118 protein-coding genes, 1 tRNA gene, 1 rRNA gene and 1 pseudogene (1 of these 121 running past the window's edge) are annotated in these 115343 nt (G+C 51.1%); 93 read left to right on the forward strand and 28 right to left on the reverse strand.

The annotated features are described in order from the left end of the window. The 9 genes from ACI1P1_RS23695 to dnaA all read right to left on the reverse strand — a co-directional run. A 16S ribosomal RNA gene (locus ACI1P1_RS23695) occupies positions 1–72 on the reverse strand; the annotation flags it as partial. 378 nt (positions 73–450) lie between these two features. Next, a complete protein-coding gene (locus tag ACI1P1_RS23700; RefSeq protein ID WP_416218934.1) occupies positions 451–1521 on the reverse strand; it encodes an HD-GYP domain-containing protein in 1071 nt (356 codons plus the stop codon). 126 nt (positions 1522–1647) lie between these two features. Next, entirely contained in the window at positions 1648–4137 is a 2490-nt protein-coding gene (gene gyrA, locus ACI1P1_RS23705) for a DNA gyrase subunit A (RefSeq protein WP_416218935.1), read from the reverse strand. Positions 4138–4330: 193 nt separating this feature from the next. Continuing rightward, positions 4331–6247, reverse strand: coding sequence for a DNA topoisomerase (ATP-hydrolyzing) subunit B (gene gyrB / locus ACI1P1_RS23710; protein ID WP_416218936.1), 1917 nt, complete (start codon positions 6245–6247; stop codon positions 4331–4333). A 34-nt stretch (positions 6248–6281) separates the two neighbouring features. Continuing rightward, complete coding sequence (remB, locus tag ACI1P1_RS23715; RefSeq protein WP_416218937.1) at positions 6282–6533, reverse strand: extracellular matrix regulator RemB; 252 nt, start codon at positions 6531–6533, stop codon at positions 6282–6284. Between the two features lie 41 nt (positions 6534–6574). Beyond that, positions 6575–7699, reverse strand: coding sequence for a DNA replication/repair protein RecF (gene recF, locus ACI1P1_RS23720; protein ID WP_416218938.1), 1125 nt, complete (start codon positions 7697–7699; stop codon positions 6575–6577). Beyond that, positions 7699–7920 carry a S4 domain-containing protein YaaA gene (yaaA, locus tag ACI1P1_RS23725; protein WP_416218939.1) on the reverse strand — a complete coding sequence of 74 codons (222 nt, stop codon included), beginning with the start codon at positions 7918–7920 and terminating at the stop codon, positions 7699–7701. Before yaaA ends, recF begins: the two co-directional genes overlap by 1 nt. Before the next feature lie 30 nt (positions 7921–7950). After that, the gene (dnaN, locus tag ACI1P1_RS23730) at positions 7951–9093 is read right to left on the reverse strand and encodes a DNA polymerase III subunit beta (RefSeq protein WP_416219111.1); all 1143 of its coding nucleotides are present in this window, start codon (positions 9091–9093) and stop codon (positions 7951–7953) included. A gap of 264 nt (positions 9094–9357) precedes the next feature. Continuing rightward, entirely contained in the window at positions 9358–10713 is a 1356-nt protein-coding gene (gene dnaA / locus ACI1P1_RS23735; protein ID WP_416218940.1) for a chromosomal replication initiator protein DnaA, read from the reverse strand. Positions 10714–11208: 495 nt separating this feature from the next. On the opposite strand from dnaA, the gene rpmH reads away from it, so the two are divergent. From rpmH to ACI1P1_RS23795, 12 genes are all read left to right on the forward strand, one after another. Then, a complete protein-coding gene (gene rpmH / locus ACI1P1_RS23740) occupies positions 11209–11343 on the forward strand; it encodes a 50S ribosomal protein L34 (RefSeq protein ID WP_113023626.1) in 135 nt (44 codons plus the stop codon). A 183-nt stretch (positions 11344–11526) separates the two neighbouring features. After that, complete coding sequence (gene rnpA / locus ACI1P1_RS23745; protein ID WP_416218941.1) at positions 11527–11895, forward strand: ribonuclease P protein component; 369 nt, start codon at positions 11527–11529, stop codon at positions 11893–11895. A gap of 90 nt (positions 11896–11985) precedes the next feature. Next, entirely contained in the window at positions 11986–12714 is a 729-nt protein-coding gene (yidC, locus tag ACI1P1_RS23750; protein WP_416218942.1) for a membrane protein insertase YidC, read from the forward strand. Between the two features lie 13 nt (positions 12715–12727). Next, positions 12728–13348: an RNA-binding cell elongation regulator Jag/EloR gene (gene jag / locus ACI1P1_RS23755; protein WP_416218943.1), complete on the forward strand. Its 621-nt coding sequence runs from the start codon at positions 12728–12730 to the stop codon at positions 13346–13348. A gap of 94 nt (positions 13349–13442) precedes the next feature. After that, entirely contained in the window at positions 13443–14822 is a 1380-nt protein-coding gene (mnmE, locus tag ACI1P1_RS23760) for a tRNA uridine-5-carboxymethylaminomethyl(34) synthesis GTPase MnmE (RefSeq protein ID WP_416218944.1), read from the forward strand. Between the two features lie 142 nt (positions 14823–14964). Then, a complete protein-coding gene (gene mnmG, locus ACI1P1_RS23765; protein WP_416218945.1) occupies positions 14965–16860 on the forward strand; it encodes a tRNA uridine-5-carboxymethylaminomethyl(34) synthesis enzyme MnmG in 1896 nt (631 codons plus the stop codon). Then, positions 16857–17582: a 16S rRNA (guanine(527)-N(7))-methyltransferase RsmG gene (rsmG, locus tag ACI1P1_RS23770; RefSeq protein ID WP_416218946.1), complete on the forward strand. Its 726-nt coding sequence runs from the start codon at positions 16857–16859 to the stop codon at positions 17580–17582. Before mnmG ends, rsmG begins: the two co-directional genes overlap by 4 nt. Before the next feature lie 226 nt (positions 17583–17808). Further along, a complete protein-coding gene (noc, locus tag ACI1P1_RS23775; RefSeq protein ID WP_416218947.1) occupies positions 17809–18624 on the forward strand; it encodes a nucleoid occlusion protein in 816 nt (271 codons plus the stop codon). Between the two features lie 445 nt (positions 18625–19069). Then, a complete protein-coding gene (locus ACI1P1_RS23780) occupies positions 19070–19831 on the forward strand; it encodes a ParA family protein (protein WP_416218948.1) in 762 nt (253 codons plus the stop codon). After that, positions 19824–20684: a ParB/RepB/Spo0J family partition protein gene (locus ACI1P1_RS23785; protein WP_416218949.1), complete on the forward strand. Its 861-nt coding sequence runs from the start codon at positions 19824–19826 to the stop codon at positions 20682–20684. The genes ACI1P1_RS23780 and ACI1P1_RS23785 overlap by 8 nt, the downstream gene beginning before the upstream one ends. Positions 20685–20778: 94 nt before the next feature. Then, entirely contained in the window at positions 20779–21954 is a 1176-nt protein-coding gene (locus ACI1P1_RS23790) for an aminotransferase class V-fold PLP-dependent enzyme (RefSeq protein WP_416218950.1), read from the forward strand. An 11-nt stretch (positions 21955–21965) separates the two neighbouring features. Continuing rightward, the gene (locus ACI1P1_RS23795; RefSeq protein WP_416218951.1) at positions 21966–22478 is read left to right on the forward strand and encodes a DUF4446 family protein; all 513 of its coding nucleotides are present in this window, start codon (positions 21966–21968) and stop codon (positions 22476–22478) included. Here the strand turns inward: ACI1P1_RS23795 and yyaC are convergent. Further along, positions 22420–23058 carry a spore protease YyaC gene (gene yyaC, locus ACI1P1_RS23800; RefSeq protein WP_416218952.1) on the reverse strand — a complete coding sequence of 213 codons (639 nt, stop codon included), beginning with the start codon at positions 23056–23058 and terminating at the stop codon, positions 22420–22422. The two genes, ACI1P1_RS23795 and yyaC, sit on opposite strands and share 59 nt — an antisense overlap. A gap of 203 nt (positions 23059–23261) precedes the next feature. On the opposite strand from yyaC, the gene ACI1P1_RS23805 reads away from it, so the two are divergent. Genes ACI1P1_RS23805 through ACI1P1_RS23815 form a run of 3 tightly spaced genes read left to right on the forward strand, consistent with a single transcriptional unit; the run spans position 23262 to position 24668 of the window. After that, positions 23262–23513 (forward strand): putative Se/S carrier protein, encoded by a 252-nt coding sequence (locus tag ACI1P1_RS23805; RefSeq protein WP_416218953.1) that lies wholly within the window; start codon positions 23262–23264, stop codon positions 23511–23513. 14 nt (positions 23514–23527) lie between these two features. Next, positions 23528–24400: a mechanosensitive ion channel family protein gene (locus ACI1P1_RS23810; RefSeq protein ID WP_416218954.1), complete on the forward strand. Its 873-nt coding sequence runs from the start codon at positions 23528–23530 to the stop codon at positions 24398–24400. Positions 24401–24440: 40 nt separating this feature from the next. Then, the gene (locus tag ACI1P1_RS23815) at positions 24441–24668 is read left to right on the forward strand and encodes a DUF951 domain-containing protein (protein ID WP_416218955.1); all 228 of its coding nucleotides are present in this window, start codon (positions 24441–24443) and stop codon (positions 24666–24668) included. Positions 24669–24754: 86 nt separating this feature from the next. Here ACI1P1_RS23815 and ACI1P1_RS23820 read toward each other — a convergent pair whose 3' ends face one another. Continuing rightward, entirely contained in the window at positions 24755–25342 is a 588-nt protein-coding gene (locus ACI1P1_RS23820) for a LysE family translocator (protein WP_416218956.1), read from the reverse strand. A gap of 135 nt (positions 25343–25477) precedes the next feature. On the opposite strand from ACI1P1_RS23820, the gene ACI1P1_RS23825 reads away from it, so the two are divergent. The 6 genes from ACI1P1_RS23825 to ACI1P1_RS23850 all read left to right on the forward strand — a co-directional run bounded on the left by ACI1P1_RS23825 (position 25478) and on the right by ACI1P1_RS23850 (position 28623). Continuing rightward, the gene (locus tag ACI1P1_RS23825) at positions 25478–26356 is read left to right on the forward strand and encodes a LysR family transcriptional regulator (RefSeq protein ID WP_416218957.1); all 879 of its coding nucleotides are present in this window, start codon (positions 25478–25480) and stop codon (positions 26354–26356) included. A gap of 81 nt (positions 26357–26437) precedes the next feature. Continuing rightward, entirely contained in the window at positions 26438–26830 is a 393-nt protein-coding gene (locus ACI1P1_RS23830) for a hypothetical protein (protein ID WP_416218958.1), read from the forward strand. A gap of 153 nt (positions 26831–26983) precedes the next feature. Further along, on the forward strand, positions 26984–27886 hold the full coding sequence (locus ACI1P1_RS23835) for a manganese catalase family protein (RefSeq protein WP_416218959.1): 903 nt from the start codon (positions 26984–26986) through the stop codon (positions 27884–27886). Positions 27887–27994: 108 nt separating this feature from the next. Beyond that, positions 27995–28177 (forward strand): hypothetical protein, encoded by a 183-nt coding sequence (locus tag ACI1P1_RS23840; RefSeq protein WP_416218960.1) that lies wholly within the window; start codon positions 27995–27997, stop codon positions 28175–28177. A gap of 37 nt (positions 28178–28214) precedes the next feature. Beyond that, complete coding sequence (locus ACI1P1_RS23845; RefSeq protein ID WP_416218961.1) at positions 28215–28463, forward strand: type II toxin-antitoxin system RelE/ParE family toxin; 249 nt, start codon at positions 28215–28217, stop codon at positions 28461–28463. Between the two features lie 71 nt (positions 28464–28534). After that, a tRNA-Ser gene (locus ACI1P1_RS23850) sits at positions 28535–28623 on the forward strand. A gap of 58 nt (positions 28624–28681) precedes the next feature. Here ACI1P1_RS23850 and ACI1P1_RS23855 read toward each other — a convergent pair. Further along, entirely contained in the window at positions 28682–29104 is a 423-nt protein-coding gene (locus tag ACI1P1_RS23855) for a VOC family protein (protein WP_416218962.1), read from the reverse strand. A gap of 167 nt (positions 29105–29271) precedes the next feature. Between ACI1P1_RS23855 and ACI1P1_RS23860 the strand changes: the two genes are divergently transcribed. The 5 genes from ACI1P1_RS23860 (at position 29272) to ACI1P1_RS23880 (ending at position 36031) form a co-directional block, all read left to right on the forward strand. Then, on the forward strand, positions 29272–30228 hold the full coding sequence (locus tag ACI1P1_RS23860; protein WP_416219112.1) for an ABC transporter permease: 957 nt from the start codon (positions 29272–29274) through the stop codon (positions 30226–30228). Beyond that, positions 30222–31082 (forward strand): carbohydrate ABC transporter permease, encoded by an 861-nt coding sequence (locus ACI1P1_RS23865; RefSeq protein WP_416218963.1) that lies wholly within the window; start codon positions 30222–30224, stop codon positions 31080–31082. The genes ACI1P1_RS23860 and ACI1P1_RS23865 overlap by 7 nt, the downstream gene beginning before the upstream one ends. A gap of 54 nt (positions 31083–31136) precedes the next feature. Further along, positions 31137–32666, forward strand: coding sequence for an extracellular solute-binding protein (locus ACI1P1_RS23870; protein ID WP_416218964.1), 1530 nt, complete (start codon positions 31137–31139; stop codon positions 32664–32666). A 103-nt stretch (positions 32667–32769) separates the two neighbouring features. Then, entirely contained in the window at positions 32770–34533 is a 1764-nt protein-coding gene (locus tag ACI1P1_RS23875) for a sensor histidine kinase (protein WP_416218965.1), read from the forward strand. Beyond that, positions 34505–36031, forward strand: a complete 1527-nt coding sequence (locus tag ACI1P1_RS23880) for a helix-turn-helix domain-containing protein (RefSeq protein WP_416218966.1) — start codon at positions 34505–34507, stop codon at positions 36029–36031. The genes ACI1P1_RS23875 and ACI1P1_RS23880 overlap by 29 nt, the downstream gene beginning before the upstream one ends. A 66-nt stretch (positions 36032–36097) precedes the next feature. Here the strand turns inward: ACI1P1_RS23880 and ACI1P1_RS23885 are convergent, their stop codons facing one another. Beyond that, positions 36098–36292: a YjzC family protein gene (locus tag ACI1P1_RS23885; protein ID WP_416218967.1), complete on the reverse strand. Its 195-nt coding sequence runs from the start codon at positions 36290–36292 to the stop codon at positions 36098–36100. Between the two features lie 157 nt (positions 36293–36449). On the opposite strand from ACI1P1_RS23885, the gene ACI1P1_RS23890 reads away from it, so the two are divergent. From ACI1P1_RS23890 to ACI1P1_RS23905, 4 genes are read left to right on the forward strand one after another with little or no spacing between them, the layout of a single operon-like run. Continuing rightward, the gene (locus tag ACI1P1_RS23890; protein WP_416218968.1) at positions 36450–37112 is read left to right on the forward strand and encodes a hypothetical protein; all 663 of its coding nucleotides are present in this window, start codon (positions 36450–36452) and stop codon (positions 37110–37112) included. A 13-nt stretch (positions 37113–37125) separates the two neighbouring features. Further along, entirely contained in the window at positions 37126–37491 is a 366-nt protein-coding gene (locus ACI1P1_RS23895; protein ID WP_416218969.1) for a DUF4180 domain-containing protein, read from the forward strand. Between the two features lie 23 nt (positions 37492–37514). Beyond that, positions 37515–37949 carry a hypothetical protein gene (locus ACI1P1_RS23900; RefSeq protein ID WP_416218970.1) on the forward strand — a complete coding sequence of 145 codons (435 nt, stop codon included), beginning with the start codon at positions 37515–37517 and terminating at the stop codon, positions 37947–37949. 37 nt (positions 37950–37986) lie between these two features. Next, a complete protein-coding gene (locus ACI1P1_RS23905; protein ID WP_416218971.1) occupies positions 37987–38136 on the forward strand; it encodes a hypothetical protein in 150 nt (49 codons plus the stop codon). Here the strand turns inward: ACI1P1_RS23905 and pdxR (ACI1P1_RS23910) are convergent. Next, positions 38133–39566: a MocR-like pyridoxine biosynthesis transcription factor PdxR gene (gene pdxR / locus ACI1P1_RS23910; protein WP_416218972.1), complete on the reverse strand. Its 1434-nt coding sequence runs from the start codon at positions 39564–39566 to the stop codon at positions 38133–38135. The two genes, ACI1P1_RS23905 and pdxR (ACI1P1_RS23910), sit on opposite strands and share 4 nt — an antisense overlap. A gap of 98 nt (positions 39567–39664) precedes the next feature. Here pdxR (ACI1P1_RS23910) and ACI1P1_RS23915 point away from each other — a divergent pair, with 98 nt between their 5' ends. From ACI1P1_RS23915 to ACI1P1_RS23935, 5 genes are all read left to right on the forward strand, one after another. Next, positions 39665–40606, forward strand: a complete 942-nt coding sequence (locus tag ACI1P1_RS23915) for a DMT family transporter (protein WP_416218973.1) — start codon at positions 39665–39667, stop codon at positions 40604–40606. A 152-nt stretch (positions 40607–40758) separates the two neighbouring features. Then, entirely contained in the window at positions 40759–41046 is a 288-nt protein-coding gene (gene rpsF, locus ACI1P1_RS23920) for a 30S ribosomal protein S6 (RefSeq protein ID WP_416218974.1), read from the forward strand. A gap of 34 nt (positions 41047–41080) precedes the next feature. Next, positions 41081–41638, forward strand: a complete 558-nt coding sequence (gene ssb / locus ACI1P1_RS23925) for a single-stranded DNA-binding protein (protein WP_416218975.1) — start codon at positions 41081–41083, stop codon at positions 41636–41638. 20 nt (positions 41639–41658) lie between these two features. Continuing rightward, positions 41659–41940 (forward strand): 30S ribosomal protein S18, encoded by a 282-nt coding sequence (gene rpsR, locus ACI1P1_RS23930; RefSeq protein ID WP_113020481.1) that lies wholly within the window; start codon positions 41659–41661, stop codon positions 41938–41940. Between the two features lie 88 nt (positions 41941–42028). Beyond that, positions 42029–42511: a GNAT family N-acetyltransferase gene (locus ACI1P1_RS23935; RefSeq protein ID WP_416218976.1), complete on the forward strand. Its 483-nt coding sequence runs from the start codon at positions 42029–42031 to the stop codon at positions 42509–42511. A 132-nt stretch (positions 42512–42643) separates the two neighbouring features. Here ACI1P1_RS23935 and ACI1P1_RS23940 read toward each other — a convergent pair whose 3' ends face one another. From ACI1P1_RS23940 to ACI1P1_RS23950, 3 genes are read right to left on the reverse strand one after another with little or no spacing between them, the layout of a single operon-like run. Continuing rightward, entirely contained in the window at positions 42644–43429 is a 786-nt protein-coding gene (locus ACI1P1_RS23940) for an ABC transporter permease (RefSeq protein ID WP_416218977.1), read from the reverse strand. A 7-nt stretch (positions 43430–43436) separates the two neighbouring features. Next, entirely contained in the window at positions 43437–44240 is an 804-nt protein-coding gene (locus ACI1P1_RS23945; RefSeq protein ID WP_416218978.1) for an ABC transporter permease, read from the reverse strand. Then, positions 44237–45214 (reverse strand): ABC transporter ATP-binding protein, encoded by a 978-nt coding sequence (locus ACI1P1_RS23950; protein ID WP_416218979.1) that lies wholly within the window; start codon positions 45212–45214, stop codon positions 44237–44239. Before ACI1P1_RS23950 ends, ACI1P1_RS23945 begins: the two co-directional genes overlap by 4 nt. A 232-nt stretch (positions 45215–45446) precedes the next feature. On the opposite strand from ACI1P1_RS23950, the gene ACI1P1_RS23955 reads away from it, so the two are divergent. The 4 genes from ACI1P1_RS23955 to dnaB all read left to right on the forward strand — a co-directional run bounded on the left by ACI1P1_RS23955 (position 45447) and on the right by dnaB (position 50474). After that, a complete protein-coding gene (locus tag ACI1P1_RS23955; protein ID WP_416218980.1) occupies positions 45447–46364 on the forward strand; it encodes a DUF2232 domain-containing protein in 918 nt (305 codons plus the stop codon). Positions 46365–46460: 96 nt separating this feature from the next. Then, on the forward strand, positions 46461–48425 hold the full coding sequence (locus tag ACI1P1_RS23960; protein WP_416218981.1) for a DHH family phosphoesterase: 1965 nt from the start codon (positions 46461–46463) through the stop codon (positions 48423–48425). Beyond that, a complete protein-coding gene (gene rplI, locus ACI1P1_RS23965) occupies positions 48422–48868 on the forward strand; it encodes a 50S ribosomal protein L9 (RefSeq protein WP_416218982.1) in 447 nt (148 codons plus the stop codon). The genes ACI1P1_RS23960 and rplI overlap by 4 nt, the downstream gene beginning before the upstream one ends. A gap of 250 nt (positions 48869–49118) precedes the next feature. After that, the gene (gene dnaB / locus ACI1P1_RS23970) at positions 49119–50474 is read left to right on the forward strand and encodes a replicative DNA helicase (RefSeq protein ID WP_416218983.1); all 1356 of its coding nucleotides are present in this window, start codon (positions 49119–49121) and stop codon (positions 50472–50474) included. Between the two features lie 146 nt (positions 50475–50620). Here the strand turns inward: dnaB and ACI1P1_RS23975 are convergent, their stop codons facing one another. Then, positions 50621–51184, reverse strand: a complete 564-nt coding sequence (locus ACI1P1_RS23975; RefSeq protein ID WP_416218984.1) for a hypothetical protein — start codon at positions 51182–51184, stop codon at positions 50621–50623. 41 nt (positions 51185–51225) lie between these two features. After that, positions 51226–51603, reverse strand: a complete 378-nt coding sequence (locus ACI1P1_RS23980) for a BlaI/MecI/CopY family transcriptional regulator (RefSeq protein WP_416218985.1) — start codon at positions 51601–51603, stop codon at positions 51226–51228. A gap of 684 nt (positions 51604–52287) precedes the next feature. Between ACI1P1_RS23980 and ACI1P1_RS23985 the strand changes: the two genes are divergently transcribed. From ACI1P1_RS23985 to ACI1P1_RS24020, 8 genes are all read left to right on the forward strand, one after another. Beyond that, positions 52288–53571: an adenylosuccinate synthase gene (locus ACI1P1_RS23985; protein WP_416218986.1), complete on the forward strand. Its 1284-nt coding sequence runs from the start codon at positions 52288–52290 to the stop codon at positions 53569–53571. Positions 53572–53733: 162 nt separating this feature from the next. Further along, entirely contained in the window at positions 53734–54492 is a 759-nt protein-coding gene (locus tag ACI1P1_RS23990) for a hypothetical protein (RefSeq protein WP_416218987.1), read from the forward strand. Between the two features lie 247 nt (positions 54493–54739). Beyond that, positions 54740–56416 (forward strand): peptidoglycan DD-metalloendopeptidase family protein, encoded by a 1677-nt coding sequence (locus ACI1P1_RS23995; protein ID WP_416218988.1) that lies wholly within the window; start codon positions 54740–54742, stop codon positions 56414–56416. Positions 56417–56621: 205 nt separating this feature from the next. Further along, entirely contained in the window at positions 56622–57329 is a 708-nt protein-coding gene (gene yycF / locus ACI1P1_RS24000) for a response regulator YycF (protein ID WP_416218989.1), read from the forward strand. A 90-nt stretch (positions 57330–57419) separates the two neighbouring features. Further along, the gene (walK, locus tag ACI1P1_RS24005; RefSeq protein WP_416218990.1) at positions 57420–59273 is read left to right on the forward strand and encodes a cell wall metabolism sensor histidine kinase WalK; all 1854 of its coding nucleotides are present in this window, start codon (positions 57420–57422) and stop codon (positions 59271–59273) included. Then, on the forward strand, positions 59273–60565 hold the full coding sequence (locus ACI1P1_RS24010; protein WP_416218991.1) for a YycH family regulatory protein: 1293 nt from the start codon (positions 59273–59275) through the stop codon (positions 60563–60565). Before walK ends, ACI1P1_RS24010 begins: the two co-directional genes overlap by 1 nt. Before the next feature lie 16 nt (positions 60566–60581). Beyond that, positions 60582–61325 carry a two-component system regulatory protein YycI gene (yycI, locus tag ACI1P1_RS24015; RefSeq protein ID WP_416218992.1) on the forward strand — a complete coding sequence of 248 codons (744 nt, stop codon included), beginning with the start codon at positions 60582–60584 and terminating at the stop codon, positions 61323–61325. A gap of 139 nt (positions 61326–61464) precedes the next feature. Then, on the forward strand, positions 61465–62271 hold the full coding sequence (locus ACI1P1_RS24020) for an MBL fold metallo-hydrolase (protein WP_416218993.1): 807 nt from the start codon (positions 61465–61467) through the stop codon (positions 62269–62271). Between the two features lie 80 nt (positions 62272–62351). Here the strand turns inward: ACI1P1_RS24020 and ACI1P1_RS24025 are convergent, their stop codons facing one another. After that, positions 62352–62564 (reverse strand): hypothetical protein, encoded by a 213-nt coding sequence (locus tag ACI1P1_RS24025; RefSeq protein WP_416218994.1) that lies wholly within the window; start codon positions 62562–62564, stop codon positions 62352–62354. A gap of 256 nt (positions 62565–62820) precedes the next feature. On the opposite strand from ACI1P1_RS24025, the gene ACI1P1_RS24030 reads away from it, so the two are divergent. The 4 genes from ACI1P1_RS24030 to ACI1P1_RS24045 all read left to right on the forward strand — a co-directional run bounded on the left by ACI1P1_RS24030 (position 62821) and on the right by ACI1P1_RS24045 (position 68651). Further along, on the forward strand, positions 62821–63999 hold the full coding sequence (locus ACI1P1_RS24030; RefSeq protein ID WP_416218995.1) for a S1C family serine protease: 1179 nt from the start codon (positions 62821–62823) through the stop codon (positions 63997–63999). 39 nt (positions 64000–64038) lie between these two features. Then, a complete protein-coding gene (locus ACI1P1_RS24035; protein WP_416218996.1) occupies positions 64039–64212 on the forward strand; it encodes a CxxH/CxxC protein in 174 nt (57 codons plus the stop codon). Positions 64213–64466: 254 nt separating this feature from the next. Further along, entirely contained in the window at positions 64467–64946 is a 480-nt protein-coding gene (gene rlmH, locus ACI1P1_RS24040; protein ID WP_416218997.1) for a 23S rRNA (pseudouridine(1915)-N(3))-methyltransferase RlmH, read from the forward strand. Between the two features lie 141 nt (positions 64947–65087). Further along, a complete protein-coding gene (locus ACI1P1_RS24045) occupies positions 65088–68651 on the forward strand; it encodes an SIR2 family protein (RefSeq protein WP_416218998.1) in 3564 nt (1187 codons plus the stop codon). Between the two features lie 93 nt (positions 68652–68744). On the opposite strand, the pseudogene ACI1P1_RS24050 reads toward ACI1P1_RS24045, so the two are convergent. Together ACI1P1_RS24050 and ACI1P1_RS24055 are read right to left on the reverse strand one after the other, a co-directional pair. After that, a pseudogene (locus ACI1P1_RS24050) lies at positions 68745–68870 on the reverse strand (IS3 family transposase); the annotation flags it as partial. Positions 68871–69158: 288 nt separating this feature from the next. After that, positions 69159–70046: a LysR family transcriptional regulator gene (locus ACI1P1_RS24055; RefSeq protein WP_416218999.1), complete on the reverse strand. Its 888-nt coding sequence runs from the start codon at positions 70044–70046 to the stop codon at positions 69159–69161. A gap of 114 nt (positions 70047–70160) precedes the next feature. On the opposite strand from ACI1P1_RS24055, the gene ACI1P1_RS24060 reads away from it, so the two are divergent. Further along, on the forward strand, positions 70161–71558 hold the full coding sequence (locus tag ACI1P1_RS24060) for an MFS transporter (protein WP_416219000.1): 1398 nt from the start codon (positions 70161–70163) through the stop codon (positions 71556–71558). 217 nt (positions 71559–71775) lie between these two features. Further along, positions 71776–72345, forward strand: a complete 570-nt coding sequence (locus ACI1P1_RS24065; protein WP_463605682.1) for a Crp/Fnr family transcriptional regulator — start codon at positions 71776–71778, stop codon at positions 72343–72345. Positions 72346–72543: 198 nt separating this feature from the next. Here ACI1P1_RS24065 and ACI1P1_RS24070 read toward each other — a convergent pair whose 3' ends face one another. Beyond that, positions 72544–72969 (reverse strand): organic hydroperoxide resistance protein, encoded by a 426-nt coding sequence (locus ACI1P1_RS24070; RefSeq protein ID WP_416219002.1) that lies wholly within the window; start codon positions 72967–72969, stop codon positions 72544–72546. A gap of 414 nt (positions 72970–73383) precedes the next feature. Here ACI1P1_RS24070 and ACI1P1_RS24075 point away from each other — a divergent pair, with 414 nt between their 5' ends. Next, positions 73384–73860: a GNAT family N-acetyltransferase gene (locus ACI1P1_RS24075; RefSeq protein ID WP_416219003.1), complete on the forward strand. Its 477-nt coding sequence runs from the start codon at positions 73384–73386 to the stop codon at positions 73858–73860. Between the two features lie 103 nt (positions 73861–73963). Here ACI1P1_RS24075 and ACI1P1_RS24080 read toward each other — a convergent pair whose 3' ends face one another. Next, positions 73964–74617, reverse strand: coding sequence for a M48 family metallopeptidase (locus ACI1P1_RS24080; RefSeq protein ID WP_416219113.1), 654 nt, complete (start codon positions 74615–74617; stop codon positions 73964–73966). 83 nt (positions 74618–74700) lie between these two features. Between ACI1P1_RS24080 and ACI1P1_RS24085 the strand changes: the two genes are divergently transcribed. From ACI1P1_RS24085 to ACI1P1_RS24120, 8 genes are all read left to right on the forward strand, one after another. Then, on the forward strand, positions 74701–75708 hold the full coding sequence (locus ACI1P1_RS24085; protein ID WP_416219004.1) for a phosphotransferase enzyme family protein: 1008 nt from the start codon (positions 74701–74703) through the stop codon (positions 75706–75708). A 235-nt stretch (positions 75709–75943) separates the two neighbouring features. After that, entirely contained in the window at positions 75944–76258 is a 315-nt protein-coding gene (locus tag ACI1P1_RS24090) for a hypothetical protein (protein ID WP_416219005.1), read from the forward strand. Between the two features lie 21 nt (positions 76259–76279). Beyond that, positions 76280–76513, forward strand: coding sequence for a DUF2249 domain-containing protein (locus ACI1P1_RS24095; protein WP_416219006.1), 234 nt, complete (start codon positions 76280–76282; stop codon positions 76511–76513). A 94-nt stretch (positions 76514–76607) separates the two neighbouring features. Next, complete coding sequence (locus tag ACI1P1_RS24100; RefSeq protein ID WP_416219007.1) at positions 76608–76859, forward strand: hypothetical protein; 252 nt, start codon at positions 76608–76610, stop codon at positions 76857–76859. Between the two features lie 253 nt (positions 76860–77112). Next, complete coding sequence (locus ACI1P1_RS24105; RefSeq protein ID WP_416219008.1) at positions 77113–77928, forward strand: inositol monophosphatase family protein; 816 nt, start codon at positions 77113–77115, stop codon at positions 77926–77928. Positions 77929–78380: 452 nt separating this feature from the next. Next, positions 78381–78965 (forward strand): adenylyl-sulfate kinase, encoded by a 585-nt coding sequence (gene cysC / locus ACI1P1_RS24110; RefSeq protein WP_416219009.1) that lies wholly within the window; start codon positions 78381–78383, stop codon positions 78963–78965. Continuing rightward, complete coding sequence (locus tag ACI1P1_RS24115; RefSeq protein ID WP_416219010.1) at positions 78962–79687, forward strand: Stf0 family sulfotransferase; 726 nt, start codon at positions 78962–78964, stop codon at positions 79685–79687. Before cysC ends, ACI1P1_RS24115 begins: the two co-directional genes overlap by 4 nt. A gap of 181 nt (positions 79688–79868) precedes the next feature. Beyond that, positions 79869–81608 (forward strand): ABC-F family ATP-binding cassette domain-containing protein, encoded by a 1740-nt coding sequence (locus ACI1P1_RS24120; RefSeq protein ID WP_416219011.1) that lies wholly within the window; start codon positions 79869–79871, stop codon positions 81606–81608. A gap of 14 nt (positions 81609–81622) precedes the next feature. Here the strand turns inward: ACI1P1_RS24120 and ACI1P1_RS24125 are convergent, their stop codons facing one another. After that, a complete protein-coding gene (locus ACI1P1_RS24125; protein WP_416219012.1) occupies positions 81623–82471 on the reverse strand; it encodes an SDR family NAD(P)-dependent oxidoreductase in 849 nt (282 codons plus the stop codon). 88 nt (positions 82472–82559) lie between these two features. On the opposite strand from ACI1P1_RS24125, the gene ACI1P1_RS24130 reads away from it, so the two are divergent. The 8 genes from ACI1P1_RS24130 to ACI1P1_RS24165 all read left to right on the forward strand — a co-directional run bounded on the left by ACI1P1_RS24130 (position 82560) and on the right by ACI1P1_RS24165 (position 88867). Continuing rightward, a complete protein-coding gene (locus ACI1P1_RS24130) occupies positions 82560–83048 on the forward strand; it encodes a MerR family transcriptional regulator (RefSeq protein WP_416219013.1) in 489 nt (162 codons plus the stop codon). Between the two features lie 347 nt (positions 83049–83395). Then, positions 83396–84343 carry a helix-turn-helix transcriptional regulator gene (locus tag ACI1P1_RS24135; RefSeq protein ID WP_416219014.1) on the forward strand — a complete coding sequence of 316 codons (948 nt, stop codon included), beginning with the start codon at positions 83396–83398 and terminating at the stop codon, positions 84341–84343. Positions 84344–84410: 67 nt separating this feature from the next. Then, entirely contained in the window at positions 84411–84995 is a 585-nt protein-coding gene (locus ACI1P1_RS24140; RefSeq protein ID WP_416219015.1) for a DinB family protein, read from the forward strand. 301 nt (positions 84996–85296) lie between these two features. Continuing rightward, entirely contained in the window at positions 85297–86151 is an 855-nt protein-coding gene (locus ACI1P1_RS24145) for an ABC transporter ATP-binding protein (RefSeq protein ID WP_416219114.1), read from the forward strand. Then, positions 86144–86797 (forward strand): ABC-2 transporter permease, encoded by a 654-nt coding sequence (locus tag ACI1P1_RS24150; RefSeq protein WP_416219016.1) that lies wholly within the window; start codon positions 86144–86146, stop codon positions 86795–86797. The genes ACI1P1_RS24145 and ACI1P1_RS24150 overlap by 8 nt, the downstream gene beginning before the upstream one ends. Further along, positions 86797–87162 carry a GntR family transcriptional regulator gene (locus ACI1P1_RS24155; RefSeq protein WP_416219017.1) on the forward strand — a complete coding sequence of 122 codons (366 nt, stop codon included), beginning with the start codon at positions 86797–86799 and terminating at the stop codon, positions 87160–87162. The genes ACI1P1_RS24150 and ACI1P1_RS24155 overlap by 1 nt, the downstream gene beginning before the upstream one ends. A 30-nt stretch (positions 87163–87192) precedes the next feature. After that, the gene (locus ACI1P1_RS24160; protein ID WP_416219018.1) at positions 87193–88014 is read left to right on the forward strand and encodes a MerR family transcriptional regulator; all 822 of its coding nucleotides are present in this window, start codon (positions 87193–87195) and stop codon (positions 88012–88014) included. An 82-nt stretch (positions 88015–88096) separates the two neighbouring features. Next, positions 88097–88867 carry an SDR family oxidoreductase gene (locus tag ACI1P1_RS24165; protein WP_416219019.1) on the forward strand — a complete coding sequence of 257 codons (771 nt, stop codon included), beginning with the start codon at positions 88097–88099 and terminating at the stop codon, positions 88865–88867. A 120-nt stretch (positions 88868–88987) separates the two neighbouring features. On the opposite strand, the gene ACI1P1_RS24170 is transcribed toward ACI1P1_RS24165, so the two are convergent. Next, complete coding sequence (locus tag ACI1P1_RS24170; protein ID WP_416219020.1) at positions 88988–89449, reverse strand: pyridoxamine 5'-phosphate oxidase family protein; 462 nt, start codon at positions 89447–89449, stop codon at positions 88988–88990. Positions 89450–89538: 89 nt separating this feature from the next. Between ACI1P1_RS24170 and ACI1P1_RS24175 the strand changes: the two genes are divergently transcribed. The 15 genes from ACI1P1_RS24175 (at position 89539) to ACI1P1_RS24245 (ending at position 103516) form a co-directional block, all read left to right on the forward strand. Then, a complete protein-coding gene (locus ACI1P1_RS24175; RefSeq protein WP_416219021.1) occupies positions 89539–89775 on the forward strand; it encodes a DUF6953 family protein in 237 nt (78 codons plus the stop codon). Between the two features lie 96 nt (positions 89776–89871). Then, positions 89872–90720, forward strand: coding sequence for an AraC family transcriptional regulator (locus ACI1P1_RS24180; RefSeq protein ID WP_416219022.1), 849 nt, complete (start codon positions 89872–89874; stop codon positions 90718–90720). 138 nt (positions 90721–90858) lie between these two features. Next, positions 90859–91446, forward strand: a complete 588-nt coding sequence (locus tag ACI1P1_RS24185) for an ArsR/SmtB family transcription factor (protein ID WP_416219023.1) — start codon at positions 90859–90861, stop codon at positions 91444–91446. A 69-nt stretch (positions 91447–91515) separates the two neighbouring features. After that, positions 91516–92796 carry an MFS transporter gene (locus tag ACI1P1_RS24190; protein ID WP_416219024.1) on the forward strand — a complete coding sequence of 427 codons (1281 nt, stop codon included), beginning with the start codon at positions 91516–91518 and terminating at the stop codon, positions 92794–92796. Positions 92797–92807: 11 nt separating this feature from the next. Further along, positions 92808–93743 carry a VanZ family protein gene (locus tag ACI1P1_RS24195; protein WP_416219025.1) on the forward strand — a complete coding sequence of 312 codons (936 nt, stop codon included), beginning with the start codon at positions 92808–92810 and terminating at the stop codon, positions 93741–93743. Between the two features lie 27 nt (positions 93744–93770). Beyond that, a complete protein-coding gene (locus ACI1P1_RS24200; RefSeq protein WP_416219026.1) occupies positions 93771–94520 on the forward strand; it encodes a formylglycine-generating enzyme family protein in 750 nt (249 codons plus the stop codon). Positions 94521–94783: 263 nt separating this feature from the next. Further along, positions 94784–96679, forward strand: coding sequence for a LuxR C-terminal-related transcriptional regulator (locus ACI1P1_RS24205; protein WP_416219115.1), 1896 nt, complete (start codon positions 94784–94786; stop codon positions 96677–96679). 71 nt (positions 96680–96750) lie between these two features. Then, a complete protein-coding gene (locus ACI1P1_RS24210) occupies positions 96751–97419 on the forward strand; it encodes a DUF4386 domain-containing protein (RefSeq protein WP_416219027.1) in 669 nt (222 codons plus the stop codon). A gap of 86 nt (positions 97420–97505) precedes the next feature. Further along, positions 97506–98954, forward strand: a complete 1449-nt coding sequence (locus tag ACI1P1_RS24215; protein WP_416219028.1) for a DEAD/DEAH box helicase — start codon at positions 97506–97508, stop codon at positions 98952–98954. A 267-nt stretch (positions 98955–99221) separates the two neighbouring features. Beyond that, on the forward strand, positions 99222–99767 hold the full coding sequence (locus ACI1P1_RS24220) for a 50S ribosomal protein L25 (RefSeq protein ID WP_416219029.1): 546 nt from the start codon (positions 99222–99224) through the stop codon (positions 99765–99767). A gap of 154 nt (positions 99768–99921) precedes the next feature. Next, positions 99922–100284, forward strand: a complete 363-nt coding sequence (locus ACI1P1_RS24225; RefSeq protein WP_416219030.1) for a nuclear transport factor 2 family protein — start codon at positions 99922–99924, stop codon at positions 100282–100284. Continuing rightward, a complete protein-coding gene (locus ACI1P1_RS24230) occupies positions 100281–100589 on the forward strand; it encodes a Dabb family protein (protein WP_416219031.1) in 309 nt (102 codons plus the stop codon). Before ACI1P1_RS24225 ends, ACI1P1_RS24230 begins: the two co-directional genes overlap by 4 nt. 81 nt (positions 100590–100670) lie before the next feature. After that, on the forward strand, positions 100671–100892 hold the full coding sequence (locus ACI1P1_RS24235; protein WP_416219032.1) for a cation transporter: 222 nt from the start codon (positions 100671–100673) through the stop codon (positions 100890–100892). A 13-nt stretch (positions 100893–100905) separates the two neighbouring features. Next, entirely contained in the window at positions 100906–102819 is a 1914-nt protein-coding gene (locus ACI1P1_RS24240; protein ID WP_416219033.1) for a heavy metal translocating P-type ATPase, read from the forward strand. Then, entirely contained in the window at positions 102791–103516 is a 726-nt protein-coding gene (locus ACI1P1_RS24245; protein ID WP_416219034.1) for a Crp/Fnr family transcriptional regulator, read from the forward strand. Before ACI1P1_RS24240 ends, ACI1P1_RS24245 begins: the two co-directional genes overlap by 29 nt. Positions 103517–103520: 4 nt before the next feature. Here the strand turns inward: ACI1P1_RS24245 and pdxR (ACI1P1_RS24250) are convergent, their stop codons facing one another. Further along, positions 103521–104951 (reverse strand): MocR-like pyridoxine biosynthesis transcription factor PdxR, encoded by a 1431-nt coding sequence (pdxR, locus tag ACI1P1_RS24250; protein WP_416219035.1) that lies wholly within the window; start codon positions 104949–104951, stop codon positions 103521–103523. Positions 104952–105092: 141 nt separating this feature from the next. On the opposite strand from pdxR (ACI1P1_RS24250), the gene ACI1P1_RS24255 reads away from it, so the two are divergent. The 7 genes from ACI1P1_RS24255 (at position 105093) to ACI1P1_RS24285 (ending at position 113263) form a co-directional block, all read left to right on the forward strand. Beyond that, positions 105093–105638 (forward strand): pyridoxamine 5'-phosphate oxidase family protein, encoded by a 546-nt coding sequence (locus tag ACI1P1_RS24255; protein ID WP_416219036.1) that lies wholly within the window; start codon positions 105093–105095, stop codon positions 105636–105638. 328 nt (positions 105639–105966) lie between these two features. After that, positions 105967–107175, forward strand: a complete 1209-nt coding sequence (locus tag ACI1P1_RS24260) for a hypothetical protein (RefSeq protein ID WP_416219037.1) — start codon at positions 105967–105969, stop codon at positions 107173–107175. A 155-nt stretch (positions 107176–107330) separates the two neighbouring features. Beyond that, positions 107331–108380 carry a glycosyltransferase family 2 protein gene (locus tag ACI1P1_RS24265; protein ID WP_416219038.1) on the forward strand — a complete coding sequence of 350 codons (1050 nt, stop codon included), beginning with the start codon at positions 107331–107333 and terminating at the stop codon, positions 108378–108380. After that, positions 108377–109525 (forward strand): glycosyltransferase, encoded by a 1149-nt coding sequence (locus ACI1P1_RS24270; RefSeq protein WP_416219039.1) that lies wholly within the window; start codon positions 108377–108379, stop codon positions 109523–109525. Before ACI1P1_RS24265 ends, ACI1P1_RS24270 begins: the two co-directional genes overlap by 4 nt. After that, positions 109518–110447 carry a glycosyltransferase gene (locus ACI1P1_RS24275; protein WP_416219040.1) on the forward strand — a complete coding sequence of 310 codons (930 nt, stop codon included), beginning with the start codon at positions 109518–109520 and terminating at the stop codon, positions 110445–110447. Before ACI1P1_RS24270 ends, ACI1P1_RS24275 begins: the two co-directional genes overlap by 8 nt. Continuing rightward, positions 110440–112113, forward strand: coding sequence for an ATP-binding cassette domain-containing protein (locus tag ACI1P1_RS24280; RefSeq protein ID WP_416219041.1), 1674 nt, complete (start codon positions 110440–110442; stop codon positions 112111–112113). Before ACI1P1_RS24275 ends, ACI1P1_RS24280 begins: the two co-directional genes overlap by 8 nt. A gap of 22 nt (positions 112114–112135) precedes the next feature. Then, positions 112136–113263 carry a glycosyltransferase gene (locus ACI1P1_RS24285; protein WP_416219042.1) on the forward strand — a complete coding sequence of 376 codons (1128 nt, stop codon included), beginning with the start codon at positions 112136–112138 and terminating at the stop codon, positions 113261–113263. A gap of 34 nt (positions 113264–113297) precedes the next feature. Here the strand turns inward: ACI1P1_RS24285 and ACI1P1_RS24290 are convergent, their stop codons facing one another. Next, on the reverse strand, positions 113298–114221 hold the full coding sequence (locus ACI1P1_RS24290) for a DMT family transporter (protein ID WP_416219043.1): 924 nt from the start codon (positions 114219–114221) through the stop codon (positions 113298–113300). A gap of 115 nt (positions 114222–114336) precedes the next feature. Here ACI1P1_RS24290 and ACI1P1_RS24295 point away from each other — a divergent pair, with 115 nt between their 5' ends. After that, on the forward strand, positions 114337–115343 hold the 5' portion of the coding sequence (locus ACI1P1_RS24295) for an aminotransferase-like domain-containing protein (RefSeq protein ID WP_416219044.1). Its footprint extends 337 nt past the window's final position; only the first 1007 of its 1344 coding nucleotides appear in the window; the start codon lies at positions 114337–114339; the stop codon falls past the right edge of the window.

The raw sequence follows: 115343 nt of genomic DNA on the forward strand, positions 1-115343 counted from the left end.
AACCCGCTCGACTTGCATGTATTAGGCACGCCGCCAGCGTTCGTCCTGAGCCAGGATCAAACTCTCCATAAAAGTGGCCCCGAAGGACCGTTATGTTAGAGCTGATTGCTCAATTGTTCAAACGTTTGGCTTCATTGTTTTGCTGCTCGTTGTTCAGTTTTCAAGGAGCTCGTTTGTTTCTTCGTCGTTCTCTTCTTCAAGAGGCGACTTTTTAAATATACCATATTCTCAACTCGATTGCAAGCTTTATTTTTTAATTTCTTTTTTTCTTTCGTTTCAAGCTTGCTCTCTCGAAGAGGCGAGTATTAATATATCATGCTTCAAAGTCGGAAGTCAACCCTTTTCCGAAAATAATGTCGAAATTCTTCGAAAGCCTGTTCCAGCCTACAAAAAAGCCCCAAACCGGATTGCCGGCTTGAGGCCCTGATTATCTATGAATAGCTAACCCATTCAGGAGATCTGCAGAATCTCCTGAATATAAAGCTCACGGTCCGAGGTGAGGTTAACGATTCTTCCGTTCGTATTTACCCAGGGGCGGGTAGGCGCATTGGGATCCGTAAATACAATGGCTCCGACCTGCCCGTTGTTCAGCCGGACAATGGTGCCGTTGGTGAAGGAGGCGGTCTTTTGTATAAACAGCTTCACCAAAGCAGGATCCAGCTTGCCGAAGGATTCTCCCTGCAAAGCCTCCAGTGCCGCATAGGGAGACAGGCTTTGTTTATAATAACGGGGGCTTGTCATGGCATGGTAGGTGTCCGCAATGGCAATGATCTTGGCATACGGGTGGATTTTGTCCCGTTTCATCGCCAGAGGATAGCCTGTCCCGTCTTCACGCTCATGATGCTGGATAGCGGACAGCTTGACCCCTTCATTAAGACCGGGCACATTCTTCAGCATCTGATAGCCTGCTACCGTATGGGCACGGACTTCTTCACGCTCCACATGCGTTAAGGCACCCTTCTTCTCCAGGATATTTTCATCCACCTTTGCATTCCCGATATCATGCAGCAGCCCGCCCAGTGCGACGGGGATCCAGTCCTTCACCGGCATCTCCAGCCATTTGGCCATTTGGTAGGCGGTAAGGGCCGTCATGATACTGTTATGCAAGAGATAATCCCTAATATGAAACGGGGCCGGTGCAAACTTAAGTATATTGTAATGGTCCGATTGCTGCAGAAGCGCCTCCAGACGCTGCCGAACCTCCAGGAGTGGCAGCGGGCCGCCGGACCGGAGTGTAAACATCACCTTGCGGAACAAAGCCAGCAGCTTATCATATTCAACAGACAGAGGAGAGGCCTGAGAGACCTTCTGCTCCGCTTCCTCGACTTTGCCCGCTTCCACCTCCACGGTTTCCCGCTTCCCGTCAATAGTGACGGCAGGAATCAAGAAGGCCTGCAGAATATCAAGCTCGCGCTGGAGGATAACCGTTCCTTTATCAAAAAGCAGGCTCCCACGTCTGGTAAGCGCCGATTCGGTTAATCTATCGCCAATTTTCAACTGCGACAAGGGTATAATCGCCATGGTTATTCCTCCGTTCAGAGCAACAATACTTATCTGTAACATGTTCATTGTAGGGGAAAATTGTGATGCCGTCTATGACGAAATAAAACAAAAAAAGCGGGGGCTCCCCCCCGCTCTTAAATAGCTTTATTCTCCGGCTTCTTCCTGTTCGTCCGCTTCCATATCGGATTCTGCATCGGAATCCGGATCATTTTCGTTCTTCTGGACCCGGGTCACCGTGGAAACCTCATCATCATCCTTGATGTTGATCAGGCGTACGCCTTGGGTGTTCCGGCCCATTTCGGAAATGCCGTCAATGCTCATCCGGATAATGGTGCCCTGTGAAGTGATGATCATCAGGTCCTCGTCCGCCTCAACCACCTTCAGGCCGACAACCGGGCCGTTTTTGGCAGTGATGTTCAGCGTTTTGATCCCCTTGCCGCCGCGGGTTTGAATACGGTAGTCCTCAACAGGTGTCCGTTTGCCATAACCCTTGGAGGTTACGATCAGTACGCTGCTGGACGGGTCGATAATATCCATATCGATAACCACATCCCCTTCAGACAGCTGGATGCCCTTCACCCCTGTAGCGGAGCGTCCCATCGGCCGCACATCCCCCTCCGGGAAGCGGATGGACATGCCGTCCTTGGTACCCATGACAATTTCCTTGTTGCCGTCAGTCAGACGGACACCGATCAGTTTGTCATCCTCCCGCAGGCCAATGGCAATCAGCCCGACCTTGCGGATATTGGAATAATCCTCAAGAGGGGTCTTCTTCACAATGCCCAGCTCGGTGGCAAAGAAGAGATTCTGCGCCGCGTTGAAATCCTCTACCGGAATAACGGCGCTGATTTTTTCACCCTGCTCGATTTGGATAAGGTTAATAATCGGTGTTCCCCGGGCAGTCCGGCTCAGGTCCGGAATTTCATAGGCCTTCAGACGGTAAGCCTTGCCCTTATCGGTGAAGAACATCAAGTAGTGATGAGTATTACTCACGAACAAGTGTTCCACGAAGTCGGATTCCTTGGTGTCCATACCGATTACACCCTTACCGCCGCGCTTCTGGGCCTTGTAGGTATGAACCGGAAGACGTTTGATATACCCGGTGTGGGAGATGGTGATGATTACATCCTCCTGGGGAATCAGATCCTCATCCAGGATGCTCTCTTCACCGATGGTAATCTCCGAACGCCGTTCATCCGCATACTTGTCGCGGATTTCCTTCAGCTCCTCGCTGATGATGGCCAGAATCAGCTGCTCATCGGCAAGAATAGCCTTATACTCGGCGATTTTCTTCATCAGCTCCTGATATTCCTCTTCGATCTTCTCGCGTTCCAGACCGGTCAGGCGCTGCAGACGCATATCGAGAATAGCCTGGGCCTGCTCGACACTAAGCCCGAATTGCTCCATCAGGCCGCTGCGGGCTTCCTCCGTTGTCCGGGAACCGCGGATCAGGGCAATTACCCGGTCCAGATGATCCAAGGCAATGCGCAAACCCTCCAGGATATGGGCCCGGGCCTCCGCCTTGCGCAGCTCATACTCCGTTCTGCGGCGGATAACCAATTTTTGGTGCTCCAGATAATGATACAGTGTTTCTTTCAAGCTCAAAATCTGCGGCTGGTTGTTTACCAGAGCCAGCATATTGATACCGAAGTTGGATTGCATGGCGGTATGCTTATACAGGTTATTCAGCACCACATTGGGATTTACATCCCGGCGCAGCTCAATCACCATCCGCATGCCGTTGCGGTCGGATTCGTCCCGCAGGTCCGTAATCCCGTCGATCCGCTTTTCCCGGACGAGCTCGGCGATGTTCTGCACCAACCGGGCTTTGTTGACTTGGTACGGCAGCTCGTACACGATGATGCGCGCTTTGCCGTTATGATCCTCGATATTAACCTTGGCCCGCATAGTGACGGAGCCGCGGCCTGTGTTATAAGCAGAGCGGATGCCCTCGCGGCCGATAATGTAACCACCGGTGGGGAAGTCCGGACCCTTGATAAAGGTCATCAAATCCATGGAGGTGGCATCCGGGAATTCAATCAGATGCTGAAGCCCGTCAATCACTTCGCCCAGATTATGCGGCGGAATATTGGTTGCCATCCCTACGGCAATCCCGGACACCCCGTTAACCAGAAGGTTGGGGAAACGGGAGGGCAGCACCACAGGCTCGTGCTCTTCACCATCATAGTTAGGTTGGAAATCAATGGTTTCTTTATTAAGATCGCGTAAAAGCTCCATGGCGATTTTGGACAGACGCGCTTCTGTGTACCGCATCGCAGCAGCCGCATCTCCATCGATAGAGCCAAAGTTGCCGTGGCCATCCACCAGCATATACCGCATGGAGAAATCCTGGGCCATCCGCACCATGGTTTCGTAGACAGCCGAATCGCCATGGGGATGGTATTTACCTATAACTTCGCCGACGATCCGCGCCGATTTTTTATGGGGCTTGTCAGGCGACATGCCCAGCTCGGACATGGCGTACAGAATTCTCCGGTGCACCGGCTTAAGTCCGTCCCGGACATCCGGCAGCGCCCGGCTGACGATAATGCTCATGGCATAGTCCATGAACGATTCCTTCATCTCCGAGCCAATATCCCGTTCCTTGATTTCCGATCTGATTTCTTCAGCCATTATGAACCCCCTACGCATTATGGGAACCGCACATGCGGCAGTTCACCATTGGTTCGCCGGTTGGGCGGGGAAAAATAACATTTTCCTATAACCAGACGATTTTGCATCAAATTCTATTATATTACGAATAGGACCGGCTGCAAACGGTTCTGTTTGTCCGGTCCTACGGATAATCCGATCCATGCAGACAGGATTAAATATCCAGGTTCTTCACATATTTGGCATGCTCTTGGATGAAATCCCGGCGCGGCTCCACATTGTCCCCCATCAGGGTATCAAAAATCAGATCCGCTTCAATCGCATCCTGAATGCTCACCTGCAAAAGAGTACGGGCTTCCGGGTCCATAGTGGTTTCCCACAGCTGGCCCGGGTTCATCTCGCCCAAACCCTTGTAGCGCTGGATATTCACTTTGGAGCCCTCGCCGAATTCCTGCATGATCTTATCCCGTTGGGCTTCGTTGTAGGCGTAGCGCACCACCTTGTTGCGCTCCAGCTTGTACAACGGCGGCTGTGCAATATACACATAACCGCTTTCGATCAGCTGCCGCATGTAGCGGAAGAAGAAGGTCAGGAGCAGGGTCCGGATATGAGCGCCGTCCACGTCGGCATCCGTCATAATAATCAGCTTATGGTAACGAGCCTTGGAAATATCGAAGTCCTCGCTGATTCCCGTACCCATGGCCGTAATGATAGCCCGGATTTCCGCGTTGGACAGAATTCTGTCCAGCCGTGCCTTTTCTACGTTCAGGATCTTGCCCCGCAGAGGAAGGATAGCTTGGAAGTGGCGGTCCCGGCCGGACTTAGCGGAGCCGCCGGCGGAGTCACCTTCCACGATGTACAGCTCGCTGATGGAGGCATCCCGGGAGGAGCAGTCCGCCAGCTTGCCCGGCAGGGAGCTGACCTCAAGAGCTCCCTTGCGCCGGGTAAGCTCCCGCGCCTTGCGGGCGGCTTCCCGTGCGCGGGCAGCCTGGATGCCCTTCTCCAAAATCCGTCTCGCAACAGCCGGATGCTCATCCATAAATTCCTGAAGCTTCTCGGCGAACATGGATTCCACAATGCCTCTGGCTTCACTGTTGCCGAGTTTGGTCTTGGTCTGGCCTTCAAACTGGGGCTCGGGAATCTTGACGGAAATAATCGCCGTCAGCCCTTCCCGCACATCATCCCCGCTGAGGTTCTGATCATTGTCCTTAATAGCCCCGGACTTGCGGGCATAATCATTCAGCACCCGGGTGAGAGCCGACTTAAAGCCCGATTCATGGGTTCCGCCCTCATGGGTATGAATGTTATTGGCAAAGGAATAGATATTCTCGGAATACCCCTCATTGTACTGGAGGGCAATTTCCGCCTGAATGCTGTCCTTGGTGCCCTCCACATAAATCACTTCATGGATGGCTTCCTTCTTGCTGTTCAGAAACTCCACAAATTGGGCGATACCGCCCTCGTAGTGGAAGCTGTTCTGGACGCCGGTGCGCTCATCAGTCAGGGAAATATGGATGCCCTTGTTCAGGAACGCCAGCTCCCGGATCCGGGATTGCAGGATATCGTATTCGTATTCAGTGGTTTCGGTAAAAATCTCCACATCCGGCTTGAAAGTAATGGTGGTGCCGGATTCTTCCTCGTTATCCAGCTCATCGATCACCTTCAGGTCATATTGGGGTGTGCCGCGTTTAAATTCCTGGCGGTACACCTTGCCCTTGAGCTTAACGGTAGCCGTCAAGTGCTCGGACAGGGCGTTAACAACCGAAACACCTACACCGTGGAGACCGCCGGATACTTTATAGCCTTCGCCGCCGAACTTGCCGCCGGCGTGCAGCACGGTAAGCACCACCTCAAGAGCGGGACGTTTGGTTTTTTTCTCTTCACCGACGGGAATGCCACGGCCGTTATCGATGACCGTTATGCTGTTGTCCTGATGGATAATGACATCGATTTTGTCACAATAACCGGCCAGGGCCTCGTCAATGCTGTTGTCGACGACTTCCCATACCAGGTGATGCAGGCCGCGGGAGCTGGTGGAGCCGATATACATACCGGGCCGCTTGCGCACCGCTTCAAGGCCTTCCAGCACCTGAATCTGGTTCTCGTCGTACGTATTGGGGTTGACGGACATGGACCTTTCACCTACTTTTCATGTTTCAATTCTTTTATCCGTTCACGTATAAGTGATGCGCGCGCTTTTTGAGAGTGGCGGAGGAAATGGGGGAGTAATACACCTTGTCCAGGGTTACGACCAGCGACTTGCATTCCTCTTCGCCGATATACTCCACCCTTGCTTCTTCTCCGGCGCGGGAGGTAAACTGCTTCGTCACCTTGGACGTTTTCTCGATGGACAAATCGAATATGCCGACCAGCTCCGACGTGCGGATAATCTTCTCACCGCCCAAATGGATAAACAATGGTTCTTCCTCCCGTTCACCGATTTTCACCGCAATGCCCGCTATTGCTGCTCTGTGACAATGGAACCCTCCCGAACCTGAAATACGGCCAGATCGGGGATTTTGGATAGATCCACACTCTCCATGCCGGTGGTCGTAATAAAGGTTTGCACCTTATTCTGGATGGTCTCGATGAGCTGCGTCTGCCGGTTCTGGTCCAGCTCCGAGAGCACATCATCCAAAAGCAGAAGGGGATATTCGCCGACTTCCTCGTTAATGAGCTCCAGCTCCGCCAGCTTCACCGATAAGGCGGTGGTCCGCTGTTGCCCCTGGGAACCGAAGGTCTGCACTTCCTTGCCATTGATAAAAAAAAGCAGATCGTCCCTGTGGGGGCCCACCAGAGTCGTTCCTCTGCGGAGTTCCTGATCCTTTACCTCAGATAACTTTATCATAAATTGCCTAAATAGGATAGTTTCATCTTCGCCTGCGGTCTCGCCGAAGCTAGGTTTGTACTCGATCTTCAAGGCTTCCTTGTCGGCAGTGATGCCCGAATGGATCGTTCTGGCCCAACGCTCAAGCTTCTCTATAAAGCTTTGACGTTTTTTCATAATCTTAGTACCAAAGGTTGCCAATTGTTCATTCCAAACCTGCAGCATCTCCGTTTTGGCGCCTCCACCCGGCCCCCCGTGCTGCTTCAGATAGTGGTTGCGCTGCTGGAGAATCTTCTGGTACTGGGTAATGTCGTAGAGATAGCCGGGATGGACCTGGCCGATTTCCATATCCAGAAACCGGCGGCGGATCCCCGGCGCACCCTTCACAATCTCCAGATCCTCCGGCGCAAACATCACCACATTCAGCGCTCCGACAAAGCCGCTCAGCTTCTTTTGTTCCAACCCGTTTATCCGCGCCTTCTTGCCCTGGGCGGAAATCTGCAGCTGCAGCTTGCAGGGGCCGTACTTTTTGTCCACTTCCCCATAAATCACCGTTTCCGGCCTGTCCCAGGCGATAAGCTCCTTGTCCTGGTAGGTACGGTGGGATTTGGTCAAGGCCAGCACAAAAATAGATTCCAGCAGATTGGTTTTACCCTGGGCGTTGGGGCCGATGAACACATTCACGGCCTTGTCGGTACTCAGTTCGATGCTCCCGTAATTGCGGTAATGCTGGAGAGCCAGCTTCCGGAGAAACATCAGCCCTGCTCCGCGGCCAGAAGAAAGGCGCCTGCACCGGCAACCTCAACCCGGTCTCCCGGATAAAGCTTCCGCCCCCGTCGGTTGTCCGGCTCACCGTTTATCTTGATGGCGGCTTCCGCCAGGAATGCCTTGGCTTGCCCGCCGGAGCCGATCAGGTCGGTAATCTTCAAGAATTGGGCCAGGGTAATGTACTCTCCGTGAATGGAAATGGTGGTCATATCCGTTTTCTCCTTCGGCCTGAACGTGGCTTAATTGGTGGTCCGGTACGGCAGAATCAGCTGGAGAATAGGTGTTCCGTCTTCTGGCTGGATAATGATGGGGCTCATAGAGCCGGTAAAGCCGATCCGCACCTTGTCGCTGTCCACCACTTTTAGGGCATCCAGCATATATTTGGAGTTAAATGAAATCTTAAGCAATTCACCTTCCAGCCCGGAAACTACCAGAGTCTCCGTAACCTTGCCCAATTCCGTCGAGCTGGAGCTGACCTCAATGGTCTCATGGTCGATCATCGCCATCCGGACAATATTGCTGCGCTCTTCCCGGGACAACAGATACGCCCGGTCAATGGCATCCATCAGCTCGCGGGTGCGTACCACCATTTGGGTTTGGAAGGATTTCGGGATCAGCTTGCTGGTATCCGGATACGTACCCTCCAGAATCCGGGAATAGAACAGGATCCGCTCCATCCGGAACAGCACCTGGTTGTCGGATACAACCATATCTACCAGGGTATTGCCGTCGGGAAGGATTTTGCTCAGTTCGTTCAAGGTACGCCCGGAAATAACCACATTGCTGAACTGGGCGTTTTCGTCGGCTTCCATAGGCGTATGCCGCTGGGCCAGCCGGTGACGGTCACAGCCGATGAGCTTCAGGGTATCGTTGTTCAGGATCCACTGCACGCCGGTAAGAACGGGTGTTGCCTCTGTGGCGGAAACGGCAAAAGCCGTTTGGCGGATCATGGTTTTCAAGAGATCGCTGGCTACGGTGACGGTTTTGTCCTCTTCAATCTCAGGCAGCAGCGGATATTCCTCCGGATCCAGACCTACCATCTGGATTTCAGAGGAGCCGGCACGAATAACGGTCTGGAACTGCTGGGAGACCTCGATTTCGATGTGGTCGGAAGGCAGCTTGCGTATCATTTCCATGAAGAACTTGGCCGGAAGCACAACACTGCCTTTTTGGGTTAAGCGGATAATCTCCTTGCCTTCCTGCTCCATGGGAATAAAGGATTGGATGGAAATATCCGTATCGCTGGCAGTCAGGGTCAAGCCGGAAAAGGACGCATCAAGCTTAATCCCGCTCAAAATGGGAAGGGTGGTCCGGCTGGATATGGCTTTAGCCACATGCTGGATGGATTCGTTCAAGAAATCTTTATTAACGGTTAATTTCATCATGGTCACTCCTGTGGTTCTAAAATAAAAGTCGCCGCATACATTTTTCCTATCATGCCAAACCAAAAAGAGGGACGGCGCCCATGCTGAACGCCGCCGCGCTGGTTGATGAAAATGCCGTTTATGGCCTCTTACATGTATACGTATATTCTTTTAAAGAAAAGTAGAGTAAGTAGTAGGTGCGGTGGATATGTGGATATGTGCATAAAACACTGAAAAGAAAAGCCTATCCACATGTGAATAGTTTGTGCATAGGCGCTAAGGTTATGAACCGGGATTTCGGATCCGTTCGGTTAAATTTCGTACAATTTTGGCAAGCTCCTGGTCAGCAGCAAGCGACGAGGAGATTTTTTCGTGGGCATGAATCACAGTGGTATGGTCCCGGCCTCCAAAAGCCTCGCCAATCTTGGGCAGGGAGTGCTCCGTCAGCTCTCTGGAGAGGTACATGGCCACCTGCCGCGGGAAGGCAACTGCCTTCGTCCGCTTGCGCGCCTTGAAATCCTCAACCTTCATTCCGTAGAACTCGCCCACCCGCATCTGGATGTCGTGAATGGTGATGACCCGCGGCTTGTTGTTAGGGATGATATCCTTTAGGGCTTCTGCGGCCAAATGGACGGTGACATCCTCATTAATGAGCGAGGAGTAGGCCACCACACGGATTAGCGCACCCTCCAGCTCCCGGATGTTGGTATCGATCTGGTTGGCGATATACACCATGGCCTCATTGGGAATGTCCAGGTTTTCGGCCCGGGCCTTCTTCCGGAGAATGGCGATCCGCGTCTCCAGATCAGGCGGCTGAATGTCGGTAATGAGCCCCCATTCGAAGCGGGAGCGCAGCCGGTCCTCCAGCGTGGGAATTTCCTTAGGCGGACGGTCGGAGGAGATGATAATCTGCTTGCTCTCCTCATGCAGGGCATTAAACGTATGGAAGAATTCCTCCTGGGTGCCTTCTTTGCCGGCGAGGAACTGGATATCGTCGATCAGAAGCACATCAATCTTCCGGTATTTGTTGCGGAAGCTTTCGCCCACATTGTCCCGGACGGCATTGATGAATTCGTTGGTGAATTTCTCGGAGGAAATGTAGAGCACCTTGGCGCTTGGATTATGCTCCAGAACGTAGTGGCCGATGGCATGCATCAAGTGGGTTTTCCCCAATCCCACACCCCCGTACAAAAACAGAGGGTTGTACGCTTTAGCCGGCGCTTCCGCCACAGCCAAAGAAGCGGCATGGGCAAACCGGTTGCCGCTGCCGATAACGAAGGTGTCAAAGGTATATTTGGGGTTCAGCGAAAAGGAATCCTCATGCAGCATCGCAGCGGGCTTGGGCGGTTGTACCGCCGGCGCCGTCTGTACTGCCGCGGGAGGCGGCACGTCGTCGATGGTGAATTGGATCTCCACATGCCGGTCCAGCGTCTCCGCAACCGTGGACTGGATCAGCTTGGCATATTTGGCCTCCAGCCATTCCTTGGCGAAGGTGTTCGGCGCGCATATCAAAAGCGCGTTCTCGTTGAACACGGTCGCTTTGGTGGATTTCAGCCAGGTATCGAAGCTCGGTTTGCTGACCTTGGTCTGGATGACGGAGAGGATCTGTTGCCATAATTCATTGGCAGGGCTATCCACTAACACTTCACTCCTTACGGGAAAAAACAAAATTCTGCAATCTTCAAGCAGCTCTAAGAGCGGTTGGACATGACGTCCGCTAAGTCTGTCGAAATATCCACATAGTTAAGAAAATTCCTCTACGGCTTATCCCGTTAAAGGAATGTTGTTCACATCTTTATCCACAGGCTGTGCATAAAACAATGGTATAACCTAACTATCCACAGCCGAAACAATATAAATATATCAAAAGAAAGTAGCGTTTTCAATGATAATCTCCGATTTATCCACAATTCCCACCCCTTGTGCAAAACTTTTATCCACCATACTACATATTGTTAATAAATTGTTTACGAATCGACAGCGTACCTTGTTTTCCACTTTTTTTTGTACACAGGAGGATAAAGGAAGATGTGGACGGGGAGAATGAGGTTGACATCAAGCGTAGAAAATGATTTAATATTGAAAGGTATTTTTAGAACTCCTCGTTTGAAGTTCTTAAGGGAGGTGCAATAAATGAAACCATCGTTCAATCCGAATGTAAGCAAGCGCAAAAAGGTGCACGGCTTCCGCAAGCGCATGAGCACGAAGAATGGCCGCAAGGTACTCGCCGCGCGCCGCGCAAGAGGCCGCAAGGTATTGACGGCCTAAGCATAAAGACCACATTGCGTGGTCTTTTTTGTTAACAATCGTTCTCGATATCCGGTTTTGCCAGGAACGCCCGCCGTCTTTTGCGAAAAGACGCCGACAGGCGTTTATCCTTATGCGTGGAGGTTTTACGCTTCGGCAATTTGGGCAAAACTGATGAATAAATAGGAATAGGCGGATGCTGCGGTGCAGAAAGAAAACCGTTTGACCCGGCGTGAGGATTTCAATAAGGTGTACCGGTACGGCAAATCCGCGGCCAACCACCAATTTGTCGTGTATGTGATGAACCGCCATTCGGCTTCGGCCGGCGACGGCTTCCGGCTGGGGATCTCCGTCAGCAAGAAGGTGGGCAATGCGGTGGTCCGCAACCGCCTGCGGCGGCGGATTAAAGAAATTGTACGTTTAAATAGGGAAAAGCTTGTGCCGAAGAAGGACTTTATCCTCATTGTGCGCAAGCCTGCCGCCGATCTGGAATATGCCGACATGGAGAAAAGTATCCTTCATGTATTGAAGCGGGCAGAGCTTCTGGTGAAGAAGGGACAGCCGCCAGGTTGACCAGTTTCAATCACCGGATAGATATGATATATTTAGTGTGGACTTGACTGCGTACAGGATGCCTGGTTGCACCCATAAGGAGGAAATGTGTTGATTCGTCGTTTGCAGAAGCTGTGGCCCTTGGGGCTAGTTGTTTTTTTGTTGTCCGCGTGCGGCAGACCCAGTGATCTGAGCCAAGAGCGCACCGGAATTTGGACCAAATATTTTGTAGGTCCGCTGTCGGATACCTTGGACTGGTTTGCCCATCTGTTATGGGGTGAGTACGGCCTATCCATTCTGGTTATGACCATTATCATCCGGACGATTATTCTGCCGTTGACTCTTCGCCAGTATAAGAGCTCGAAGGGCATGCAAGCGCTGCAGCCTGAGCTGGAGAAGCTGAAGAAGAAGTATAAGGATGACCCCAAGAAGCAGCAGGAAGAGACCATGCTCCTGTTCCAGAAGAATGGTGTCAACCCCTTGGCCGGATGTTTTCCGATCCTGATTCAGATGCCGATTCTGATCGCGCTGTATAACGCGATTATGTACAACCCTTATATTCATGAACACACCTTCTTATGGCTGCAGCTGTCCCAGAAGGATCCTTATTATATCCTTCCGATTCTGGCATCCATTACGACCTTCGTACAGCAAAAGGTCATGATGTCGTTGCAACCGAACCAATCCAACCCATCCATGAACATGCTGCTGTATATTTTCCCGGTCATGATTTTTGTCATGTCCATGTCTTTCGCTTCCGCTCTTCCGCTTTACTGGGTATTCAGTAATATCTTCACGATTGTGCAGAACTATTTCATTTATCGTCCATCCAAAAAGTAGAGGTGGCAGATTCATGACGAAGACGCTCATCGTCACGGGAAAAACGGTTGAAGAAGCGGTCAGGCAAGGATTGACCCAATGGAACGTTCCCGATAACCGGGTTAAGGTTGATGTACTGGAGCAGCCCGCCAAGGGACTGTTCGGTCTGTTTGGCGTGAAGGAAGCGAAGGTCCGGCTGGAGCTTATCCCCGATGCGGTGGAAGAGGCGACCCAGTTTCTCCAGGATATCTTTGCGACCATGCATGTGAAAGCAACCATAGAGCGTAAGGATGACAAGGACGCTATTCTGCTGAATATTAAAGGCGGCGAGCTTGGCATTCTTATTGGAAGAAGAGGGCAGACGCTGGATGCCCTGCAGTATCTGGTGAATATTGTGGCTAACCGGTTCTCGGACAAGCACATCCGGATTGTTCTGGATGCGGAGGAGTTCCGCGAACGGCGGCGCAAGACCCTGGAGGAATTATCTTCGAGGCTGGCTACACGGGTTGTCCGGACCAAGAAGGATGTGGTGCTGGAGCCTATGTCCCCGGCGGACCGGAAGATCATCCATTCCCAGCTGCAGGATCATCCTACGGTTCGGACCTACAGCAAGGGAGACGAGCCTAACAGGCGTGTTGTAATTTCGCTACGATAACGAAATGACGCAATGACTTCAGGCGGGTGATGAGGTCATTGCGTTTTTTGTAAGCCGGAATGTCCGGTAATTCCGGGAGGAAGGGGAGTTATGCATGACGATTAAGGACACCATTGCAGCCATCTCCACCCCCATGGGAGAAGGCGGAATTGCGGTGATCCGCATCAGTGGCGGCGGTGCTGTGGCTGTAGCCGATACCGTTTTCCGGTCGAAAATGAAATTAGCCGAGGTACAGACACATACAGTGCAATATGGACATATTGTTGACCCTGCTGATGGGGAGCGAGTGGAGGAAGCCTTGGTCACGGTCATGCGCGGCCCCCGTTCTTATACAGCAGAGGATGTGGTGGAGCTCAGCTGCCATGGCGGGTTGGTTTCCGTCCGCAAGGTGCTGGAGCTGGTTCTGGCATCAGGAGCAAGACCAGCCGAACCCGGGGAATTTACGAAGCGGGCTTTCCTGAACGGGCGAATCGACTTGAGCCAGGCGGAAGCGGTGATGGACCTGATCCGGTCCAAGTCGGACAAGGCCTTTAAATCGGCGCTGCGTCAGGTGGACGGCAGTCTGTCCCGGAAAATTAAGAGCCTGCGCAGCCAACTGCTGGCGTTAATGGCCCATATTGAGGTCAATATTGATTACCCGGAGCATGATGTGGAGGAATTGACAGGTGCCCATATCCGCGGGGAAACCAGTGAAGCCCTCAACCAGGTGAGGGGTATGCTTAGTTCTGCCCGTCAGGGCAAAATTCTGCGGGAGGGCATTGTGACGGCGATTGTAGGCAGGCCCAATGTTGGCAAGTCCAGTCTCTTAAATGCCCTGACCCAGGAGAATAAAGCGATTGTTACGGATATTCCCGGAACCACGCGGGATGTAATAGAGGAATACGTTACGGTCAACGGCATTCCCCTGCGGCTGCTGGATACAGCCGGCATTCGGGAAACGGCAGATATAGTGGAGCAAATCGGCGTATCCCGGTCCCGTGGCGCATTGGCCGAAGCGGACTTGGTGCTGCTGGTGCTAAGCGGCTCCGAACCTTTGGGGGAGGATGACCGGAAGCTATTGGATGAGCTGGACGGCAAGGAAACGCTGGTTGTGGTGAATAAGATGGACCTGCCCCAGCGTGTGGAGCTGGATGAGATTCGCGCCCGGTATCCGGAGGACAGGATCATCCGGATCTCCGTACAGGCGGAGGAAGGTCTTGAGCAGCTGGAGCAGGCTGTGACGCAGCTGTTCCTGTCCGGTCAGGTGGAGCCGGAGGATATGACCTATGTGAGCAATGTCCGGCATATCCATCTGCTGCAGAAGGCCCAGGGTTCTCTGGAAGAAGCCTTGGAGGCTGCAGGCTCCGGCGTTCCCATCGATATGATTCAGATTGACCTGCGCAATGCATGGGAGGAGCTGGGGGAAATTATCGGCGACTCGGTGGGGGAAACCCTGATCGACCAGATTTTTAGCCAATTTTGCCTGGGTAAATAATGGCCTGTTCCTATGGGGACAGATACCGGTATAATAGATTGATGCGAGTGCCTTCTCCGACATTTCGTCGGTTCTACGTGCGATGGGGGAACCGCAGCTATTTCGTTTTTTTGCATGTGATTGGCAATAGGAGGTGTACAAAATGACAGGATATACAGCAGGCGAATATGAAGTTATCGTTGTCGGTGCAGGCCATGCAGGCTGTGAAGCCGCATTGGCTGCTGCCCGTATGGGCTGCCGGACGTTGCTTCTGACTATAAATTTAGATATGGTGGCGTTTATGCCCTGTAACCCGTCCATCGGCGGTCCGGCTAAGGGGCATGTGGTCCGGGAGATTGACGCGCTGGGCGGAGAGATGGGCCGTAATATCGATAAGACTTATATCCAGCTCCGTACGTTGAATACAGGTAAGGGACCGGCCGTTCATGCATTGCGCGCTCAAGCGGATAAGGTGCTGTACCAACGGACCATGAAGGAAACCATTGAGAAGACACCCAACTTGACTATGGTTCAAGGGATGGTGGAGGAGCTTCTGGTAGAGGACGGCGTTTGCCGTGGTGTCGTCACGAAAACCGGTGCGCAGTATTTGTCGAAAACTGTTGTTATCACCACAGGCACCTATCTGCGGGGTAAGGTCATTATCGGGGAGCTGATGTACGAAAGCGGGCCGAATAACCAGCAACCCTCCGTCCGACTGTCGGCTTGTCTGAAGGAGCTGGGTTTCCAGCTTGTCCGTTTCAAAACAGGGACACCGCCGCGGGTGCACGGCAGCACCATAGACTTCTCCAAAACAGAGATTCAGCCGGGGGATGAAAAACCCCGTTTCTTCTCCTTCGAAACAGAGGAGGAGATACCGAACCAGCTTCCTTGTTGGCTGACTTACACATCCGAGGATACCCATCGGATTATTCAGGATAACCTTCACCGGGCGCCTATGTTCTCTGGTGCCATTGAAGGGACTGGGCCCCGGTATTGTCCGTCTATCGAGGACAAAATTGTCCGTTTTGCCGATAAGCCGAAGCATCAGATTTTCCTGGAGCCGGAAGGACGCAATACCTCGGAATACTATGTACAGGGGTTGTCCACCAGTATGCCGGAGGATGTGCAATTGGAGATTTTGCGTTCCATTCCCGGTCTGGAAAAGGTACAGATGATGCGAACCGGTTATGCCATTGAATATGATGCCGTTGTGCCTACACAGCTTAAGCCCAGTCTGGAAACCAAATTGGTGGAAGGATTGTTTACCGCGGGCCAAATTAATGGTACCTCTGGATACGAAGAAGCCGCAGGGCAAGGCATTATGGCTGGAATTAACGCCGCTCGCAAGGTGCAGGGCAAGGATGCGGTGGTATTGGACCGTTCCGAAGCCTACATCGGCGTGCTAATCGACGATCTGGTGACCAAGGGCACTAATGATCCGTACCGGTTGTTGACCTCCCGCGCAGAATATCGTCTGCTGCTCCGCAATGACAATGCGGATCTGCGACTGACTCCCATTGGGTACGAGATTGGTCTGATTTCTCCCGAGCGTTTTGCCCGGTTTGAAGCAAAACGCAGCCAGATTGCTGGTGAGCTTGAGCGTCTTAAAACCACCAGAGTCCGTCCCGAGGAGACAGTCCAACAAGTGTTGGAGGAAGCGGGAACGGTCATTTTGAATAATTCCGTGGACCTGTTGTCACTGCTGCGCCGTCCGGAAATAACGATGGATCATATCGAACGGATTGCTCCGTCACCTGTGCAGCTGCGGGAAGATGTGAAGGAGCAGGTGGAGATTGAGGTGAAATACGCCGGCTACATTGAAAAGCAGCTTCAACAGGTGGACCGGCTGCGTAAGATGGAGCAAAAGCGGATTCCGGAGGATATTGATTATACTCCGATTCACGGATTGGCCAATGAAGCCAAACAGAAGCTGGAGCAGATTCGCCCTATCTCCATTGGGCAGGCTTCACGTATTGCAGGGGTAACCCCTGCGGATATTTCAATTTTGCTGGTTTATCTGGAGCATTATAACCAAGTGCGGGCGGCGAGGCTTTCATGAGTCAGGATATTGTAGTAGAACAATTCAGCGCCCGGGTCAGAGAGCACGGGCTGGAATTAAGCAGCCGCCAGCTGGAGCAATTCGAGATTTACTACCGTGAGCTGGTGGATTGGAACGAGAAGATGAATCTGACTGCCATTACAGAGCGGGAACAGGTTTATCTCAAGCATTTCTATGATTCTTTGACCTTAGCTTTTCATGTGAAGCTGGAGCCGGTGTCAACAATGGCGGATATTGGCGCTGGAGCCGGTTTCCCATCCATTCCGCTTAAAATTGTATTTCCTCACCTGAAGCTGACGATTGTGGATTCCCTAAATAAACGAATCCACTTTCTGAACCATCTCGCCGAGCAGCTTGGTCTTCAGGATGTGAAGGCGATACATGCCAGGGCAGAGGAAGCAGGGCGGAATAAGGACCTGCGGGACCGGTTCGATCTGGTAACCGCAAGAGCGGTAGCCAGGCTGTCCGTGCTTAATGAGCTATGTTTGCCGTTTGTCCGTCCAGGTGGGATTTTCGCAGCCATGAAAAGTGCACAAACCTCCGATGAGCTTCAGGAAGCGAAACGATCCATTGTGCTTCTGAAGGGGGAACTGGAGACAGTGCATACCTTTACTCTTCCGGTAGAGGAAGCAGAGCGGAATATTGTTGTCCTGAAGAAAACGGATGTAACACCTCCTAAATATCCAAGAAAACCGGGAACTCCCGGAAAAGAGCCGCTTTAGTCCCTTTTGCAATGGATCATAATGTTTCACGTGGAACAATAAAGGGAGTCTCATCGGAATGTTGAGACTCCTTGCCTTATGGTCAGTTAATCAATATAACCTGTTCCAAATAGTTGATGGGGAATTTTTCATTATTGCCAATGTCAAGCAGGAATTAGTAGGAAATACGGAGAATGAATATAAGTAGCCAAGTATCTGACGACGAAAATGGGTGAATGAAAAACCTATGAAAGAGCAATTATCCAAATTATTCGGATTGGTGGAAAAGCCCTCCGGCGATGAAGTCAAACAGCTTCCGCTGGACCAGATTGTGCCTAGTCCTTTTCAGCCGCGGACCATTTTTGATGAAGAACGGATCGATGAGCTCTGCCAAACCATCAAGACCCATGGGGTGATTCAGCCCATAGTAGTCCGGGTCCGCGATGGTATTTTTGAGATCATTGCCGGTGAACGCCGGTTCCGTGCTGTCAAAAAGCTCGGTATGGAGAGTATTCCGGCCATTATCCGGGAATTCAATGATTCCCAAGCTGCCTCCATTGCCCTTATTGAGAATTTGCAGCGGGAGGGTCTTACCTCTATAGAAGAGGCGATGGCCTACCAGCAGCTTATTGAGCTGCATCAACTGACTCAAGAAAGTCTGGCCCAACGTCTCGGTAAAAGCCAGTCTACCATTGCCAATAAAATCAGACTGCTTCACCTCAGTGAGCCTGTTAAGCAGGCCTTACTGGACCGGAAAATAACGGAGCGGCATGCAAGAGCATTATTGGCATTGGATACAGAGGAGCTTCAGGTGAAGGTGCTGCAGGATATTCTCGCCAAGGAATTGAATGTGAAGCAAACGGAAGCAAGAGTGCAGTTTCATCTGGAAACCCAAAAGATTAAAAAGTCCAAGCGGGTTTTCTATGGCAAAAGTGTACGTCTGGCCTTGAACACCATCCGCCAATCGGTCAGCATGGTGGCGGATACCGGTATGCAAATTAAGACCGATGAGAAGGATTACGAGGACCATTATGAAATCATTATCCGGATCCCCAAGCAATAATCGCAAATTGTTCCTGTCAACAGCATATGCTGGTGTGCATATATAAAAAACAGAGGTCGGAATAGACGACGGCCTTTGTTTTTTTGTTGCTTCTATTAGCTTGTGGACGATTATTATAGAAATATTCATAGATTTGAAGAGGTTAGCGGAACATTTGTATTAAGATGCGAAGAGGATTGTGCTATACTTAAGTTTGAGTCTTCGAAACCGATTCCATCTTTTTGGGAATGCACAATTTGTCGCAAATCACCAGAGCAGGCAGTGAAAGTTTTGCCAAATGCGAAGCTCATCATCACTTATCCGGCCTACGGCAGGGACCAAGTGATTCGAGTTTTACCTTCCATTTGGCTGCGCCAAATGCGAAGCTCATCATCACTTATCCAGCCTGTGGCAGGGACCAAGTGATTCGAGTAGGGTACTTACTAATAGTTTGAGGTGAATGGGTTTGTCTAAAATAATTGCAGTAACCAACCAGAAGGGCGGAGTGGGGAAAACCACCACATCCGTGAATCTAGGCGCATCCCTGGCAAGCTTAGGGAAAAGGGTGCTCCTGGTGGATATTGACCCACAAGGGAATACCACTAGTGGAATCGGAATAAATAAGGCGGATGTCAGCAACTGCATTTATGATGTGATTATTAACGATGTTCACCCCAAGGATGCTATTGTCCCTACCAATATTGACAACCTGAAGATTATTCCCGCCACGATTCAATTGGCCGGTGCCGAAATTGAGCTGGTGCCTACCATCTCCAGAGAAGTAAGGCTGAAGAAGTCTTTGCAGCTGGTCAAGCATATGTTTGACTATATTCTGATTGATTGTCCGCCATCCTTGGGTATCTTGACCATTAACTCTCTTACAGCCGCGGACTCCGTTATCATTCCGATTCAGTGTGAGTATTACGCCTTGGAGGGATTGAGCCAACTTCTCAATACCGTCCGCCTGGTCCAAAAACATTTGAATACAACGCTCCAAATTGAAGGTGTTCTGCTGACGATGTTTGATGCTAGAACCAATTTGGGGATTCAGGTTATAGAAGAGGTTAAAAAGTATTTTCAGCAAAAGGTTTATCAAACGATTATCCCGCGGAATGTCCGCTTAAGCGAAGCCCCAAGCCATGGGCAATCTATTATTACATATGATCCCCGTTCCAAAGGAGCAGAGGTTTATATGGAGCTTGCAAAGGAAGTGATTATGAGTGAATAAGCGCTTAGGAAGAGGCTTGGATGCTCTTATCCCGTCGTTAAATGTCAGTGAAGATGATAAGGTAATTGAAATCCCAATACAGCAGCTCCGGGCCAACCCGTATCAGCCCCGGAAAACCTTTAATGAAGAAAGTATTCAGGAATTGGCTGCATCGATCAAGGAACATGGGGTTATTCAGCCGATTATTGTCCGCACTGTGCTTAAAGGCTACGAAATCATTGCCGGTGAACGGCGCTTCCGGGCATCCCAGGTATGCGGTCTGACTACTATTCCGGCAGTTGTCCGGAAATTTAGCGATCAACAGGTTATGGAGATTGCTCTGATCGAGAACGTGCAGCGTGAGGACCTGAACGCCATGGAGCAAGCGCTGGCTTATCAGGCACTTATAGATCAATTCAAGCTTACACAAGAAGAGCTTTCTGTGAAGGTTGGAAAAAGCCGTTCGCATATTGCCAACTTCCTGCGGCTTCTGCAGCTCCCTGAAGAGATCAAGCAATATGTTTCACGTGGAACAATTTCTATGGGACATGCAAGGGCAATCGCCGGAGTTAAGGGAGAACCTAAGCAGAAGGAACTGGCTGACACCTGTATCAAGCAGCAGTGGAGTGTGCGTGAGCTGGAGGAAGCCATTCAGCAGCTTGAGGAAACCAAAACCAAGGAAGCAGATAAACCTCTGAAAGCACGGAAGAAGGACCCGTTTATGGATGAGGTAGAGGAGAATCTGCGGAGCATATTCAGAACAGCCGTGAAGATAAAGCCTCAGATGCAGAATAAAGGTAAAATTGAATTCTCCTATTATTCCAAGGATGACTTGGAAAGAATATTGGAACTGCTTCAAGGAAGAATAAGTTAATAGCTTGATCGAGCACCTGAAGCATACCTGAATTCGCCTTGAATCCTGAGTAAAGGCTGGGCCGGGTATGCTTTCGTTATTTTAGGAATAAGATATGAAGTCGCTGGCGAGGGGAGTGGGTGTATTGATCTATTTGGACAATGCTGCAACAAGCTGGCCGAAGCCGCCGCAGGTTACAGAGGCAATGGTGAAGTGTATGCAGGAGTCTGCAGCCAATCCGGGAAGAGGCGGCCATCAAATGGCTGTTCAGGCCAGCCGGATTTTATTCCAGACCCGTGTGCAGCTGGCCAAGCTGTTTCATATCCGCAACGCCAATGACATTGCCTTCGCGGCGAATACGACAGAAGCATTGAATCTGGCTATTAAGGGCTATGTAAAGCCCGGTATGCATGTGATTAGTACCACTGTGGAGCATAACTCAATCCGCCGGCCTTTAGAGTATCTGGTGCGGAAGCTGGGTATAGAGGTGACGTATCTCCAAACAGACCGGGCGGGCAGAATCCGGCTGGAGGAGCTGGAGAAGGAGATTCGTCCCCATACAGGGTTGATTGCGGTCACCCACAGCTCCAACCTTCTGGGTACGATACAGCCGGTTGCTGAAATTGGCTCTATCTGCAAACGCAAAGGGATACGCTTCCTGGTGGATGCCGCTCAGAGCGCCGGAATCCTGCCTGTAGACGTCGAGAATATGAATATTGATCTATTAGCCTTCCCGGGCCACAAGGGGCTTCTGGGGCCACAAGGGACGGGAGGACTATACATTCATCCGGATGTAGAACTGGAGCCTCTGCATCATGGAGGAACCGGCAGTCAATCCGAGGCTGTGGATCAGCCTCAGGTGAGACCGGACAGATATGAATCGGGAACACAGAATACACCAGGCATTGCAGGATTAGGTGAGGGTGTGAAGTTTGTATTGCGTGAAGGGGTAGATGCCATTCATGCCAAGGAAAGCAGGCTTGTCCGGAGGATGATGGAAGGCCTAATGGGAATTGAAGGAGTCGAGCTGCTGGGGCCGGAAATAGGAGAACCTAGAACAGGGATCGTTGCCTTCCGTTTGGCGGATACAGACCCTTCAGAAGTAGCATTTATTCTTGATCAATCCTTTCAAATTGCGGTACGGGCCGGATATCATTGTACCCCGTTAGCCCACCAGTCGGCGGGGACAACAGAAACCGGAGCATTACGTGCAAGTGTGGGATACTTTTCAACGGATGCGGAAGTGGACGCCCTGATCGGCGCTGTAAAGGAAATCAGACAAGGACTATAAGGTGATGCAGCATGGATAATATGATGATGGTAATGATTATGGGGGCAATAGCGGTCGTATTGCTGATTGTGCTGGTGCTGGTTATTGTCGCCTTGGCCAAATTGTCCGGAATGAAAAAGAGGTACAAGAAGCTCATCGGCAACGCCTCAGTGGAAAATGTAGATGAATTGCTGTTGGCAATGCAGGAGTGCATTCAAGCCTTGCGTGAGGAAAACAAACAACAAGCGGATGCGCTTAACGGCATCCGCAGCAGAATGAGAACGATGAAATCCAATGTGGCCATGAAAAGGTACAATGCGTTTTCCCAGCAGGGCAGCGATCTCAGCTTCTCCATCGCCATCACCGACGAAGACCAGAATGGTCTGGTGCTCACAGGGATTCATAACCGGGAGGAATCCTATCTTTACGCCAAGCCGGTTGAGCAGGGAGCATCCAGTTATACGTTGACGCCGGAGGAAAAGGAAATTATCGCTCAAACTGCAGCAAAGATCCAGGCAGCTCGGCGGGAGGGGGCGTCATCATAAGGCGCCTTGTTTGAAGGAAGGCCATATGAATGCCGCGGGAGATTACATCGGCCATATTCATTACCAGAGAAAGACGGGTATTCTGGAGCACCAGATATTCCATAAAACCGCCCACATTGACGATGCCGGTAATATGCATGCAGCCGACGTCAGGCAGTTCCTTTTTGACTCCGGCGCCGGGTTTCAACGGGCCTTGGCTAATTTGAATGCAGCCTACGCTTTGGGTTTGTCCCAAACAAGCGTCCGTGCCGATTATAAAAGGGTCGGAATGGGATTCATGGATACGCTGTAGGGTTTCCTCCAGGTTCATGGCATGAACCGGATTGTCCAGGGTCCCATAAATATGAATACCCGGTATGGCATATTTGCTTAACCTTGTACCAATCAGAGGCCCCAGGGAATCACCGGTGGAGCGGTCTGTTCCGATATTCACCCAGACGATGTCCCGGTAGGGAGGAATTTCGCTGAACAGACCAACAAGATGGGCAGCCATGGAAGCTGCACAATGCCGTTCTGTATGCTGCATTTTGAAGGATAAGGGCTTGTCCGCAGCCGGTTGGCGTTCGGGTAAAAATTTCATAGCATACCTCCTGGGAATAAGGAATGGGCGTGCGGGCGGGACTGTTCGTGGACAATCCGGTTACGCCGGTAAGCTGCCGGACTACAAGCAGAAGATGACAGGACGGGAAGAGGCAACTTTTTACTAGTATACGAATCCTTTAATCTATTTATACACGGATTCGGATAATAAAAAGCAGGCGGATGGTAGAGGAGGAGAGGCAGATGGAAGAACGGCTTCTCATAGCCTTCGATTCCACGCAGCAGGCCTTGCGGGCGGAGATGCTGCTGGAGTATGGGGAAGTGGATATTGATACACGGCCAACGCCCAAGCAAATTACAGCAGGCTGCGCCATGTCTATTGATTTTCCGGGTGAGCAGCTTCCCCAGGTGAAGGACATCATTAAGGCTGAAAAGGTGGAAATAAAGGGGATATATGAACGGGCAGGAGAGACGTATACCCGAATTGAATTGTAGAGAGGAACCTGCATATGAGGATACCGGGATTCATTATGGAAGTGGAGGCTTTGGAGCCCACCATAAGCGCGTTCGGGCAGCTGAAGGACTATTTATCCAACCCTGAGGTCTGGAGCGGCTGGCTGCAGACGACAATTCAGATTCTGCTGGCTCTATTGATCGGAAGAGTAGTGTCGAAGCTGGCGCAGAAGGCGCTGGAGAGGCTGATGGTAGTCCGGGAGAGGGCGCCCTTGCGGCTGGACCAGCGGCGCACCAAAACCATCGGCAAGCTGCTGAACAACATCGTGACGTATACCATTAACTTTATTCTGATTCTGATCATTCTGGGTCAATTCGGCATTAATCTGGCACCGGTGCTGGCCGGGGCAGGCGTGCTGGGGCTTGCCATCGGTTTCGGGGCGCAAAGTCTGGTCAAGGATATTATCACCGGTTTTTTCATCATCTTCGAGGATCAGTTCGGGGTAGGGGATGTGATCCAGACAGGAGCCTTCAAAGGAACGGTGGAGGAGATCGGGCTGCGGGTGACACGGGTTCGCACGGCAACAGGCGAAGTACATATTCTTCCCAACGGGTCGATCCAGCAGGTGACCAATTTCTCCATTTATAATTCGCTGGCCATTGTGGATGTACCCGTGGCGAACGGAGATAATCTGGAGAAGATTATTGCACTTATCAGCAAGGCCGCTGCAGATGCGTATGACAGCATTCCCAATCTGACCAAACCCCCGGAGGTATTGGGTCTGCAAACTCTGGGTGCGGCGGAAAGCGCCATCCGGGTAACGGCGGAATGCAAGCCGAACACACAAGGCTCTGTGGAACGGGATATCAAGCGGATCATCAAGGATCATCTGGACCGGTATAAGGAACAGATGAACGCTGAGGGGTAAGGACGCAGTCTCAAGTAATTCTTTTGACAGAGGTGATAGAATGGAACGGAAGCAATTCCAATTGGGCGATGTTGTGCAGATGAAGAAGGCCCATCCCTGCGGAACCAATGAGATGGAGATCATCCGTATGGGCATGGATATCCGGGTGCGCTGCCTGGGCTGCCAGCACAGTGTGCTGATCCCCCGGGCCAAGTTCGAAAGCAAGATGAAAAAGGTGCTGCGCTCCGCTCCAGATAAAGAAGGAGGAGCGCCGGAACATAACGTTTAAAAGCCACGGGTACCGGTCTGTTAACAGGATGCGAAACCTTCTACATGGCGTAGAAGGTTTTGTTATGTCATCCCCGTACGGCTCGATCAGCTTGTAATGAAAAGATAAATGGCTACCGTAATCAAGGCACCTCCAGCGGAGAGGTTAAAAATGCGGATTCCGTTTTTGACTCTGGCAAGAAATTGCATTTTGGAGCCCAGATAACCCCATGCTGCGAGTGATAAATAGCAGATGATCAAATAGATAGCCACAAACGCCCAAAGCCTTACAGCGGATGTATTGAGGCTGAATGCAGCCGTTCCGGACAAACAGGCAATCCACGCCTTCGGATTCAGCAATTGCATCAAAAATCCGTGGCTGAACGTAGGAGGCCCGTTCTCCCGGGACTCCAGGTCCGGACGGGAGACGATGATTTTGCATCCTATGTAGCACATATAGCCTGTACCTGCAACCCGCAGGAAATCATCAAAAGCAGGAAGCCGTCCCACCCAAGCGGATACACCAAGGCCTACCGCTATCAGAAGAAGGGTAAACCCGACAGTGGCCCCGGTAATGAAGGAAAAAGAACGTTTAAAACCAAAGTTGACAGCACCTGAAAGAATCGTCATATTCACAGGTCCTGGCGAAATGGACATGGATAATGAATATAAGCACATGGCAATCAAAATGGACATTGTGCACCTCCTTTGCAATCATTCTGGATTTACTATAGCCTATCAGGAATTACACCGTCTAATTTCAAGTTCTGATCGAATCCATCGGAAAAACGGAAGGCCGGATGATATGCAACTGTGTGGAGGTGTCGGAAATTGGAGTTGTATCAATTGCAGACCTTTGTGAAAGTAGCATTAACGGGAAACTTGACCGATGCCGCCCTGCAGCTGAATATCAGCCAGCCTGCGGCAAGCGCACATATTAAGGCTTTAGAACAAATAACGGGATTTCCGCTGTTCTACCGGAATTCCAAGGGAATGACGCTGACAGAAAGAGGGACGAAGCTGTTGGAGGAAGCCCAGCAGATTCTGTTCTCCATCGAAGAATTTTATAAGAAGGCCCAGGAGCTCCGGAAGGATTCGGCGGAGACCATCCGGATCGGGTTGAATACAGACGGAAACCTTCTCCAGATGGATAAAATGATCAGGCATATGTCCGAGCGTCTCCCGGCGGTGGAACCGCATTTTGTCAACACCAGGAGTGAGGATTTCCTTCAGGATGTGGCGGCGCTCAAGATCAATGCCGGCTTTTACTACGGGAAAGTGGCGGATTCGCATATCCACTCGGTTAAGCTGCATTCATGCCCGATGGTTGTGGTCTACCCGAACAGCTGGGATGTGCCGGACCGGGAGCTGACATTGAAGGATTTCGCAGAGAAGTCCTGGATCTGGACCACCCAAGGCTGTCCGTTCCACCAGCAGGCGATGGACTATTTTTTGGAGCGGGATATGGTCCCCAAGACGATTATGTATGTGGACAATGAGACACTGATCGGCAATCTGGTTCAGCAGGAGATGGGCTGTTCCCTGCTTGCGGAGCCGATTGCCATGCAATTTGTGAAGGAGAATAAGCTGAAGGTATGGAAGGGCATCGATCTGTCTGTGGATCTGAGCTTCGGTTACCCCAAAGACCGGAAGCGGGACCCGGTAATGAATGAGATCGTAACCTTGCTGCAAGAAATATGGAAGCCTTGAATTTTCTGCCGCTTTTTGGTTTGAACGTCCCTCCTCTACGATTAATAGAATGGTACAGGATAAAGAGGAGGGGGAGATGGCATGAAGAAAAAATGGATGGGTCTTGTTGGGATTATCATATTGGTAACCGCTGGAGTCATGTATCTGGTGTTTATCAACCCGCCTGGAGATATAAATATTGAAGGACGCTGGCAGCTGGCAGCGGGTCCGGAGGAATGTTATGCCGGGGTTCATTTCATGCGGGGGGTTACCCCTCAAAAAGGCGGTGCTTCCCTGAAGGAGGTTAGGGGGAATGTTACCCAAATGTCCTATGGCACGTATGAAAAGAAAATGAACCGTCTAACGGTTAGCCTGAATAATCCGCCTGCTCCGCCGTTTGACCTTCAGATGAAGGAGGAAGGGGAACGTCTGGAATTGGATTATGCCAGAGCCGGCAAGCAACTGGGCTGTGTATACAAGCCGGAGAAAAAATGAGCGAATGGGATGAGAGGGCCTTCCACACTTTGGTGTGGAGGGCTTTTTTTGTGCTAACTTATCTCGGCAATACGGCGTTTCGCAAGTGGGGGTTGCGTTTAAAGAAATAAGGTAATCCTAAGCATCAGAAGAATCATAAGGAGGAAGGACAATATGTTTAAGCGCATGGATGAGATCATGATTGAGATTCCCCAGCTCGAAAAACCCGATCCGAATGCCGCGGCAGCCGTTCAGGAGCTGTTGGGCGGGAAGTTCGGGGAGATGTCAACCTTAAACAACTATCTCTTTCAATCCTTTAACTTCCGGTCGAAGAAAAAGCTGAAGCCCTTCTATGATCTTGTGATGAGCATTACGGCGGAGGAGCTGGGCCATGTGGAGCTGGTATCCCACGCTATCAATAACTGCCTAAGAGGCTCCACCGAATACAAAGAGCCGGAATTAAGACCGCTCCAGGCTGTGAAGGATGCAAGGCTGTCCTATCATTTCCTGGCGGGAGCGCAGGGAGCCATGCCGTTCGATTCCATGGGCAATCCGTGGACAGGAGCAAATGTGTTCAACAGCGGCAATCTGGTGGAGGATCTTCTGCACAACTTCTTCCTGGAATGCGGGGCCCGGACCCACAAAATGAAGGTATACGAAATGACGGATAACCCGGCTGCCCGGGAAGTGGTGGGATTCCTCCTGGTGCGGGGAGGCGTTCACGTGGTGGCTTATGCCAAGGCCATTGAAATTGCCACCGGTGTGAATGTAACCAAATTGGTACCGATCCCGTCCTTAAGCAACAAGTCGTTTAACGAAGCGCGGAAGTACGAGGAAAAAGGCGTGCATACGAAGCTGTATACGTGGAGTGAAAGTGACTTTAGCGGCATTGAGCAAATCTGGAAGGGAACCCACCCGGAAGATGGCCTGCCACTGGAGGTAATCCAGGGGGCGCCTAAGGGTGTGCCAATTCCGGAGGCTCCTTCCTTGGAGGAAGAGTTTGCACCGGGGATTTCCCCGGAGGATTTCAAGGAAATCGCCAAACGCCTGAAGATGGCCGGCAATATCAACGAATAGATTCGTTAAAACCTTCTGCACTGCGGTGTAGGAGGTTTTTTAGACGAAAGGAAAGCGGCTAGATCTCTTGAACCTTAAATTATGTTATAATCATTTTGAGGTGATGACATGCTCAAGGATGATGTTAAACAAATTATCGATAATCTGCCGGATGATTGCTCTCTGGAAGATATTCAATATACGCTGTACGTACGAAAGAAAATCCAGCAAGGCCAGGATGACATGGCCGAAGGCCGTATTGTGACTCAAGAAGAAATGGAGAAACGTATGTCCAAATGGCTAAATCAATAATCTGGACGGAGTCTGCCAGTCAGGACCTTGAACGGCAGTGGATTATATTTATTTGGATTCGCCAAGTTATGCTTTTTCGTTTCTTTCCGATGTGATGGAGAGGGTTAGAACACTGGATGTTTTTCCATATAGAGGTCGGCTTGTGCCGGAGATCAATGTTGAGGATGTCCGGGAGGTATTTATTCATCGATACCGGCTTGTATACCAAGTAGAAGAAAGCCGGATCATTATCTTAACCTTTGTTCATGGGGCAATGAATTGGAGCGGGCAAAATTTGCTCAAATAAACCCTCTTGCATAGCTGGGTACCCTTATGATAACATAAGGAAGTCCCGCTTTTTTAGGCGGGCCCAACCGTGGAAAGGTACCCAAGAGGCCCAAGGGGGCTGACTCGAAATCAGCTAGGCGGGCAACCGTGCGTGGGTTCGAATCCCACCCTTTCCGCCACCACGATACAATTAGAACACCTGCCATCCTTGCGACGGCAGGTGTTTTTGTGCTGCTGTCATTTCTCCGTTTGCTCCGTCATCAGCCCCCACCGGAAGCCGAACTTGTCCTTCACTGTGCCCATACACGAGCTGTATGTGGTGCTCCGCAGCGGATAGATGACGGTTCCCTCCACCTCCAGAAGGTGAAAGGCATGCTGGACCTCCTCCGCGGTATCGAAGGTAAGGGTTAAGAAATTGGCCGTACCCGGTTGGAAAGGCTGGTCAAACTCATCCGCCATCATAAACCGCTGGTCCCCGATATGTCCTTCTGCATGATAAATGCCATTCCGCTGCTCCTCTGTCATGGTTACATTCCAATCCCGGGCATCCGCGTCCCGGTACCGCAGGAAAAAGGCTGTCTTCAATCCGAATGCCTGTCCGTATAAGGCCATCGCTTCCTCACACTGCCCATGGTAATGCAGAACTGGCGTAACAATCATAAGGGTCACCTTCCAAAGAGGGAATGAACTTCCTTTTATCCACAGTGTACACAAAAAGATAAATCCGTTCTAGTGAAAGGTCAATTTCGTTTCTACCGTGGACCGGAGCTGGGAGATATGATGAATCTATACCCCAACCCAAAGGAAGGTGATGAAGCATGGGCGACATGGCTGCAGCCAGCAAAGGCAAAGCCGCTTCCGTCCGCACCTCCCGCGCAGCCAGGCTGATGCGGCAGATGTGGAGTATGAAGGCCCTGTACCTGATGCTGCTCCCGGGCATTGCATATTATGTTATATACAAATATGTCCCGATGTACGGTATTGTCATTGCGTTTAAGGATTACGATATTCTGGAGGGCATATTCGGGAGCCCTTGGGCAGATCCCTGGTACAAGCACTTTCAATATTTCTATGAATCTCCCTATTTTGGCCAATTGCTCAGCAATACGTTTCTGATCAGCATCTACAAAATGATTTGGGGCATGGTCCCCTCCATTGTACTGGCTATTCTGATCCACGAGGGCCGGATTCTATGGCTGAACCGGCTGGTGCAAACCTTGAGCTACATGCCCCATTTCCTGTCGTGGGTCATTATCTACGGCATCGGCATCGCCTTTTTCTCCGAAACCTCCGGTCTGATTAACCGTTGGATGACGGAAGCGGGGCACAGCGCCATTCCGTTCCTGACATCCACGGATTTATTCCGGGGTGTGCTGGTAGGAACCGATGTGTGGAAGGATTTAGGGTGGGGGGCCATTGTATACCTGGCGGCCATGTCCTCCATTGATACGACGCTGTATGAAGCCGCCAGAATCGACGGTGCAGGAAGGCTGAGACGGATATGGCATATTACCCTGCCGGGTATCCGCAGTGTGATCGTGCTGCTGCTGATCCTCCGGTTGGGATCGATACTCGATGCGGGCTTTGAGCAAATTTATATCATGTACAATATCCAGGTTTACCCCGTTGCCGATATCATCGATACCTGGGTATACCGGGTCGGCTTGGAGCAGCTGAATTTCAGCCTGGCCACGGCGGTGGGACTGTTCAAGTCCGTGATTGGCCTGACCCTGGTATACTCCTCCAACAGGCTGGCCAGAAGGTGGGGCGGTGGATTATGGTAAATAGAGGGGCAGAGCGTTATTTTGACATCCTGATTTATGCGCTGCTGATCGCGGTGGGGATTGCTTCCGTTTTTCCGCTGATGTATGTGCTGTCCGTATCGTTGACACCTTACAGTGAGGTTACCCGCAATGGCGGATTTGTGGTTATCCCCAAGAAGATTACCTTTGAGGCGTACCGGATGTTGTTCGGAATGGACACCATTCCAAGAGCCTTCGGCGTGACGGTGTTTGTGGCAGCGGTGGGTACCGCCATCAACCTGGCACTCAGTGTGCTGCTGGCCTTTCCGCTTAGCCGGAAAAAGCTGATCGGGCGCGGGCTGTTCATCTTCATGATCGTGTTCACCATGATGTTCGGCGGTGGACTGATTCCCACTTATCTGGTTGTTCGGGGAACAGGGCTGCTGAATACGGTTTGGGCTATGATCATCCCCGGGGCAATCTCCACCTTCAATGTCCTGGTGATCAAAACCTTCTTCGAGAATCTGCCCGAGGAGCTGTATGAATCGGCCAAAATCGATGGGGCAGGAGAAATGACTGTGCTCATGCGTCTGGCCTTGCCCTTGTCCTTGCCGGTGCTGATGACCGTAGGCCTGTTTTATCTGGTGGGGAACTGGAACGCCTTTTTCTCCGCTGTCTTCTATATAACCGACGCCAAGCTGTATCCGCTGCAGGTGATTGTCCGAGGGCTCCTGACCGCAGCCGACCGGCCTGAGGTTAACGTGGATGTTACCGTTCCCAGCACGACGCTGCAGATGGCTTCCGTGATTGCCGCTTGTTTGCCTGTTATCGTGGTGTATCCCTTCGTGCAGAAGCATCTGACCAAGGGAATGCTCATCGGCGCCTTAAAAGGCTGATGCACAACATCGGATTTTAGCTGCACATTATCTATATATAAAGGGGATGTTCACATGCAAACGAAAAAACGGTTTACCCTGTTGGCAGCTGCTTTACTCAGCACCTCACTTCTGGCAACAGCCTGCGGCGGCTCCACGGACAGCAGCTCGGCCCCATCCTCCGGAGCCTCCGGCTCCCCGGCAGCCAATCCTTCCTCCGGCGCAGTTACACCTATCGAAGTGATGATGACAGGGTGGGGAAGTACGCTTCCTTCCAAGGATTTTGTCAAGCCTGAGCTGGATAAGGCCCTGAATACGAATTTGACACTGACCATCACCAACAGCAGCGATGACTTCATCCAGAAGCTTAATCTGCGGGCTGCCGGGGCGGATCTGCCGGATATCATCAAATTTCCGGGTAAAACGGAGTATCTGGAATATGCCAAACGGGGATTGCTGCTGGACCTGACCCCGTATAAGGATAAGCTGGGTGATGTGAAAAATCTGGTAGGGGATCAGGTATTCAGCCGGGCGGAGATCGGCGGCAAGCCGTATGCCATTACCACTACACCAAATATTTATTACGGCGTTCCGTGGGTGCGCAAGGATTGGTTGGATAAGCTGGGCCTTCAGGTTCCGAAGACGCTGGATGAGCTGCTGGAGGTCTCCAAGGCCTTCACTACCCGGGACCCGGACGGGAACGGCAAAAATGATACCTTCGGCATTACCTCCGAGCTCACCGTTCTGGCCAGCCTGGTGATGCCCCTGCATGGTGTGACCGATGGATTCTATATCAAAAACGGCCAGATGGTCCACGGGATCTACCAGCAGGAGATGAAGGACGCCGTTGCGTATATGAAGAAAATGATTGATACCGGCACTATTGACCCGGAGATCGCCAGCAATAAGCTGGCCAACTATAAGGATAAGGCCTTCCAGGGCAAAGCGGGCATTGTGGTGATGGATTGGACCAACATTGTGAAGGACGATGCGCGGAAGGTCTGGAAGGAAGCCAACCCCAATGCGGACTGGGTGATGCTGAGCGAATTGAAGGGGCCAACTGCCGACACCTTGGGCACCAGAGAGAAAGGCGCTACCGGCGGGTATATGGCCATCTCCAAATCGGCGGAAAAGGATAAAGCCAAGCTTGACAAAATTTTTGAGCTATTCAATTATGTATCCAAGGGTGACGGGTTAAATCTGGTGCAGTTCGGGCTGAAGGATGTTCACTTTAAAGTGGAGAATGGCAAAACAGTCCTGACGGACAAAGCCCCGGAAGCTGCCTTTACCTGGCTGTACCAATTGGCCGGCCGTCCGGAAGCTGCTTATCTGAGCACCAAATTCCCGGCGCAGGAGCCGTATATCCAGGCCAATGAAAAGGTGAAGGTCATCGAAACCTATAACAGCTACGTCACCCTGCCGCCTGATTTCAACGCTGCGGATGCCACACGGTTCCGTCAGGAGGAATTGCTCAAATTCTATTATGGCAAGAATAAGCTGGAGGCCTATGACGACTTCCTAAAAAAGCTGGATACCACCTTCCGATTCAAAAGCTTCGTAGATAACGGCTTGAAGGAGCTGAAGGAGCTGGGATTAGCGAAATAAAGAACCGTATTGCGGCGGGGCCCATTCAAGGGGCGCTTCGCCGCAATTTGCGTCTCCGCCGGGAGTACGGGCAGGGGGCCTCAGAACGGGAGGGGGAGGAAGGGTGCGGCTTATCCTAAGCATTTGGCCGAAGAAGCTGAAGTACCGTCTGTTTGCTTCTGTGCTGTTGTTCATTCTGATTCCGTTCTCCCTGCTGCAGATGATGGCGTACCGGCAGATGGAGGATTCCATGGAGCTGGAATTCAAGGAAAAGGCCGGTAAGCAGCTGACCATCATGAAGTCCCAGATGGCCAAGGTCCTCGACAGTATGTTCCGGTATTATTTGTTTTTGGAGCGTGATCCGGAAACCCGCCGGATGCTGCTGGATGCGTCTCCCCGTACACCGATGGAACGTCAGGAATTGTTCGGGCGTGCGGCGGAACGGGCCAGCTCCATCCGCTTTCCCGCCCAAGTGGCGGTTACCCTGGCAGACCGGACGGGCCAGCTATATCAGCCGGACGGCCATCTGGGCTCGGGGGACGCCTACAGAAGGTTTGTGGAGGACCCGGTTTTCTCCGGGCTAACCAACGATCAAGGCTACCGGTGGGTGGCCGGAGACAATCTCCAGTTCTACGGCTTGCTCCGGGACAACGGAAGTGAGATTACCGGGTATGTGCTGATGGAGTTTCAGTATAAGGGGTGGCTGGCGGAGGCCTCGCGGGATTTGCTCCTGCAGCAGAGCTACCAGATTGTCGACCATACCGGGCAAACCATCGGGCTATCGGATAGCCGCAATACCATCGGCAGTGCCTTGATCCGGCAGGTGATTGAAGGAATCGGCAGCGAGAATCTCCATCAGGAAAAGGACCCCAAGGGGATGGCCATTGTTTCCGGCACCTACTTCAATGACTTCAACTGGTACATTCTGTCGTACCTGCCCATGAATAATTATGTGGGCAATTTGAATGCCATCCGTGCCCAATATCTGTTTACGTTCGCTGTATTATGCCTGGTTTTTATTGTGGTCACCTTCCTGATCGCCGCGGCCATCTCACGGCCCTTGCTTCTGCTCCGCCGCAAAATGGCCCTATCCGCAGAATCGGAGCTGAGCATCCGGGTTCATGAAGATGCCTTCACCGGCGAAATGAAGGAGCTGGCGGGGACCTACAACACCATGATGGACGATATACGGAAGCTGCTCCAGCGTTTGAAGCAGGAGGAGAGGATGAAGGAGGCGCTGCATTACCGGATGCTGGCGGCGCACATGAACCCCCACTTTCTGATGAACACCCTGAATACGATCAAGTGGAATGTGCTGGATAAAGGGGATAATGACACGGCGGATATTTGCATCGCTCTGGGCAAGCTGCTGGAGACCACGCTTAATTCCGAGGTGGAGCTGGTCCATCTGAAGCTGGAGCTGGAGCTGCTGCAGGCGTATATGTACATTCAGAATTACCGGTACGAAGGGCTTGTAGCAGTGGAATACGACATCGATCCGGCGCTGCATTATGCGCTGGTCCCCAAGCTGAGCCTGCAGCCCCTGATGGAAAATGCGCTAAAGCATGGTTTTGCCCATATGCCGGAGGATGCGCGTGTAATCCTGAGGGTATACCGACGGTCCCGGCAGCTCATTATGGAGCTGGAGGATAACGGGGCAGGTTTGGATACCACCCGTCCCTTATCGGCTGCAGCGCCGCAGCGCAAGGGTATCGGGCTGGCCAATATTCAGGAAAGGCTGACCCTGTTGTTCCGGGAGGAGGGTGTGCTCCGGATAACGGCCCTGGAGAGAGGCACCGTGGCCGCCATAACGCTGCCGCTTCTGGTTTCGGATCCATTCGATAAAGGAGGCAACCGGGATGTGGAAAGTTCTGCTGGTGGAGGATGAAACCTTTGTCCGCAAAAAGCTGCGGAAGCTGGTGAATTGGGAGGAGCTGGGGTTCACTGTTTGCGGTGAGGCAGACAACGGGGAGGATGCGCTGCAGCAGATGGAGACGCTGCGCCCGGATCTGGTCCTGGCTGATATCGCCATGCCGGTAATGGACGGTCTGGAGCTGCTTCGGGCCTCTCAGGCAGCCGGTTATGCCAGCAAATTCATCATGCTGACCTGTATGAACGAGTTTGAATATCCCCGGCAGGCCTTGGAGCTGGGCGCTATCGGATACATTCTTAAGCTGTCGATGAGCATTGCCGAGCTGCAGGCTGCCTTGGCAAAAGCGGGGGCGGAGCTGGAGAAAAGCCGGGTTCAGCGGGAGTTGGCCTTAAGCCGCGCCTTCGACCATTGTTATGCCCAGGCTCTCCGCAGCCTCCACACGGGGGAATCTGGTGAAGCCTGCGATGCAGCCGTCGAGGCTATCTCTACCGTCCGGGTATCCATGGGGGCTGCGCCTCTAAAGCAGGTTGCGCTTGTAACCCTGTTCGGGGATGAAACAGGTAGGCTTACCGAGGAGTGGCTTGCCGGCCGGGTCATTACACCGGAGACATGCGTCTGGAAAAATGCCCTGTTCCACAATGGGATCACCACGCTGTTTTTTTGGGCGGAGGGTTCAATGGACATAGATGTTAAGGCCTTGGAGGCGGGCAGGCACAGGGGAGTGTACAGCCGTCCGTTTCATCCCCGGCATCTGCTGCGGCGCTGGCAGGAGCATCTGCAGGCGATGGAGATGGTCTGGTATGAGGACACTCCCGGCGTAAGGGAGCTGATGAGCGGACAGACCCGTCACGCGGACCAGCAGAAGGAGGGAACGGTGGTCCCGTCCTGGGAAACCGAGCGGCGGATTATTGCCGCCTTCGAAGAGCTGCAGGTGAAGACAGTGGATGAGCTGCTGCAGGGATATTGGGTCAACCTGGAGAAAAAGCGGGTACCGGTGGAGACGGTACGGGAAGCCGCGGGGCGTTTAAGCCATATGTTTGCGAGTATTGCAGGGCGTGTGGAGGCGGCCAACGGCGGTGGGCCTCTGAGGAACAGCCGGAGCCACGGAGAGCTGTTAGCGGCCTTGAGCGTCCTTCAGACGGAATTGGCCGCAGCCATGGCCCGCACGAAGGTGAAGCTGACGGATCACCCGGAGATCAACCGGATTCTCGAATACTGCCGCCAACACTATAACCGCAATATCAGCCTGAAGGCGATGGCCACCATGGTACGGATGGAGGAGCATTATCTAAGCAGACTGTTCCGGCAGAAAACCAACGATTCCTTAATCAATTATGTACAGACGCTGCGGCTGGATAAAGCCAAGGAGTTGTTGGCCCACACCAGCCAACCGGTAGCCGAAATCGGCCGGTCGGTGGGGTTTCCCAACGAAAACTACTTCGCCAAAACCTTCCGCAAGCACTTCGGGCAAACGCCAAGCCAATACCGCAAGGAACAGCTGGCGCAGGAATGAACGGCGGGTGTAATAGAAGAAGCAACCTTCAAACAGGATCATCTGAAGGTTGCTTTTTTGCGTGGCTTAATGGGTTACCGCATGGTCCTTCTTGACCCATACCCGGTCATCGTTGGTGTTTTCGGGAAAGTGCTCCCCTTTTTTGAGATAGATATGCTTCGGATTATTGATGCCCATATGAACCGCATGATCGCCGATCTCCATATATTCGCCGTCGTTGGGGGCTTTTTGGCCCACTGTGTAGCGGGAATGTTCACCCATGTCCATCACCTCCACCTGTAGTATGGACCGGAGGAAGAGGAGTCATGATGGGGGGGAGCAGCCAATTTCAGGCGAAGGAAGGTTATTGACATTTTCAAGCGAATAACGAACAATAAATGGAAGAGAATTCCGGAATCATCGATTAATGGAGGTACATATGAGAAGCACTTTTTGTACGGATGTACAGGAGACCTTGGGAGTCGAAGTGGAAAAGGGAGGCTTCAAAATAACGCCGCGGCGTATTTCTAAGGATGGATACTGTATTTATGTAAAGCGTCGCTCAGAGCATGTAGCCTATTACATTAGGTGTACCGATAACAGGAGTAAGGGCGGGAATGTAACGGTCGATTTGTACATCTCACCCATTGAATTCCCGAGTGACAGACTGGACCTTATACATGTAGGGGTTAAATTTGAAATTTATTCCCAATATGAAGTCAATGATGAAGTGATGATAGCGGCTGGCAGGCGTGTTCTTGCGATTATCGAGCAGAGCGGCCAGTTGGCTGATTGGATAGAACAGCAGTTGGATGTTCCCTTCATAGAAACCGGGAGAACCCCGTACTATTTATATTCCAGAAGGATGTACGAAAAAATCTGCCGTACGCCGGAAGTGTCGGCATCATTTCATGCATTGCAAGCACTGGCACGCAAATGCGTGAAGGGCAGGTTGTCCCTAGAGCGCTTAAATGCAGCTTGCACTCAATTTTCCATTGAATTGGGCGAAGATTTTTTTGCGGAGTTTCACCCTACAATAGACGAAGAACGAAAAGGCTACGAATTAGCCAACCGTTTGTATGGCGAGGCCGTATTCGAATAAAAGGAGAATCGTTATGAAACTGAACATAATTAAGCAAAACGAAAAAACCATTGTACATGTTGTGCATGAGGAAATATTGATTACGGACGTCCAATCCGCCCTGGATTTGATGGCAACCGTACGCTACGAAACCGGAGCAGACCGGATGATCCTGGACAAAGCGGCTATCTGCGAGGAGTTTTTTGACCTTAAGACTAAGCTGGCCGGTGAAGTTCTGCAGAAATTTACGAACTACCACGTGAAGCTGGCGATTGTCGGGGATTTCTCCGTCTACACAAGCAAAAGCCTGCGGGACTTTATCTATGAAAGCAATCACGGGAAGGATGTCTTTTTCCTGTCCACGGAAGAGGAAGCGGCAGCGAGGCTGGCCGAGGTTTAGGGGATGACGGATAACCGGAGGAAGTGGGGAAAATCGGCTCCAGAGTCATGCATTACGCCATCGCCACCCTGATTGGACGGGAACTGGGTTTTCAGAATGACGCTTTTGTATTGGGAAACCTTGCTCCAGACGCCCATCAGCTTAGCAGCAGCCAGTTGAAAAAACACTCTCACTTTATGAAGAATGATGCCGAGGGTATCAGCTATGTGGATCACCGGGCATTTTACCAAAAATATTTGGCGGTGGAAAAGGAGCCGTTTCATCTGGGCTATTATGTCCATCTGGTTTCCGACTCCATCTGGTTGGAGGATGTTTATTTCAAGAAGATCAAATGGCTGCCGGCTGAAATCAAGCAGGAAGCGAAGAGGCAATATTATCGTGATTTTGTTCGGCTTAATGGGATGCTGATTGATTATTATCCCCTTAAGCTGATGGAGCTCCGCGGGGCAGACCATTAATGAAGTGCAAGAAATCCCCGTGGATAATCTCCTCCCATTGATCGGAGAACTGGAAGGGGATTTCAAGAACGCGGCTTCGACCAAGGCGGAGCCTCTTGAGGTTCTTGATTTCGAGGAGGTTGTCAGGACCATTGGCAAAACCGTGGAGATATGCTTGCCGGTTTTGGAAAAGGGCTTGGCGGTCTAATATCCAGTCATAAAAGAGGCCAACGCGGCTACACCGTTCTGTATCTCACGGGCATTCAGATGCCCGTAGCCTAACAGCAGCTTGTCGGCATGCTCCCCTTGACCCGGGCAGTATACCGAGACAGGATTGATCCGGATGCCGTCTTGGCGGGAGCCGCGGATAAACTCCTCGCCGAAGGTTTGGCCTGGGAACTGCAGGACCAGATGGAGGCCCGCCGCATCTCCCCAAGGCACTGCCGCACCGGCGAAATGCTGGCTGATGGCTTCCAGAAGCGCTTGCCGCTTCTGCCCGTAGAGACGCCTCATCCGCCGGATATGCTTGTCCCAGCTGCGGGTCTGCAGGAACAGGGCCAGCCCCGCCTGCTCCAGCACCGGACTCTGCACGTCCAGATAGGTCCGCCGGGTCCGCCATGCCTTCTGCAGCGCCGGAGGGACAATGGCGAAGCCTAAGCGGAGGGCAGGAAACATGGTTTTGCTGAAGCTGCCCACATAGATGACCCGGCCCGCACCTTGATCCAAGGTATACAGCGGGCTTATTGGCGCGCCTGTATACCGGTATTCGCTGTCATAATCGTCCTCGATAATATAAAAGCCCTGGGCTTCGGCCATACGGATCAATGCCGCTCGCCGGGGGGCAGGTAATATGCCTCCTAAAGGAAACTGATGGGAGGGAGTCACATACACGGCAGACACGTTCTGGTCGTTCAGCGGCTCTATCAGGACGCCATGCCTGTCTACCGGCAGCCAGAGTGGGGAAAAGCCCTGGTTTGCCGCGATGGCAAAGGCAGCCGGATGGGAGGGACTCTCCAAGGCAAACAGGTCCTCCTCCCTGCGGGGCAGCAGCACAGCGAGAAGATGCAGGGCTTGGGTGGCGCCAGCCGTAATAAAGATATCGGTCTCCTCCACCCGCATACCCCTGCTGCGGAACAGCCAGGCGGCAATTTCACTGCGCAGTGGAGCGTATCCCTGGGCCTCGCCATAACCGCGTGCGGAGGGCGGCAGGTTTTCTCCGGCTTCCTTGACCATGCGGGACCACAGCCCCCACGGAAATACCCGGAGATCGGGCCGGCCCGTCTGAAAATCGTGGACTACCGGCGGATAGGAGGGGGAAGCCGCTGGGACGGGGGGGAGGCCAGGTGTTGCGGCGTAACGGCTGCCCGCCGGATCTTGTGCGGCCAACCCCTCCGCCACTCGGGTGGGGGCACCCTGCCTGCTGACCAAAAACCCCTCTGCCAGCAGCATATCGTAAGCGTCACAGACCGTGTTCCGCGACACGCCCAACTGTCCGGCCAGCAGCCGGGTAGAGGGGAGAGCCTCGCCCGGAGCCAGTCTTCCCGCCAACACCGCCTCCCGCACACCCACAAAAATCTGCCGCGACAGGCTCACCTCGCCGCCGCGGTCCAGCTCCATGCCCCAAACATGCTCCTTCACCAACTGGCTCCCTCCTTGTGACCCCGGACTGGACCTGTCTTCAAGCAGGCCCACATCCTACAATTATAGCAAACACAAGGCAGGGCGGGGGAGAGAGTATGCAGGTGAATGATAACAGGAGTGGATGGGGGAAGGCTTATTTAACAGGTGCATTTGTGCTGGCTGGCACTTCGGTCATAACCGGAAGACTGCTTGGGCAGCACTTGGGCACGTTTACGATTCAAGCAGGCAGTCTGGGCATCATGCTGGCGGTGCTGCTTCCTTTATACGGAGGCAGGATCATCCGGGCGGTGTCGGGAATGTCCCGGGATCAATGGGCGGGCATTCTGCTCCAAGCCTTCTTCGGCATGTTTGCCTTCCGCTGCTTCCTGCTCTACGGATTACCATTGACCAGCGCCGGTGAGGCCGGGGTTCTCTTGGGCACCACCCCGGCCATTACCGCCCTTTTGGCCCGGTTAGTGCTGAAGGAGCCACTGTACCAGGGAGCCGTCCGGGGAATCCTGTGCACCGTCGCGGGTTTGGCTCTGATCCAGGGAGGCGGGGGCAGCTTGTCCTGGAGCCATGCGGCAGGCAATCTGCTAGTGCTGGGTGCGGCGGCAAGCGAAGCCCTATTTAATCTGTTGGCCAAAAATAGGCAGTCTCTGGACGCCATCCGCAATAAGGAGCTGCATCCTATGGTGCAGACCTTCCTGGTATCGGCGGCGGCGTTCCTGTTCAGCCTGCTGCCGGCAATTGCGGAGCGGCCGGTGCAGGAGCTTGCGGCATGCGGTTTCCGGGAGTGGATGGCACTGGTCTGGTACGGTCTTGTCGTAACCGCGGTTTCTTACGCACTGTTCTATCGGGGGGTAAAGCGCTGCGATCCCTATGTGACGGCAGCCTTCTCCGGTGTAGCCCCGCTCACCTCCATGCTGGTAGCGGTATGGCTTTTGCAGGAGCAGCTGGGGTGGAAGCAATGGCTGGGCGGCGGATTCATTATGCTGGGTATCAGTCTGATCGGCAGCAGGGCACAGGGAAAGCTTTCAGTGATCGCCAAAGTGTAATTCGGCTTGTAATCGATCGCATGTTCTGGTATAGTATATTGGTGCGAGTTTTGATGAGCTTTATGTTTCATCGTTACTCCTTGCTCTCCCGGCATGAGACATGCCTCTATAACCCATGGGAGAGCCGCATAGTCCATAAGGAGGTGATTTACATGCGCAAATATGAAGTGATGTACATTCTGCGCTCCGAGCTGGAGCAAGAAGCGGTTCAAACTACGGTTGAGAAGTTTGCAAACATCATTACATCCAACGGCGGCGAGATTACCAAGAGCGATCTGATGGGTAAGCGTCGTCTTGCGTATGAGATCAACAAAATGCGTGACGGTTTCTACGTCCTCGTTCATTTCAACGCCGAGCCGGCTGTTGTACTTGAGCTTGACCGCGTTCTGAAGATCTCTGATGAGGTTATTCGTTTCCTCATCGTCAATGACGTTGCCTAAGCCTGTTCGTGGATGATGTTTGGGAGGGATTCGAATGTTAAACCGTGTGATTCTGATTGGCCGTTTAACCCGTGATCCGGAGCTTCGTTATACGCCTCAAGGTGTGGCGGTTACCCAGTTTACCCTGGCCGTGGACCGTCCGTTTTCCAACAACCAGAATGAGCGGGAAGCCGATTTTATTCCGGTGGTTACCTGGAGGCAGCTTGCCGAGACCTGTGCCAATTATTTGCGCAAGGGACGGCTGGCGGCAGTAGAAGGGCGCATTCAGGTGCGCAACTACGAGAATAACGAAGGACGCAAGGTGTATGTCACCGAGGTTGTTGCCGACAATGTCCGGTTCCTGGAATCAGCGAACCGCGGCGAAGGCGGAGCACCGCGGGAGGACTATCAAGGCGGAGGAAATAGCGGTGGCAACGGAGGTAATCGGTCCGGCGGCGGCTATAGTGGTGGTGGAGGCGGCGGCTATAACAACAATGGCGGCGGCAACAACTACGGCAATAGCGGCGGCGGAGGAAACCGGGGCGGCAATGCGGACCCATTCTCAGACGACGGAAAACCGATTGACATTTCCGATGATGATTTGCCATTCTAACCCGAAAGGAATGAACCAAGATGAGCTTCAAGCGTAATGAAGGCGGCGAAGACCGCGGCGAGCGGAAGTTTTCCCGCGGCGGCAAAGGCCGTAACAAACGTCGTAAGGTCTGCTATTTCACTGTGAACAAGATCACTCACATTGACTATAAGGACATTGATACCCTTCGTAAGTTTATCAGCGAACGCGGCAAGATTCTGCCCCGCCGTGTAACTGGTACTTCTGCGAAGTATCAACGCGCTTTGACCACTGCGATCAAGCGTGCCCGTACCGTTGCATTGCTTCCGTACACCACGGAATAAGAGTTGGATACCAGCACCAGCCTCCTTTGGGGGTTGGTGTTTTTTGTTAACCGCCACTTCCATTACCAGAAAAGGGAGAGTGTCCAGGATGCCGGATATGTTGGTGAAGCTGTATGAATTGCCTGACCTTGCGCCGGTACAGCGTCAATTGGAGGAGCAGGGGATTGTAATCCGCCGGGGATTGCCGCCGGAGAAGCATCTGGCGGGGGATTGGGTGGAACGTACCTTCCAGCGCCATTGGAGAAGTGAGCTGGAGGCCGCTTACAGCCGTTTGCCCGTAAGCTGCTTGATTGCCCAGGATGTAAGCGGGGATAAAGCGGAGATGGTGGGGTTTGCCTGTTATGAAGCCACAGCCAAGGATTTCTTCGGTCCTACCGGCGTCAATCCCGATTACAGGGGCAAGGGGATAGGCAAAGCCCTGCTGATGGCAGCGCTTCATGCCATGAAGGCCGAGGGCTATGCCTACGCCATCATCGGCAGCGCCGGACCTACCGCCTTCTATGAGAAGGAAGTCGGAGCTATCGCCATACCCGATTCTTCACCCGGCATCTACAAGCACATGCTCCGTTAAACGCATAACCCCGGACCTGCCCGCAGCTTGGGAGGGTCCGGGGTTTTGTGTGTAGAAGCATGATCATTCGGGGGCTCCCCCAAAAGTATCCGGAATTTGCTTCGAAGCATTCCGTCACTTTTGGGGGATTGTTTAAGAACCGGTCGAACAGTAATGCCTGACACCGAACCTCCAGACCAGAAGGCAAGGAAGCAGGAACAGAAAGCCTGCCAGGGGTGCCAGAGCATATAACACCGGATGCCCTGCATCTGTCCGGCCCAGAATGTACAGGAGCGGGAGATAATTGGAGCAGCCGAAGGGAATGATGAAGGTGAAGAAGCGGGCTGCCCATTTTTGGTAAATGTTAATGGGGTACTGCGCCAGCTCCCGTCCGCCGTCTGTGAAGATATTGGCGATCTCCAGGCCCTGGATGGTCCAGAAGCACAGGGTGGCGGCCAGGACGAAGATTCCCGCGAAGATGCTGACGCCGCTGGCCACCATAAGCACCAGCACCCCGCCTTTGAACCAGGTCCATTCTACCGGCAGCATCCAGACCGCCCACAGCAGCACAGCCAGGCTCTGCACCAGACGGCCGATCCGTGAGAATTCGAAGCGGGAGCCCAGCACCTGAAGCACGGTTGTCCGGGGCCGCAACAGAATCCGGTCAAAGTCGCCGGAGACCACCAGGGAAGAGAAGTTGTCGAAACCCCGGGCGAAGCATTCACTGATGGAAAAGGCCATATGAATAACCGCGAAGCACAAGGCCGTTTCATAGAAGGTCCAGCCCCCGATCTGTCCGAACTGCTGGAACAGGAAATACATACCCGCAAAAATGAAGAAGGGCACGAAAAACTGCCCCACGGACAGCAGCAGAAAGGACGTTCTGTATTCCATCTGCGATTTCAGCAGCATGACGATATATTTGCCGTATAGCTTCATAGAATGATCAGCCTCCTTGGATGATGACCCGCTTCAAGGCCCGGTTCAGCCACAAGTAGCCGAAGCCGGTCAGGGCGGCCAGCCACAATAATTGCGCGCCGACGCCAGTCACCGCCTCCTGCAAGGGAATATGACCCGAATAGACCCGGTACGGAAAGTCAGCGGAGAGCCGGAAGGGCAGCACATAGGCAATTTGCTGGACCCAGGCGGGCATCAGCGGAATGGGAATGATCATGCCGGAGAAGAATTCGCCCAGGATTCCCATGAGCATTATGGAGCCGGTGGGAGACATGGTATAGAAGACGGAGATATAGATGAGCATGGAAATGCCCACTAATACCAGTAACCCCAGCAGAAGCGTCACCACGAAGGAGAGAGCTGCGCCTGGATTGGCGGGCAGAGACAGGCGGTAGCGGCCGGGCAGGATATAAGCAACCAACAGAATGGGCAGACAGCGGAGGAAGGCGGCGGACAGGCGCTGGGCCACTAGCTTGGCGTACCAGAAGCCGTATATCCCGCACGGACGGCACAGCTCATAGGCGATATTGCCGCTGGTGATCATGTTGAACAGCTCGTTATCGCGGAACCAGAGCATGACAAAGGTGAGAAAGGCCTGCTGGAGCCAGATGTAGGTGACCACCTGCTGGAAGCTCATATCCGGAACCGCCGAGGAGTGCGTGTAGAAGGCGTCATACACCATGATGCTCATCAGCCCCCAGAAGAACTGGGTGGCGAGTCCGGCCAGGGCGGCAGCACGGTATTGCATTCCCAATGAGAGCCGGAGCTTAAAGACGGCTTGATAGGCTCTCATATTTGATACTCCTTATATAAGGAAACGATCAGATCGTCAATAGGCTGGGCATCTACGGCCACATCGAGAATATCCAGCCGGGAGGCCAGATAGGTGATGATGGCGGACATATTGGCATCCGCTTCCTCTACGGTATAGACGGCCCGGTCGGGTGACCAGGAGGCGAGAGTGGCGCCGGGGACCTGGAGGGCTTCCATCCGCTCCCGGAAGAGTACGGTGATGGTCCGCTGCAGGCTGTATCGGCTCCGCAGGTCCGTCAGACTGCCGTCGTACAGGAGCTTGCCCTTGCCGATGAGCAGAAGACGGCTGGCCAGGGCTTCAATATCGCTCATATCATGGGTGGTCAAAATAACGGTGACGCCCTTTTCCCGGTTGAGGGTCTGGATGAACCGGCGAACTGCCAGCTTGGATACGGCATCCAGTCCGATGGTAGGCTCGTCCAGAAACAACAGCTCCGGCCCGTGGAGAAGGGAGGCGGCGATTTCACAGCGCATCCGCTGGCCGAGACTTAAGGAGCGTACGGGGGTTTGAAGCAAGCTCCCCAGGTCCAGGCTTTCAATCAGCATGTCCCGGTTCTGCCGGTACACATGGGAGGGGATCTTATAAATCTCCCGGAGAAGCTCGAAGGATTCCTCCACCGGCACGTCCCACCACAGCTGGGACCGCTGGCCGAACACCACGCCGATCCGCTGCACATAGCGGGTCCGCTCCTTCCACGGGGTGTGCCCCAGGATGGTGCACCGTCCGCTGTCCGGCACCAGAATGCCGCTCATCACCTTGATGGTGGTGGATTTGCCTGCCCCGTTGGGACCGATGTAGCCTACAATTTCGCCGGGCTGGATGTGAAAGGATATGTCCTGCAGCGCCTTCACCTGGTTGTACTCCCGCCGGAACAAGGCCTTCACCGATTGTCCCAAGCCGGCCTTTCGTTTCGGGACCAGAAAGGTCTTGGAGATGCCTTCTACGTGAATCAAGTTATCGCCTCCCATCTATTTGGAAAAAATCAACGAGTGGAAATCATAGCACCGCGGAATTTCCCCGTCAAGGGAAAAAATAACTATAGAAATGCCTCAACCCAGCAGATGGGCGGGCGGGGGAAGGGATAGCCGGGCAGCAGGAGATTCCAAGAAACCGGTGCAAGTTTGTGCTATAATGAACGGTGATACGTTTTTTCGTGAACAACTATTCAACATGAGGTGAATCTCATTGTCCAAAGGCCGTTCCTTTGCGCTGGTCTGGTGCATCATTAATACATTGATGCTCCTGTCATTTATTACCCCGCTGGTTATGATTACCATTAACTTCGTGCTGGTTCCCGCCTTGGCGCTGTTCACCAAGCTGGAATGGAAAAAGGCGGCGCTGTTCTACGCCATCAGCCTTGCCGCAGTGGGGGCGGTCACCGGGTATTTGGGCTTGTTTCCCGTTGTGGTATCGCTGTTTTTCCTGGCGCCGTCCATCGTCATGGGCGTGATGTACAGGAAGAAGCTGCCGGCCCGCTCTGCCATTGTAGGCGGTACGGTCACCCTACTGGGCCAGATGCTCCTGGCGCTGTTGATTAGCTATGCAGCCGGGCTTGATCCCATTGAGCGTGTCAAGGAATTCCTCCAAAGCGGCGTAGACAGCCTGCCGGAGGTGCTGCGCAATTCCGTGAATCAGGCGGCGCTGAATGCGACCATCCATTATTTCCTGCAGATTATTCCGCTTCTTCTGATCGTCACGGCAGTATTCTATACCTTTATCGGCCATGCCGTAGGCCGCTGGATTCTCCGCAAAAACCATGTCCTGGTGCCGGGCTTAAGGCCGATCCGGGAGTGGATGCTTCCCCGTTCCATGGCGCTGTATCTGGTGATCGTCACCATCCTGGATATGTTCATCAGCATTGAATCCAACACCTTCTTGTCCATGGTGGTCTGGAATCTGCTGCCGATTCTGAGCATTGCCTTTACTGTGCAGGCCATCAGCTTTTTCTTCTTTTTTGCCCATGCCAAGAAAAAGAGTGTAGCGCTTCCCGTATTTGCTATTGTCATGGTGGTGCTTTTTCCACCTCTTCTCGTTTACCTCTACTGTGTAATCGGTCTGCTGGATGTGCTCACCCCGATGCGGAAACGAATCGCCGGCGGCTGATCGCCTGGAGACAGCGACGAAATAAGTACCGCTAATTTGCCGGCAAAAGCGGTTACTCATTTCCTCGCTGCTCCTTGATGTAAAGGAGAGGTGAAAATGCCCAAATTATTGCGTAAACGCTGGTATGGAGGACATACGGTCTGGTCCTACATGCTGATGCTGGCCCTTTCGGGGGCATTGTTTTTTTACTACTGGCTGATCGGACTGGTCGCCCTCTTATTAGTGGGGTTGGCCATTTATTATTCTCTTCTGGCGGAGAGCGCCTTCGAGAAGGAGCTTCATGCTTATGTAGGCACCTTGTCCCACCGGGTGAAGCGGGCCAGCCATGAGGTGATTCACGAGCTGCCCATCGGTATTGTCCTGTACGACGAGGAGAAGGTGATTGAATGGCATAATCCCTTCGTCGCCAAGATGGCCGGCAAGGAAACCGTCATCGGACAGAATCTGCTGGAGCTGTGGCCGCAGCTGAAGAACCGCAAGGACAAGGATACGGTCATCGAGCTTGTGCTGGATAAAACGATTTATTCCGTTATCGTTAAGCCGGAGGAGCGCCTCCTGTACATCCATGATATTACCGTACAGTCGGAGATGTCCCGGAAGCTGGCGGAGGGCCGGCCGGCTATCGGCCTGATTCTTCTGGACAATCTGGATGAAGCCACCCAAGGGATGGATGATCAGCTGCGGACACTGACTGTGGCGAAGATAACCGGGCAGATCAACGAATGGGCTGTGAAAAACGGCCTGTTTCTGCGCCGGACGGCCTCCGACCGGTTCCTGTTCATGATGGATCAGAAGGGCCTGCAGAAGCTGGAGCAAAGCCGGTTCGACATACTGGATGATGTCCGGGACATGACCCTGGAGATGAAGGTGCCATTTACCCTGAGCATCGGGGTGGCGTCGGGCACGGATAATCTCATTGAGCTGGGAACCCTGGCGGGAACCAGCCTGGATATTGCCCTGGGCCGCGGCGGCGACCAGGCCGCCCTGAAGGTGGGCCAGCGCCTGTCCTTCTACGGCGGACGCTCCAATGCGGTGGAGAAACGGACCCGGGTCCGGGCGAGAGTGATCTCCCACGCTCTGCGTGATTTGATCCGCGAGAGCGACCGGGTGCTGGTTATGGGCCATAAGATTCCCGATATGGATGCCATCGGCGCGGCTATCGGCGTATGGAAGATGGTGCAGATGGCGGGCAAAGAGGGTTATGTGGTGCTGGAGGGGGATAATCCGTCCATCCACAAGCTTCTGGAGCTGCTGTCCGAGGAGGAAAAGTACAAGAAGTGCTTTGTCCAGCCGGACCAGGCTCTTCATCTGAAGACGCCGCGCACCCTGATTGTGGTAGTGGATACCCATAAGGCGTCCTTGCTGGCGGAGCCCAAGCTGGTGCAGAATACCAACCGGATCGTGGTGGTGGACCATCACCGCCGCGGCGAGGAGTTTATCAGCGATGCGGTGCTGATTTATATGGAGCCGTATGCTTCCTCCACCTGCGAGCTGGTGACGGAGCTGCTGCAATATTTCCAGGAGCGGGTATCTCTGGATGTGATGGAGGCCACGGTACTTCTGGCCGGCATTGCCGTGGATACGAAGAACTTCGCCATGCGCACCGGCGCACGGACCTTCGAGGCGGCCTCCTTCCTGCGGCGCAACGGGGCCGACACGGCCATTATCCACCGGATGCTGAAGGAGGACCTGGATGCGTATGTGCGAAAGGCCGAGGTGATCAAACACGCCGAGATCATCTACGACCATATTGCCATCGCCGCCACCGAGCCGGGTAAAAAATACTCCCAGTTGCTCATTGCCCAGGTTGCTGATACATTGGTGAATATGACGGATATTATGGCCTCCTTTGTGATCGGCGAGCGCCAGGACGGGCTAATCGGCATCAGTGCCAGGTCCCACGGGCAGATCAACGTGCAGATTGTGATGGAACGGCTGGGCGGCGGCGGTCACTTGACCAATGCGGCGGTCCAACTGGAGCATACCACCGTGCAGGAGGCGGCCAAACGGCTGAAGCAGGTATTGAAAGAAATAGATGAGGAAGAGGGGTTATTCGAATGAAGGTTATCTTTTTGAAGGACGTCAAGGGGCAAGCCAAAAAGGGTGAGGTCAAGGAAGTTTCGGAAGGGTACGCCCAGAACTTCCTGTTCAAGCAAGGGCTGGCGGCTCCGGCCTCCGACGGCAATGTCAAGAGCCTGGCCATGCAGAAGGCCTCCGAGCAGAAGAAGAAGGACCAAGAGAAGCAGGATGCCAAGAACCTGGGTGAAAAGCTGAAGGAAATTACGTTGACCATCAAGCACAAAACCGGTGAAGGCGGCCGTCTGTTCGGCTCCATCACCACCAAGCAAATCGCCGAAGAGCTGCAGAAGCAAAAGGGCATTGCCATCGACAAGCGCAAAATGCAAATGGAAGACCCCATTAAAATGATCGGCAGCTTTACCATTCCGGTGAAGCTGCACACCGAGGTGTCCTCGACCCTGCAGGTGCATGTAGTCGAGGAGTAAGAGGGGGGTACCTCTGAGAAGGCTTGATGAACCGGTATTCCATTTGCATGACTGCTAGGGAAAAGAGGGACTTGAGGGTGAGTGTTTTGGCAGCTTTGAACCCATTAACAATTCATTCAAATCAAAGCTGACAAAACGTGTTTGAGCATCCAAGGCCCTCTTTTCCCGGTAAGGAATGCAGCCCAGGGATTATCGGTTCATCTGGAGATTCTCACCGGACACACCCTCAGCAAGAAAGGAAGAAAACAGCATGAACGAAGAAATACGCTTCGACCGGATTCCGCCGCAAAACCTGGAAGCCGAAATGGCCGTGCTGGGCGCGATCCTCCTGGACGGGGATGCCCTGATTACCGCCATGGAGCGGATTTCCAGCGAGGACTTTTACCGGACTGCCCATCAATATATATTCGCGGCCATGATCGAAATCGCCGAAGCCAATGAACCGGTGGATATGGTCACCCTGACCTCCCGCCTCCAGGACAAGAAGCAGCTGGAGGATATCGGCGGGGTCAGCTACCTGTCGGCTTTGGCCAATTCGGTACCGACTGCTGCCAACGCGGATTATTACAGTCAGATCGTCGAAGAAAAATCCATGCTCCGCCGCCTCATCCGGGCCGCCACCAACATCGTCACCGACGGCTACGCCAGCGAGGACGAGGTGGGCACCCTTCTGAGCGATGCCGAAGCACGGATTATGGAGATCTCCAACCGGCGCTCCGGCAGCGGCTTCATCGCCATCCGGGATGTGCTGATGGAGGTGTTCGACCGGGTGGAGGTGCTGTCCCAGCAGCGGGGCTCCGCTACCGGCATTCCCTCCGGCTTTATCGACCTGGACAAGATGACCTCCGGCTTCCAACGTTCGGACTTAATTATCGTAGCCGCCCGTCCTTCTGTAGGGAAAACGGCCTTCGCCCTGAACGTAGCCCAAAATATCGGGGTCCGGGCCAGAGAGACCGTCGCCATCTTCTCCCTGGAAATGGGCGCGGCCCAGCTGGTGCAGCGGATGATCTGCGCCGAGGGCAACATTGAGGCCAATGCGCTGCGGAACGGGGATATGAAGAACGACGACTGGGAAAAGCTGACCATGGCCATCGGCGCTTTGTCCGAAGCCAATATTTATATCGACGACTCGGCCTCCGTTACCGTAGCGGATATCCGGGCCAAGTGCCGCCGGCTGAAGAAGGAGAAGGGGCTCGGGATGATCCTCATCGACTACCTCCAGCTCATCGCCGGACGGGGCAAGGGCGACAACCGGCAGCAGGAGGTTTCGGAAATTTCCCGGACCCTGAAGCAGATTGCCCGGGAATTGGACGTGCCTGTCATCGCCCTGTCCCAGCTCAGCCGGGGCGTGGAGCAGCGGCAGGATAAACGGCCGATGATGTCTGACCTTCGGGAATCGGGCTCCATCGAGCAGGACGCCGACATTGTTGCGTTCCTGTACCGGGATGATTACTACGATAAGGAAACCGAGAAGAAGAACATCATCGAAATTATTATTGCCAAGCAGCGGAACGGCCCGGTAGGCACGGTAGAGCTGGCGTTCCTGAAGCATTACAACAAGTTCGTCAGTCTGGACCGGACCCATCAGGAGGCCGCTGCCAGGTAAGCAGCACTTATCTTATCCATATCGATGCAGGGAAGCCCGGCCGCAGCGGCCGGGTTTTCTTTATATGCAAGGCAGGCTAAAAGGCAAAAAACCTCCAGACCGGCTGGAGGCTTCTTCAGGTTATACGGTTATGATGCCAGATTTATCTATGGAGAGTCATCCATCGTGGCATGGCCCGGCTGCAAAATCCGTGGAGCCGATTCAGTGGGAGTGGGAGCAGGACTGAAGGCTGCACTTCCCGATGGTGTCGGGCTTCCGGCGTCAGCAGGTGAAGCGGAGGCCGGAGTGGGCGATACCGCTCCATTTTGCTCGTCGGCAGGTACGGTGCGGGGGATTAGCTGAACCGGCGCCTCCTGTCTAGGAGCAGAGGAGGGGGCAGGTGTTGGAAACAGGGACTGGGCGGACGCCCCGCTTGTCCCATGCTGCCCCGCAGCCGCCGAAGCCCCTGAGGTTGGCGCAGCAGTAGCCGTGCCCGCAGGCTGGCCGGTTGAGCCGGCAGATGGGGACGGTTCGGATGAGGCCTGGCCGGAGCCTTCATCCGGAGAAACGGAAGCGGCTGCCACAGCCGGTTCATCTGAAGGGGAAAGGTTGGCTGCCGGAGCAGACCTGTCTCCGCCTTCCTTGGGAGAGCCACAACCACTGACCAGCAGACACCCGGCAATAGCAAGAATAGACATAAAGCGGGCACGGGGGTAATGCCGTTTTATCATGTGGAATCTCCTTCGTTGTTATCTGGCTGCCGGCTGGAAACTCAACATACCGATTTATCGTCGAGAATCTGCTTGAGCTCGCCGATTTCCTCCGATGTCAGCTGGGTTTCCCTCAGGAAAGAGGCCAGCATAGGCTTGAAGGATCCGCCGTAGATCCGGTTCAGGAAGAAGCGGGTTTCGGTCCTCACACAATCCTCCTCGGATACCAGCGGGTAATACGCATAAACCTTGCCGTCCCGGGAAAACGCCGCCGCTTGCTTTTGGACAAGCCGGTTCAGCAGGGTCCGAACTGTCTTCGGCTTCCATTCGGAATGATCCTCCAGCGCCTGGATGATCTCGTTGGCCGAACGCGGCGATCGGGTCCACAGGACCTTCATAACCTCCCATTCCGCATCGGAAATATTAGGGATGTGAGACAAGGGACAACCTCCTCGATAGGATTACACATGTAATCATAGTCCATATTACGCTTGTAATCCTATGCTGTCAAACCATCGTCTGGACGAGCGGACGAGCGGACCGAACGGACAAACGAACCGAACGGGTAATCCTAACGGCGGTGTAAGCCACTATTTCAGCAAAAACACCTCTTCAAAAGATCTAACGGCGTCCAGAGCCGCTATTGGGGCAAATAATCCCGCTGCAAGCCCTTTTGTAGCCGAATAGCGTCTCCTGCTTCCGTTAGATTTAGCCACCCCCCTGTTTTGAGGCAAATAGCGTCTCTCACCGCCGTTAGGAAACCAAGCTGCCCACGGATGAAAGCAGTGGAGGACAGGGCGTCTTCACAAAAAGCGAAGCGGCCATCAAGAAGGTACAGGTGTGTTAAAACACAGATGTATGCTTCGGGCTTTATTCATAATGTTAAATAAATACTTGGTTTTGGGATGGACAAGTCGACGAATACCCCCAAAATATGACCGATATCCGAACAATAGTAGCTTGTCCCAACCCATCGTTCGTTTTCGTTGACTTTGCTTTAGCGGACTGATACACTGGATATGCCGCCTTAAGCGTTTGCGGAGCAGGCGCTGCTTCGGATGGATACGCTAGCAATAGGGCGGCTACTATGCGGTGTACCAATTCACCGGAAGGGGTTTTTGCGCATGTCCACAGTTGTTGTTGTCGGCACTCAATGGGGAGACGAGGGAAAAGGCAAGATTACCGACTTTTTGGCTGAGCAGGCAGAAGTCGTCGCCCGTTACCAAGGGGGGAACAATGCCGGCCATACCATACTCATCGATAACAAAAAATACAAGCTGCAGATGATTCCCTCTGGAGTTTTTTATAACGACAAGATTTGCGTCATCGGCAACGGTATGGTGCTGAACCCGGCTGCCCTGATCGACGAAATCCAATATATCCATGACAGCGGCTTTTCCACCAAGAATCTGCGCATCAGCGACAGAGCCCATGTGATTATGCCGTATCATCTGCTCCTGGACGGCCTGGAAGAGGACCGCAAGGGCGACAGCAAAATCGGCACTACCCGCAAGGGCATCGGCCCGGCTTATATGGACAAAGCTGCCAGAAGCGGCATCCGTATCGCGGATTTGATGGACCCCGAGGAATTCGAGGCCAAGCTGCGCCGTTTGGTGGGTGAGAAGAACCATATTATCGAACAGGTTTATGGCGGCAAGGGTTTGAATGCCGATTCCATCCTGAAGGAATACTTGGAATATGCCGAGGTGCTGCGTCATTACGTGACGGATACCTCCGTTGTCCTCAATGACAGCATTGACGCGGGCAAGAAGGTGCTCTTCGAGGGCGCCCAAGGGGTGATGCTGGATATCGACCATGGTACATATCCCTTCGTGACCTCCTCTAATCCGTCTGCAGGCGGTGTTTGTATCGGTGCAGGCGTAGGGCCCACCAAAATCCACCAGATTATCGGCGTAGCCAAGGCCTACACCACCCGTGTAGGGGACGGCCCGTTCCCGACGGAACAGAACAACCCTATCGGCGACCGCATCCGCGAAGCGGGTTTTGAATATGGCACCGTTACCGGACGCCCCCGCCGTGTCGGCTGGTTCGACAGTGTGGTGGTGCGCCATGCCCGCCGTGTCAGCGGCATTACCGGCCTGTCCCTGAACTCCCTGGACGTACTTACCGGCCTGGAGACCGTCAAGATCTGCACCGGCTACAAGTTCCGGGGCGAGGTCATCGATTATTATCCGGCCAGCCTCAAGATGCTGGACGAATGCGAGGCCATATATGAAGAGCTGCCCGGCTGGAGCGAGGACATTACCGGCGTCCGCCGCATGGAGGATCTTCCCGCGACCACCCGCCGCTATGTGGAACGCGTATCCGAGCTCACCGGTATTCCTATTGCCATCTTCTCCGTCGGCCGTAACCGGGAGCAAACCAACCAGGTCCTGCCCGTTTACTAAACCCATCCATTCCTGCCGTACGAATCCCCGTCAGCCCAATGCTGGCGGGGATTTTTTCCATTGGCGGCATTAAGACGCCCTTTTTCCGGACATACTTAAAGAAGTAGGCTTGCACATGCGTCTTCATGCGTCTATAGGACAGGCCGGGCAGGAGGATTATGGATGAAGATATTGGGTTGGTTGACGAAGATGGCAGTGGCGGCAGTTTTTATTGCGGCAGTCACCATATACGCCACCTGGACGGCAGTGGGCACCTATCTGGAGAAGGTACTGGCCCATTACCAGATCGGCGGGGACATGCAGAGCATCGGATTTTTGGATTTTGTGGAAAAAATGGGCACCGGGCTGAATATAATGAATCAATCCGTGTCCGCAAAAGATGACAAGCCGGTATACGGAGGCAGTGGTCTTACGCCGGTGGGCTCCGCAAATTCGGGGACTGAAGGTGTTGCAGGCAAGCCGTCCGGGACAACGGGAAACGGTACAAACCAGCAGCCGAATAGTACCGGAGGGGCGGCATCAGGCGGAGCAGGCGGAACAATCTCCAGCCGGGAGGAGAAGGAGGGGAGCATAAACAGCGGAGCTTCGGGATCCGGCGGTATGGCGGATGCCTTGCCGGTATGGAGCCAATCGGGCAGCGCCCAAGGGGCCCAGTCCGGCGGAACAGGGGAGCAGGAGAAAACACTGTTCTCTTCGGATTTTTTGTCCTCCACGAAGGATAATATGTCCAATGACGACAAGGTGAAGCTGTTTACGCTCCTGGTCTCCAAGCTGCCTGCAGCGGAGGTGCAGTCCATCTCGCAGCTGATGGAGAACGGGATTACCCAGGAAGAGCTGGTGCAATTGGACAAAATTATCCGCAGGCATCTGACTCAGGAGGAGTATAAGCAGGTGGTGGCGATTCTGGAGAAATACCAGTGACACCGCCGGAAGAAGGACGGATCAGCCTCAGCTGGTCTGCGAAAATCATGTAAGCGCAAACACAGAAACTGTGACAAATGTGGTTGAAATCGCAAATCATACTGTGGTAAATTGGTAAAGGTATGATTTTGACTCAGATTCTTGTCGCTTGCTGCCGTGAAGAAGTTCGCAGATACATCGGAAAAGACATGAAGAGGGCCGGAGAGGTCCTTGCACTTTTCTAGAATTGGCTGAAGAGGAGTCCATCATGACAGGTTTCAAGATGAAGAAATGGTTCTTGGAACGGCTGTCGCAGGTGAAATCCTGGGGCAAGCCGTTAAAAGAGAAAGTAAAGCCTGGCGCAGCCAAACCGGCATGGAGCGCCTTACTGCATAGGATTAACACTCAAGAATGGCTGATGTCGGTGAAGGAACGGTCGCTTAAAGCAGGCCAGACATTGTCGCTCGGCGGAGCCAGAGTGAAGAAGCAATCGGCGGAAGCCGCCCAAGGCGGGCTTGGCCAACTGAAGAAATACCGGGTGCACATAGCAGGGACTATCGCGCTGGGAGCTGTAATCTGGACGGGAACATTGGGCTACCAGCAATACGTAGCAGCCAATACATACGACATATTCCATGTATATGTAAAGGATCAATACGCCGGCACCGTAAGCAACCCGCAGGTGGTAGACGAATTCAAAATTACCAAGTACAACCAGGTTCAGCAGGAAAATCCTAATGTTCATATGGTCTTGAATACCGATGAGATCGTATTGAAGAGTGAAAAGGCTTACAAAGGCGAATCCGATGATGCCGCGGCTTTGGCTATGCTGGACCAGATGCTTACCTCCCATGCAGTAGGGGTAGAGCTTGTGGTTGACGGCAAGCCCGTAGGTATTGTGAAGGACACGGATACGGCGGATCAGCTGCTGGCCCAGATCAAGGCCAATCATGGCGGAGCGGCAGTAGCCGAGAAGCAGCAGGCAGAGAAGGGGCGCGTCAGCATTCTTTCTAACGAAGCCAAAACCTTGAGCCCCGGCGAATCCGAGGTGCAAGAGGTAGAATTTGTACAGCAGGTGGAAATGAAGCAGAAGGATATTGACCCCTCCCAGCTGGTGAAGCCCGAAGAGCTTCTGGCCAAGCTGGAGACGGGTGATGTTCAGCCGACCAAATATACCGTGGAGAAGGGGGACAGCATTTCCCTCATCGCCAAGAAATTCAATATTTCCCGCCAGGTGATCTATGAGAACAATGCCTGGATCGTGGACGACAAGCTGAAGATCGGCCAGGTGCTGGACCTGACGGTGCTGCAGCCTACCTTATCCGTGAAGACGGTGGAGAAGGTTGTAGAGAGCCAGGAGATCCAGTACGATACCGATTATGAGCTGGATGACAATATGCGTGCCGGGATTATCCAGACGATCTCCCCGGGCAAAAACGGCTTGAAGAACGTCACCTTCCTGGTGACCAAGGTAAACGGCAAGTGGATGGAAGAAGAAATGCTCAACGAGGAAATCCTGCAGCAGCCTGTGAAGGCCAAGGCCCGTAAGGGAACCAAGGTCATTCTGGGCGAGGGCACAGGCAAATTCGCCTGGCCGGTTTTGAGCTCCAGCATCTCCAGCGGCTTCGGCTACAGATGGGGCAAGCTGCACAAGGGTGTAGACCTGACCGGCAACAAATCCATTATGTCCTCGGATAACGGCAAGGTGGAATATGTCGGCTACAAATCCGATTACGGCAATCATGTCATTATCAATCATTTGAACGGCTACAAGACCCTCTACGGGCATCTGAGCTCCTACAGCGTGAAGGTAGGCCAGATCGTGGAGAAGGGCGAGAAAATCGGCATTATGGGCAGCACGGGGGATTCCACCGGCACCCACCTGCACTTTGAGGTTATTAAGAACGGAACCGTAGAGAATCCGTTGAAATATTTGAACCGCTAAGCTAAACACAAACATGGGGGCGCGGCTGGAACCAATGGGTATCCGGCCGGAGCCCTTTTTTTGCATCTCCCAATTTTTACCCATGATTCCACCAGGTAAAACAAGAACGCCGGAGTTTTTCCGGTGTAAACTCCACTTTGACCCCCGGTTTTGGTAGAATGGAAGAAGGACTACAGAAGCGGGCGCGGCGCCCGGGAGGAACCCTATGAACGGTCGGATATTGGTTGTGGATGATGAACAGCCCATTGCGGATATATTAAAGTTTAATCTGGAAAAAGAAGGCTACGCCGTTACCTGCGCTTATGACGGGGTGAAGGCGGTGGAGGCAGCACTGTCGGAGGACCATGATCTGATCCTGCTGGACCTGATGCTGCCCTTGAAGGATGGTCTGGATGTATGCAGGGAGGTCCGGGCACGGAAGAACACGCCCATTATTATGCTGACCGCCAAGGATTCCGAGGTGGATAAGGTGCTGGGCTTGGAACTGGGGGCGGATGATTATGTCACCAAACCCTTCAGCACCCGTGAGCTGCTGGCCCGGGTGAAGGCCCATCTGCGGAGAACCAATGCGGCTGCGCAGGTTCAGGAGGCTTCGGCGGCCCAGGGACTGCGGATTCACAATCTGCAGATTGACCCGGAGATGTTCGTGGTGTACAAAAACGGTGAGGTGCTGGACCTGACCCACCGGGAGTTCGAGCTGGTGTATTACATGGCCCGCAACTGCGGCAAGGTAATGACCCGGGAGCATCTGCTCCAGGCGGTATGGGGTTATGATTATTACGGCGATGTGCGTACGGTGGACGTAACTATCCGGCGCTTGCGGGAGAAGCTGGAGGATGACCCCAGCCGCCCCGAATATATTACGACCCGGCGGGGACTGGGCTATGTGATGCGCAATCCCGCCGTGCGGTAAGGTGCTGCAATCGGTGCAGCTCGATAACGGCAAGCTTGGCATGTGGGCAGCAGGAAGTCTTCAAGCCCCGGGGAGGGAAGCGAAAGCCGCGTGAAAGGCGTAAAGTTTTTTAAGACGGTACAGCTGAAGCTGATCATTATTTATGTGCTCCTGATCCTGTTTGCCATGCAGCTGATCGGGGTGTACTTTGTGAATGCCCTGGAGAGCTCCTTCACCAAGAACTTCTCCGACTCCATGAACAACGACGCCATGCTGCTGGCCCAGTATGTGTCCGAGAAGAATCTCTCTACGGACCCGGACGCCCGTCCGGAGGATATGAAGAAATCCCGTGAGGATCTGGATAAGCTGGTGAAGGACTGGTTTCAGATCAACAACTCGGAGATGCAGATACTGAATGCCAACGGCGAGGTCATCAGCATGTCCCAGCCGGACCCGGCGATTCTCGGGCAGAAGAATACCCAGCAGGTGGTCACCCGGGCGCTCCAGCTGCAGAACAACAAGGAGACGGAGCGCAATATTACCGATGTGGACGGCCTGCGCAAGAAGATGCTGGCCCGGCCGGTGATGAAGGACGGCAAGGTCATCGGGGCCGTCTATATTGTGAAATCCATGGAGGATTTGTACGCCAATATTGCGCGGATCAATCAGATTTTTATTACCGGAACCCTGATTGCACTGGCGCTGACGGCGCTGCTGGGGACGATTCTGTCCGGGACCATCACCAGTCCGATTAAGGAGATCACCAAACAGGCCACGATGGTGGCGGAGGGGGACTTCGAACGGAGGGTGCGGGTGTATGGGCAGGACGAGATCGGGCAGCTGAGCAACGCGTTCAATAATATGACGGCCCGGCTCAAGGAAGCGCTGGCCATTAATGAGGAGGAGAAGGAGAAGCTGACCTCCATCCTCACCAATATGAATGATGGGGTATTGGCCACGGACGAACGGGGCCGGGTCATTGTCATGAATCCCCGGGCCAAGGAGATGCTGGGGGCCGACGAGCAGGTGGCCATCGGCATGGACCTGTTCACCCTCCTGGGTATTCCCCAGGAGCCGGAGCTTCTGCAGGCTCAGGATTCGGTGCAGGTGAAGCTGATCGCCATTCCGGATTCCCGGGAGGAGGATGAGGAGCTTCAGGTGCGCCTGTCGGTGACCTCCATCCACCGCCGGGAGAAGGGAATCTCCGGCAATATCGTGGTGCTGCAGGATGTGACAGAGCAGGAGAAGCTGGAATGGTCCCGCCGGGAGTTTGTGGCCAATGTATCCCATGAGCTGCGGACGCCGCTTACGACCATCAAGAGCTATCTAGAGGCGCTGGAGGACGGCGCGCTGGAGGAGCCGGAGCTGGCCAAGCGCTTCGTTGGCGTAACTCGCAACGAGTCGGAGCGGATGATCCGTCTGGTGACGGACCTGCTCCACCTGTCCCGTCTGGACTCCAAGGAAGCGGGACTCAAGAAGCGAATGACTGACGTAGGCGAGATGCTGGAGGATGTGGCGGACCGTTTTTCATTCCAATTGCGCCAGCGGCATATCGGGATTGGCATCCATGTGGAGCCGGCGGTAGGCCAGGTGCTGTTGGACCGGGATCAGATCGATCAGGTGCTGGATAATCTGGTGTCCAACTCTATCAAGTACACGGGAGACGGCGGTCATCTGGCTATCCGGGCCAGGCTGAAGGACAATGGGAGCCAGCTGGAGATTGAAGTGGAGGACAACGGCATCGGCATTCCCAAAAAAGACCTGAGCCGCATCTTCGACCGGTTCTACCGGGTAGATAAGGCACGCTCCCGCAACATGGGGGGCACAGGTTTGGGGCTGTCCATTGCCCGGGAAATTGTCAAAGCCCACGGAGGCTCCATTACCCTGGATTCCGAGCTGAACCAAGGAACGAAAGTGGCTTTTACACTGCCGGTGAAGCATGAAGAAAGCGGGGGGGGAGAGTAATGGAGAAGGCTAAATCATTCTTGCTGACGCTGCTTGTGGTGACCAGCCTGATCCAGAGCTACATCCTGGGCTACAGCAGTCCGCGGCCCGAACCCCTGCCTCAAGGCAAATATGTGGAGTCCGTTCTGGAGGGGACCCCTGCGGAGCTGCAGGATGTGGTATTCCCCGACCAGATCATTCTGCATTACGGTCAAAAAAGCCATACGGTGCTTTATCCGGTGCCGTTTATCAACCATTACCGCAATATCTTCGATTTCCTGAAGCAGAGAAGCTTCGGTGGGCTGCGCAAAACCAACGTGTTGGCGGCCAATATTGACTGGAACGAGATCCGGGACAATTATGAAGGCATTGAGATGCGCTTCCGGGAGGGTGTTCCCGTGAATGTGCTGCAGAGTCTGATGAAGGTGAGCAAGGATGAGCCGCTCCCGGCCAATGAGCTGATTACCCGGATTTACCTGTATTCCAACGGCATATCGGATGATGTGAAAACGTTCTTTATTTCCGACAGCAGCCTGACCGTTTATGAAGCGGTCAAAGCCGATGTAACGGTAAGCGACCTGACCATGCGGCTGCGGTTGGGTGAATCCCTGCCGCGTTACCATACGGCGTCGGGAGACTATTATTTGCCGAATGAGCCGTTAACAGCCATCCGGATTACCATGCCGTACACGCAATATACCGCTGAGCAGCTGAAACGAAGCCTGTTTGTGGACCCCGGCCTGACCCGGTCCCTCCAGGAGCGGGACGGCACCCAGATTATTACCGACAGTGTTAAGGGGCTGCAGCTGCGCAATGACAAACATTGGTTTGTCTTCTCCAACCCGGCCTCGGCACCGGTGGACAGCAAAAATGAGGTGCGGGACAATCTGCTGTCGGCCATCCAGTTTGTGAACCAGCATGGCGGCTGGAACAGCACCTACCTCTATTCCCAGCTGACGCCGAAGGTGGCGGTGGGGGCGCAGACCTTTTTGTTCCGCCAATATCTGGAGGGGTTTCCGGTTATGAATATCGGCACGGATACCATCGGCTATATGAAGGTGGCGGTGCAGAAGGGGATTGTCTCCACCTACGAACGCTCCATTCTGATTCCGGACACGAAGAATATGGTGAAGACCCAGGCGATTCTTCTGGGAGGCGCAGAGCTTGATGCCAAAATCGCCGCTTACCGCCGGCCGTCCTCTATTGCCCGTATCTATCCGGGCTATCAGCCGGAGGTGCAGGAGAAGCAGGTGATTTATCATCCCAAGTGGATTGTGGAGCTGCGGGACGGCACCTTTGACGTGCTGAATTAAAGAAGCGGGGTGTGTCATGGACTGGAGAAGAGCCAAATCCATATTGATCTTTGCCTTCCTGTGTCTCAATCTGATCCTGGCTTACCAGCTGTGGGAGGACCGCTTCAGCCAAGCGGCGTCGGACCAGGAGGCGGCGGACCTGGAGGCGGAAACGCGGAAGCTGCTGGAGAGCAAGAGCATCCGGGTCATCCCGGAAATCCCGAAGGAAACACCCAAGCTGCCGATCATCAATGTGAGCCTGCGGGAGGAATTCCGCAATCCCCAGGTGACCCGGCTGTCCCAGCCTATCCGCTTCATCAGCATGCTGAACCGCTCCACCTTGAAGGAAATCGAGCGCAAATCCGGGCTGCGCCACTTTGATGCGTACCGGCTGGATACCTCCTATGGACGGAAGGATGTGTTCTTGTTCCATCAGATTTACCGGGATTTGCCCATGTTTGATGTGACGGTGCAGCTTTTTGCGGAGAACGGAGAAATAACGGGTTACAAACAAACCTATGTTGAAGTAAAATCAGGAGTAGAGGCTGCCGATAAGTCCGGCCAGCGGATCATCTCCGCTTATGCAGCGGTGCGCAGCCTGGCGGAGAACTATCTCCCGGAGGGAGCCGTCATCACGGACATCCGGCTGGGCTATCACGGCCAGCTGTACGATTCCGAGGAGCAGAGCTTCGTCCCCAACTGGAGGATTACCCTCTCCAACCGGGAGCCGTATTACGTTCATGGCTTCACGGGTGCGGTGGAGACTACGGTGCAGCCGTAGGGATGAACCTTGTTATTCCAAGAAGTGAAGTCGAAGCAGAAGACCCCTCAAACCGGCTCTGCCGGTTTCGAGGCTTTCATAACATATCCGGCCGAGGGCACGGACCATGTTATTCCAGTTTAGAAAGAAGGAAAAGGAAATGTCATTGCGTTTCACGGTGTTGTCCAGCGGTTCTACGGGAAACGCTATTGTGGTGGCCAACGATGAGGCCAAGGTATTGATTGATGCGGGGCTGTCCGCCAAGCGGGTGGAGCATCTGATGGCGGAGCAGGAAGTGGCGGCCTCGGAGTTAAGCGCTATTTTTATCACACACGAGCATTCGGATCATGTCAAAGGACTGGGCGCTATCGCCCGCAAATATAAGCTCCCGGTGTATGCCAATCAGGCCACCTGGGAGGAGCTGGACAAGTGTGTGGGTGCGCTGGAGGCGGAGCAGCGGCGGATTCTCGACACGGGCAGTGTGGTGGAGATCCACAATCTGTCGATACAATCCTTCGGCATCTCCCATGATGCGGCGGAGCCGGTAGGCTACTGCTTTTATGACGGGGATGAAAAGCTGGGTTTGGCGACAGACCTGGGGTATATGAGCGATAAGGTCCGGGACCAGCTGCGGGATTGCGATGCGCTGATCCTGGAGGCCAATCATGATATAGAGCTGCTTCGGATGGGGCGGTACCCGTGGAACATCAAGCGCCGGATCCTGAGCGATTCCGGGCACTTGTCCAACGAAGCGGCAGGGGAAGCGCTGTATACGCTGCTGTCCCAGCGGCTGCGCCGGGTCTACCTGGCTCATCTCAGCCGGGACCACAATATGCAGGAGCTGGCACGGATGACCGTCGGCGGGGTGCTGGAGCAGTACGGCGTCCGGTGCGGGGACAACGGCCCCAAGCTGATGGACACGTATTACGACCGGCCGACCCATTGGGATTGGCTGCGGGAAGCGTAAGCATTGTTCTGGCAGCTGCTGCTGTAGGCGGTGCTAAGAAGGTGCGGTAGGGCGGCCTTGTCGGACATTATCCCCTTGGCTCAGGAGTGCAGGTCCTCATCCAGACCGTGGTATGCCATATGATGGAGGTCGGCTGCTTTGGCCCGGATTTCCTCGGTGGTAAGCAGGCCTTTTTCGGTGAGGAGCTCCAGCAGGGCGGTTAATAGAAGAGTATGGTTATAGTGCTGCTCCTTCAGATCGCCGAGTTTGCCGGCCAGATCGATCTGCTCGGTAATGGACAGGGGTTGCCGCATGAATGCACGCTCCTTTTTGGTTGAGGCGGATGGGTATAACCGGTTAGTATGACACGGGTAAGACGGCAGGCTTCAGGAATGAATCTAGCGATAGTATGTCCTCTAGTAACAGCGTATTCTATCAGTCTGGTCAACATGACGGGCAATCATTCTTTTCTCTCGAAAAATTTATGCTACCTACAATGCCCCAGTCAGGCGGTACATATGCCGTTTGGCCAAGAAGTGCGATACGCGCAAAAGAAGGAGGACGCCGTCAATGAGCTTGTTTGACGATGATTTTTACTCCACCCGGGTCTCCGGCCGTTGGAAAGGCCGTAAGCTCGGTGCCCCGTCCGGCCGACCGGATGAACGGCTGATCTGGATCATTGGCGGCGCGCTGGTGTCCGGCATGGCCGTTATGCTGGTGCTGGTGCTGCTGGTAGGCGGCTTCAGCCGGGATGGGTCAGGCTCGTCCGGCAAAACAGCCCGGGCTTCCTACGGGAATGACCCGGTTGTGGCAGCCGCAGCCAAGGTTACACCTGCTGTAGTAAGTGTGGTGAGCACCTTCAAGGATGGGGAGAAGGTAACGGGAACAGCTATCGGCTCGGGCGTCATCTTCGATAAGGAAGGCGGCAAAGCGCGGATCGTCACCAATAATCATGTGGTGGAGGGCGCCGCGGCTTATGAGGTGGTCATGTCCGGAGGCGACCGGAAAAAAGCCACCGTCCTGGGAAGCGACCGGATTACCGATCTGGCGGTAATGGAGGTGGATGCTGCGGGAATTAAGGCGACCGCGGTGTTCGGTGACTCCGACAGCCTGCAATCCGGCGAAACGGCTATCTCCATCGGCAATCCCTTAGGCCTTAACTATGCCCAAACCATCACGGTAGGGGTGATCAGCTCCCCCAAGGTGCTGCTGCCCTCCCTCACGGACGGTATGGGCGGTGTGGAATGGGAAATGAACCTGATCCAGACGGATGCCGCCATCAATCAGGGCAACAGCGGCGGCGCTCTGGTGAGTCTGGACGGCAAGGTTATCGGCATCAACAGCATGAAGCTGGCGGAAACGGGTGTGGAAGGACTGGGCTTTGCCATTCCCATTAACGAGGCGAAGCCAATCATCGACGCGCTGATCCAGGATCAGAAGGTGAAGCGGCCGTACATTGGGGTTTCCACCTTGGATTTGGCCGGGTTTAAGGAAGGGTTAGAGGTGCTGAAGCTTCCTTCTGAAGTGAAGGGCGGCGCTGTCGTCATGGAAGCTCAAGGCCCGGCCAAAAACGCCGGACTGAAAACCAATGATGTGATAGTGGAAATGGATACGGTATCCATTGACGGAACCCTGTCCTTGCGCAAGTATCTGTATAATGAGAAGAAAATAGGGGATAAATTGAAAATCACCTATTACCGGGCAGGCAAAAAAGCCTCTGTCACCCTGGTGCTGGAGGAATTGAAATAAATCAGCAGCAGTAATAGAAAGGACAACAGGTGAAGCCGTATGTTTGTCGTATGTAAGGATCATGTGGAGCTGGCGATTGACCGTTTTGTGGATGAATATGAGGATGCGCCGGATGTGGTGGATCTGAAGGAGACTCACTTTAAGAGCTGGAACCCGCCTCCAACCTGCGAGGAAAAGGGCTGTACCTGCGAGGCCAAATATCTGGTGGTGTAGGGCGGCTTGTGGATATGTGGAAAGGGCTGAGGATGGGCGGATGAGAGCGGCTGTCTCCAGATCTTGTCCACATGTGGATAATTCTTATATTAGAAGAATAATAAATTATACACAGGTTTACGGGATGTTATCCACAATAGGGGATCGTCCAGAAGCACCGGTTTCCGGAAGAGAGGCGTGAAGAAGCTTCTTTTGGGGGAGCCGGTGTTTTGCGTAGAGGAGTCTTTACACACAGATCGAGCGGAGGAACATAGATGCATATTCAAATCGCGGCAGTTGGCAAGCTGAAGGAAAAATATCTGGTGGACGGTATCGCCGAATACGTCAAACGCTTGGGCCCGTATGCCAAGATACAGATTAACGAGGTCCCGGACGAAAAAGCCCCGGACAACATGTCCGCGGCGGAGGAGGAGCAGGTCAAGAGCAAGGAGGGGGAACGCCTGCTGGCCCTGATCAAACCGGATACCTACGTCATCGCCCTCACCCTGGACGGGGCCATGTGGTCCTCCGAGGAGCTGTCGACGCAGCTTCAGAACCTGGGCACCTACGGACGCTCCAGCGTCGCCTTCGTCATCGGCGGCTCCAACGGCCTGTCCGCTTCGGTACTCAAGCGCGCCGACATCAAACTCTGTTTCGGCCGCATGACCCTCCCTCATCAGCTGATGCGGCTGGTGCTGGTGGAGCAGATTTATAGAGCGTTTAAGATTAGTCGGGGGGAACCGTATCACAAATGAGGCGAAATACAATTAATAGCCCAGAAAACACACATTTTTTACTAAAGGTTATGACTGTCCTATGTTCCCCACAATATGGTAGTATTACAATGTATTTTAGAAGAGATCGTTGCGAGAGCAAAATAAAAGGTGGGAACCAAAGTGAACTACCCGAGGAATTTTTTAGAAGCTATGAAATCCACTGAAAGTATTTTATTCGTTGGTTCTGGTATATCTATGTGGTCCGGGTTACCGCACTGGGAAGGTCTTCTTAAACAGATGGTAAATTTCCTAGTACATCGGGGTCTATCAGAAAAACATCAAGTTGAAATACAAGGAATGATAAACAAGGGAGACCTTTTGACTGCGGCAAGTTTATGTGCATCAAAAATGAGAGACGCCGATTTAAGTGATTTTATTGAAAATACGTTTATAAGGTCAAATCCAATACCTCACAATATACACGAATTGATAATCGACTTAGGGCCGACTTGCTTCATTACAACCAATTATGATGAACTTATCGAAGACATCTTCTATATAAAAAGAAAATCAAAATTATCTGTTGTGAATAATGATCAGCCTGTAGAACAAGCGAAGCTTCAGAAGTCCGGAGCCGCTAAGTTTGTTTTTAAAATACATGGTAGTATAAATAGCGCGAAAACAATAGTTCTATCAAGAGAAGACTATAAAAGATTGGTAAATGAAAATAGGTCGACGATTGAGACACTGAAGTTTCTTCTCGCCTCTAGACCAATAATTTATTTAGGTTTTGGTCTGAGAGATCCTGATTTTCAAATATTAAAAGATGAGATAAGCTCTACTTTCCACGGAGCGGAGCGGGAACATTTTGCAATAATGGCTGATATCGGGGAATTGGAAGCGGAATATTGGAAAAAAGAGTATGGTATAAATATTATTTCGTATGAGACAGTAGAAAGAATTAAGGAAGGCAATAAAATAAGAAGTCATGAAAGATTATTATTAATGCTCGAAAATATTATTACAGAGTACCGTAAAGATGTTTATGAAGAGACTGAGTCATTAAAAGCTTCACTTATTAGGTATTTTGAATCACTTTGTCAAGTTCTACTAAAAGTGAATGAGTCAGTAATTAATATAAGTGTAAAACAAAGATATGACCTTTATAAGGGAAAGAGTAACAAAGTACGTCTCATTAAATCTAACGTTCCAGTAAACGAAGTTTTGAATTTAAATGATAATCTCGTTGTTATTGGTTCACCGGGAACAGGTAAAACAAACTCAGTCCAAAAATATACTTATTCGGTAGCCAAACTATGTTTGGATAAATTACGCACTTGTAACAGTGTCGATGAACTTGATTTAAAGCATTCTATTCCTGTGCTCTTGTCAATGAAGGAATATAAAGGTGACCTAAGAAAAATGATAGAGAACAGGTTACCTTCAAATTTAGATGTAGATGATGCGTTAGAGAAAGGATGGTTTACTGTTATATTCGATGCTGTGAATGAAGCTCCTAGGCATCTTATCGAAGATGAGACAAGAATTTTATACAATAATTTGCAGTGGCTAACAAATTTGTATTCAAAAAATCGTTTTGTTGTAACATCAAGATCAATGAATTACATTCAATTTCTTGATTATCCTGTTTATGAGGTACAGCCACTTAATTATACTCAATTAGATGTGATTCTTTCTGAGAATAGCAACGATAATATCAATAATTTATCCCCAAAAATGAAGAATATACTTCTAAATCCCTTGTTTCTTAGTCTTTATATACAATTAGGCCAAGATAAAAAACAAGTTGATGACATAAAAAATCTACTAGAATATTATTTACAATTGGCAGAAAAACAAATAATTCATCAAACGAATATTGATATTAATGTCATTCATCAGATTTTAGCTAACCTAGCTTATGAGTTAGTGGATAAAGGGATACACACTATCGAACCTAGCGGATTCTTGTCTAAATTTCAAAGTTATGGGTTTACCGATGAAATAACCGAGAGGGTATTACAAAATAGTATTAAATCTGGAATTATGGTTACCGATGTCGAGGGAGATATCTCCTTTTTTCACCAAACTATTACTGAATTTTTAGCAGCGTTTAGTCTTTTGGAATATTTCAACAATGATCCCTTTGTTATTGAAGAAAAAATAAAAAATTTAAAATGGAATGAAACTCTTGTTTTGTTTGTAGGACTATTAGAGAAAGGAAAGGCAAAATCGGTATTAAGGAAAATTGCGAATACTGATATTTTATTTGCAGTAATTGCTTTTCAAGGTGCAGCAATAAAAGAAATAGAAATTGGTGCTCAATTATTCCAAATTCTCAACGAAAGAATATACACCCCCTCTATTAGTAAAGCAGAAATAGAAACATTAGCACATTCATTACAATATATAGGGGAATTTGGAGAGAAGGAAGCATTGTTAAAGATGCAAAACAACGAGGTTGAGCAACTATCAGTATCAGCTTCCATGGTATTAGCTCGATGCGGCGTACTTGAGTCGTTTGATAGATCCTTAAGGGGTTTATTAACTGACAGAGCATGGCGGTCAAATGGATACGATAAAGCTTTGAAAATATTAGCTATACCTAGTATGTTAGACACTTTATTTGACGAAGCAATGAAACTGGATAATGAAGAAGACGAAATGATACTAGGTAATATTGCTGAAGTTATCAGTACTTTTGATTCAGATGATTTATATAAGAGATTAGTAGAACTTGCAAATTCCGAAAGTGAGAAGGATATCATATTTGCTGTCGAGATATTAGGTAAAATCAAAACGGAAAGAGCTAAAAAAGAATTGTTGGACCTCATGAAAAGCGACTCTACGAAAGTTAAACACAAAATAATTTATGGATTTAGAGACGATAATTACAAACCAATTAAATTTGAAAGCTTGATTGAGTGTCTCTTTGAATTGCTATGTGAAGATTCAATTGGGGCTAGCGCTGCAAATTACATATATGATCTTGAAGATGTTGAACTTGCACAAATAGCACTAAATAAGTTAGACAGTTCCAGAAATGATATAGAACAGATAAATTTGTGCAATATCGTTTCTTTAATTGATCCTGTTAAAGCATTTAACATTCTAGGGAAAAAAATAGATAACTATAATTCTTATTGGGAAGATTGTTTATCTGATGCATTAAATAGTTTGAATGAGAATTACCCGATAACTGATTATTTAATAAATAAATTAACAATGTGTGAAGCGGATGTTCGATCCGTAATATTGCACTCTATCGTAAATAATGAATATAAAGATCAAAAGTATCCTGTAAACCATGATTCTTTCGTTATTTTGTTTAAAATATGGGAAGAGTATTGCGACTTAGGATTTGATTATTGGACCGAGAGACGATCATTAGGGAAATTTATTGGGCATAACTGCTATCTTGCCGAAAAGGATTACATTTTACAACGTTTTAACGATAAGGAATACAAGCATAGGTTCTTCTTAAAGGAAATAGTAAGTATTTGTCCGATTAACAGCAGTGATATTGAGGAAGTAACAATGCTTTGGTTAATTGATTTAGTCATAAAAGGAGTTCCACAAATTAATCAGTATGAATTACAAGAGCTAATATCTAAAGCTTGTAACGAACAGCGACTTTCAGAATATATATTACCACTATTAAATAATAAAAAAGATTTTATTAAAAGCAGTGCATACCGGATTATTAGGAGGTTTGAGCGTATAATGGGCAGACGTTATAGTTAGTATTATATTAGTTTTCTTGCGAGTCGCCTTCACCGCATTATTGGTACGTAGGTGGACCTCTGTTAATAAATTAAACACATAGAATCGAGAAAATTACACAGTGGAACGGATCATACGTTCGCACTCATTGGGTGTCATGTACCCAATGGACGAATGGATTCTCTTCCCATTATAGAAACAAGTGATATACTCGAAAATTTTCTCCTTTGCTTCTTTCCGGGTTTTAAATTTAACTTATCACAAGTTAGGCGAAATCTCCGCGGCGGCATATACGGAAATTTTGCCTTGGCGCTGATACGGTGAACCGTTTCACAAGTTGGGGCAAGTTTTTGGTAGAAAATAGGGGGGAATCCTTCAGTTACAGGGGTTCTCCCCATTTTGCGTTGCTCTACTCCTCTACTTCAACTCGGTCAGCAATGCCCTTCTCCACAAGGAACTCCATCTCCAGGTTGAGTACGATCTCGATTTACTCCTCGCTCAAGGTCACATTAGGCTGGCGCTGCAGGATTAAATGGACTGCTTGGTTAGCACCTCGAAATAATCCAGAACGACCTTGCGAAACTCCAGAGCAGCTTGTGACATATACCGACTCTTATGCCATAGCAAAGCGATTTCGCGTACAAGTTCGTGATTTTCAACCGGTATATATTTGATCTTTTCCCATGACATCTTGGCTGTGCTTGGTATAAAGGCAAGGCCGATTTCGGCTTCTACAAGACTGACTAACCTTGTAGGTTCGTCCCCCTCATACACATATTTAAGATAAAATCCAGCCGATTTGCATATAGAGTCCACTAAATCGCGAGTGCCGTAGCCTCTTTTTACACCGACAAAGTATTCGTCCTTAAGTTCTGTCAAGGATACGCTGCTTCGGTCCGCCAAACGATGCCCGAGAGGGACAGCTACAAGGATAGGATCTATGAAGACAACTTGACATTCGATGTCCTCTCCTTGGATCGGAGGGGAGGACAAACAGAAATCGACTTCACCTCGATGTAAGAGTGTGATCATTTCCTGCGTGGTCAGCATTTGCACATGAAATTGAATATTAGGCCGGATATTTAGAAATTCTCGTAGAATCTGGGGCAATTTGCTTGCAGCAGTCACCGCTAGCTCGAGCGTGCCAAATTCTGCACTGGACAAATCGTTCATCTCCTGTTTCCCCTGTTCCAATTCAAACAAAGCTCTTTCCGCTCGGCGAAGGAATCTGTTTCCAAACTCATTCAATCGCAGTTTCCTTCCTGACCGATCAAATAGAGGGACTCCCAAATCTTCTTCGAGGCGTTGAATCGTTTTGCTTAGCGACGATTGGGTTACGTGTAGACTTCGCGCAGCTTCGGTCACATGTTCCAATCGAGCTACCGCCAGAAAATATTGCAATTGTAGCAGCTCCACTTTCCAACCTCCTATCATTCCTCCCAATCAATGATATCATAACATACAATGCGTTAGAATGAATGATTGATTTCAAGTATGATATTCATGTAGCAAACATAGGGGGGACAAAAAATGAATACTAGCAGAAGGTGGCTAATGGTATCTGTTGGATTGGGAATATTACTAAACCCTTTAAATTCCTCAATGATTTCTGTTGCTATCACCAGACTGCAACATGTGTATAACATTGATTTTACGGCTGTTTCCTGGATTGTTTTTTCTTTTTACATTACCAGTGCGATTGCCCAGCCTGTCATGGGCAAGGTTAGTGATTTATTCGGCCGAAGGAAGATATTTCTTGCTGGTCTAGTTGTTTCTTTTCTCTCTTCCGTATTAGCTCCATTTTCTCCAAACTTTGAATGGCTTATCGTGTCCCGAATTGTGCAATCGATCGGAACGAGTATGCTGATTGCGGTTGGAACGGCGATTGTACGAGTGCACATTACAGAAAAGCAAGCGGCCGCGCTGGCTGGCTTGTCGATTTTCCTATCCGGTGCGGCGGCAATAGGCCCCTTTGCCGGAGGGGTATTGATTCAATGGTGGGACTGGCCTGCGATCTTCATCGTCAATATTCCGTTCGTGGTAGCCAGCTATCTGCTGGCCTGGAAGATTATTCCCAAGGACGGACCGGCAGCTTCGGTCTCACGCGACATGTCGTTTCGCAAATGGCTGGGTGTGATTGATGTGTCAGGTATTTTGCTCTTCGCAGTTGGTTTGGTCGCCTTGCTTGTCAGCTTGCTGTCGGTTAAATCATCCGGACATGCCTCCATGTGGAATATGATTGTCGGATTGATTGGCCTTGTGGCGCTGGGGACATTCGTTCGACATGAGTTAAAAACGACGTCACCCTTTATTCCGTTGCGCACTTTCGCCAAATATCCGGCGATGACTTGGGTCAATATTCAATACATGCTCGTTAATTTGCTTTATTATGCGCTCTTTTTCGGGATTCCATCTTACTTACAAATGGTACGCCATGTCAGTGAATTCCAGACAGGGATTCTGATGCTCACCTTGGGCTTGAGTTCGATCGTGGCATCTCCCATAGCGGGAAAATGGGTCGATAAATCGGGACCTAGACCGTCATTGATCGTATCGGCATTACTGATGGCATTGGGTTCGGTATGGATCGTGACATGGACGGAAACTTCTCCAGTTATCGTTGTGAGCCTGGCGTTAGCTGTATTCGGTTTTAGCAACGGGCTGAACGCCGTTGGTATGCAGGCAGCTTTATTTAAGAGCTCTTCAAAAGAGATGGCCGGTGTAGCATCCGGACTATTCAATACATCGAGGTACTTCGGTACCATTTTATCTTCGTTATTGACAGGCATCATTATGGGAGACGCGTTCAACTTCGCAGGATTTCGACTGCTTGGGGTTTTCCTCACGGTAATCGCATTAGTATTGGTATTGATGAGTGTGCGGCTGCGGTATTCAGGGCAATTGAACAAACCGAGCACAGGCAAGTAAATTAATAATAGGAGTTGGTTCCGATTCATGCCGACACGAAGCAAAATGTACAACGTTATCTTGCTGAACGTATCCGTATGCGGTACCCCTATCAGGAGCCTTCGATTTCGCTTTATAGATGATACGGTGAACCGTATCATAAGTAACAGCAAGTAAATGTTAAGACTTGATTACACGACTTGATCAAATCAAAGGGAGGGAAGCAAGGTTTAAGGGGATATTGTTCAAATATCTGACGAAATACACTTCGTTTAGCGAAGAAGAGCAACGGGTGATTGCGAGTGAGATTCGAGTCGAGGAGTATAAAAAGGGAACGATTCTTCTTTGGCAAGGAGACGTCCTCACGAAGTGTTATTTCATACTGAAAGGCTGTATTCGGCAGTATGCTGTAAATGCGTTAGGGAGAGAGGTCGCCAGCAATTTTTATACGGAAGAGCAAGCAGTCGTCATCTATAACGAGCACTCGGAGAGCAAAACATCCAAGTATACGCTGACATGTCTCGAGGATTGTGTATTGGTTGTCGGCGACCTAGCAACGATTAACGATACCTACAATAAATACCCGGGACTAAAATCCATGACGAACCGAATGACCGTAGAGATCTTCGGGAGTGTACAAGAGGACTTCGCCAACTTCATCGCTTCTTCGCCCGAAGAACGATTCAAATCTCTGCTGCACAAAAGACCTGGCCTTATCGACCGTGTTCCCCAACATCAGTTGGCAAGCTTTCTCGGGGTTACGCCGGAATCCCTAAGCAGAATCAAGAAATGGATTTCTAGCCTTTAAACAACAATCATAGCCCAAAACCTATGCGGACCCGTACGTAGGTGGCCCGAGAGGTCGGGGGCTGAATGCCCCCTCCTATAATCTCGGGAGTATCTTCTCAACTTGGTGGCAGGCAATAAACGAGGGCTCGTGCCGAATGCTGCAGCATCGAGCCATGTATGCCCGTCTATGGACAACGGTACGTGTACTGCCATTCTATTAGTGTTGCCCGTTCACGACCAATTTTATGTCGATATTGCCGCGGGTAGCCCTAGAGTACGGACATACGCCATGAGCAGCATGAACAAGTTCCTCCGCCACATGCTGTTCGACTCCGTCGATGTTGACGTGCAGCTGAGCAGCAAGCTCGAATCCGCCGTCTGACCCTTTACCGATACTAACATGCGCGGTAACATCCGTCCCCGAGTGCTGAACCTTCTTCATACGAGCGACCAGATTCAACGCACTATCAAAACATGCCGCATAACCTGCAGCGAACAGTTGCTCCGGATTCGTCCCTACCTCCCCGTTGCCGCCTAGCGCCTTAGGCATCCGAACATGGATATCTAACACTCCGTCAGAAGAGGTCACCTTACCGTTTCTTCCGCCTTCTGCAGTTGCGATTGCTGTGTATAATGCTTCCATGATTCATCTCTCCTTTTATTTAATTGCATACAAAACAATTGTACACAACTAAATATACAATAGAATCTGCCCGAACACAACTGTTATTAAAATTATCATCGACCTTTGAATCCTTAATATCATCTATCCCGATGAGCGGAGGAGAGGCTTTACAAAATTTCGGTTCCGCTTGCGGGGGATGAGCTGAGGAGTACGGATTTTCCATAGTTACGAAAATCAGAAAAAAGGCCATCCCGTAAAAAGGATGGCCTTAAAATTTGCCGTTATAGTCCAAAGCAGAACCCTAAAAAAGACATGGATACATAATATCTTATTAAAAAATCGAATATAAGTCTATACCTTTTTTAGAATAAATTGTATGGTATTCATGCGGCCGCAACGCAGTAAGAATTGGGATGATGGGAGAAGAGCTATATGATTACACTCAAAAAGATCACATTGGAAAACCGGCGGGCCATGTTTAATTTGGAAGTTTCAGAAGACCAACGACGCTTTGTTGCGTCCAATCTGTCAAGCGTGGCTTCCTGTTATGTCCTTGCAACCAATGGGGGACATCCATTTCCATTTATCATTTACTCTGATGAGCGGCCGGTAGGTTTTGTTATGTTGACTTATGGAATCACAGGTTACGACGAACCGTCAATCGCAGAAGACAACTACTGTATCTTGCGACTAATGATAGACAAACAATACCAGAACAGTGGCTATGGTCGGGAGGCTATGGAAAAGATTTTGGAATTTATTCGTACCTATCCAGCAGGACCAGCCCATTATTGTTGGATTCCTTATAAACCGGAAAACTTCCCTGCTAAAAAACTTTATGAAAGCTTTGGCTTCCGTGATAACGGTGAAATTTTTAACGATGAGTCAATAACTGTGCTGCAACTCTGATTTGTTACCAATCCGTTGAAGAACGTAAAATTAAAAAAGGGCCATCCCGCAGAGGATGGCCTTAAAACTTACCGTTACAGACAGCAGAAAAACGGAGTCGCAGTCACAGGCTCATGGTATGCCCGTACCTTGCCAGGAAGTCCTGCTTTTCTTTATAGTCCGGCATGATACTCCCAACCAATCGCCAGAAGGAGCGGTCATGATTCATATGAAGGAGATGACACAGCTCATGGATAACAACATAATCGATAACCTCTATAGGGGCCATGGCCAGACGATAATTAAAGGTTAGCTTTCTTCCAGAGCTGCAGCTTCCCCACTGGGTATTGGATTCTACTACCTCCACTACTTTCGGTTTGACTCTTAGCTGACTCTGATAGATGTTTAGCCGCTCTCCAATAATCTTTTTGCAGCGGGAGAAATAGAACTTTTTAAGACTGCTCTTAAGCTCCTCTTCGCCCAAACCGCTAGTGTCTATAAGCTCATGAAGAGAGAACTCCTTTCCCAGGTAAAGGAACCTTCCCTCCTCCTGATATTCCTTCACTCTTGGACCTTCTTGAGACCTTGCACGGGCAACAGACTTTTCCACTATCCATCGGCCATGATGCTCTACCGTCTTCATTATAGTCTCCGTGCTTGTATTGTTGGGTACCTTTACCATGATGAGGCCGGTTGAACCTATCTCAATGGAAGTTTTTTTTCTGATTCCGTATTGAACATGAAATTCTATGGATTGACCCTCGAACTCGATTTTCACAGCTAACACCAGCTTTGCAGGAAATTTGGCCTTACGTTCTATTGATCCGGGATATGATTGAAAGAGATAATGGAGGGATTGCTTTGAATCAGCTATTTCCATTAGAAGTATCCGTACTATCTTCCGATGCTCTTGGAGATTTTATTTCGCGTGAGTACTTTTCACGGACTTTGGTCCGATGTCGATTGTTCTATAGAGGCTTGCATGATATTTATAAGATTATTTCTGGTGATCAAGCATACTTCTTCAAAGTATACCGCCAAGGTGTCCGAAGTATGGCAGAAGTTCAATCCGAGCTTGATTTGCTTCTTCATCTGAAAGCATCCGGTGTTACTGCTATTATACCTGTCAGTAAACATGATGGAACATTCATTTCGGAGTTTATGACGGTGAACGGAGTGAGGCATGGCGTGTTATATACGTCTGTGGGGGTGCGCGAGTTCAGTCGTATGGAAGAAACTATTGAATCGAACGAGAGATTGGGAACCTATATCGCTTCTGTTCATGCCGCCTGGGATAAATATAATGGTTCAATTAACCGATGGAGTTTAGACGCAAGTACCTTCATTGACCGTTCTATGGATGCCGTTCGGCAATTTTCCGAGATTCATGATTTTGACATAGATTTTTTAGAAGATGTTTCCAAACATATAAAGAAGAAATTGACTAGCTTTTCTACTGAAGCACCTCAATTCGGTGTTTGCCATGGCGACTTTTATAGTGGAAATGTTCGGGTTGATGCTAATAACAATCCGATCTTGATTGATTTTGACTTTTGCGGCAATGGCTGGCGCGCCTACGATATATCCATGTACGCATACCCTTTTGCCATGGGGTGTGATGCAGCCAAACTCCAGCAAAGAGAAAACCGTAAAGACCAGTTCTTAAATGGATATAACAAGGTGAGGGCCATGAGCGAAAATGAGGTCAACTCTATTGCTCTCTTTATTCCATTCAGAAGGATCTTCAATATTGGCACATTATACATCTCTTATCTGCCTAATACATGGGGAGATTCTAATGTTATAGGAAATGTCGATGGTGATATTGAAATGCTTAAAAAGTGGATCGATTTAAATCCAATATTTTAATAAGCGAGAATTTTGGGTCGTGCACAACGGCTTTGATTTGACTCTTCTATTTGAAGCCACAAGTACACGTGGAGAAAATTTTAAAGTAACCATCAATGGATCACAGAAAAGAGCAGCAATTCGCCAAATGTGACAGAGATCACAAACTATAAAGGTGCATCCATTAGAATGATAATGAGTAAAGAAGTTAACAGTACCCAGCAGGATACTTTGAATAGGATAGGGGTGATCTAAAATGGCAAATGTCCACATAGAAAACAATGAGTTGCTGCTTGAGGCAAGCCTTGAGGATATTGAAACGATTGTTAAAGAGGCATTAAAAAACATCGATCAATACAAAGAGGAAATTTCCGTCATCTATGATAAAATGCCAAAATTCGAGTATAAGTACTTTTGTTTCTATGCTTACTCCACATATCGCTTATTGGAAAAGGCCCTTAACTTTTCTTGCGATGAGGTCGGTCATTTCCGATTGATTGCTCCGGAAGAATTTTATTATGCATTCTTTGGTGTCATCTCCACCCTGTATCATGAGCATTGTGCAAAATAATTATTTTTAGGAGGAAAGAAAATGGAAAACTATAAATCAACAGTAAATGCAACAGAGTATCCCCCACAAATTAAACATAAGGTTATTTTTGAAACCTTTGATGCGTTACAATCAGGTGAAGCGATGTTGTTGATCAATGACCATGACCCCAAACCGTTATATTTCCAATTTGGAATTGAACGGCCTAATCAATTTACATGGGAATACATTGAACAAGGACCGGTCACCTTCCGTGTAAAAATTGGACGTGTGTAAAGAACCGCTTGTCGTAAGCTGGCTGCCTGTTGGTCATGTCCCTCATGGATATCGAAGGGTTTTTGTCCTATCCAATAGTCATCAGGTACAGCATGTGATTGTATTATCTTTCATGGGCTATGAGGATGTTTACAACGTCAAACAGCAGGTAAAAACACACGAGATTCAGGATCCCTCCCTCTTATGGGGCCTTTCCGTTGTAAAGTCTCTCATCGGTACCGAGACACTGGAATCAGAGGATGGATATGTAACTATCCGGCCTAAGCCCATGCAGGAAGATGAACTCTTACCCCTCGGCGAATTTCTGAAGGCTGCAGAAGAAGGGAAGTTTCTGTTAAGCCAGTGAATAAAAGATATGTTTCGGTAATGCTGCCCCCTCATGATAAACAGTGGAAATCAATTATTCCCTGTGGATCCGAGGGGGCTTTTTCATGCCTGCGAAGGCTAGGTGCTAATACTCATGAGCCGCGGCGCAAAATATCTAAGCTCCTCGGCTTTGTTTGGCTCTAATGTGTGGTGCTATATTGCAAATATTATATAATGTGTATAAAGATTGATTGAAGCGGTTGACAGCATCTTTAGGGAGGAATGAGACCGGAATGAAGTTCGATCTTCGAGAATTAGCGTTGTTTGCAGAGCAGACTGTAACAAAAGCGGGTGACAGTATTGCTGAATTGCGCCGTCGGGAAAAAATTGAAGTGGATTACAAGGATTTTGGTGAACTGGTGACTTCTGCTGATTTGTTATCGGAAAGAATCATTCAAGAGGCCATAAGAGGAAGATTCCCAGAGCATCGCATTCTTTCGGAGGAAAATGGCATACATAGCTGGGACAATTTCAAGTTTGACGGTCCCCTTTGGGTGGTGGACCCTTTAGATGGGACAGTCAATTTTGCTCGGAGCCTGCCTCATTATGGCGTTTCATTAGCTTTTGCCCTTGATGGCGTCGTGCTGGCAGGGGCAGTATATGCTCCGGACTTGAATTGTACTTATGTTGGGATTAAAGGGGAAGGCTCCTATTGCAATGGTGAGCGTCTGCGAATTCGCCAATGTACTTCGCTGCTAGATGCTGTCATTGGCACAGGTTTTCCCCATGATTCCGCAAAAGTGCAGCCGGCGATTGAAAGAGTGAATCGGCTGAGAAGAAACTGCCGTGACATTCGGCGTTTTGCCGCGCCAACCGTAGACATCTGTTATGTGGCGTCCGGCAAATTAGATGCGCATACGGAAAGTCTTTCACCGTGGGATGTAGCTGCCGCAGGCTTGATTGCACGGGAAGCGGGAACACTAACTAGCCATGTACAAGCGGTGCCCAATGGCATCCCTGATGAGCTTTACGGTGAAGAGGTTGTATTCACCACCCCTGGAATCTTCGACGACCTCTTGGCATTATTGAGACTGGAAAATAAGGCCTAGAAATATGGCGTCATATTCGCAAATCGGGGTGGTACCGCGGAGATACCAATCTCGTCCCTAAGAACACCGAGTATTTATTATAACCAACCTTTCCATAGACTCCTCTTATTAACTGGTTTATTCTGGAACCAGAATAGTAAAAAGGTGGGGAATGTGCAGTGATGATGATGGTTATGTTCCTGAATGAGGTTAACGGTTAATCAACCGAATACGATATGAGCGTGATGGCCGCGACTAACTCGTTACGTTAGGCCTGTTTGGTGCTGCGCGTTCATATCCACTCGATCATGGACCATCCTTCTATCACACTGCTGTCGTAAGAGCGCCCAAGACAACTATGTCTTCTGATGGCTTCTTACGCCTGTAAGCCGTGAATGATTGAGTTCATTCACGGCTTTTTCCTGTCTTTTTCCTATTCTTGTATATATAAGAAACCGTTGGAGGGATGTCCGATGCATAGGCATCTATTCGAGAGGTTGAACGGCCACCGAGGTGGTGTCATCTGGTTTACAGGCTTGCCGGGCTCCGGGAAAACCACATTAGCGGATGAGCTCCAGAAGCTGCTGCTGCAGTTTGGCATTCGTTGTGTCGTCTTGGACGGGGATCGGTTACGAAAAGGATTGAATCGGGATCTTGGTTTTACCGAACAGGACCGTATGGAAAACTTGCGCCGCGCGGCTGTAATGGCTGCTGCGTTTGTAGAAGCAGGCTGTCTGGTGCTGGCCCCGCTTATTTCTCCTCTGGAATCATACAGGGCGGTGGTCAGGCAGCATTTTCAACCGGCAGATTATATGGAGTTGTATGTGAAGTGTTCGTTGGAGGAATGTATGCGGCGTGACCCGAAGGGCATGTATCAGCTTGCGGTGGCAGGCATCATTCCGGATTTCACAGGGGTATCCGCACCCTACGAAGCACCCTCCCAGCCTGACCTGATACTGGATACCGAATGGTTGTCGGTAGAACAATGCATGGAGCAGTGTAAACAAATGATTGTTGGCAAAATCAAAATCCAATCCGATGAGGAGTATGTTATATGAAGCCCAAAAGCAGCTATACCATCTGGTTTTCGCAACGAACGGGAAGCAGTCTGCTATTTAGAGGATTGCAATCCACAGGGGTCGCCGGGCATCCGTGGGAGTGGTTAACGGAGCCTGACCCCCATCAATTCAGCATGAAGGATATTCAAAGCATGTGGCAGAAGGGGACAACACCGAACGGTGTATTTGGTCTGAAAATGACACCGTATAATCTGGATAGCTGGATCGGATCGTTCCGGAATACCTTCCAACTGGGGAATGAGGTAACGCGGACCAAGGTTTGGGAAGAGGTATTCCCGGCGTGCAAGCATATTTATATGACCCGTCGAAACAAAATAAGGCTGGCGGTTTCGTGGTGGAGGGCCATCGTTTCCGGAGAGTGGCACAGGCGGCATGGCTCCAAGCCGGATCGGAGAGATTTTGAGGACCAGTACAACTTCGATGCGATTAATCACTTGTTGGTGGACTGTGTTTTTCGGGAGGCTGCTATGGAGGCATTTTTTGCGGAGGAACGCATTGTGCCGATGACGATTGTATATGAGGACTTTATACAGAATTATGAAGAAACGATCCTGGCAGTGCTCGCCTTCCTTCAGGTTCCTACGGATTCCGTGCAAGTGGCGGATCCGTTTTTTGACCCGATAGCGGACGATATTACGGAAAACTGGGTCCAACGTTTCCGTAAGGAGCGGCAGGCTGGCTGGCAGAACATAGCTTGGTAACAGGAACGAATGGAGAAGAGGCCATCCTGATGAAGGATGGCCTTTGAATTGTCGAGAACGGATCCCGCCATGGATTGAACTTGGTGATAAGTAATGTTACGCTAACAACAGAGAATCAACATTTAGGTTTGACAATACCTCAACAATAGTCACTAAATTGGTTACAAAGAAAGGTCACACGATGATAAAAGTGGATAAATTATCCTTCTCTTTTCCGCAAAAAGAGCTATATACCAATGTTTCCTTCACGTTAGAGGAGGGGCAGCACTGCGCTTTTATTGGAACGAGCGGCAGCGGGAAAAGTACGTTGATAGATATACTGATGGACCCGGAAAGATATCTGTTCGAAGGCAAGCTGGAGATAGACCCAACCTGCAAAATGGGACATGTAAGCCAATTTTCACATCTGGACAAAAGTAAAGAAACAACTGTTTTTGAATATATCGGAGAAGAATTTAATCGGATACAGAATGAAATCAATGCGATCTTGGCCGAAATGGAAACATCCTCGGATATGGATGCGCTGCTGGAAAAGTATCAAATGGCTTTGGACGCTTTTGATGCCATAGACGGGAATGATTTCGAAAGCAACATTCATAAGAAACTCAATCTGGCAGACCTCATGAAGCTTAAGGATGCTAGGGTATCGGATCTGAGTGGCGGAGAATTCAAGCTTATTCAAGTGATGAAGGAAATGCTCCGTAAACCGGACGTCATGATTATGGATGAGCCGGATGTATTTTTGGATTTTGAAAACCTGAATGCGCTCAAAAATCTTATTAATGCTCACAAAGGAATCCTGCTGGTTGTTACGCACAACCGGTATCTGCTCAATCATTGCTTCAACAAGATCATCCACCTGGAGAACACGGAGCTTCAGGAGTTTGACGGGCGGTATATCGATTATAACTTCTCGTTACTTCAGACCAAGATCGAGCTGCAAGAGCTCACCGTCGCTGAAGAGGAGGAAATTGCACGAAACGACAACATCGTCAATAATCTCAGAGCGATCGCAACGTATAACTCAGAAGCCTCCAGAGGCAGGGCGTTAAAAGCTAGAGTGAGGTTTCAAGAAAGATTGGAAGCGCGTAGACTGAAAGCCCCATTCGTGGATATTAAGCAGCCGAATATAAGTTTTGGTATGGACCAAGCAATGGAAGAAACCACTGTTGTGAGTGTCAATAATTATCGTGTTGCCTTTGATGAGCTGCTTTTAGAGCATGTTAGCTTTGAGATCAAATCGACGGATAAGGTCGCCATTATTGGTCCAAACGGTACCGGGAAAACGACGTTGCTCCGAGATATTTTTAATCATGAGCATGATTCCATTGAAATACATGCTGATGCTAAAGTGGCTTATTTATCCCAGCTTCAAGGTGAAATGCTCCAGGGTTCGAATACCATACTGGAAGAATTTATTGATGCCGGGTTCAAAACGTATGATGAAATTAGGGCATATCTCCTTAGCTATGGCTTTGAAGGAGAAATCCTTCATCAAAAAATAGACTCATTATCCGGCGGAGAAAAGAATTTGCTCCAATTGGCCAAGGTTTCGGCGAGTAAAGCAAACGTATTGCTTCTTGATGAACCCACAAGCCATCTAGACACCTATGCACAAATTGCACTGGAGAAAGCCATCGAAGACTATAAAGGTGCCATTCTCATGATTTCACATGATTTCTATTCGATTGTAAATGGTATGGATTATGTTCTAATCATTGAGGATAAGACGATTAGAAAAATGAGTATGCCAGCATTTAAAAAGATGATTTATGCCCGTCATTTTGATAAAGACTATTTAGAGGTTGAACAAAAGAAAAAATCAGTTGAAATGAAAATAGAATTAGCTTTGAAAAATAAGAATTTCGAACTTGCAAAAGGATGCATTGATGAGCTGGAAAAGCTGATTAAGCTGCTTTAAATTCCCGCGCCGCCTTATAGCTTGAACTCGTGTTCATAAATTTCTTGAACCCGATCCAATACGGTTTGTGCTTGATTGAGAAATTGTAGTTCTGCAACCTTGCCCTTCAACAGAAATACGCCGGTTTTATCGCGATGTTCGCCGAGAGCTCCTTCAAATAGAAGGTTGGCTCCGTGGGTAGGCGGAGGAAATACCAGTTTCATAATCGCACTGACCAAAATGGGAAGCCCTGCTTTTTTCCCTTTTCGAAGCGTATTGTTACCGCCCGGGTCAACACTTCGAATCTTGATGCCGTCCCGGGCGAGCCGCGGCGCGATGGCTTGGGTCCATAGGGAAAGAGCCAGCTTGGAGGTGGCATAAGGGCCAATCAGCTTACGGAAGGTTTTGGGGCGTTCTAATATTTCGAGCGTAAACTTTTTCGTCATTTTTAGGGCGGAAGACGAGGTGTTAATCACGGTTTTGAGGTGGCCGCGTTGAATAAGGTCCTTCAATTCCATCATAATGATGTATGGAACAACCGTTAACAATTCATAATGCTGTTCCCGTCCTTGCTTCGAATAGCTCAGTTCGGGGAAGGACCTGCCGGCGTTGTTAAACAAAACATCGATCCACTGCTCCTTAGCCTTGATTTCCTCCAAAGCCTGCCGCAGGCTGGCGTAATCGGCAAGATCAGTTGTTTTATAGGGCCGAAGCCTTCCAGTCTTGAGAGCGGCTTGGATGCTCTCGTCATCCGGCGGGAAGTCAGAGCGGTTCAACGCAATGACCTGCCAGTCCTCCGATAGCAGCCTCCTGGTTAATTCCAACCCGATTCCTGCACTTGCGCCCGTGATCAATGCGGTCGGTTTTTCTTGCATTCTGTTCATTGCAATCCCCTCCTGTTCCCTTGATAGTGCACATTCTATAACTTGGAGCCGACTCCAAGTCAAGGCAGAGTTTAAAGGAGAGAATCGGATGAAGGACCAGCTGATCTATACGATAAAGCAAACGGCTAAGCAGACCGGAATTTCCGAGGATACGATCCGTTATTATGAGAAGATTGCGCTGCTGCCCCGGGCGGATCGGAAGGAGAATGGGCATCGGGCATACAAGCAGGAGGACATCGATACGATCCGCTTGATCGCCTGCCTGAAGAAAACGGGGATGCCGCTGGAGGAGATGCGGCCTTTTCTGGCCGTCTCCGTCGATTCTGATCCCGCAGAGTATCCCGAGCTGGTGAAACACCTAAGAAACCATCGGGACAATATCATCGCCCAGATCGCCTCGTTGCAGCAGGTCGTGGATTTTATCGATATGAAGCTAGCGGACAGGAGAATCCGCAGGGAGTGCTCCGAGGATAGTCCGGAGGATATGGCGGGAGAACCCAAGACGGTTTCCCCTGCGGAGATGGCATTTTTTCCGGGATCAGCAGGGGGGCGGAAGTCACAAGCCCCATTTTCATAGTACCTGCAGGCTGTCGGGAAAGTCTCGGCAGCCTGTTCTTGTATATTGATTTAAGGTACCAGCGGTTTCTGCTTGATTGGGGAGGATAATACGATAAGTGTGGTGGAATCGCCGAATGCCCCCAGCTCGTTGATTGCACGCTCCAGGGTTTGCAGTGATTCGGTGAATTTTGTGAGCAAACTGTGGAACGACCAGCCGCTCATCTCTTATTAACCGGAAATTCACTTAAAGCAGCTGCTGTAACTCGCCGGCGGGATGACAACGATTATGTAGGTTTTTTGCCGCATTTGAGTGAATAATGAAATCCCTCGGGTGAGGCATCAGCAAACGAGAAGGAAGAGGATGATGTGAACAAAACGGAGCGGATGTTGGCTATTGTCATTGAGCTGCAGCGTAAAGGTGTGCTGCGCGCGGAGGATCTGGCGGCCAGGTTTGAGACAAGTATCCGTACCATTTACCGTGATATTCAAGCGCTTAGCGAAGCGGGCGTTCCGGTGGCGGGGGCGCCGGGGGTAGGTTACTCCCTGATGGAGGGGTATTTCCTTCCTCCCGTCAGCTTCACGGCAGAGGAAGCGGTAGGGCTGCTCATTGGGACGGATTTTGTCAAAGTGAGGCTGGATGCTGAGTACGGTGCGAAGGCCCGCAGTGCACAGGAGAAGATTGAGGTGATTCTGCCGGGGAGCGTACGTGAGGAGTCAGAACGGATACGGTCGACGCTCCGGCTGCTCCATGAAAGAGGGACAAGGACGCACGAGCACGAAAAGGAAATCCTTGAACCCTTGCGCCGCGCTATCCTGCAGAAGCGCAGAGTTCGTTTTCGTTACTCCAAGGATGCTCCGGCACCTGAGGGATACGGTCAGAATGAACGGACGGTTGATCCATACGGACTTGTTTATTCCCAGGGGGTATGGATGCTGGTTGCTTTTTGCGGACTGAGGCAGGACATCCGACACTTTCGGCTGTCGCGTATGAACAAGCTTGTTGTACAGGAGGATACGTTCAGGATTCTTCCAGGTTTTCACTTCCCGGATTACCGGCCTGCAGACAATCGGAATGTAATTGTCCGTATGCTGGTTGACCAGACGATCGCGGACCGGGTACACGAATCCAATACCTTTTATATGGAGTCGTTCGAGCCGGGAGAGGGAGGCTGGCTGGCGCAGTTCCGGGTGCGGCAGGTGGAGGACATCCTCCGATGGACGCTGGGATGGGGTGCAGCAGTGCGTGTGCTGGAGCCGGAGTCGCTGCGTGAACGAGTCCGGGAGGAAATCGAAAACATGCTTAAACACTACTGACAGGCTGGTGTCAGTAGTGTTGTTGTATGCTGGATTCAGCTTAAGTCAGAAGGAGTTGGATTCGGCAATGGATACGAAGGAAATCTTGCGGAAATTCGAGGAGACGGTACACGGATATTTGCAGCAATTGGAGGGCTGCAGTCTCGAGCAGCTGCTATGGAAGCCGGCCGAGAACGAATGGTCGCTTGGTCAGATGTACATGCATTTGGTTGGTTCCGCCCAGTTTATGCAGTTGAGAAACGCGGCTCTGTGCCTGGAGCCGGGAGATAGCCCGGAGGTTTCGCAGACGGGCAAGACGGAGCTGGGAGAGAAGCTGTTCAAGTTGGGGAGCTTCCCGCCGGACCGCATCCGGGTTCCTCCGTCTCCGCAATACACGCCGCAGCAGCCGGAAAGCAAGGAACAGCTTGCCGAAGGGCTGAGGGCTGCGGTTCGGCGTATGGCCGAGCTCGAATCGGGGATTGCGTCGGAGCTTCATCAGGCTTCCCAAGCATACTCTGCACCAGGCAGGGAGCTGGTTCGAAATACTGTTCTCCATCCGCGGTTCGGCGGATTGAATGCATTGGAATGGTTCCGGCTGACCGAGATGCACTATCGCCATCATATGCTTCAGAGGGAACGTCTGGATCAAGCTTGGAGGCAGGTGCATGGATGAACCGGTCATATGGATCTCCTTTAATCCTACTGCAGAGTTAAATTGGGATAGGGTAAACATCCCATCCTTGTAGCTTACAATCGCATTAATGTCGCCGACAGGTTGGGGGATAGCGGATTTTTCTACGATGATTTCGGCGGCAAATCGGGCCTTTACTCTTTCACAGTATGGAGTCGGGCGTGGCGTGCGCTTTTACGTACGCATGGAGACGTCTTTTGCTCGCGCTCTTGACAAACCTGCCTTTCACAAGATATATTGTGCATACACGATATACACAATGTGATGGGGAGGGATGTATGAGGTGCTGGCGTTAGATATTCGAAACGTAAATAAGAGCTATCCTGATTTTCAACTGAAGAATGTATCGTTCCAATTGGAGAAAGGGTACATTATGGGGTTTATCGGTGCGAATGGCGCAGGAAAAACCACGACGATTAAATCAATTTTGAATATGACCCGTATGGATAGCGGGGAAATTTACGTTTTCGGCAGAAATATGGCAGAGTACGAGCTTGAGCTGAAGCAGGAAATTGGTTACGCCATGGGCGGTGCAGACTTCTACACCCGGTGCAAGGTGAAGACCCTGACCGATGTGATCAAGAGGTTCTATGCAAATTGGAACGATGATACCTACCGCAATTACCTTCGGAAATTCAAGCTGGATGAAAACAAAAGGATTGCCGAGTTATCGACGGGAATGAAGGTGAAATACAGCATTGCCATTGCCTTGTCCCATGGGGCAAAGCTGCTCATCCTTGACGAACCGACAAGCGGGCTTGATCCGGTTGCAAGGGACGATCTGCTGGATATTTTCCAAGGACTCGTCGCTGACGGTGAGATCAGCATTTTGTTCTCGACGCATATTACTACAGATTTGGAGAAGTGCGCTGATTTTATAACCTTTATTGAAAATGGGCAAATCGTCCGCAGTGGTGAAAAGGAAGAGTTCAAAGAATCCTATCTGCTTCTAAATGGCGCTGCGGCTCAACTGGACCAAGTCAAGGACAGATTGATTTCCTATAAGAAACATTCATTTGGATTTACAGGGTTAATTCTGGCAAGGGACTTCGATACCTCATGGAACATGAAGGCTGCCACGCCGACCCTTGAGGAAATTATGGTTTATTTTGCGAAGAAGGAGGATGTGTATGTTTAACCTGGTGATGAAGGATGTAAGGCTGGCCGTGCCGTCCTTCTTTTTCCTGTTGCCTGTCTTAATTGGCGCTTTAATGCTCATTCCCGGTTGGATTTATTTTGTTGTCCTGCTGTATTTCTGCTGGATCACCGTTCCGAATTTGTTCAACCAATTTAAAGCGCAAAACGATTTGATGTTTACGTCGGTGCTGCCTGTTGCCAAGCGGGATATGGTCAAGGGAAGAGTAGCTGTCGTTGTCGGCTTGGAGCTGCTGCATATCGTGTTTGCCGCGATCTTCGGTTTCATTTCGATAAACTTGTATCCGAACGTAACCTATTATTTCTTCCCGCCCAACATGGGCTTTTGGGGGTTAAACCTGGTCATGCTGGCGATTTTTAACGTCATTTTTATCCCGATGTTCTATAAGACAGCTTATAAATTCGGCTGGGCCTTATTCGCCGCCGTGACGGCCGCCATGGTGTTTGCTGGAATCGCCCAATGGCTTGGCATTCAAAATCCGGTTGTGAATGAGATTTTCTATGGCATCGGTACACAACAAGTAACCCTGCAAGCCTTCATTCTGATTACTGGAATCGTGATTTTCGCGGCGCTCTCCGCTATTGCTTACCGGCTCGGGGTCAAGCGGTTCCTCCAAGTGGAAATCTAATGAATATTGCGATCTCAAATACATCTGACAAACCGATTTACCAGCAACTTTTTGAGCAGATCAGCGCCCAAATTCTCAAAGGAGAGTTGGAAAACGGCTATTGTCTTCCACCGATCCGGCAAGCGGCGCAGGAGCTTCGCATCAGCGTCATTACCGTAAAAAAAGCATGGGAAGAACTTGAGAGATGCGGATTGATCCATACCATCACGGGAAAGGGTTGTTTTGTGGCAGAACTGTCTTCCGATCGGAAATTGCAGATTCGCAATGACATGATCCTGAAGCAAATGCTTCTCGATACCTCTTACTACAAATCCTTTGGTCTGACCTTGGATGATGTGATGGAGATGCTGAAGAAGGTATATTAGAGGGCACCACAAAACAAGTGAGGGTTCAAAATGATTAAGATTGGCGCGTTCGCGAAGCAGAGCGGAATGACCGTCAAAACCCTGCGTCACTATGATGAGCTGGGCCTGCTAAAACCCGCTTATGTCGAGGAAAACTCCGGCTATCGGTACTATACCGCGGATCAGCTGCTGACCATTCGCCGTATCGAAGGATTCAAGGAGCAGGGGCTGACTCTGGAGATGATGCGGCCGCTCTTGACCGGCGCGGTTTCCCTAACGGAAGCGGAACGTACGCTGCTGGAAAAGCGGAACGAGCTGGAGTCCCAGATCCAGAAGGCACAGCGGCAGCTTGAAGAGATCGATGAACGGCTCGTCCGGATGGAAAGGTATGGAGATACAGAGGAAGCGAGGTTTTCCTTGCGAAGTGTGGAGCCGGTTCTTGTCGCTGCCGTACGCCGGGTTTTGCCAAAAGGCCAGCTCTGCCTGCTGCTCGATGAGCTGAAGCAGTATGTCCGCTCACAAGGTGAGGATTCGGATCGCGAGGTGACCATCGTACGGCACAGTCAGGCAAATGGTGAAGATGAGCTCGCAGATATCGAGGTTGCTATTCCGGTCTCAAAAATGATCCCTGCCAGCCCCAGTGTGAAGATTTATCACCTGCCTGGTGTGAAGGACGCGATCGTTTATACCCATCGATGCGACCCTTATCAGAACAGCTGCAAGGCAAACGAGATGCTGCGGTTATGGGCCGCTCAGGAGGGTTATCTGCCGCTGGAGTCCATCCCGGTCCGGGAGGTGCATCTCACGCCGGATAAGGATATCTACGGACAGCTTCGAATGGCGGAGATGATTTTGCCCATCGATCGGATGTAAAAAAAGTTCAGAATCCACTTGACCCTCCTCTTTAGGGGAGGGTTTATCATGGTATCAACCAATGGATAAGGAGTGGATCTGCATGATAAGCAACCGATTGGCAGGCAAAGTTGCCGTTGTAACAGGAGCCAGCCGTGGAATTGGGAAAGGGATTGCGCTGCGCCTTGCAGCCGAGGGAGCACTTGTTGCAGTACATTACGGCATGCGGCGGGATGCAGCGGAGGAGACCGTCTCCATGATTGAAGCTGCAGTTGGAAAAGCCTTCGCGATTGGCGCAAATTTGGACACCTTGGACGGGGTTGGCCTGTTTCTTGAAGGGCTGGATGAGGAGCTTATCCTCAGGTTAGGTAGCAACCAATTTGATATTCTGGTTAACAATGCCGGAATCGGCACATCCTCGCCATTGGAAGAGACAACCGAAGAGGAGTTTGATAAGCTGATCGCGGTCAACGTGAAGGCGCCGTTTTTTTTGGTTCAGCAATCGCTGGGACGTGTGCGCAACGGCGGCCGCATTATCCATATTTCCTCCGGTGTGACCCGGATTGCCTTCCCGCATATTATGGCTTACAATCTGACCAAAGGCGCCCTCAATACCTTCACCCTGCACCTCGCTCAGCTTCTGGGTCCGCGGGGGATCACGGTTAATGCAGTTATGCCCGGCATAGTAGATACGGATATTAACGCCTCTTGGCTGCACACGCCGGAAGGCCGCAAAAATGCCGAGGAAATGTCCGCGCTTGGACGTGTGGGCGAACCTTCGGATATCGCTGACATTGTCGCATTTGTGGCATCGCCGGACGGACGATGGGTAACGGGACAGATGCTGGATGCGACGGGCGGGTCACATTTGTAAGGGAGAGGTGCGACGCAATACTTTTTCGGATGAAGGGCCATCCCGCTAAGGATGGCCCTAAAGCTTGTGTTCTGGCTAGCACGGACATAGTATGTATAATATAGAAACCATCCAGGTTACTTAATTTGCCGTCTTATTGACGAAATCAATCTCATTTCTGATCCCTTTGTGGGCGTCATTCCACAGGCCTTTAGTCAAGCCAATACGGAGCAGGCATGTGTTGCGATCTTCGTTGTTATTGGCTTCGTTATACCACGCTGCGAATATTCTGCGCAGCTTGGTCATCATCTCTGCGTTTTTTTCATCACACACCCAGCCCAGGTTTTCACCGATACCATCAGCCGTAAAGTTCTCGACGATGATACAAACGGCGACCTCGGGGTTTTGGGCAATCTGCTGCATCTTGTTTGAGGTTGCGTAGGTGACGGTGAATGCGCCGTCCTCATAATAAGCGTCCACAATACGGGCGGCGGGACGACTTTTGACATCGCTACCCGATTCCAGGGCGATGGTAGCCAGAGAGATCAGGGCGTCCTTGTTTCCCACCGTATCCTCCAGCCGCTTCATGGCTTCATCGTACATTGTAAAATCTTATTGTATGTGAAGAAAAATACGATACTACCGGGAAATGACAATTTACACGCCAAACCAATATAAAGGAGAATAATCCCATGGAAGTAACCGCGCAGCAAGTGTCGGAATGGATGGTCCAGGAAATACGGTTTAGGGGATCCCTATACCAGGCGGATGCGATTGAATATGTGAAGACCAATTTTGGTGAGCAATTCGTATTCGTGAATGAGAATGGAAATGCGTCGTTGTCCAAAGAAGTGAAAAAGGCTTTCCGCAAGCTTCATGGCGGCCGAATTGCCTGGGACCGGGACGGCTTCTTTTGGGCATGGACCTAGGTTCTTCTAAGGCGCAGGAATGACTTTTTCGTGCAGCAAATGCAAGGCCCTTATTCTCTGTCTGCAATACAATTGATCTCGAAGGGAGGGAATCCGATGGACTGGTTGGAGAGAATGAACAGCGTTATGGAGTATATCGAAGCAAATCTGGACGAAGATATCTCCTATGAAAAAATAGCGCAACTGGCCTGCTGCTCTACGTATCATTTTCAACGTATGTTTCCGTTTATTACGGGAATCACCTTGTCGGAGTATATCCGGCGCAGACGGTTGACGTTGGCGGCATTTGAGCTGCAGACAACCAAGGCGAAGGTGATAGATGTCGCGGTGAAATACGGATATGATTCGCCGGAGGCGTTTGCACGGGCGTTTAAGAATCTCCATGGGGTGATGCCGGTATCTGCGCGCGATACGGGCGTTTCTCTGAAGGCCTATCCCCGGATGTCCTTCCATATCTCAATTAAAGGGGATGTCGAGATGGAGTACCGGATTGAACCAAGAGGGTCTTTTGAGCTGTTTGGTGTATATGGTGTAATGAGCCAGAGCATGGAAGCAGCATTTCGTGAAGTACCGCAGTTTCGCAAACAATGTGATGATGACGGCAGTGTTGATGTTTTGAACGGGACTTTGGGTCGTTTTAGTGATACCAACCTGCATGCTGCCTTATTTGATCATACCAAGGAATCTTTCAAGTATATGGTCGGCTACCATTTGCCCAAAGGGCTTGAAATTCCGGAGAGGTTTACCACTCTTTCGATTCCGGCATCAACCTGGGCCATCTTCCCGGAGCCGCAATGTGATTTGCAAAAGCTATGGAGACGCATCTATGCCGAGTGGTTTCCGACATCGGACTACGAGCAGGTGGAGGGGCCCTGTTTGGAAATGTATTACGGCATGGTCGTGAATACCACTGGGGAGATATGGATTCCCGTCAGGAAAAAGTAAGGATTATATGGATAGGTAAAAATACGGGCCATCCTATGGGATGGCTCTTAGTTGTGGACGGAAAGATCAGAGCTAGACATTTCTTACCACCGTGATATAATACGGTTAAATAAATTTTACCGTCTGGAGATCCGTAAAATGGAACAAGTTATGCTCATTACAAATAGAGATCAGCTAAAGATAATCAGTGATCCTCTCCGAGTGAAAATCCTGATGTTATTAATTGAAAAAGAGCATACGGGTCAACACATATCTGAGGTGTTGGATATTTCCCGTGCGAACATTCACTATCATCTAAAGGCGCTGGAGAAGGTCGGTTTCATTGAGTTAAAGAGGACAGAAGAGAAAAACGGGATCATTCAGAAATTCTACAGAGCGGTTGCCAAATCTTATCTGCCAGGGGAAAACCTGTTTCCTTATGCGGAAGAAATTAGTTCGGCCAATAGAGTAGCCCTATTAAACACGATGGACCGAGTAAAGGAACGACTGATCAACGCCCCGGATCATGCCTTTTACGATTTTAATTCTTTGGTTCCTATCATGATTCAAAGCGAGATGAAGCTCACAAAAGAGAAGTTCGATTTCATATCCCAGAAAATAAATGACTTATACACGGAATTAGATGAAGTAGAAAAAACAAGTCAAGACGATCTAAACGCCAAATGGTATTATTTTGGAAACTTCGGCTTTGAAATTAAAGACCCATTTTTCAGACTAAAAGACTAATTTTTTTTGCCACAACGGTTAAATATTTTTACTCGGTAAAATAAATTCAAGTATGTAGGAGGAACAAGAATGAAGCTCTTAAAAAATGTTAATTTCACTACATTATTCTTGGGAAGAATGGTAACCAATATTGGGGATAGCTTATACACGATTGCAGCCATGTGGTTAGTGTATGAACTGGGCGGATCTACTTTTTATACAGGGTTAGCTGGATTTTTGACGATGATGCCCCGGTTATTTCAGTTCCTAACAGGCCCGGTTGTCGATAAATATCCGCTAAAAAAAATTCTGGTCATCACACAGGGAATACAATTCATTTTCATTTTATCCATTCTAGTGGTATACGCTGCAGGTTTTCTGAATGTGTTTATCCTTCTTGTCATCATGCCGGTCATAACCTCTGTCAATCAATTTGTTTACCCTGCGCAAACGGCTTCCTTGCCCAGAATTGTCGAGAAAGATCAATTAGTCCAAGCCAATTCATTATTCTCCTTTGCCTATCAAGGAATAGATATTATATCTACCAGCCTCGGCGGGATCCTGATCGCCTTGATGGGGGTTATGACCCTTTATATTGTAGATACCGTAACCTTTTTAATCGCGCTTCTATTATTTTCGTCATTAAAAATTCCACATCAGGTTGATTTCGAACAGAATGAAGGTAAAAATAGAGAGGTCAGAAGTATAAAATTTCAGTTGAAGCAATATATGGCTAGTTTAAAAGAAGGGTATTCCTTTGTGAAAGGCTCCATTATTTCTAAATTCTTTTATGGCTCTATTGCTGCTAATTTCTCGTTTGGAATTGCATTGGCTGTACTACCTGCTTATTCAAATGACCGGGGAGGCCCCGAACTTTATGGTTATTTCCTGGCAGCATTTTCTGCCGGTTTTTTAATGGGTGCCTTCGTGTCCAACTTATTAAAGATATTGCCGTTTGGCAAAACGGTTGTGTTCTCTTTCTTTTTAAGTGCTCTTTTATGGATCAGTTCTGTTTTTGTACCATCAAGCATTTTATCAATTATTATTTTTACGTTGGCGTTAGTTCCATTGGGCGCTGCGGAAGTGACAATGGCTGCTGTTGGACAACAGATTATCCCGCAGCGGTTTTTAGCAAGGACATTTTCGCTCATCTCCAGCATCTCTGCTTCCGCAATGCCATTAGGATCCTTGTTAGGCGGATATCTCGGAACAATGATGAATTCTTCTATTACATTTGTTGTAGGAAGCTTAGGTATGCTAACCGTTTCTTTAGTCTGGTTTGTTATTCCCCAGCTGCGCCGCATCCCTAAGGTTGACGATATAAAACCAGAGGATTATATACCTGTTATTCAGGAGCTGGCCCAAAGATAAAGGAGAAGATAATGAATACAAAGCAACGTAAAGTTATGTTAGCCCTCACCCTATCCTATACCGTGTTGATTCTTTATTTTATCTTTTTCGCGTTCGGGAGAGCGGATACCTTAGCTCTGGATATAGGGTATACCTTTTTATGGGTGCCGGATGGTTTTTTTAGGGTGCCGGGTTTATCGGATCTGCTCCATCCTACGCTGATGGATGCTGTGAGCTTGGGAAACATCGCGGCCTTCATCCCTTTTGGGATCTTGATTCCGTTGTTATACCGGACCGGCTTTATCCGATTTATGATCCTATTCATCCTGTCTATCCTGGTGGTGGAAACCATTCAGGCCCTCACCTTGCTGGGCAGCTTCGATATCAATGATGTGATTCAAAATTCATCGGGCGCAGCCATCGGATTCGGGGCGTACCGCATTGGATTTCGTACCAATAAGCTCTGGACCAACATAGCGGCAGCGGGCATCTCCGCTCTTGTCCTGTTCATGGGGATTTGGGGGAGCTTCGGGATTGCCGATAAGGTGTTTACGAAGGAATTAGCCCCTTTTGTGGCAATCAACGATCTGCAGAGCAGCAGTGAAGGCTCGCCACCGCAGGGAATCCGGCAGGACAGCTTCCAAATTAGCGGACAAACGGTAGAGCCCCAGCTTAATGTGTATAGCGCCGAGGATAAAACTACGGTAACGTACACGTACTCACTAGGCAAAAGGGAGATGTATTTCATCCTGAACTATGGGATTCCCGATCAAGTGGAACCCCGCGGGAGCCTGCGTGTATCCGCCGATGGGCAGGAGTACCTGTCTGTATCAGCAGAGGATCAAAGCGAGGAGCTTGGCACGTCCTCCATCTATCTTCAAGAGGCCAAGGAGCTCACCATCACCCTTGATGGGAATATGAAAATGTGGGATGTGGGAATCAGGGAAATGAAGTATGCTTGGAATTGATAAAATGGTGGTAGATCGGAGATCAAAATGCCTATCGGAAACATAATGGATTTGATGGTGCCCATAGAAGGTGGGACCGTTGAATTAAGGGATTATATAAATACGAATAAATGGCTTAGTTCGGATTACACGTTATCAGACCCTGGAAGAGGAACGGATAAGAAGATCGTCACATGGTCGGAAACGATTGACCCTTTCTATGTCATGAAGTATCCAGTCACCCGGCAGCTGTATCATTTTGTCATGCATGAAGAAGAAAGGGCACTTCCTATGAAGAACTTGCCCGTTACGGAGGTATCATGGATAGATTCGGTTGTCTTTTGCAACAAATTGTCCAGAATGCTTGGCAGAACGGAGTGCTACACCATCACCAATGAAAGTGAGAATACCGTATTTAATAAAAAAGCGGATGGCTTTCGATTATTAACGGACGCTGAATGGCAGTATGCGTGCAAAGCGGGGACCAAGGGATACCGGTATGAAAGCATCGATCAAATCGCATGGTATCAAAACAATTCCAATGGGTCAGCCCAACAAGTCGGGCAGCTGCTTCCTAATCCATGGGGGCTTTACGATATGCTGGGGAATGTGTGGGAATGGTGCTGGGATCTGTATGATACGAACCGGTATGGCAACTATAGGGTCTTCCGGGGCGGAAGCTGGGCTGAGGTTGAAAACAACTGTGGTTCTACGATGAGAAGAAAAAGCATGCCTGACTTCAAGATAGATGACCTTGGCTTTAGAATCGCGTGCGCCAAGGATATATCGCATAGCTAAACGGGCAGGGTGGTGCACATATGTCTATTCCTATCATAACCACGAAACTGTATATCCCTGCGCCTCGAACGGATTCGGTTCCCCGTCCGGGATTGACCGTAAGGCTCAATAAGGGCTTATACCGCAAGGCGACCCTAATCTCCGCGCCTGCAGGCTATGGCAAAACGACGTTAGTCTGTGAATGGCTCGCCGGCTGCGGGCGGCCTGCCGCCTGGCTGTCGCTGGAGGAAGGGGACCAGGAGCTTGCCCGTTTTTTGACTTATATGATCTGCTCCTTGCAGACGCTGAAGGCGGATATAGGAGAAGGCGTTCTCACCGTACTTCAGAATCCCCCTTATCCACCAATCGAGTCCATTTTCACCGCACTTCTTAATGAGCTCGCAGCCCTTCCAACTCCCTTTCTGCTTATTTTTGACGATTACCATGCGGCAAAATCGAAGCCGGTAGAGGATGCCGTCCGTTTTTTGCTTGACCATCTTCCCGTTCAGATGCATCTTGTGATGACGACCCGTGAGGACCCCGGTATTCCATTGGCCCGAATGCGGGCACAGGATCAATTGACCGAGCTGCGGGCCGCGGATTTAAAATTTACGCTATCCGAATCCGAGGATTTTTTGAACCGTATCAGGGGCCTTAATCTCTCCAAGGATCAAATCATTTCGTTGGAATCGCGCACCGAAGGCTGGGCCGCGGGTATGCATCTGGCGGCGATCTCAATCCAGGGAGCACAGGATGCCGATGGACGCATTCCTTCTTTGGCAGGCCACCATCCTTTTGTGCTGGACTATCTGGTAGAAGAGGTTCTGCAGCGACAACCTGATGCTGTGCAGACCTTCCTGCTGCGAACCTCCATCCTCGACCGTTTGTGCGGGTCTCTGTGTGATGCGGTTGTACTGGATCCCGCCATTTGCGGTAAGACAACATTACTGGATCTGGAACGTAACAATTTATTTATCGTTCCTTTAGATAATGAACGCAGGTGGTTTCGCTATCATCATTTGTTTGTGGAGCTACTCCGCAAACGGCTGCGGGAAAGCTTCAACGATAGCCATATAGAGGAATTGCATAGACGGGCAAGTGAGTGGTATGAACACAATGGCTTCGAAATCGAAGCGTTCAGCCATGCCGTGGAATGCCAAGACATAGATCGCTCCGCACGCCTGCTGGAAGGTAACGGAATGCCGCTGCATCTCCGCGGGGCTGCAGGTATTTCGCTGAGCTGGCTGGAATCATTGCCCGCTAAGGAATTGGATGCCAGACCCGCGTTATGGGTCATGTATGGTTCCGTTCTGCTGCTTGCGGGCAGGCTGACTGGCGTCGAGCAGAAGCTCCGCGCGGCAGAGATCGCTCTGGCAGGTGCAGAGCAGGACATCAACGTCAGGAACCTTATCGGACTGATTGCGGCGACCCGGGCAACTTTGGCATCATTGGTGCTAACCGGCCATTCTGAAGGTGCGGAACGAACCTTACAAACATTCGAAGTGGATATGCTAAGTACAGTTCAGAGCGATAAGACCGATGAGCTTGTCGGCCGGATTGCACCTGTAAACCATGGATGGAGAGGCGGCAATCATGACGTTGAAACGGTGATTGTCCAATCCCGCCGGGCGCAGGCGTACCTGCGGCCGGATAATATCCCTGTCCGGACGGCAGCCGCTTGGATGCTAGGCGTTGCGCTTCAGCGGCTCGGAGCTTACGCCGATGCCCGGGAGGCTTATCACGAGGTTATAACGAATAGCCTGAGCATGAGGCATGAACTGATGGCGGTAATGGCTTTGATTGGGCTGGGCCAAATAGAGGAGGCTGAGGAGCGGATCAGTTCCGCGGCGGAATGTTACCAAGAGGCACTGCGTCTGGGCGATGATCTGCCGCATCCAGCTCTCCATGAAGCGAAGCTCGGTCTGGAGCGGGTTCATCATAACGGGATAAAGAGCAGCAGCCTGATCGAACCGCTAAGCCAGCGTGAAATGGAGGTTCTGGAGCTCATCGCCAAGGGGTTATCCAACAAAGAAATTGGCGAGAAGCTGTTTTTGGCTTTGGATACGGTTAAAGGGTACAATCGCAGGATTTATGAAAAGCTCCAGGTCCATAGACGAACGGAAGCTATCGCCCGTGCCGCAGCATTGAATTTGTTGCCGAACACTCCCAAATCACACTAAAGTGTCTACAAGCCGCCTCCCTCTTCGAGCTATACTGCTTATAAAAATAGCCAAGAGAAGAGGAGATAAATATGAAGAAAAGTGCACGAGTGGCTGGCGCATTGTTTTTGGTGTCGACAGGTGCCTATATGCTGGGAAGCGGGCTTCTGAATCCGGTTTTACATCGCCCGGATTTTCTTTCCAATCTGTATACGGATCGAACAAACGTGATGCTGGGATGGTTTTTGGAATGGATCAATGCCATGGCGGTCTTGGGGATTGCCATGCTGTTGTACCCCATTTTGAAGAGGCATAACGAAGCGTTTGCGCTAGGGTACTTCGGATCCCGGGTGATAGAATCTGTACTCTTGATCCTGAGTGCAATCGGCCCGTTCGTACTAATCGCACTAAGTCATGATTATATCTCCATGAGTACCGACCAGGGTCCTGCTATGGAGTGGTTAGGACAAATAGTGCTGGACTTGCGGGCTGTGCTCTTTCAGACCGCCATGCTTGTGCTCAGCTTGGGAAGCTTGCTGCTTTGTCATGTACTGTACCGGGCCAGGTTGATCCCCAGATTGTTATCTGTCATCGGCTTTATCGGGTATACGGCATTGTTGGCAAACAGCTGTCTGGCCATCCTCGGTTACGAAACCGGATCTGTATTGTACATTCCGGGAGCGGTCTTCGAAATTGCATTTCCCGTTTGGCTGCTGGTTAAGGGATTCGATGTTCGTATATTGAAAAGTTCCACGGAATAGACATGGATGACCATAATGGATAGAATATAATCTGGACATGAAAACAATCGGTATTCGATGTTACTGAATATAAAAGGGGTTACCTGATGAGTGAGCAAGGCTTTACGGAGTATAAATTAAGTGAGGACATTACCCGTTCCTTAGACAATATGGGATTCCGCGAACCCACGGAGGTTCAACGCAAGGTCATTCCTTTGGCGCTCGGGAGAAAGGATATGACCGTTAAGTCCCACACGGGAAGCGGGAAAACCGCGGCTTATGGCATTCCGATCTGTGAGCTGCTGGAATGGGATGAGAACCGGCCGCAGGCCTTGATTCTGACACCAACCCGCGAGCTAGCCGACCAGGTGAAGCAGGATATCATGAACATCGGCAGACATAAACGGATCAAGGCCGCTGCTGTGTATGGGAAGCAGCCCTTTGCCCGGCAGAAGGTGCAGCTGCAGCAGAGAAACCATGTCATCGTAGGCACGCCGGGGCGGTTAATCGATCATATTGAAAAGCAGACCATCGACTTGGAGCAAATCCGGTTTCTGGTCATTGATGAAGCCGATGAAATGCTGAACATGGGCTTTATCGAGCATGTAGAGCGGATTATCCGCACGCTTCCCCTGGACCGTATGACTATGCTGTTCTCGGCGACGCTGCCCAAGGACGTGAAGAATCTATGCCATAAATATATGAACCAGCCCTTGGACATAGAGGTGCAAACCGAGGCCAAGACGGTAAGCCAAATCGAGCATTCGATTTATTCCGTCAGGGACGACAACAAGCTGAAATTGCTTCGGGATGTCACCGTCGTCGAGAACCCGGACAGCTGCATTATCTTTTGCCGGACACAGGTTAGGGTTGAGGTCGTATTCGAGGAATTAGCCAAGGCGGGCTACCCCTGCGGCAGAATTCATGGCGGAATGGAGCAGGAAGACCGTTCGGAGATGATGAACGCCTTCAAACAAGGGGAGTTCCGCTATCTGATCGCCACCGATGTCGCCGCGAGAGGGATCGATATTGAAAACATCAGCCATGTGATCAACTATGATTTTCCGCAGGAGCACGAAAGCTATGTTCACCGGACCGGCCGGACGGGAAGAGCCGGGCATTCGGGGAAGGCAATCTCCTTCGCCACACCTACCGATGACAAGTTCGTTATCAATGTGGAGCGGTTTATCGGCTTCGAGCTTCAGCAGAGAAACAAACCCACCAAAGATGACATTGCACGTACCAGCCCGGCTTTTGAAGCGAAGATCAGGAATCAGCGGGCCGCCATGAAGGACCGGAGCTCCCGTATGGATCAGGGCGTGCTGAAGCTGTATTTTAACGGCGGGAAGAAAAAGAAGATCAGAGCGGTGGATTTCGTCGGCACGATTGCCAAGATCGAAGGGGTAACGGCAGACGATATCGGGATTATCACCATCGAGGATAATGCCACCTATGTGGATATCCTCAATGGTAAAGGCCAGCTCGTTCTTCATAGGATGAAGGATACCACGGTCAAGGGAAAGCTGCTGAAGGTACATGTGGCAAATCGGAAATAAGGCGTTCGTTTTTCGATTAGGCGATCTGGTCGACAGAACGGTGCTTCTATGATAGGGTAGAGGTATCCCATAGGTATCCATAGGCATTCTGCTCTTCCGAGCAGGGTGCTTTACTTTATGATGGGAGCTTTATCTATTAAATGGAAAATAATCTGATGGTATGTGGAGGTGGTGATGCTATGTTCCTCTCTTTAGCCCCAACAGGGGGAAATGGAGTGATGGTAAACGGTATGACAATATCAATTCATGAAGAGGAGAGAACACAGCATGGCCATTAGTTTCCAAGCAGAAGCCCGCATCCCGTTAAATACATCCCAACTTCGCAATTTGCGCCAATCCGGGCGTTTGCCGGGTATTGTTTTCGGCAGGAATACCGAGAACCAGATGGTTCATATTTCCGCAATTCAATTCAAAAAATGGTTGCGGCAAAGTGCTGCGGGGTTTATTAAGCTGCAATTTGAAGAAAAGGAAGCCTTAACTGTACTGCTGGAGGACCTGCAGCGTCATCCGGTTACAGGCGAGGTGATCCATGTGGATTTCCAGCAGGTGCAAACCCATGAGATCCTGCGCACCAAAATTCCCGTTAAGTTCAAGGGGACCCCGGTCGGAACGAAAGAAGGCGGGGTTGTGCAAATTCAATTGGCCTCTATTGAGGTGGAGGCGTTACCGGATCATTTGCCAACGTGGGTTGAATTTGATGTGAGCGGCATGGGGGTTGGAGAAACCTTACATGTCAGGGATGCCGTATTCGCCCCTGAGGTAGCGGTGATTTCCGAGGCCAATGAGTCCTTGCTTTCCGTTGTGAAGCCTTAACGATGAATAAGACCAAAAAAGCGGTACGGGCGATGGCCTGTACCGCCTTTTTGGCTTTCGCCTGTGGATTCAAAAAAATTTAGATAACTGGACATACAGCTGTCAGGTTATGTTGATTACAATAGGCTTATAAAATGACAAAGGGGTTGATCTTATGGAGTCTATACTGCTTCCACAAGTGATACAAGATTTTATTGCCGCTGCCAACAGGCCTGATCCGGATGCTTATGTGGATTGTTTTTCTGAAGATGCAATTGTTTTGGACGAAGGCAAGGAGTGGGCAGGCAAAGCTGCTATAAAAAAATGGAGTACGGAATATCACTTTGGTGCTAACGTAACCCTTGAACCCAAACAGCATAAACCAAATGGGGAAGAAGCAGTGGTAGTGTTTAAGATTGATGGGGATTTTGACAAAACCGGTCTCCCAGACCCGCTGCTTTTGGATTTTTCTTTTCATATACACGATTTTAAGATTAAGCGGCTTGCGATACAGCTGTCTGAAGGAGCCTTACAATGATAGTCAATCATGTGCTATTGAAGCTTAAGGACCAGAGCCCGTCACATATTGAGCAAATTCAAGCCGTTCTGCTAAGCCTAAGGGGAAAAATAGACGTTCTTCTCGATATTCGAGTCGAAGCCAGCATCCGCCCGGGCCCTTCAGCATATGATCTGATCCTGATTACCAGGTTTGCCTCCTTGGAAGATATGGATGAATATCTTCTACACCCGGCTCATCAGGAGGTTGGCCAGTTGATTGGTTCGATTCTGGAAACGCAGGCATCTGTTTGCTGTGCAGAAACGTTAGGCTCATTCAAATTTTGATCCAGGTCAAAGGAATCTCATCGAATTCCCCCTATACTGAAATCAGCAGGAAGAACACCATATCCTAAGGGGGATTCACAAATGATTACAACGACCATTACCACGTTCCAATTAGAGCAGCTTACCTGTCCCAGCTGTGTCAAGAAAATTGAAGCGGCGCTAACCAAGCAAGAAGGGGTATCCGAGGTAAAGGTCCTTTTCACCTCCAGCAAGGTCAAGGTGAGTCACCATGATCCTGTCACCGCTGCCGGTCTCGGTAAAGTCATCACGGATCTGGGTTTTCAAATTCTACGTACACAGTAAGGGGGTAAGCATCATGTCCAGAAGGCAAAAGGAAAGGATTATCCTGACGGCCGGGCTGCTTATCGCCATATCTTTTTTACTAAAGATAGGGGCCGGGCTCGGTTTAGTCTCGGATCTTCTCATGATTGCAGCCGCACTCACCGCAGGCTATCCGATTATGAAGAATGCCATCCAAGCCATACGTTACCGCATAGTGGGGATTGAAGCGCTTGTGACCATCGCCGTCACCGGGGCTATCCTCATCCAGGAATACTGGGAGGCCGCAGCCGTGACCTTCCTGTTTATGCTCGGCTCCTATCTGGAAGCGAGGGCGATTGAACGAACCCGGTCTTCATTGAAGTCGTTAATGGCGTTGGTTCCTGCCACCTCTTCGATTATACGTGATGGAATAGAGGTTAAGGTGCCATCGGATGAGGTGCGGGAAGGGGAGCTGGTTCTGGTCCGTCCCGGCGAAAGCATCCCGGTGGATGGTACGGTTCTCAAGGGAAAGGCGATCATCAATCAAGCGGCTATTACAGGGGAATCTGTTCCGGTCAGCCGGGATAAGGATGCGAAGGTCTTCAGCGGAACGGTCATAGAGCATGGCTATCTGGAGATTATGGCGGAGAAGGTTGGCGGCGATACGACCTTTGCCCGGATTCTCCATATGGTGGAGGAAGCTCAGGAAGCGAAAGCGCCCACGCAGAAATTCATTGAGAAATTCGCCCGGTTCTACACACCTGCTATTTTCGGATTAGCGATTATCGTGTACCTCGTGACCAGAGATGTTGAATTAACCCTGACCCTGTTGGTGATTGCTTGCCCGGGCGCCATGGTGATTTCGGCTCCCGTCTCCATCGTAGCGGGAATCGGCAACGGTGCGAGGAACGGTATTTTATTTAAAGGCGGCGACACGTTGGAAAAGGCAGGTAAGGTTCAAGTGGCCGCCTTTGACAAAACCGGTACACTTACCATCGGTAAACCACAGGTTACACGAATACATGTGTTGGACGGGAATGAGGAAAAGCTCCTGCAGCTGGCAGCCCGGGCAGAATATCTATCCGAGCATCACTTGGCGAGAGCTATTGTGGCGGAGGCTTCATCGAGGGCTGCGGCTGCGATTGTTCCCGCGGAGCAGTTCCAGGCATTACCCGGCAAGGGGGTAGAGGCCACAGTTGAAGGCAGGAAGCTGGTTATTGGCAACCGGAGGTTAATGGCGGACTACAGCATTTTATATGACCAAGAGGTAACTCGCTATGTATCGATAGAAGAGGATCGGGCACAGACGGTTGTTTTTGTCGCGGATGAGCAACGGGTGTTGGGGTTAATCTCTATTGCAGACGTCTTACGGGACGAAGCCTATGAGCTTGTTCATGCGCTTAAAAAATCCGGTGTGCAACAGGTTGTGATGTTAACCGGCGATAATGAACGGACTGCTGCCGCGGTAGCCCGTGAGCTGGGAATCGACCAGTATTATGCGGAGCTGCTGCCGGAGGATAAGGTCCGGATCCTCCGCGATCTGCAGAACCAGTATACCGTAGCCATGATCGGTGATGGTGTGAACGATGCTCCCGCTTTGGCCGTTGCCGATGTAGGGATTGCAATGGGCGGCTCGGGCACCGATGCCGCTATCGAAACCGCAGATGTGGTGCTCATGTCGGACCGTCTGTCCAACCTTCCGTACGCCTTGGGATTAAGCCATGCTACAATGAAGAATATGAGGCAAAATATTACCTTCGCGGTTGTCGTCGTGTTGATCCTGTTAATCGGAGTATTAACCGGTAGTGTATTCATGGCCTCCGGCATGCTCGTGCATGAATTAAGTGTATTGGCCGTGATTATGAATGCGGTTTGGTTAACACGCTACCGTGGAAGAAAGACGAAACCAACTATATTCACCAGGAATAGAGGGATTCCCAATGGCATGCAATCATCATCCGGCCAATAAGGCGAAGGCAGCAGACCCGTCTCCAGCCTTGTGCATCAACAATGTGCCGATTCTGGACATTTTATCCGTGGAAGAGAAGCGGGAGGTTATGGGTGCCTCCATCAGCAAGCAATATACAAAAGGGGAGGTACTATTCTCTCCGGGGCACCCTTCGGCGAATCTATGGATTGTCCATCGGGGGAGTGTGAAGATATCCCGCTTCTCCCCTTCCGGCAAGGAGCAGATTGTTCGCATTCTTACCCCCGGGGATTTCACAGGGGAGCTGTCCTTATTCAGCCATACGGTATTAACGGACACTGCCGAGGCCTTAGAGGCTACTGAGATTTGTCTCATTCAGGGTAAGGTAATCAATGATCTGATGCTGCGGACACCCCAGATTGCCATCAAGTTCCTGGAGAAGTATACCGAGCGTATTGAAACCGCAGAGGCTAAGCTGGAGCAGCTTACGCTGTATGATGTGGAGCAGCGGCTCGCCAGGATGTTATTGGACATGCTGCACCATCAGCAAAAGGGTCAAACCAAGGATAACGCAATCCTGCTGCCTGTCAGCAAAAAGGACCTGGCAGTGATGATCGGGACCACACAGGAAAGCCTCAGCCGCAAGCTGGCCCTGTTTCAGGAGCAGGGTTGGATTAAGCTCGTTGGCCAACGGCAAATCATCATTGTGGATGAGACCGCTCTTGCCCAGCTTGAATGAATTCTTACATCCATAACCCCGCTAAACGGTGAATCCCCCGCTCAATCGACGCTTCGTCTACCTTGGCAAACCCCAGCACCCATCCTTTCCGGCTGCTTTCCAGACAATAGGGCCGCAGCGGATAAACCCGTATGCCCTGCTGCAGGGCCAGTGCGGTGGCTGCCTCCTCGTCGCAGGAGGCCTCCGCTTCAAGCAGCACATGCAGACCCGTTTCCGCTCCGCTCAGGCGGAACCGATCCCCTAACCCGCTGGCCGCAATGGCCTGGGTTATGGCTTCGTGCCGCCGCCGGTATACGTTCCGCACCCTTCTCATATGCCGCATAAAATGCCCCTGCTTGATAAAGTGGGTCAGCGTAAGCTGATCCATCACGGGAAGCTGGCGGTAGGTCAACTCCTGGACCCGGGCCAGCTGGGCGATGGCCTCCACCGACCCCACAATCGCCGATATCCGGATGCCCGGAGCAATCATTTTGGAGAAGCTCATGAGATACAAGGTATTCGCTGCTGCCTGGCTAAAAAGGGTTGGAAGCGGGTCCCCCCGGTACCGGAATTCGCTGTCATAATCGTCCTCAATGATCCACATTTGGTCTTGTACAGCCTTATGCAGCAATTGCTGCCTGCGCGGCTCCGACATCACGGACCCTACTGCACATTGGTGCGAAGGGGTTACAAACACCAGCTTGGACCCGGGATGGATACGCTCCACCACAAGCCCCTGGGCATCCACGGGAACGGGCACCACCTGCATCTGCCGGTATTTCATGGCCATCCAGGCTGCGGGAAAGCCGGGATCCTCCAACGAGACCGTATCCCCTTCGGATAACAGCGCTTGGGCGATCAAGTCAAGGCTATGCTGGGCGCCTGAGGTCAGAAGAATCTGATCGGTCCCGATCCGGATGCCCCGCTCCAGCAATAAATAACGCTGGATTTGCCCGCGAAGCGCCGGAAGGCCATACGGATCACCGTATTTCCAATCCGACAGGGACATGGCAGAGGAAGCATGGAGGAGCGACTGCCTCCAGTTTTTTTGGAATTGTTCATCCAGATAAGGCTCATGCGGGGTAAAATCAATCTCCGTCTCCCGGTGCTGCTTGCCTCCGAACCAATCATGCAGTTGATCCACGGCTGAATGCAGCAGAGGCAAGGAGGGCGGGACGGGCCCCAGGGCAGTTGGGATTTTGGCCGGCTCCGCGATGGGATTCCAGCGGCTCACCCGTGTTCCGCCCCGACCGGAGGTCACGGTATAGCCTCTGCTGAGCAATTCCTCATAGACGATCTGGATGGTGGAGCGGGAAACCCCCACCTGCTGCGCAAGCTCGCGGGAGGGAATCAGCAATTCCCCCGGAGCCCATATCCCGCTGGTGATATGTTGAATCGCCTGATTCAGCAATTGCTGCCAAATTGGGGTTTTATCCTGGCGGTTTACTTTCATCATAAGGCATCTCTCCTGACTCGTGGTTTCATCAAATCTGCATATTATGGATTGCTCTAAACTGCAACGTTTGGATATGTCCGTACAATCCATTCATTGCTATACTACCGTAATAACGCAGATATGATAAGGAGGAATTTACGTATGAAGCCAGTCCGTTACAAGGTTAGAGAGTGTAAGGATGAAGAGAAGATTGAAGCCTTTCTGAGGCAGGCGAGAATCGGGTATCTGGGGTTGGCAGATGGCAACCATCCTTATGTTGTACCGCTTAACTATGTATGGATGGACGGGAGGCTGTATTTTCACGGGGCCGGAGATGGAAGGCGCAATCAGGTGATGCAGGATAATCCGGAGGTGTGTTTCACTGTATGCGAGGAGTATGGAACCATCACCAATCCGGTGCCTGCCAAAACGGATACAGCCTATATGAGTGTGATGCTATTCGGGCAGGCGGAGCCGATTACAGATTTGGATGAAGCCACCTGTGTCCTTCAGGAAATGATGAATAAATATGTGCCCGGTTATTACGACCGGCCCTTGTCCAAGCAGCATGTGGACAAATACAGATCGGCGGTATACGGCGGACCGGTTCAGGTATGCCGGATGATTCCGCGTTCGATTACAGCCAAGGAAAACCCCGTCGAAGCAGAGAGCATGTACCGGGCAGACGGGAATGAGGGAAGCCACTAATTTAACGAATCTCAGCAACGTTATTTTGCCCGGTTCGCCCCGGTTAGTGTTCTAACGAATCTGTGGAGGGTTATTCATGGAAACAGGCTCAAATTAGAGCAGCGGGCGGGAGATAAGGCGGCTCACATTCGTTAGGTGTCCGAATCCGCCATTCTTTCCGAAATAAGGCCTCTGATATTCGTTAGAAATTGGACAGGGATGTACACACATGTCCTGGCGGAGACCGCAGAGCGGTCTCTTTTTTAATGCCCGGAGAAATGCCCAATCACGCGCCTCCGCACCTTTTTTACGATACAATATGTATAAAACCATGGAGAGGATGATTCCCATGACCTCCGATAACCAAGCGTACCCGCCAGCCTTAATTTCGGAAGAGGGCCATTATTCCCTTGATCTTACCGGTCCTGGCAGCCATATTCTTGTGATTCGCCGTGGCGTAGGCAGCCTGTCCATCGGACCGCCGGAATTGGGAAATAAAGCAGATCTTCATGTGGCCCCGGATGAGCCCATCCAATGGTCCGTCTTCGATCCCTTCGCTACACCGGCAGGTTCACCCTGGCCGCGGCACCTTACGTATACAGGAAATGACAGCGGGTTCCTGGAATGGGCGCAGAAGCGTCCCATTGAGCAGATGAACTGGAAGCCCCTTCTGTCTGCGGATGTGAAGCTGGACGCCAGTCTGTCCAGGATGCACGGATTCTTTATCGAGCTCCGTTCATCCGCCTCTGGTAGTTTAAGCCTGAAGCTTCCCAACGGGCTTTACCATCTTACTGTGTCCGGTGAACTGTCCCGGTTTGTAGCTGCAGGCGCGCTGCCGTCTATGCTGGTTTTGGCGCCGTCCACCAGCCGGCGCAAGACGGACCCTCCTCTACAGCTGCCCGAGATGGGTGAATTGCAGGGGGTGACAAGCTTGACGCTGCAGGGCTCATCCTTGGGACAGCCGATTTCGTTGAACAGTCTGGACCGGTTTCCCCATTTGGACTCCCTGAGCTTGTGGGGGAACTTCTGCCACATGGACGCCCTGGCCCGCCATCCCCGGCTGCGGAACCTGGAGCTTCGCTTCATACCGGAGTTGGGGGACTTGCCCCCGTTGGATACATGGCCGCTGTTGGACAGGTTTATTGCGTACAATGTGGAGGAGGCCGGGGGCAAACGCTTAAGACAGCAAATGAAGGCGCGTGCGAAAAGCCGCCCGTGGAGCGATTATGCCTCTGTCAGCCAATTGCGGAAGCCGGAATGGTGGGCTACCGAATTCGGCCGCCCCTTCGCATCCTGGCCTAAACGTCTGGCCAGGCTGGCCAACGAAGCCTACACCCTGGCCCAGGCATCCATGGCAGAAGCCCGCAGCATGGCTGAGGCGGAGGCCATCCTCACCGCATTCACCCGGCGCTTCAATGGGTTGAAGGGTATCGAAACCACCGAAAGGGATGATCTGGGGGAAGCCGTATGGCAGCTCAGCCAGTCCCCCCACCTGATCGGACGGCCTATACCGGAGGAGACGGCACAGGGCTGGTTCGATGCCGTTCGGGATTATTGAGTACAGCAGGCTATCCCTTGCGGATGGCCGTTTTGCCGTTATGAGGAAGCAGTGGCAAGGAGTGTCGAAGTGATCCAACACTCTCCATTGTGGGGTAACCGGGTTTTCCCTATAATGATACTGCAGTTCCATATGGTTTCAGGGAGTTGAGCACAGTGATCGAACTATCCATTATCATTCCGGTTTACAACGTAGAGCCCTACATCAGAAAATGTCTGGATTCCATACTGTGTCAATCCTTTCAAAATTATGAATTGCTATTGGTGGATGACGGCTCAGACGATAACAGCCTGGCCATCTGCAGAGAATATGAGGACAAGGATCACCGCATTAAGGTGTTTCACCAGCCCAACCGGGGGCCGTCTGCGGCGCGTAATCTGGGTATTTCGCTGGCTCAGGGCCGGTACCTGGCGTTTATTGACTCGGATGATTATATCATGCCGGATATGTTCGCGGAGTTGATCCGTTTAATGGAGGAGAAACACTGTGATCTGGTGATTAGTCCGATGACGGTGGAGTATCTGTACTTCAAGAACAAGCGCTTTCTTCCGCTGACCTCCTCCTATGAGGGGGAAATCCGGATTTCGCCCGAGGATTCCCATAAAATCTTTTCCCTGTTCGAAACCTCCATGATCAATAGTCCCTGTGCCCGTCTGTACAAGACGGAGATTGTTAAGGCCAACCGTATCCTCATGCCGGATGGCATTCATTATTCGGAGGATCTGATTTTCAATGTAGATTATCTGCGTTATTGCAAATCCATCTACATTCTTAATCAGTCGTTCTATTTCTACACCAAGAAGAAATTCGGCTCGTTGACCACAAGCTACATTCATCAGCTGTTCCATGCGTACAACACGGCCCATGACAAGGTGATCGATTACTTGACGGGAAACGTGGGAATCAATAAGGAATTAGAGGAAAAGGTTTATTATATCTTGGTGCGCAATACGATTATCAGCTTCATCAATCTGTTCTACGACAACTGTCCCATGACCCGTGCGGAGAAAATGTCATATATCCAGCAGATCCTTCATGACGAAGAGGTTATGAGAAAAATTGGAAGGGCTTACAGTCCGGGCCTGCTGCCCACTGTCTATACACTCCTGCTCAAAACAAGACACACCTGCACCATTTACTATGCGTGCAAATTCTATAAATATTATAAGAACTCACTTCAAAATATAAGTAGGCGAACCGCTTGAAAAGTATCAATGTTGTCTGTTACCACGAGCAGACGGGGTACGGGAATGCCTCCGTAGGCTTAATCAAGGCCCTGCGGCAGGAAGGCTTCCGTATTGACCCCACCCTGATTGTTCCCGGGGATGTGCAGCTCGGCGGGTCCCTGGTTCGGGAGGAGCTGGCCTCCAAGCCTGATGCGGTTATCCTGCATACCGTCCCCGAGTATTATCCCTATTGGGTGAAAAAGAGGACCCAGGTTTTCCCGTCCGTCCCCATATGGGGCTATACCGCCTGGGAAACCGACCGGCTGCCAGCCCATTGGCCGGAATTGCTGAACGGGCTGGATGGTGTTTTTGTGCCCAGCACCTGGAACCGGAAGGTGCTGCAGGCAAGCGGCGTCCACGTGCCGGTTGTTGTTCTTCCCCATGTGTCGGAGTTCCACGGGAGAGTCCCTGAGGCTCCGCCCGGTAAGGCCTTGGCGGCAGCTTTGGAGCAGATGGACGGGCATTATATCTTTTATTGCATCAGCATGTGGAACGAACGGAAGAACATCCCTACCCTCATCCGGGCCTTCCTGGAGGAATTCGGGGAGGAGGAGAAGGCAGCCCTGCTCCTGAAGACAGATCACCGGGACTGGACATCCTTCCGGCCTTCCTGGCGGCGGTTGTTTCTGCGGCGCTCCTTCGGTCTAAGCCGCCGGAGCTTCAGGAAGCTGGTTGGGAACCACCCCAGCCGGAGGAAGCTGATGCACCTGACAGACTCCCTGCCGGCGTCCGATCTGGCTTGGATTCATCACAAGGGAGATTGTTTTGTGTCCTGCACCCGGGGAGAAGGTTGGGGGATGGGGGCATACGAAGCGGCATGGTTCGGCAATGCTGTTGCCATAACCCCGTATGGGGGCCAGCTGGATTATTTGTCCCCGGATGATGCCTATCTGCTCCCGTATACGCTGGCTCCCGTGAAAACCGCCTATGGAAGCACGTCTTATTCTGCGGAGCAGAAGTGGGCGCATGTAGATATTGCGGATGTACGGCGTACCTTACGAACCATCTATATGAACCAAGACCAATCCGGGGAAAAAGGAGCCCTTCTAAAACGGAGGGTTTCCCAAGCCTTCACGGACCGGAGGATTGCCAATACATGCACCGAGGTACTGTTCGATGACTAATATCCCCAAGGTTTTTCATTTTGTATTTGGGCTGAGAGAGCAGACGGAGCCCTTCCATCTGTCGCATTATATGGCCATTCAGTCTTGCATCCGGGTGAACAAGCCGGACAAGGTGTATTTCCATTACGAGCATCTCCCGTACGGACCGTGGTGGGAGCAGATCAAGGGTTCCCTGACCTTGAACAAGATAAAGAAGGATCAATTTATGGCCGCCTACACGTATGGCAATCCGTCTCTGGAAGCGTACCGGTACGCTCATATCTCCGATGTCTCCCGGCTACAGATTCTGCTGGTATACGGCGGGGTTTATGCGGATATTGATACCATTTTCATCAAACCCATACCCGAGGAGCTGTATCAGTACCCCTGTGTGATGGGCCATGAAAAGGCGGACCTTCACGCTCCCGCGGCTGCGGCTGCCGGGGGTTCCTTATGCAATGCCTTCATTATGGCAGAGAAAAATGCAAGCTTCATTCAACATTGGCTGGACCACATCTTTGATGAATTTGACGGATCATGGAGTGCGCACTCGACCTTTCTTCCGTACCGGTTAAGCCAGGCTTACCCGGACACCATTCATGTCGAGCCGGAGCAGTCCTTTTTTCATTTGGATTGGACCCGGGAGGGCATTCGCAGCTTGTTTACCCAAAACGTGGAGCTGCCTGGGCATGTCTACAGCCTGCATCTGTGGAGCCATCTGTGGTGGAACCGGGAGCGGACGGATTTTACCTTTTTCCATGAGGGGCGCTTAACCCCTGATTATATCCGGTATGGAAATACTACCTACAGCCGGTTGGCCAAGCCGTTCCTGCCGGAAACGGCTGCTGCCAGCCCCGGGGGATACCGGGCGGAGAGGCGCAAGGCGCTATTGGAGAATATCCGGTTGTTCCTCGCCCGCCGGATGAGGAAGCGGCATGCTTAAGAACTTGAACCCCAAGGCCCAAATCAAGCGTCTCCGGTACATCTACCATGCCGCTCCTGCACCTCTTAAGGGGAAGCTCAAGGTTTGCTTATACCTGGCATGCTCGCTGCCCATTGTGGACTTGATTATTGTCTTCGTGACATACGTGTTGATGATGGCCCTACAGAAGCAGAGCCTCACGGTGCTGGGGCTGACCTTCGGAGCCAACAGCTTGTTTATCGCGATTATGCTGTTCATCGGTGTGACTCTGGTCCGGCAGCTGCTGGAGTTTCTGTCGGTGAGGGAATCAAGGAGATTCACTCAATTCTTATACCGGCAGTATTCCGCCAAGCTGCTAAAGAACTATATGAGCATGTCCTGGAGGAGCTTCTCCAAGGAAACCAAGGCGGTCCGGATGAAGCATCTGGTGGCGACCTCCCTGGACAGCGCCTATTCGTACCAGGTGTTCTTTAATTTCATCAGCTCGGCTCTGAACCTGCTGCTGCTGGCCGGGTCCATGTTCCTGGTTGCGCCGAAGATTGTATTGGGCGGCCTGGTGCTCCTGGCGCTGTTTATGCGGTTCTCCAGCAAGGCCCTGAAGTCGAAGATCAACCAGGCCACCGATGCCCATAATGTCCATGAGCAGCGGTATTACAATCATCTGAACGAAAGTTTGAACATGTTCCGGGAGATGAGAATCTTCGGAGTAAGTGAAAAAATGGGAGACCGGGCTCTCGGGGAGCTGGAACAGTTAAGCGAGGCAAAAGTACGGCTGTCCATCCTTCCCTACACTCCCCGGATCGTCATGGAGTCCGTTTTCACTGTTGCCATCGGCATCGGGATTCTGTATGTCATCTTCGTGGACAGAACGGATACACCGCAGCTTATCGCAAGTCTGGCCTCCTTTATGCTGTTGGCAAGACGGATGATCCCGTCCATGTCCATGCTGCTTTCCTCTTATTCGGAGCTGGAGGGCACATACAGCCAGCTTCAGGTTCTCCACCGAGAGTTCTCGGATATGCCGGAACAGGAGGAGGATCGGGCACAGACGAATCCGCCGGGGCATGAGCTGCTGGTGCTCTCCCATGTGTCGTTTTCCTATGAAGGCCGCGGGAAGGAGACCATTGAGAACTTCTCCATGAACGTATCCGCGGGAGACCGGATCTCCATAACAGGCGAATCCGGCAAGGGGAAAAGCACCCTGATGATGATTCTGGCCGGGTTTATGGAGCCGCATAAGGGAGAAGTGAAGCGTTCGGCCTTGATTCAGCCCAAGCTCCACGGGATTGCGTACGTCCCGCAGGAAACCGCCCTGCTTAGCGGCACAATCCTGGAGAATATCGTATTCGGGAATGAAACGGTGGATGAGGAAAAGGTGATGCGCGTGCTTTCCCTGGTGAAGCTGGAGGAGCTGATCGGTAAGCTGCCCGAGGGACTCCAGACCGTTGTCGGCGACAACGGAATGTTCCTGTCGGGAGGCCAAAGACAGCGCCTGGGAATTGCCCGGGCTCTCTACCATGAGCCGCAGCTTCTGCTTTTGGACGAGGCCACCTCTGCCCTGGATGAAGAGACAGAGCGGCAGGTCATGGCGAGCATCAGCACCTGTATGAAGAACAGTGCTGTGGTGTTCATATCCCACCGCAAGGAAAACAGCAAAACGCATGCAACCAAGGTTGTCGAGCTTTAATGGAAAGTGGGAATGTCTCGCTATGAAGAAGCTGTTGTTCGTATCGCCGGTATTCCCCGACCCTAATGGCGCCGGCCGGGAAAAACGGGCCTATCAATGGGTCATGAAGCTTCAGCAGGAATATGAGGTCCATGTGCTGGTTATTCGGCCGGATGGCCAGGGCAGAGAGGTAGCCGAACTGGATATCCGTTCAGCCACGGTTATCCCAAGGAGAAAAACCAATAAACTTTCCTCCCTTTTGGAGTTCGGTTGGGTTCCCTTAACCCGTGCGGACAAAGAAAGGCTAGAGCGGTACTATGGGCATGTCCGGATTGATACGATTTTCTGCTTCCGCCTGTACCTGCAGGAGTACGCCTCGTTTCTGGCGTCTCTCACGGGCTGCGGGAGTCTCGAGCTGGATATGGATGATCTGGAGTCCTCCACACATCTCAAGATTGCGCATCTGTTCCGAAAGCACGGGCATATTCGCAGGGCGGTTACTTCCTATCTGGCTGCTCTCCTCTTCCGGAGGAAGGAAAGCCGGATCGGCGCAGAATACCGGAGGGTTTATTTATGCTCCGACGAGGATAAGGCTTCCTTGAGCCGCAGGCTGCCGCATGAGGACATTCAGGTCATGCCGAACCGTATGGCCGGAGTGCCGGGAAATCTTTTGCTGCCGGATGATCCGTATCAATTGCTCTTCGTAGGCTCCTTGGACTATTATCCCAATGAAGAGGCTGTAACCTGGTTTATTCAAAAGGTGCTGTCCGCATTACGCCGGAGAGACTCCAGGTGGACCCTCCATGTGGTGGGATTCACCAGCAAACCAGGCTTTAAGGACTTCTTAAGCCGAGCGGATGGGGTCCTGTATCATGGGCGGGTGGAGAACCTAGACGCCGTGTATTCCGGCGCTTACCAGATCATTTCACCGCTGCATGCAGGCGGGGGAACCAAGCTGAAGATCCTCGAAGCCATGTGGTATGGCCGGCCCATCATCGCCACACATGAATCGGTATACGGCTTGGGGCTGACACCGGACAAGCATTACTTGCCGGCGGAGGATGCGGAGCAGTTTGCTGCTGCCTGTGAGAGATTGGCCGTAGATGCCGAGTTGGCCCGGACCCTTATCCGATATTCCGGAGAGATCCTCTTGGAGAAATATCATTTCTGATGTTCAAACAGGCTGTCCCTGCGGGATGGCCTGTTTATTTGGCTGCTTGCGGCTTTTTGGCACCCAACCGGTTGGCCCCGATAACCCCCGCGATGATCAGCACCGAGCCAATCAGATGATACACGGTGATTTCCTCCCCCAGAAACACCGCCCCGGCAGCCAGGGACACGATGGTGGAGAGATTGGAGAACACGCTCATTCTGGACGCCTCCATCTTGGACAGGATGTAGTTGGAGGCCAGCGCCGTAACCAGTGAAGAGGCGATACCCAGGAAAAGGATGGAGACGATGAAGGTACCACTGGCCAGTGGGGCGAAGAAGCGGTCCAGCGTCCCTGCTGCCGCATGGCCGGTCAAGGATACGGTCACGAGAGTGATAAAGCCGATGCCCAGCATCAGATACGTGATTTCCGCTGGACGGAAGTGCTTCGATAACGACCGGGCCATCACCGTATATCCGGCGAAGGCGGCGCAGGTCAGCAGCAGCAGGGAAATTCCCAGCATGTTGGATAGATCAATCCGGCTGCCTTTCATTACGAAAATGAACACAACCCCAAACACGGACAGAAAGATGGACAGCTTCTGGTAGAGAGAGGTCCGTTCCTTGAGAAATAGAGAGGCTATAATCATGGTGACAACCGGCGTGAAGGCGTATAGAATGCCGCCCTCTGCGGAGGTGGCGTGCTGCAGCCCGAAGGCTTGGAGTGTAAAAAAGCCCAGCGGGTACAGGACGGCCAGCAGCAGCACCTTAGCCAGAGGTTTGCCGTGGTAGTTAAGCTTGATCCAGCCGAAAGCCACCGGGATAGACATAACCAAGAAGGAGGTGGCGAAGCGGAATGCCAGCGTGTCCATCGGACTGGCGTAATCCAGCGCAATTTTGGCGAATAAAAAGGATAACCCGATAATCCCAGCGTTGAGTATGGCCAGGAAATAAGGGAGCCGCAGATGGTTTGATGTCATGATAGTTTGGATTCCTCCTCTTTTTTCTTAACGATATGGCAAAACCGCTATGCAAACCATATGGTTTTGGGTAAACTGTACCGATACAGTTGGGTTATGGACAAGGGGGAGCGGCGTGAGGAAATATCTTGCGATTCTATCCGATATGGAGAGTAAGATCCGGGAGGGGCTCTACCGTCCGGGGCAGTGTTTGCCCTCCGTCCGCAGTGCTGCGGAGTCGTACGGGTGCAGCATCAGCACGGTTACCCGGGCATATGCGGAGCTGGAGAAGCGCCATGCCATTTATTCGGTGCCGCAAAGCGGGTTTTTCGTAGTGGAGAAGCCTGGGGACTGGCGGGATAAGAGGGACGACAGCGTAATCAACTTCGCTACGGTGCTGCCGGATGTGGACGTGTTTCCGTACCTGGACTTTCAGCACTGTCTGAACAAGGCCATTGATATCTACAAGTATGACCTGTTTACCTATGGCGACCCGCAGGGGCTGGAATCCTTCCGGCATACCCTGGTCTCCCATCTGGCGGGCGACCAGGTGTTTGCCAAAGCTCATCGCATCATGGTCACCTCCGGCGCACAGCATGCGCTGCAAATACTGGCCAAAATGCCCTTTCCCAACGGCAGCACAACGATTCTGGTGGAGCAGCCCAGCTATGATCTATATTTGCGCTTCCTGGAGGCGGAAGGGATAACGGTGCGGGGCATTCCGCGGACAACGGCCGGTATTGATCTGGGTGAGCTGGAGCGGATATTCGGCTGCGGGGAGATCAAATTCTTTTACACCATGTCCCGGTACCACAATCCGCTGGGGACCTCCTACAGCACACAGGAAAGAAGGGCTATCGCAAGGCTGGCCGACAAATATGATGTGTACGTGGTCGAGGACGATTATATGGCCGATCTGGGCACAGAGCGGTCCTTCGATCCGATCTATGCTTACGATGAATGCTCCCGCGTGATTTATGTAAAGAGCTTTTCCAAGATTATTTTTCCGGGTTTGCGGGTAGGGGCGGCTGTTTTGCCCGAAGGGCTGCTGAAGGCGTTCCAGGCGTACAACAGCTACTCGAACACCTCTCTTTTGTCCCAGGCAGCGCTGGAGGTGTATATCAAAAACGGGATGTACGAACG

The organism is Paenibacillus mesotrionivorans, from assembly GCF_046098205.1.
Taxonomy (GTDB): Bacteria; Bacillota; Bacilli; order Paenibacillales; family NBRC-103111; genus Paenibacillus_AR; species Paenibacillus_AR mesotrionivorans.

What these genes read in the sequence shown, in the direction of transcription:
- ACI1P1_RS23700 (WP_416218934.1), bottom strand. Translation starts at nt 1,521, where the DNA reads ATGGCGATTATACCCTTGTCGCAGTTGAAAATTGGCGATAGATTAACC.
- ssb (WP_416218975.1), top strand. Translation starts at nt 41,081, where the DNA reads ATGTTAAACCGTGTGATTCTGATTGGCCGTTTAACCCGTGATCCGGAG.
- ACI1P1_RS23940 (WP_416218977.1), bottom strand. Translation starts at nt 43,429, where the DNA reads ATGAAGCTATACGGCAAATATATCGTCATGCTGCTGAAATCGCAGATG.
- ACI1P1_RS24190 (WP_416219024.1), top strand. Translation starts at nt 91,516, where the DNA reads ATGAAGCTCTTAAAAAATGTTAATTTCACTACATTATTCTTGGGAAGA.
- ACI1P1_RS24230 (WP_416219031.1), top strand. Translation starts at nt 100,281, where the DNA reads ATGATAGTCAATCATGTGCTATTGAAGCTTAAGGACCAGAGCCCGTCA.
- ACI1P1_RS24200 (WP_416219026.1), top strand. Translation starts at nt 93,771, where the DNA reads ATGCCTATCGGAAACATAATGGATTTGATGGTGCCCATAGAAGGTGGG.
- ACI1P1_RS24170 (WP_416219020.1), bottom strand. Translation starts at nt 89,449, where the DNA reads ATGTACGATGAAGCCATGAAGCGGCTGGAGGATACGGTGGGAAACAAG.
- ACI1P1_RS24025 (WP_416218994.1), bottom strand. Translation starts at nt 62,564, where the DNA reads ATGCGGCAACCCCTGTCCATTACCGAGCAGATCGATCTGGCCGGCAAA.
- ACI1P1_RS23790 (WP_416218950.1), top strand. Translation starts at nt 20,779, where the DNA reads ATGAAGTCGCTGGCGAGGGGAGTGGGTGTATTGATCTATTTGGACAAT.
- rplI (WP_416218982.1), top strand. Translation starts at nt 48,422, where the DNA reads ATGAAGGTTATCTTTTTGAAGGACGTCAAGGGGCAAGCCAAAAAGGGT.
- ACI1P1_RS23855 (WP_416218962.1), bottom strand. Translation starts at nt 29,104, where the DNA reads ATGATTGTTACGCCAGTTCTGCATTACCATGGGCAGTGTGAGGAAGCG.
- ACI1P1_RS24160 (WP_416219018.1), top strand. Translation starts at nt 87,193, where the DNA reads ATGATTAAGATTGGCGCGTTCGCGAAGCAGAGCGGAATGACCGTCAAA.
- mnmG (WP_416218945.1), top strand. Translation starts at nt 14,965, where the DNA reads ATGACAGGATATACAGCAGGCGAATATGAAGTTATCGTTGTCGGTGCA.
- ACI1P1_RS24205 (WP_416219115.1), top strand. Translation starts at nt 94,784, where the DNA reads ATGATCTGCTCCTTGCAGACGCTGAAGGCGGATATAGGAGAAGGCGTT.
- rpmH (WP_113023626.1), top strand. Translation starts at nt 11,209, where the DNA reads ATGAAACCATCGTTCAATCCGAATGTAAGCAAGCGCAAAAAGGTGCAC.
- ACI1P1_RS23890 (WP_416218968.1), top strand. Translation starts at nt 36,450, where the DNA reads ATGAGAAGCACTTTTTGTACGGATGTACAGGAGACCTTGGGAGTCGAA.
- ACI1P1_RS23860 (WP_416219112.1), top strand. Translation starts at nt 29,272, where the DNA reads ATGGCTGCAGCCAGCAAAGGCAAAGCCGCTTCCGTCCGCACCTCCCGC.
- gyrA (WP_416218935.1), bottom strand. Translation starts at nt 4,137, where the DNA reads ATGGCTGAAGAAATCAGATCGGAAATCAAGGAACGGGATATTGGCTCG.
- ACI1P1_RS23915 (WP_416218973.1), top strand. Translation starts at nt 39,665, where the DNA reads ATGCAGGTGAATGATAACAGGAGTGGATGGGGGAAGGCTTATTTAACA.
- ACI1P1_RS24095 (WP_416219006.1), top strand. Translation starts at nt 76,280, where the DNA reads ATGGAAAACTATAAATCAACAGTAAATGCAACAGAGTATCCCCCACAA.
- ACI1P1_RS24280 (WP_416219041.1), top strand. Translation starts at nt 110,440, where the DNA reads ATGCTTAAGAACTTGAACCCCAAGGCCCAAATCAAGCGTCTCCGGTAC.
- ACI1P1_RS24235 (WP_416219032.1), top strand. Translation starts at nt 100,671, where the DNA reads ATGATTACAACGACCATTACCACGTTCCAATTAGAGCAGCTTACCTGT.
- ACI1P1_RS23960 (WP_416218981.1), top strand. Translation starts at nt 46,461, where the DNA reads ATGCCCAAATTATTGCGTAAACGCTGGTATGGAGGACATACGGTCTGG.
- ACI1P1_RS24150 (WP_416219016.1), top strand. Translation starts at nt 86,144, where the DNA reads ATGTTTAACCTGGTGATGAAGGATGTAAGGCTGGCCGTGCCGTCCTTC.
- ACI1P1_RS23810 (WP_416218954.1), top strand. Translation starts at nt 23,528, where the DNA reads ATGAGGATACCGGGATTCATTATGGAAGTGGAGGCTTTGGAGCCCACC.
- ACI1P1_RS24255 (WP_416219036.1), top strand. Translation starts at nt 105,093, where the DNA reads ATGAAGCCAGTCCGTTACAAGGTTAGAGAGTGTAAGGATGAAGAGAAG.
- cysC (WP_416219009.1), top strand. Translation starts at nt 78,381, where the DNA reads ATGCATAGGCATCTATTCGAGAGGTTGAACGGCCACCGAGGTGGTGTC.
- yaaA (WP_416218939.1), bottom strand. Translation starts at nt 7,920, where the DNA reads ATGACCACCATTTCCATTCACGGAGAGTACATTACCCTGGCCCAATTC.
- rsmG (WP_416218946.1), top strand. Translation starts at nt 16,857, where the DNA reads ATGAGTCAGGATATTGTAGTAGAACAATTCAGCGCCCGGGTCAGAGAG.
- ACI1P1_RS23995 (WP_416218988.1), top strand. Translation starts at nt 54,740, where the DNA reads ATGACAGGTTTCAAGATGAAGAAATGGTTCTTGGAACGGCTGTCGCAG.
- ACI1P1_RS24290 (WP_416219043.1), bottom strand. Translation starts at nt 114,221, where the DNA reads ATGACATCAAACCATCTGCGGCTCCCTTATTTCCTGGCCATACTCAAC.
- pdxR (WP_416219035.1), bottom strand. Translation starts at nt 104,951, where the DNA reads ATGATGAAAGTAAACCGCCAGGATAAAACCCCAATTTGGCAGCAATTG.
- yycI (WP_416218992.1), top strand. Translation starts at nt 60,582, where the DNA reads ATGGACTGGAGAAGAGCCAAATCCATATTGATCTTTGCCTTCCTGTGT.
- ACI1P1_RS23935 (WP_416218976.1), top strand. Translation starts at nt 42,029, where the DNA reads ATGCCGGATATGTTGGTGAAGCTGTATGAATTGCCTGACCTTGCGCCG.
- ACI1P1_RS23840 (WP_416218960.1), top strand. Translation starts at nt 27,995, where the DNA reads ATGCTCAAGGATGATGTTAAACAAATTATCGATAATCTGCCGGATGAT.
- ACI1P1_RS24120 (WP_416219011.1), top strand. Translation starts at nt 79,869, where the DNA reads ATGATAAAAGTGGATAAATTATCCTTCTCTTTTCCGCAAAAAGAGCTA.
- ACI1P1_RS24220 (WP_416219029.1), top strand. Translation starts at nt 99,222, where the DNA reads ATGGCCATTAGTTTCCAAGCAGAAGCCCGCATCCCGTTAAATACATCC.
- dnaN (WP_416219111.1), bottom strand. Translation starts at nt 9,093, where the DNA reads ATGAAATTAACCGTTAATAAAGATTTCTTGAACGAATCCATCCAGCAT.
- mnmE (WP_416218944.1), top strand. Translation starts at nt 13,443, where the DNA reads ATGACGATTAAGGACACCATTGCAGCCATCTCCACCCCCATGGGAGAA.
- ACI1P1_RS24245 (WP_416219034.1), top strand. Translation starts at nt 102,791, where the DNA reads ATGGCATGCAATCATCATCCGGCCAATAAGGCGAAGGCAGCAGACCCG.
- dnaB (WP_416218983.1), top strand. Translation starts at nt 49,119, where the DNA reads ATGAACGAAGAAATACGCTTCGACCGGATTCCGCCGCAAAACCTGGAA.
- ACI1P1_RS24060 (WP_416219000.1), top strand. Translation starts at nt 70,161, where the DNA reads ATGAATACTAGCAGAAGGTGGCTAATGGTATCTGTTGGATTGGGAATA.
- ACI1P1_RS23880 (WP_416218966.1), top strand. Translation starts at nt 34,505, where the DNA reads ATGTGGAAAGTTCTGCTGGTGGAGGATGAAACCTTTGTCCGCAAAAAG.
- ACI1P1_RS24165 (WP_416219019.1), top strand. Translation starts at nt 88,097, where the DNA reads ATGATAAGCAACCGATTGGCAGGCAAAGTTGCCGTTGTAACAGGAGCC.
- ACI1P1_RS24075 (WP_416219003.1), top strand. Translation starts at nt 73,384, where the DNA reads ATGATTACACTCAAAAAGATCACATTGGAAAACCGGCGGGCCATGTTT.
- ACI1P1_RS24130 (WP_416219013.1), top strand. Translation starts at nt 82,560, where the DNA reads ATGAAGGACCAGCTGATCTATACGATAAAGCAAACGGCTAAGCAGACC.
- rlmH (WP_416218997.1), top strand. Translation starts at nt 64,467, where the DNA reads ATGCATATTCAAATCGCGGCAGTTGGCAAGCTGAAGGAAAAATATCTG.
- ACI1P1_RS24260 (WP_416219037.1), top strand. Translation starts at nt 105,967, where the DNA reads ATGACCTCCGATAACCAAGCGTACCCGCCAGCCTTAATTTCGGAAGAG.
- ACI1P1_RS24105 (WP_416219008.1), top strand. Translation starts at nt 77,113, where the DNA reads ATGAAGTTCGATCTTCGAGAATTAGCGTTGTTTGCAGAGCAGACTGTA.
- recF (WP_416218938.1), bottom strand. Translation starts at nt 7,699, where the DNA reads ATGTTTCTCCGGAAGCTGGCTCTCCAGCATTACCGCAATTACGGGAGC.
- ACI1P1_RS24140 (WP_416219015.1), top strand. Translation starts at nt 84,411, where the DNA reads ATGGATACGAAGGAAATCTTGCGGAAATTCGAGGAGACGGTACACGGA.
- ACI1P1_RS23945 (WP_416218978.1), bottom strand. Translation starts at nt 44,240, where the DNA reads ATGAGAGCCTATCAAGCCGTCTTTAAGCTCCGGCTCTCATTGGGAATG.
- yyaC (WP_416218952.1), bottom strand. Translation starts at nt 23,058, where the DNA reads ATGAAATTTTTACCCGAACGCCAACCGGCTGCGGACAAGCCCTTATCC.
- ACI1P1_RS23990 (WP_416218987.1), top strand. Translation starts at nt 53,734, where the DNA reads ATGAAGATATTGGGTTGGTTGACGAAGATGGCAGTGGCGGCAGTTTTT.
- ACI1P1_RS24125 (WP_416219012.1), bottom strand. Translation starts at nt 82,471, where the DNA reads ATGAACAGAATGCAAGAAAAACCGACCGCATTGATCACGGGCGCAAGT.
- ACI1P1_RS23795 (WP_416218951.1), top strand. Translation starts at nt 21,966, where the DNA reads ATGGATAATATGATGATGGTAATGATTATGGGGGCAATAGCGGTCGTA.
- ACI1P1_RS24195 (WP_416219025.1), top strand. Translation starts at nt 92,808, where the DNA reads ATGAATACAAAGCAACGTAAAGTTATGTTAGCCCTCACCCTATCCTAT.
- ACI1P1_RS24285 (WP_416219042.1), top strand. Translation starts at nt 112,136, where the DNA reads ATGAAGAAGCTGTTGTTCGTATCGCCGGTATTCCCCGACCCTAATGGC.
- ACI1P1_RS24115 (WP_416219010.1), top strand. Translation starts at nt 78,962, where the DNA reads ATGAAGCCCAAAAGCAGCTATACCATCTGGTTTTCGCAACGAACGGGA.
- ACI1P1_RS24185 (WP_416219023.1), top strand. Translation starts at nt 90,859, where the DNA reads ATGGAACAAGTTATGCTCATTACAAATAGAGATCAGCTAAAGATAATC.
- ACI1P1_RS23975 (WP_416218984.1), bottom strand. Translation starts at nt 51,184, where the DNA reads ATGATAAAACGGCATTACCCCCGTGCCCGCTTTATGTCTATTCTTGCT.
- ACI1P1_RS24010 (WP_416218991.1), top strand. Translation starts at nt 59,273, where the DNA reads ATGGAGAAGGCTAAATCATTCTTGCTGACGCTGCTTGTGGTGACCAGC.
- ACI1P1_RS23805 (WP_416218953.1), top strand. Translation starts at nt 23,262, where the DNA reads ATGGAAGAACGGCTTCTCATAGCCTTCGATTCCACGCAGCAGGCCTTG.
- rpsF (WP_416218974.1), top strand. Translation starts at nt 40,759, where the DNA reads ATGCGCAAATATGAAGTGATGTACATTCTGCGCTCCGAGCTGGAGCAA.
- ACI1P1_RS24035 (WP_416218996.1), top strand. Translation starts at nt 64,039, where the DNA reads ATGTTTGTCGTATGTAAGGATCATGTGGAGCTGGCGATTGACCGTTTT.
- gyrB (WP_416218936.1), bottom strand. Translation starts at nt 6,247, where the DNA reads ATGTCCGTCAACCCCAATACGTACGACGAGAACCAGATTCAGGTGCTG.
- noc (WP_416218947.1), top strand. Translation starts at nt 17,809, where the DNA reads ATGAAAGAGCAATTATCCAAATTATTCGGATTGGTGGAAAAGCCCTCC.
- ACI1P1_RS24210 (WP_416219027.1), top strand. Translation starts at nt 96,751, where the DNA reads ATGAAGAAAAGTGCACGAGTGGCTGGCGCATTGTTTTTGGTGTCGACA.
- ACI1P1_RS24070 (WP_416219002.1), bottom strand. Translation starts at nt 72,969, where the DNA reads ATGGAAGCATTATACACAGCAATCGCAACTGCAGAAGGCGGAAGAAAC.
- jag (WP_416218943.1), top strand. Translation starts at nt 12,728, where the DNA reads ATGACGAAGACGCTCATCGTCACGGGAAAAACGGTTGAAGAAGCGGTC.
- ACI1P1_RS24180 (WP_416219022.1), top strand. Translation starts at nt 89,872, where the DNA reads ATGGACTGGTTGGAGAGAATGAACAGCGTTATGGAGTATATCGAAGCA.
- ACI1P1_RS24090 (WP_416219005.1), top strand. Translation starts at nt 75,944, where the DNA reads ATGGCAAATGTCCACATAGAAAACAATGAGTTGCTGCTTGAGGCAAGC.
- ACI1P1_RS23885 (WP_416218967.1), bottom strand. Translation starts at nt 36,292, where the DNA reads ATGGGTGAACATTCCCGCTACACAGTGGGCCAAAAAGCCCCCAACGAC.
- ACI1P1_RS23895 (WP_416218969.1), top strand. Translation starts at nt 37,126, where the DNA reads ATGAAACTGAACATAATTAAGCAAAACGAAAAAACCATTGTACATGTT.
- ACI1P1_RS23815 (WP_416218955.1), top strand. Translation starts at nt 24,441, where the DNA reads ATGGAACGGAAGCAATTCCAATTGGGCGATGTTGTGCAGATGAAGAAG.
- yycF (WP_416218989.1), top strand. Translation starts at nt 56,622, where the DNA reads ATGAACGGTCGGATATTGGTTGTGGATGATGAACAGCCCATTGCGGAT.
- ACI1P1_RS23865 (WP_416218963.1), top strand. Translation starts at nt 30,222, where the DNA reads ATGGTAAATAGAGGGGCAGAGCGTTATTTTGACATCCTGATTTATGCG.
- ACI1P1_RS24215 (WP_416219028.1), top strand. Translation starts at nt 97,506, where the DNA reads ATGAGTGAGCAAGGCTTTACGGAGTATAAATTAAGTGAGGACATTACC.
- ACI1P1_RS24020 (WP_416218993.1), top strand. Translation starts at nt 61,465, where the DNA reads ATGTCATTGCGTTTCACGGTGTTGTCCAGCGGTTCTACGGGAAACGCT.
- ACI1P1_RS24225 (WP_416219030.1), top strand. Translation starts at nt 99,922, where the DNA reads ATGGAGTCTATACTGCTTCCACAAGTGATACAAGATTTTATTGCCGCT.
- ACI1P1_RS23870 (WP_416218964.1), top strand. Translation starts at nt 31,137, where the DNA reads ATGCAAACGAAAAAACGGTTTACCCTGTTGGCAGCTGCTTTACTCAGC.
- ACI1P1_RS23820 (WP_416218956.1), bottom strand. Translation starts at nt 25,342, where the DNA reads ATGTCCATTTTGATTGCCATGTGCTTATATTCATTATCCATGTCCATT.
- ACI1P1_RS23985 (WP_416218986.1), top strand. Translation starts at nt 52,288, where the DNA reads ATGTCCACAGTTGTTGTTGTCGGCACTCAATGGGGAGACGAGGGAAAA.
- ACI1P1_RS23835 (WP_416218959.1), top strand. Translation starts at nt 26,984, where the DNA reads ATGTTTAAGCGCATGGATGAGATCATGATTGAGATTCCCCAGCTCGAA.
- ACI1P1_RS24175 (WP_416219021.1), top strand. Translation starts at nt 89,539, where the DNA reads ATGGAAGTAACCGCGCAGCAAGTGTCGGAATGGATGGTCCAGGAAATA.
- ACI1P1_RS23830 (WP_416218958.1), top strand. Translation starts at nt 26,438, where the DNA reads ATGAAGAAAAAATGGATGGGTCTTGTTGGGATTATCATATTGGTAACC.
- rpsR (WP_113020481.1), top strand. Translation starts at nt 41,659, where the DNA reads ATGAGCTTCAAGCGTAATGAAGGCGGCGAAGACCGCGGCGAGCGGAAG.
- ACI1P1_RS24240 (WP_416219033.1), top strand. Translation starts at nt 100,906, where the DNA reads ATGTCCAGAAGGCAAAAGGAAAGGATTATCCTGACGGCCGGGCTGCTT.
- ACI1P1_RS24275 (WP_416219040.1), top strand. Translation starts at nt 109,518, where the DNA reads ATGACTAATATCCCCAAGGTTTTTCATTTTGTATTTGGGCTGAGAGAG.
- ACI1P1_RS24030 (WP_416218995.1), top strand. Translation starts at nt 62,821, where the DNA reads ATGAGCTTGTTTGACGATGATTTTTACTCCACCCGGGTCTCCGGCCGT.
- ACI1P1_RS24155 (WP_416219017.1), top strand. Translation starts at nt 86,797, where the DNA reads ATGAATATTGCGATCTCAAATACATCTGACAAACCGATTTACCAGCAA.